Below are 115,343 nucleotides of genomic sequence, written 5' to 3'. Positions count from 1 at the left end.
CCGGTCCAATTCGGCCGACTCACGCTTCCATCTGAGCGAGGCCTTCCAGGGCACGGTGTCGGTGGACGGGGTGATCGGCCGTGCGGAGGTCATCGCCTGGCCCTTCAACCACTTCAGCCGCCTGGAGGAGCCGAAGACCTTCTCATCGGTGGCAGCCGGAACGGGTGGTGGCTCGGCGGTACCTGATGAGTCGAATAGTCTGGCTTTCCAGGATCGGCACGGAACCGGCCGGTTCCCGACTCCTGCGGAACTCCCGCTCGTTATGGGAGTGGTGGGCCTGCGCCTGGTACGGAGCAGGCGACAACACGGAGTGAGGAGTGGATGTGGGGGACGTGGCGGTCGGTGCGCGATCCGGACACGACGAGCCGGAGGACCGGCCCGGATCGCCCGTTGGTGGCACAGGGAACGAGGCCTCCGATGTCGGTGCGCCCGGCAGGTCCGGCGGACACGGCGGAGCCGGTGGCCCGGACGGGGACGGCGATGACCGGGACGGCCGGAGCGGCAGGAACAACAAGAACCAGCGTTCGTTCTGGAAGGAACTGCCGATCCTCATCGGCATCGCGCTGGTCCTCGCCCTGCTGATCAAGACCTTCCTGGTGCAGGCGTTCTCGATTCCCTCGGAGTCGATGCAGAACACCCTGCTGGTGGGAGACCGGGTCCTGGTCGACAAACTGACCCCGTGGTTCGGTGCCGAGCCGGAGCGCGGCGAGGTCGTGGTCTTCCACGATCCGGGCGGCTGGCTCGAGGGTGAGCCCACGCCGGATCCGAATGTGGCTCAGAAATTTCTCAGCTTCATCGGTCTGATGCCGTCGGCCAACGAGAAGGACCTGATCAAGCGGGTCATCGCGGTCGGCGGGGACACCGTGGAGTGCAAGAAGGGAGGGCCGGTCGTGGTCAATGGCAAGGCACTCTCCGAGAAGTCGTACATCTACCCGGGCAACACTCCCTGCGACGACCAGCCGTTCGGGCCGATCCACGTCCCGAAGGGCCGGATCTGGGTGATGGGTGACCATCGTCAGGATTCGCTTGACTCCCGGTACCACCAGAACCTGCCCGGCGGCGGCACCGTCTCCGTCAACAAGGTGGTCGGGCGGGCCTTCACGGTGGCCTGGCCCATCGACCGCTGGTCCTGGCTGGGCATCCCCGGAACCTTCGATCAGCCGGGCATCAGCGCCGCTGCGGCGATGGGTCCCGGAGCCCTCGGATTCGCCGGGGCACTGCCGATCGTGCTCCGTCGTAGGCAGAAGCTGTCCCGCAGGCGTACTGCCGGGTAAGGTGCCCTCCCAGATGTCGATCTCCGATGTGTGGGTGAACGCTGCGATGAGCGGAACAGTACGTACGAGCGATGGCCGCGGCCGGCTCGGCAACACGTTGTCGGGCCTGGCCGTGGCCATCGGCTGTGTGCTCTTTCTCGGCGGGTTCGCCTGGGGAGTGGTGGAGTACAAGCCGTACACCGTGCCGACGGACTCGATGACCCCGACCGTCAAGGTGGGGGACCGGGTCCTCGCGCAGCGAATAGACAGCAACGAGGTGCGCCGCGGCGACGTGGTGATCTTCAAGGACCCCCAGTGGGGCGACATGCCCATGGTGAAGCGGGTGGTCGGACTCGGCGGCGACGAGGTCGCCTGCTGCAACTCCCAGGGCCGGCTGACGGTGAACGGCAAGGGGATCGCCGAGCCGTATCTGCAGAACAATCCGCTGGCCAAGGGGCGTGCTTCGGCGACCAACTTCTCGTCGAAGGTGCCTGATGGGCAGTTGTTCGTGCTCGGCGACGAGCGCACCAACTCGATGGACTCACGAGTGCACCTCCAGGACGCCGAGCACGGTTCGGTACCGCTCTCGACGGTGTCCGCACGGGTGGATGCCATTGCCTGGCCGCTGCGCGGCGGGGTGATGGAGCGCCCGAAGGGTTTCGCCGCACTGCCGGGCGGTGTCTCCGAGCCCGGGCCGCTGAGGCTGGTGGTGGGGGCGATCCTGCTCGGTGTCGTGCTGATCCTCGGCGGCTCGCTCTACGGCCCCCTGGCGCGGGTAACGGGGCGGAAGAAGACTCTCGCCGGTGTCCGCTGACGAGCCAGGACAGCCGCCGGGCAGTCACCCCGTCTCTCTCCCCGGTGAGCTGCGCAAGGTTGCGCGGGTGATCCTTCTCGACCCGGACGACCGCATTCTTCTGATGAACGGGTTCGAGCCCGCTGATCCGTCGCGCACCTGGTGGTTCACACCGGGCGGTGGCGTGGAGGCGGGTGAGAGCCGCGAGGAGGCGGCGCTGCGTGAGGTGCGGGAGGAGACCGGCATCGCCGGTATCGACCTCGGCCCCGTGCTGTGGAAGCGGCTCTGCTCGTTCCCGTTCGACGGGCGGCGCTGGAATCAGGACGAATGGTACTTTCTCGCGCGAACCACCGAGACGGCGACCGTCATGGACGGCCTGACGAGCCTGGAACAGCGCAGTGTCGCGGGGCTGAGGTGGTGGACCTCCGCCGAACTGTCCGCAGCGCGTGAGACGGTGTATCCGACCAGGCTCGCCGGGCTGCTCCGCACGCTGCTCGACGAGGGTCCCCCGGCTGCACCGGTGGTCCTGACCCCGGAAATCGCCTAGGGGCGTACGGGACCGGAGCACAATGGGGGGACGCGCGGCTGAAGGGGAACATGCCATGAGTGCCGAGGACCTCGAGAAGTACGAGACCGAGATGGAGCTGAAGCTCTACCGGGAGTACCGCGACGTCGTCGGTTTGTTCAAATACGTGATCGAGACCGAGCGACGTTTCTATCTCACCAACGACTATGAGATGCAAGTGCACTCGGTACAGGGCGAGGTCTTCTTCGAGGTCTCGATGGCAGATGCCTGGGTCTGGGACATGTACAGACCGGCCAGGTTCGTGAAGCAGGTCCGCGTGCTCACGTTCAAGGACGTGAACATCGAAGAGCTCAACAAGAGCGACCTCGAGCTTCCGGGTGGCTGAGTTGTCCACAACCGACGGGTAGTCCACCAAGATCCACGGGGCGGGAGTTCAGGCGTCACTGTCGGTACCGGAGGTGGTGCCGAAATGAACGCACGGGGGGCACTCGGGCGGTACGGCGAAGGACTGGCGGCACGGAAGCTGGCCGAGGCCGGAATGACCGTCGTCGAGCGGAACTGGCGCTGCAGGGCGGGCGAGATCGACATCGTCGCGTGGGACGGCGACGCGCTGGTCGTCTGTGAGGTGAAAACCCGCAGGGACGGTCGCTTCGAGCACCCGATGGCGGCAGTCACACCGATCAAGGCGGAGCGGCTCAGACATCTCGCCCAGCGCTGGGTCGACAGTCACGGTGGTCCACCGCCGGGCGGTGTCCGCATCGACCTGGTCGGGGTATTGCTGCCGAACCGCGGGGCGCCGCTGGTCGAGCACGCGCGGGGGGTGGCCTGATGGGCTTCGCCCGTGCGTGCTCGGTGGCGCTATTGGGCGTCGACGGTGTGGTGGTGGAGGTCCAGGCCGATCTGGAGCCGGGCGTAGCCGCCTTCACGCTGGTGGGTCTGCCGGACAAGAGCCTGGTGGAGAGCCGGGACCGGGTCAGGGCCGCCGTGGTCAACTCCGGAGCCGAATGGCCGCAGAAGAAACTCACCGTCGGACTGAGCCCGGCCTCCGTGCCCAAGAGCGGAAGCGGCTTCGACCTCGCCGTGGCCTGCGCGGTGCTGGGCGCAGCCGAGCGGATCCCGCCCGGCGAGATCGCCGACCTGGTACTCATCGGCGAGCTGGGACTCGACGGCCGGGTCAGGCCGGTGCGCGGAATCCTGCCTGCCGTGCTGGCGGCGGCGGAGGCGGGGTACCGCCAGGTCGTGGTGCCCGAACAGACCGTGGGGGAGGCCGCCCTGGTGCCGGGAATCTCGGTCCTGGGGGTGAGGAGCCTGGGGCAGCTCATCGCCGTACTGACCGGTGAACCGGTTCCCGGCGACGAGGCGCCGGTGGACGGCCGACCGGATTCCATACTGGCCGGACTGATGCTGCCGGGCGCTGGTACGGGCGCCGGCCTTGCCGCGTCCGGCCTGCACGGCCAAGGCCCCGACCTGGCCGACGTGGCCGGGCAGCAGGCCGCCCGCACCGCACTCGAGATCGCGGCGACGGGCGCCCATCACCTGCTGCTGCACGGGCCGCCAGGAGGGGGTACATACTGAACGAGACAGGGGAGGGGTATTGCTACCCGAGCAGCGATCAGACGCGCTTGTGGCGAAGTACGAGGCGGGGTGGGGGAAGCCCCAGGTCAACGGGCGGCTACGCGCGGCCGTCATGACGAGACTGTCCCGCGACGCAGAGGACTCCACAAGCATCGCGACGCAGGAAGACGACGGCCGCACACTCGCACGCCTGCGTAACTGGGATGTCGTCCTAGTGACCTATGACGTAGGTGTGTCCGGCTCCATCCGACCGGATGACCGTCCGGGGTTCGGCGTGATCCTTTCCGAGCTGCACCATATCGACGTCGTCATTGCGCGCAGCATCGACAGATTCACCCGCCAAACCAGCCACTTTGCGGGGCTCGTCGAAACGTTGGACACGGGCGGTACGACGCTCGTCGACGTACAGGGGCAGGTAGACCTGACGAGCCCTTACGGGCGCTTCGTGACCACCATCATGGTTGCCTTCGCGCAGATGGAGCGCGAGTTGATCCAGGGGCGCATCCTGCGCTCACGGGTGGAGCTCCGACGTGCGGGCCGGTGGCTCGGAGGCGCTGCGCCTTACGGCTTTCGGATCGTTCCCGATGGAGCGGGGGGCAAGCGGCTGGAGGTCGAACCGGATACCGCAGAGGTACTCCGGGAGGTGGTCCGGCGCGTCAGCGCAGGTGTCACCCTGTCGAGTGAAGCTGACAGGCTCAACCGGACAGGCGTGCTGTCTCCCCAGGATCAGCGCCGTGCCGCCCGGGGGGCTCTTCCGCCCCCTGCTCCGGGCTACGCGAAGTGGACCTACTCAGCGCTGCACACGCACCTACGAAGTGAAGTACTCCGCGGTATCCGGGTAGTGGGCAAGCGGTCTGACCGGCGGGCCGTCAGGGATGCCACAGGAGCGCCCGTAAGGGTAGGCCCCGCGCTACTCACCGACGAGGAATGGTTCTCGCTTCAGCGTGCGTTGGATGCGGCAGCCGTTGACCCACGCCGGCCCCGTCGTAAAGCTACGTTGCTCCTTCATGTCGCTTGGTGCCCGCGCTGCGACGAAGGGATGTACTACAACACCCGTGTCTATGGGGAGCGGGACGCCAGCATCTACTCATGCAGGGCAGCCAAGGAACCGACGGTTCGTGAGTCGGGCATCTGTCCCGGCGTGACGATCTCCGCTGGGAAGCTGGAATCGCTCGTAGAGGAATGGCTACTGACGAAGCTCGGAGCGTTCCAGTTCACTGAGCGGGTCCGTGTGGGCGGGTCGGGCGACCGATCCGGGGCAATGGCTGAGCTGAACGCCGATATCGAAGAGCTGGCGGCGTCGCTTGTCGGCCTGCGTGGCGCTGCGAAGGCTGCGGTACTGACGCAGCTCAACTCCCGGCAGGAAGCCTTGGAGGAACTGTCTGCGGAACCCGTTGTGCGGGACCGGTGGGAGTGGGTCCCGACGGGGCGCACCGTGGCGGAGGAGTGGGCAGCGCGTGACGTCGCAGAGCGGCGGCTGTTGCTGCTCTCTCTTGACGTCAGGGCCGACGTAGGGCCGTCCACTCGCCGGCAATGGGAGCCCGAACGCGTCGAGATTGACCGCAGGATTGATCCAGAGCTAGACGCGCTGGAGGACGTGACCGCTCAGGAAGCCCTGTAGCCCTTCTGACGTCACAGCAGAGCCCCCACTGGCCATCCGGTGGGGGCTCCGTCGTTGGCGCTCAGTGCGCCGCTGGTGGCCGCTCAGGCAGCGTTGCACCCGCCCGCCTGACGTAGTACTCCATGAACCGTCGAAGCACTGCTGATCGGTCGCTGCCGGCCGTCATGGTGGCGGTGTCGAAGTCACGCCATAGCTCGTCGTCGATGCCGCGGAGTCCGCGCACAGGGTGCTTGTGTTGGTTGGCCATGACGTCAGCTTGCCAGGGTGGTTGACCACCCCGCAAGTGTGTGTCACTCTTCAGGTGGTCAACCACCCAACGGCGGACACAACGAAGGCCCCGCGGATCTTGGCAGAGCACGGGGCCGACGTCAGAACTTCAGGAGTCATCATGGCAGACGTCATCACCACCCCCGCAAGCGTTCTGCTCGTCGGCCCCGTCGCCACCGACGTGGAGCGGGACGACCTGCGATCGCTCGGGTTCGATTTGTGCGATCAGCTTGGATGCGCGGTCACCATCGCTACACATGACGCGCTCTCGGTGCTCGACTTCGCGGCCGTATGCGTGGCCGGTCCCACCCTGGACGACGCGAACCTTCCGAACATGGACCCGGTAGCCCTGACGCTCTCAGCGGAGGCCGTAGCCTACGGCGTCCCGACGTTCGCCCCGCAGGGCGTGTGTCTGACGGCATGCTGTGAGGCATGCGGCCAGGTGCAGACGATAGCCACCGTCAGAAACGAGCGCGGAGAGGTGTTCTGCGCCGACTGCCGGGGGGAAGCGGCCGGCTGCGCGTGGTGCTTCGAGGACTGCATCACGGAGCCCGCGGACGTCGACGGAACCTGGCAGCCGCTGTGCGGACCGTGTGGGGTGCAGACGCAGGAGGTTGTGCGCGCCATGCGTGCAGCTGTGTAGTGACGCGTAGTGATCAAGGGCCATTCCTGGAGCGTCAGGGGTGGCCCTTCGTGCTGTCCTGACGTCTCGCGGGGGCTGGACAAACTCCGGCCAGTTTGACACTGCCCATGTCCGTTACGGGGCTATTGCCGGGTTGGTGTCGTCGGCCTCCCCCGCCTCCGCCGGACGCTGGTCCAATTGGCCGGTCAGAATGCATGGGGTCTGAGCTGGGGTTATGCCCAAGCTGGTCCAATTGACCCCCATCTGGGAAACCTTCTTCACCCGTGACTCCTAAGAAGTCTTGTAGAGGGGTCGTAATTTGACACTCTGGCCAGACTGCCCTTCCCGACGTCGAAGAGCGCCGAGGCGGGGGGCGGAGGAGGGCTCTGACGGAGGCTGGCGGCAGGACGGCGCTCCACGGCCCCCTGTGGCGCCTCTGAGCCCGTTCCGGTAGTTGGAGACACTGAACCCCCGCTAGGCCGTTAGAGAGCCGCACAGAGCCGCAAGCCCTCACGAGCCGTCGGAAGCGGGGAAACGATCACAGAGCGTGTGCGCTGACGGCAGCGGGGCCCGTGTCGACGTTCACGGGCGATCCGAAGGCGACGGGTGGCAGAGGATTGTCACTTACGGTAGCCGTGACAAGAGTCAGTGAGTGTGCTAATTGCGCGGGCGTTAGTCGACGCCCGTTCCCGACGTGTACAGGTCAAGAATCTCACGATGCGGATGCTTTTGGCAATGTTATGGCAAAGGAACTGAGGCTATTGTCTGCTATAACACGCTACGTGCATCACACCCCCCCGATAACTCAAGTGAACCCCTTTGTTTTTCCGCCTCTCGTCGCACTCGCTCGACCGCAACCGGCGACTCGGGGGCGGAACGGGAGGACGGCCGAGACGGCCCTGAGAGGCCGTCTGAGGCGATTGTGCGTCGATATGGACCCCGGGGGCCACGCGGGGCTACAGGGCCGCACACAGGCGCTCAGAGCCGTTCTGACCGGAGCCACTGAAAACCCGGCATATCGGGCACTGAACGAGTGAATTCGTCACGCAAAGTGACACCCCTAAAGCTGCGTCGGCGCTGGTCCTCTCCCACCCGCCGGCGCATCGCCGTGCGGCAGCGTCGAGCACGTCAACGAGTAGCCAGCGTTCCTCTCCTCCGTGGGGTCGCTCGTCAACGAGGCTCCGCTACCGCACGGCGTCAGACTTCGGGCCCCGCCGGGGGTCTCTTTCATTTACCCGCATCAGCGCGAAAGCGAGACTGAACGGAGAACGCCCATGAGCGACGTAGAGATACCCCGTAATGCATGCCGCAGCTGCCACAGGATATTGGCGCTCAATGTGGCGAACTTCCATAGAGACAGCGGTAACGCTTCGGGTCTCAAGAGGCAGTGTCGATCTTGTGCCAACGCGGAGGCTCGGAAGAGATACGAGGCGAGGGCCGAGAGCGTGTGCCAGCGCCTGCGAGAGCGGCGCATTCAACGCTCCGCGTACTTCGAGACGCAGCCACAATGGGGCGCAGCCTGAGCGGCATACAGAGCTTTCCACCTAGGGCCATGACGACGTGTCAGGCCCTTTCTTCATGCCCATGAGAGGGAAACGAAATGCGCGAAGTAACCAACCCGGAAGAGGTGGCGGCACTCGCCACCGTCCCGGAGATTGACCGCACAGTGAAGCTCCACGCCGACGCGAAGGAGCGTTTCCGCAAGCACCCTGCCGGCGTCGCTCCCGACGTCGCGCGGAACGCCGTGATCGACGATGCGGTGAACTCCTTCACTGCGGAGGGCGCCTGGCCGAAGGACGTCGGCACGAAGGCCGCGAAGGCGTACGCCGACGCGCAGGTGTGGGAGGCGGAACGACTCGCCCTGAACAAGGCCGTCGATGTGACGGAGCACCTGGCGGACGACTCCCGCGAGATGTACGCGCCTGACGCGCTCAAGTACCTGGGAACGCGATTGGCGACGGTCCTGGAGGCCGCACGGAAGGACGCTGACAAGCTCGGTGACGTCCAGTCGGCAGACCAGGCCATCACAGCCGGAGGCGACGCGCTGAAGGCATGGAGCACCCTCCAGGGGCTCACAACTGAGTACCGCAACATCAAGGCCGCTCAGTGGGAGTTCCTCGCGCCCGTCATGCGGCGTGGCGAGATGGCAGGCACTCACGCAGAGCGTGCCCAGCTTCGACACTGGCGGGGAGCAGGCTACGGCCATCTTCAGGGCAGCTTGGATGACGTGCCGCCCGATGTGCTCGAAGCGCTGAGGACCGAGCGATACACCGTGGCGGCCCTCGCCCACGTCGCACGCATCGGAACTGGCTGGGTCCCGCAGTCCTTCGACGATCTGAAGGCGGAGGTAGAGAGCGCAACCGCCGTGCCCGTCTGGAGTGACCAGGGGTTGATGACGCGCGACATGTCGCCTTACGTCGTCGAGATCCGCGCGCCGCGTCCCGCGGCTGTGTACCCGCATTCGACTAGCCCCGCCCTTGACGACAGCCAGCCCCGCCCGGCGGCACCGAAGCCCACGGGAACGGTCTCTGACGCGGACCCGACCGCGTGGCGCTACTGACGTCCTAACAACGAGAGGCATGAACCATGACTGACCCCACCACTGAGCAGATCGCCGCCGGCGCTGTCCACGGCTTCACTCCAGCCCAATCCGCCGCACTCTGCGGCACCACGCTTGACGAGCTGCTGGCGGACGCCGAGGCGTTGCGCCTGGCGTTCCCCACTCCTGCCGCTGAGTCGCAGCCGGGCTTCCGGCCGTCGGACATGTCCGTTGGAGGCGCGCGGGGAGTTGACGTCGGCAGCGAAGGCGGTACCCCGCTCGCCAAGGGCGCCGCTCTGTACAACGAGAGGCACGGACTGAACCCGGACGGCACGAAGCCGGAGAAGGCGCCACGCACAGGCACCCCCGGGCAGCCGTTTGCAGAGCTCACTTACAGCTTCCGCTGACGTACCCCCGCACTACCGGGGAGGCGTCAACAGGCGTCGCCCTAGCCCTACTTGAGAGGCACAACAGATGAGTAACGACTACCAGAACGCAATCAACGCCCGAGCGCTCAGCCTCGTGAGCGCTGACGTGATCGTGCGGACGACCAACGGCGTTGACCTGGCCGGCACCTTGACGAGTGTCACCCGGGAAACCGTCGGGTGGCCGTCAGGCTCCGTCGGTCCGATCGTCTCGTTCAACGTGACGGACGCGGACGACAAGCTGTGGACCATCGACCCCAGCGCCGTGCTCGCCATAGCCGGCTGACCGAGCAGCATTGACGTGGTGTCACGTGCGGCTGCTAGCTCTCCTGACACCACGTGGTGCCTCCTGTAGTGCGCCCCGTGGGAGGACGGCAGACTGGCGGCCAGGCGTGACAGTGAGGCTCGTTAGCGCGCTCGCTTGCTCGTCGCTTCGACGTAGTGAAGATCGTCGACGACTCATGATCGCTCTTGAGTTCTGAGCTCAATCGATCATGAGGGAATGATCACCGTGGGCGGCCGGCGAGCGCACGCACGGCGTCGGCCCGGTCGTGATCGTCCCCGCCGGCGCAAGCCTCTGGCCTGCGCATAACCCACCCCCTGAACCCCGATGGGTCAGCATCCTGACCGTAAGCCTGCTTGGCGTCGCTGTTCGTACAAGTCTGGGACTTCAGCCTGAGAGCCCTCAAGGGGCCCCGTGGGGCCCCCTGGAGACCCGTCTGACGTACTCCGGCAGCTACGACGGGACGGATCGCGCCGGCGAGACGATCAAGCGGCAGGTGGAAGCGGCCCCGGAAGTGTGACATTCAAGCGCAGGTAAAGTCGCAGGTCAAGCGCGGTATTACCGTTTTCAGATTCCATGCACCGCCCGGCAACCGCCCGGCGGTGCTTTGACGTGCTCAAGGGAGACCACATGCCATACGCCAAACCACGTCCCATCTGCCCGCGCGACGGGTGCAAGCTGCCTCGATGGTTCACGCGAGATGCCAAGGGACGTCAGGTGTTCACCGACTGGTGCTCCGCATGGTGCCGCCACTGGGATTCCGCCGCCAAGCTTGCAGCCCACAATGGGGACGAGCGACAGGCGTCTACGCTGGAAAAGGCGGCAACCATCCTCGACACGCGAAAGTCGGGCGGTGATCCGGTACAGGGTATCCAGATCGTCGACGGGACTAAGTGGATTGTCCACACCGACGAGCGCGCGTCGAAGATGCGGCACCGCCGGAGTGCCCGGTGAATGCCCAACACCCAAACGCCGAGTAGCTACCGCCGTTTAGCTTGACGTAATCCTGCAACACCACCGTAGCCCCCGCCGTTCCGGCGTTGGGGCTATTCGTCGTTCCGTAGAGAGGACAAACGCCATGGAGAACGGTGCAACATGCAGTAGGCCCGGCTGCAACCTGCCCCGCGGAACTCGCATCGGCCCCAACGCGGTAACCATTCCGCGCACGACGTGCAGTCACTCTTGCGTTGTATGGATGGCCAGAGCTAGGGAGGCGCTCAAGACGGAGGACGTCAAGGAAGCCGCGGAACTCCTGCGGCTCGTGGAAAAGCTCGACGCTCGCACCGACGCCCGGCAAATCGTTCCGGGACTGTACGCACGAAAGGGCGGAAGAGCCGCTCTGCGGGCACGCGAGTCCTGAGAGGCAGCAACACCACCCAACCCCACTGAGAGCCCCGTAACGGCGCCGTTACGGGGCTCTACGCATGCCCTGGAGGGCAAATGAACCAACCCGACTACCAATGCGCGCGAGACGGCTGTGAGTTCGTCGCTGAACTCGTGCTGATCGCCGGCTGTGCGCTCCCAACGACCTATTGTGGTGACGGCTGCCGGGATTACGCCTGGCTCGCACGCGGACTGGCCGGCTCGCCGCTTTCGCCGGAAGTGGCGGAGTCCATAGCCACTCTAGCGGCCCTTGGACGCCTGCTAGACGGACGCAGACACCCGGCTGAAATCGGCGCATTGCTCGGTGGTGAGTGATGGCCGACGTAGACATCGTAGGCGGTGCAGCCGTTGACGTCGTTCCCGTAATCCCGCAGTTCCACAACAAGCTGAAGGCTCAAGTTCTCCCCGTTGCGGATCGCGTTGGCGAGGAGGCAGGACGACGAATGGGGGAAATGATCTCCCGCCACGTCGTTGTGGCCATCCCAGACGCCATAAACCGCGGAGGAAACGCCGGCCAACAGGCTGCGCGAAAGCAGGGTGACGACGCCGGAGGCGCGTTTAGCCGTAGCCTTCGCGACAAGCTGACAGCAGCGTTCAAAGCAATGCCGAAGCTGAATGTGCGGCTCGGTGACACAGGGGTAAACGCTGAGCTGGATCGCATCAGAGCCAAGCTCGAAACGCTCTCTCAGAAGCGCATCGGTATCGACGTTGACGCCGGAGTGGCGGAGGCGGAGATCACTCGCCTTGAAGAGCAGCTGCGACGGCTCGGCGCTGAGCATCCGAACGTACAAGTCAGGGCCGACACAGCGACTGCCCGTGCAGCTCTGGCAGAGATCCGCGCGGAGATCGCATCCGTTGACGCGGACGACCCGACGATCCGCGTCAAGGCCGACACAGCCGGCGCCTCGTCGGCACTCATGGCGCTCGGAATCCAGGCAGCGGCTCTCACCGCCATTCCAGCTATCCCCGTAGCACTTGCCGGGCTCGGAGGAATCGCGTCGATGGCTACAGCTGCGGGCGCCGGCCTCGGTGCACTGGCACTGGCTGGCATCCCGGCGGTGAAGGGTGTAACCGAGGCTCTGAAGGCGAAGACTGCCGCGCAGGCGGACGACACCACGTCGACGAACGGCAACGCCAACGCCGCCAGGCAGGCCGCGCAGAAGGCCATTCAGATGGCTGGCGCACAGGCGACGCTGACAACCGCACACCGCAACGCAGCGCGCTCCATCGCGCAGGCCAACGAGCAGGTGGCCACGTCTGAGCGGACACTGGCACAGGCAGTACAGCGCGCGGCTGACCAGAAGATCACGTCAGCCGAGTCGGTCTCACGCGCTGAGCGCACGCTGGCCGACGCGCAGAGGGCGGCTCGCCAGGCTGAGACAGACCTCACCACAGCGCGCAAGGATGCCGCGGAGCAGCTCCGCTCGCTGAACGACCAGCTGAATGACGGGCTCCTGTCCCAGCGTGATGCCACCCTCCGCGTTCAGGAGGCGCAGGCTGAACTGAAGGCGACGATCGCGGATCCGAAGTCGACTCGACTTCAGATCGAACGCGCGAAGCTGGCGGCCGATCAGGCTCTCCAGAACGCCCACGAGCAGAAGCAGAGCTACGCCGAGCTCCAGAAGTCCGCGGCTGCGCAGCAGAAGGCAGGCATTGACGGTAACGCCGGCGTCGTCCGGGCCACGCAGGGTGTGGCGGACGCGCAGCGGAACGTCAAGGACCAGGCGCAGGCAGTGGCCGACGCGCAGCGGGAGGCTTCCCGCGCACAGCAGGCAGCCGCGCAGGCGGTGGCCGACGCTCAGCGTGGCGTGTCCGACGCTGTGAAGTCCGCGGCCAACGCGCAGGTGTCCGCAAACGAGTCCATCGCATCCGCGGAGCGGGGCCTGGCGTCTGCTCGCCTGTCGGGGAACTCAGCGACCGCGAAGACTGTCACCAAGGCCGACGAGCTGCGTAAGGCGCTCGCGCAGCTGACGCCCGAACAGAAGGACTTGTACGACTCGATTGCCGGCCCCAAGGGTCTGAAGGGCGCGTTCAGCGACTGGTCGAAGTCACTTCAGCCGGAGACGCTTCCGCTCTTCACGCGCGGAGTGAACTCGGCGAAGGACGCACTGCCCTCTCTGACGCCGCTCGTAAAGGGCGCGGCTGACGCGGTAGGAGTCCTCTGGGACAAGGCGTCGAAGAACGTCAAGACGCCGTTCTGGCAGGGCTTCAAGAAGGACATAGACAAGAGCGTAAAGCCAGCCATTCTCGGACTGGGGACGGCGTTCGGCAACATCATCACGGGTATCGCCGGGATCATCGATGCGTTCCTTCCGCACATGGATGGGATCGTTGACCGGTCCGACAAGATCACGGGCCGCTTCGCGAAGTGGGGAAAGAGCCTGAAGGGCTCACCCGACTTTGAGAAGTTCCTGGGGTATGTGAAGGCGAACGCTCCAGGTCTCGCGTCGTTCATAGGCGGCGTATTGCGTGCTGCCTTGGATCTCTCCAAGGCCATCGCACCGCTGTCACAGACCATGTTCAAGGTGCTTAAGCCACTCCTTGACGCGATCTCGTGGATAGCGGTCCACATGCCTGGCGCCGTTCAGCTCTTGTGGGGTATGTACGCTGCGATGAACGCGACCAAGCTTGCCACGATCGCGTTTACCGGGATCATGGTCGCTTATCGCGCCGGAATGGTTCTGGCTACGCTCCTGACGGAAGGGTGGACTGCCGCAGTTGTTGCGTCGAACCTAGCGTTCGAAGCTAACCCCATCGTTGCAATCATCACAATCATCGTGGCTGCGTTGGCACTTGTTGCGGCCGGCGTCATCTACGCCTATAAGCACTTCGGCTGGTTCCATGACGCGGTAAACGCGGCGTGGGACGGCATCAAGATCGCAACCCTATTCCTCTGGAATCAGGTCCTTAAGCCTACGTTCGACGCCATCGTGTGGGCGGTAAAGGGAACAGGCGACGCAGCCATGTGGCTCTGGCAAAACGCCATCACGCCAGCATTTCACGGGATCGAAAAAGCCGTAAAGGCAGTCGGCGACGCAGCCATGTGGCTCTGGAACAACGGCATCAAACCGGCGTTCGACTTCATCAACAAGGCCATACAGATCCTGGTCACGGCACTGCTGGTGGTCCTGATCGCGCCGGCAATCCTGGCGTTCAAGCTCCTGGCATACACCGCTAAGCTCCTCTGGAACGACGGCATCAAGCCGGTGTTCGGGTGGATCGGGGACAAGGCGAAATGGCTGTACGACAAGGCCATAAAGCCGCAATTCAAGGCCATCCACGACACAATTCACAACGTCGGGGACGCTGCTAAGTGGCTCTACAACAAGGCCATCGAACCGGCTTTTGGCTGGATAGCAGACAAGGCTAAGTGGCTTTGGGACAAGGGTGTAAAGCCGCAGTTCAAGGCGCTGAAAGATGGCGTCCACGCTGTCGGTGACGCAGCCAAGTGGCTCTGGGAAAAGGCCATTTCTCCGGCCTTCGATTACATAGCCGACGGGGCGAAGTGGCTGTACAACAAGGGTATCAAGCCGCAATTCAAGTTCATAAAGGATGCAATCTCGTCCCTGTCGGACAGCTTCGATACGGGCCGCAAGAACATCAAAAAGGCTTGGGACCAGATCTCCGGCATTGCCAAAGCACCCGTGAAGTTCATAATCGACCACGTGTACAACGCCGCCATTGTCCCGCTGTGGAACCACGTAGCGGACATCACCGGCGCCAAACACCTGAACGATTTGAAGCTGAAGGGGTACGCCACTGGTGGTGTGATTCCCGGCTACACCCCGGGGCGCGATAACCAAATCATCGCCGTGGGCGGTGGTGAGGCAATCATGCGTCCGGAGGTCACGCGCGCAGTTGGCGCCGGCCGAATCCACGCACTCAATGCCGCAGCTCGTGGTGGCGGAGTCGCGGGAGTTCAGCGCGCAATCAGCGCCGGAATGCCCGCCTTCGCTGACGGCGGTATCGTCGGGTGGCTGAAGTCCGTAGGTGGTAAGGCAGGCGATATCGCCTCCGACGTCGCAGGCTACTTGGACCCGATGAAGCTATTCGGCAAGGTTCTGAAGTCGGTGAAGTCCATCGCGAAGCCGATCGAAATCAATCCGTGGGCGAAGCAGATAACGGCTATGCCCGTGAAGATGATCGGTGACTTGAAGGAAAAGGCGCTGAGCTCCATCGGATTCGGCGACGGCCCGTCGGAAGGCGGGGGTAACGGAGGATCCGGCGTACAGCGCTGGAAGTCGGTTGTCCTTCAGGCGCTCTCCATGCTGCACCAGTCGCCGGCGTGGCTGGACACCGTCCTCCGACGGATGAACCAAGAGTCGGGCGGTAACCCGCGCGCCATCAACAATTGGGACATCAACGCTCAGCACGGGGATCCGTCAAGGGGACTCATGCAGACGATCGGCTCGACGTTCAACGCCTACGCGGGACAGCTGCGGGGCCGCGGGATCTATGACCCGCTCGCGAACGTCTACGCCGGTCTGAACTACGCGATTCACCGGTACGGAAGCCTCTCGGCGCTCAATCGACCGGGCGGCTATGCCTCCGGAGGCTTCCCGGGCGTCGGAGAGCTTGCATGGGTGGGCGAAAACGGCCCAGAGCTCGTCAGGTTCCTCTCTCCCGCTCAGGTCTACTCCCACGGCGACTCCATGAACATCGTCGCCAACGGGATGGGAAGCGGAGGCGGCAGTCACGCGTACACGGCTAGCCAGTACGACGACATGCGTGCGTCGAAGAGTGGCGCCGTGGCTCCGAACATCGTGGTCCAGTCGCACACGTATCTCGGGACATCTGAGATCACGGACATTCTTGACCATCGCATCGAAATTCATGACTCGGCAGCCGCTGGCGATCTGAACACTGGTCGCCGCATCTGACGCACACTCCGGCCGCTCTGCCGACATGGAAGAGCGGCCTACTCACACATCTGTACCCGCCCTGTACGGAGCCGACATGGAGCCGTACAGGGCTCCCGCATGCCCGACGAGAGGAAACCCCATGAACGACTACAGCAAGCCCGCCAAAAGCCAGCCCATCAAGTGCCCGCAGTGTGGATCCGACGTGGAGCAGACCCCGGGAGCGGGACGAGTGCGCCAGTTCTGCACTCCGTGGCACGGCCGGCAGTGGCGCAAGCGTATGTCCGGCTGGGCACTCTGACGGCTGGCGTCGCTTTGTGAATCATGTCGGCTCATGAGCGGATAGAGCAGACATTGCGCCCCATCGGTCGGATAGGGGCTGACGGATCGACACCTACATGGTGGCGTCGGCGTACCGTCTACAGGGTGAGCGAGCATTTGGGCGACAAGCTGAGCCGTCTTCGGCGCCTGGCAGACCTGACACAAGAGGGTCTAGCGGACCGGGCCGAGGTGTCCGTTGACGTCGTGCGCAAGCTGGAACAGAAGCGGAAGAGCTCTGCTCGCCTGCCCACGCTTCACGCGCTGGCCAAGGGGCTCGGTGTTGAGCTCACAACGCTGCTCGGTGATCCGCCCGGCGTGCCGTCGACGGGGGAGGCAGACCCTCCCCAGTTGGTAGCCATGCGTCGGGCTATCCATCCGCTCATGTTCGCCCCTCCAGAGGAACCTGACGGGGCGGAGGTACTGACGCCTTCGCTCCTCCGGGCAGAGATCGCCGATGCATGGTCGATGTACCACTCAGCGGAGTTTCCGCAGCTGCTCAACCTGCTACCTGGGATCCTCGCTGACGCCCGACTCACGGCGTCGCAGGAGCACTCAGAGGGTCAGGCTGCGCTGGGTAAGGCATTCCAGCTTGCCGGGCACCTGAGCATCCGTCTCGGCAAGCTTGATCTTGCTCTAGCGGCTCTGGAGCGGGCCATAGCTGCCGCGGAAGCCTCCGGGGATCCTCTGCTGGTCCCGATGATCTGTAACTCCCTGGCGTGGGCCTACCAACGCTCCAACCGCCTTGACGATGCCACGAGCATTGCTTTGCATGCGGCTGACGGCATGGAGCGGGACGGGCTCACCGAAGGCGCATCGGGGCTGCGGGTGTGGGGCGGGCTGACGATGTCTGCCGCTACGTCGTACGCCCGTCAGGATGACTACGAGCACGCAGACAAGATGATGCGGGCAGCCGAAGAGGCCGCTGGACGCTTGGCAAAGATGCCGCCCCCGGAGGGTGACGGACGGCTGTTGTCGGTCTTCAGTAAGTCTTCCGTCCGTATCGAACGGGTCCGCCTGGCGGTCCAGCATGAGCGGCCGGCGGAGGCGCTGGAGCTCGCCAAAGGTATGCGCCTGGCGAAGGACACCCCGCCATCGTGGCGCACGTGGCTGCTCCTTGACGTCGCACGGGCTCACACCGACCTAGGGAACGCCGAGGGCGCCGTGAAGACGCTGGAGTCCCTTCGACGTGTCGCACCCACGTGGATGCGTCAGCACACTCTCGCGGTGGCCATCGTCAGCGATCTCTGGGAGTTGCCTTCCCGTCCGGCCGGCTTGCGGCCAATCGCAGAGTTCCTTGGCGTCGCCAATTAGCGTGACAGAAGTAGGCCGTTCCGTCCCTGTGGTGCGCTGACGAGTCGCGGAACGCTGGAGCCATCGACGGACCAGCGGAGGAGCGGAAATGGCGTACAGAAGCACGACGCAGGGGGACCCGGTCCAGTTAGGCGACCCGACCGAGCCGCCCAATGCGTTCCCGGGCTGCGACGTCTGTGCAGCGCTCCTGAAGCAGTGGCGCATGGCGTCAGCACCGACCAGTCCCGCGCACGACGTCTCTCACGCGACTGACTTGGCCGTGGAGATCAGCCGGCACCCGCACAAGAGGGCGGTACGGTCATGAGCCGATCCATCGTCCGGTTCGTCGACCACACAATCACGCACGCTCCAGAAGGCGGCGTCACCTTCGAAGCTTTCTGCGCAGCCTATCGCTGTGAGGCTGCGTCAGGCGCCTTCGGAGAGCAGACCGACGCGCTTGACTGGTGCCTGCGCCACACCGGATCTACAGGGCACACGATCTTCCGACGTGTCGTCACCGACCATGCGCGGGTGACGCGCTCCGAGTAACCCGCGCTCCATGAGCCCCGGCTCGTCCGCTTCCCCGTGCGGATGGGTCGGGGTTCTCGCATGCCAGTCGCCCCTCTATATACGAGCGAAACACTCGTCGAGTCGCGTGTACCCTTCACTAAGTACCCTCTGGGGCGGGGAAGACCATGCTGGCGGAGCGACTGCCGGCCATCCTGCCGCCGTTGACCCGGCGCGAAGCACTCGAGGTGACAGCGGTGCACTCGGTGGCAGGCATTCTGCCGCCGGGAGAGCCACTGGTCAGGACGGCTCCCTACTGCGCTCCGCACCATTCGGCAACCATGCAGTCGCTCGTCGGCGGAGGCAACGGGCTGCCCCGGCCGGGGGCGGTCTCACTGGCGCACCGGGGCGTGCTCTTCCTCGACGAGGCACCGGAGTTCTCGGGCCGGGCCCTTGACGCTCTGCGCCAGCCGCTCGAATCGGGGCATGTGGTGGTGGCACGCAGCGCCGGGGTGGTGCGGCTGCCGGCCCGCTTCCTCATGGTGCTGGCAGCCAACCCGTGTCCCTGTGGGCGGCACTCTCTGCGCGGGGCCTTGTGCGAATGCCCTCCGTCGGTGGTCAGGCGCTATCAGGCGCGGCTTTCCGGGCCGCTCGTCGACCGGGTGGACCTGCGGGTCCAGGTCGAGCCGGTCAGCCGGTCGGACCTGATGGGGCAGTGCGGCGCGGACCAGTCCACCGCGGCTGTCGCCGCCCGTGTCCAGGAGGGCAGGGAACGGGCGGCCGCCCGGCTGGCGGGGACGCCCTGGAGCACCAACAGTGAGGTGCCGGGCCACGTACTGCGGACCCGCTGGGTGACCGCTCCGGGTGCGCTGGGCGCGGCTGAGCGGGACATGGAGCGCGGACTGCTCACCGCCCGCGGCCTCGACCGGGTATTGCGGGTGGCCTGGACGGTGGCCGATCTGGCCGGCCATGACCGCCCGGATGATCGAGATGTGGCGCTCGCCCTGCAACTGCGGACCGGTGTGGACCGCGGCGCGTCGGTATCGGCGCGGGGCGGTGCGCGATGACCGGTGACGGGCGGGAAGCAGAGCGGACTGCCCGCGCTGCCCTCACCCGGGTGATCGAGCCGGGTGACGAGCACGGCGGCCGCTGGCTGCGCGAGTTCGGGGCGGTGGAGCTGTGGCGGAGGCTTCGCTCGGCGGCGGCCGGGCCGGAAGCGCTGTCCGGGGCAAGCCGGCAGCGGATCGGCGGATACCGGCTGCGGGCAGCCACAGCAGATCCGGACCGGGACCTCACGGCGGCAGAGGGTGCCGGGGGCCGGTTCATCTGCCCCGGTGATGAGGAGTGGCCCAGCCAGCTGGACGATCTGGGGGACGCCGGGCCGCTGGGGCTGTGGGTTCGTGGTCCGTCCCATCTGCGGATATGGGCTCTGCGTTCGGTAGCGGTGGTGGGCGCCCGGGCCTGTACCGCCTACGGCGCGCACATGGCGGCGAGCCTGAGCTCGGGGCTCGCCGAACGCGGCTGGGTCGTGGTGTCCGGTGCTGCGTTCGGAATCGACGGCGCGGCCCATCGCGGAGCCCTGGCCGCGGGTGGGGCCACGATCGCCGTACTGGCCTGCGGCGTCGACACGGTATATCCGCGTGGCCACACGGAGCTGATCGGCCGGATCGCCGAGCAGGGGCTGCTCGTCAGCGAGTTGCCGCCGGGGGACCATCCGACTCGAAGCCGCTTCATTCTCCGGAACCGGGTGATCGCCGCGCTGACGAGAGGGACGGTCGTGGTCGAGGCCGAGTACCGCAGCGGTTCGCTGGCCACCGCGCGCCATGCGCTGAAGCTGGGCCGTTTCACCATGGGGGTCCCCGGCCCGGTCACCAGCGGGCTCTCCGCCGGAGTACATGAACTGCTGCGCGGGGAGGGCGTTCTGGTCACCGATGCCGCCGAAGTCGTCGAACTGGTGGGTGGCATCGGGGATCTCGCACCGGTCAGATCCGGCCCCCTACTGGCCAGGGACCTGCTCGATCCCGTGGCCGCGCGGGTGTTGGAGGCGCTGCCGGGGCGTGGCGCAGCCGAGGGCCGTGACATCGCCCGAGAGGCGGGTACGACGGCCGATGAAGCCCTCGCCAGGCTGTACGAACTCCACTCGTTGGGGTTTGTTGAACGGCGAAGTGCCGGCTGGCAGTTGGTATCAGGCGCGACACAGACCGCTGACGCCCGGCGAGGCGGTGCTTGACCTGGGGCAATCGGGTGAAAAGGTGATGTCGCGGGCCCCGCTGGGTCCTTCGTCAGCACCCACCCGGTGCCGTTCGAGGGAGGCCGTCGCGGGGGTGCGATGACCTTACGATTGCACGCCGCGATTCTCCAGTCACGCTACGCTCACGAGGAATTCGGCTCAGGAATCGGCTCGGAATCACGTCCCACGCAGTCCCACTAGAACGGCTCAAGGCAACGCATGCCCCAGCACACGTCCGGGTCTGACCGCGCGGCAGCACCTCCCGCTGCACGTGGCCAAATGCGGCCCGCCGCACCGTCGACGCTCGATGAGCTGTGGCGGTCGTACAAAGCCACGGGCGACAAACGACTGCGCGAACAACTGATCCTGCACTACTCCCCCCTGGTGAAGTACGTGGCCGGGCGGGTCAGCGTGGGGCTGCCCCCCAATGTCGAGCAGGCGGACTTCGTCTCATCCGGGGTTTTCGGGCTGATCGACGCGATCGAGAAGTTCGATATCGAACGGGCGATCAAGTTCGAGACCTACGCGATCACTCGGATCCGCGGCGCGATGATCGACGAGCTGCGCGCTCTCGACTGGATTCCGCGCTCGGTCCGGCAGAAGGCACGCGCCGTCGAGCGTGCCTACGCGACGCTGGAGGCCAGATTCCGGCGTACTCCCTCCGAGAGCGAGGTGGCCGCGGAGATGGGCATCGCGGTCGAAGAACTGCACGCCGTCTTCAGCCAGCTGTCGCTGGCGAATGTGGTCGCCCTGGACGAGCTGCTGCACGTCGGCGGGGAGGGCGGCGACCGGCTCAGTCTGATGGACACCCTGGAGGACACCGCAGCGGACAATCCGGTCGAGCTGGCCGAGGGCCGCGAGCTGCGCAGACTGCTGGCCCGCGCCATCAACACCCTCCCGGAGCGCGAGAAGACCGTGGTGACTCTGTACTACTACGAGGGGCTCACTCTGGCCGAGATCGGTCATGTCCTCGGGGTCACCGAGAGCCGGGTCAGCCAGATCCACACCAAGTCGGTTCTGCAGCTCAGGGCCAAGCTGGCCGACGTCGGCCGGTGACCTGAAGCTGAATCGTCCCTGCGCGCGCGGTTTCCGTAAAGTGGGGGCGTGCCCAGGATTCGAGCGGCCTCGGTGGCCGAGCACCGGACCATGCAGCGCGGCGCCCTGCTGGACGCAGCCCGCACCCTGCTCTCCGACGGCGGCACGGAGGCGCTGACCTTCCCCGCTCTTGCCGAGCGCACCGGTCTGGCGCGCTCCTCCGTCTATGAGTACTTCCGTTCCCGCGCCGCCGTGGTGGAAGAGCTCTGCGCCGTCGACTTCCCGGTCTGGGCGGCCGAGATCGAGGCTGCGATGGAGCACGCCGGCACCCCTGAGGGCAAGGTCGAGGCGTACGTGCGCCGGCAGCTGGTACTCGTCGGTGATCAGCGGCACCGGGCGGTGGTCGCCATCTCCGCGAGCGAGCTCGACGCGGGCGCCCGCGAGAAGATCCGGGCCGCGCACGGCGGTCTGGTCGCGATGATCGTGGCCGCGCTCGAAGCACTGCGCCATGAGCAGCCACTGATGGCGGCGATGCTGCTCCAGGGCGTGGTGGACGCGGCAGTCCGGCGTATCGAACTGGGGGCGGAGGACCCCCGTGCCGTGGCCGATGCCGCCGTCGCGATGGCGCTGCGGGGCGTTCGGGGCTGACGCGGCCGCGGCAGGTCCAGTGCGTCCAGAGTGCCACTGCGGCCAGGAGCAGGGCATGGACCGTGTCCGGCACCGCCGGAGCCGCCGCCTCCGCCGATGCCGGGTGCAGGCCGGCAGCTTCCGCGGGGGAGTCCTCCTGTCCTGCCGGCTGCGGGACACCGAAGACCGGGAGCAGCCGGGACGGGCCCAGGTGCAGCATGTCCGCCGGCAGCAGTGACAAAGGGTCCAGATAGGTGTCCCCGCGCAGAAGACCCCAGTGCAGGCACCCTGAGGGACAGTGGAAGGGCCCGTCCTCCAGGACCGCCACGACCTGTCCCGCAGTGACCTCGTCACCTTCAGCGGCGATCGCCCGCACCGGTGAGAAGGTCGTACGCAGCGGAGTGCCGGCCACCGCAACGGTGACCACGCCGCGCCCCGCCACCTGCCCCGAGAACAGGACGCGCCCCGGCGCGGCGGCCTTCACCGGCGCACCTGAGGGTGCGGCCAGGTCGACCCCGCGGTGACCCGGTCCGTACGGCGAGGCGGGTGGATCCCAGCCCCGCACGATCCGGGGGCGGCCACCGAGCGGCCAGCTGCGATCGCCGGCGGTCGCAGCCGAGGCGGATACGGTGCCGGGCAGCACCACAGCGAGCAGAGCCGCCAGGGCAGTCAGTAACAAGCGCATGACGGATAGCGTCGCCCGCCGAGCGGATCCGCGGGGATCATGGCCGGGATCTGTGGACCGCGCAACGGTTGTGGACATCGTCGTCACCCGGCACCCACCGGGTCCCGTACACTTCAGGTGGCGATCCGGGTCACCGGGTCGACTTCGCACGCCCCCCATCACCCCTTCTGCGGTCGATGGACGCGCCTCTCGGTCCCTTGTGGCATGGCGCGTAGGGGCGTCAGGCGCGGCAGCAACCCTGCGGTCGCGACAACCGAGCACCTCAAGGAGTACGGCCATGGCCGTCGTCACGATGCGGGAGCTGCTGGAAAGCGGCGTCCACTTCGGTCACCAGACCCGTCGTTGGAACCCGAAGATGAAGCGTTTCATCTTCACGGAGCGCAACGGCATTTACATCATCGACCTGCTCCAGTCGCTGTCGTACATCGACCGCGCCTACGAGTTCGTCAAGGAGACCGTTGCCCACGGCGGCTCCATCATGTTCGTCGGTACGAAGAAGCAGGCTCAGGAAGCCATCGCCGAGCAGGCGACGCGCGTGGGCATGCCGTATGTCAACCAGCGCTGGCTGGGCGGCATGCTGACCAACTTCTCCACCGTCTACAAGCGTCTGCAGCGCCTCAAGGAGCTCGAGCAGATCGACTTCGAGGACGTGGCGGCGTCGGGTCTCACCAAGAAGGAGCTCCTGGTCCTCTCGCGCGAGAAGGCCAAGCTGGAGAAGACCCTCGGTGGTATCCGCGAGATGCAGAAGGTGCCCAGCGCCGTCTGGATCGTCGACACCAAGAAGGAGCACATCGCCGTCGGTGAGGCGCGCAAGCTCCACATCCCGGTTGTCGCGATCCTCGACACCAACTGCGACCCCGACGAGGTCGACTACAAGATCCCGGGCAACGACGACGCGATCCGCTCCGTCACCCTGCTCACCCGCGTGATCGCCGACGCCGTCGCCGAGGGCCTCATCGCCCGCTCCGGCGCCGCGTCCGGCGACCAGAAGCCGGGCGAGAAGGCCGCCTCCGAGCCGCTTGCCGAGTGGGAGCGAGACCTGCTCGACGGCGAGAAGAAGGCTGACGAAGCAGCTCCGGCCGCCGCCGAGGGTGAGAAGCCGGCCGAGGCCGAGGCCGAGGCCGAGGCCGAGAAGCCGGCCGAGGATGCCGCTGAGGCTCCGGCCGAGGCTCCCGCCGCCGAGGCCGCCCCGGCCGCGGACGCCGAGCAGGCCTGACCTTCACCGGTTCGGTAGTTGACGGCGGGGGCCCCTGGGCCCCCGCCGTTCACCCGTAAGATCTTTCAGACTTCGAGAGAGAATTTCACGATCATGGCGAACTACACCGCCGCTGACGTCAAGAAGCTCCGCGAGCTCACCGGCGCCGGCATGATGGACTGCAAGAAGGCGCTCGACGAGGCCGAAGGCAGCGTCGACAAGGCCGTCGAGGCCCTTCGTATCAAGGGCCAGAAGGGCGTCGCCAAGCGCGAGGGCCGCTCTGCCGAGAACGGCGCCGTCGTCTCCCTCATCTCTGAGGACAAGACGTCCGGCGTCCTGCTCGAGCTGAAGTGCGAGACCGACTTCGTCGCCAAGGGCGAGAAGTTCCAGGCCGTCGCCAACACGCTCGCCGCCCACGTCGCCGCCACCTCGCCCGCCGACCTCGCCACGCTGCTCGCGTCCGAGATCGAGGCCGGCAAGACCGTCCAGGCGTACGTGGACGAGGCCAACGCCAACCTTGGCGAGAAGATCGTCCTGGACCGCTTCGCGCAGTTCACCGGCGGTTACGTGGCTGCGTACATGCACCGCACCATGCCCGACCTCCCGCCGCAGGTCGGCGTCCTGGTCGAGCTGGACAAGGAGAACGCCGAGGTCGCCAAGGACGTCGCGCAGCACATCGCCGCCTTCGCCCCGAAGTACCTCAACCGTGACGAGGTTCCGGCCGAGACGGTCGAGAACGAGCGCCGCGTCGCCGAGGCCACCTCTCGCGAGGAGGGCAAGCCCGAGGCCGCCCTCCCGAAGATCGTCGAGGGTCGCGTCAACGGCTTCTTCAAGGACGTCGTCGTTCTCGAGCAGGCGTTCGCGAAGGACAACAAGAAGTCCGTCCAGAAGGTTCTGGACGAGGCCGGTGTCTCCCTGACGCGTTTCGCGCGCATCAAGGTCGGCATCTGAGTCTGTACGCGATTCATCAAAGACCCCGATAGGGTCTGACGCAGTCGTCCACGTCCGCGCCGGACGGCCGCAGATCTGACGAGGAGGCCATTGCCGCACAGGGAACCGCAAGGACCCACGGCAATGGCCTTCTTCGTATGTGCACGAGGAGATCTCCATGGAAAAGGCCGACAAAGCCGACAAGGCCAGTGAAGCCGGGCAGAGTGACGGCGGTAAGAGGCACGGCCGCTTCATGCTGAAGCTGTCCGGTGAGGCGTTCGCCGGCGGGGGCGGCCTCGGCGTCGACCCCGACGTCGTACACGCCATAGCCCGCGAGATCGCCGCGGTCGTCCGCGACGGCGCTGAGATCGCGGTCGTCATCGGCGGCGGGAACTTCTTCCGCGGCGCCGAGTTGCAGCAGCGTGGCATGGACCGGGCGCGCTCCGACTACATGGGCATGCTCGGTACCGTGATGAACTGCCTCGCCCTCCAGGACTTCCTGGAGAAGGAGGGCATCGACTCCCGGGTGCAGACCGCCATCACCATGGGCCAGGTCGCTGAGCCGTACATCCCGCTGCGTGCCGTGCGTCATCTGGAGAAGGGGCGCGTCGTCATCTTCGGCGCGGGCATGGGAATGCCGTACTTCTCCACCGACACCACGGCCGCCCAGCGTGCCCTGGAGATCGACGCCGAGGCGCTGCTCATGGGCAAGAACGGCGTGGACGGGGTCTACGACTCCGACCCCAAGAAGAATCCCGATGCGGTGAAGTTCGACGCGCTGGAGTACAGCGAGGTGCTCTCCAGGGACCTCAAGGTCGCGGACGCCACCGCCATCACTCTCTGCCGCGACAACAGTCTGCCCATCCTGGTCTTCGAGCTGCTCGCCTCGGGCAATATCGCGCGCGCCGTCAAGGGTGAGAAGATCGGGACTCTCGTGAACGACCAGGGCACCCGGGCCTGAATACCGGGGAGGGCCGCCCCAGAGGTGGACAAGAACCTGCCGGTCGGACACCGTGCAGGACAGCACACGGGTTTATCCCCGGGCCTTGAGTACGCAGGGCCCACTCGAGACATGCAGGAGCAAGTGGTGATCGAAGAGACCCTCCTCGAGGCCGAGGAGAAGATGGAGAAGGCCGTCGTGGTCGCCAAGGAGGACTTCGCCGCGATCCGCACCGGCCGTGCGCACCCGGCGATGTTCAACAAGATCGTGGCGGAGTACTACGGCTCGCTGACCCCGATCAACCAGCTCGCCTCGTTCTCGGTGCCCGAGGCGCGGATGGCCGTGGTGACCCCGTTCGACAAGACCTCGCTGCGCAACATCGAGCAGGCGATCCGGGACTCGGACCTCGGCGTCAATCCGAGCAACGACGGCAATATCATCCGGGTGACGTTCCCCGAACTCACCGGTGAGCGCCGCAAGGAGTACACCAAGGTCGCCAGGACCAAGGCCGAGGACTCCAAGATCTCGATCCGCTCCATCCGCCGCAAGGCCAAGGAGACGATCGACAAGTTCGTCAAGGACGGTGAGGTCGGCGAGGACGAGGGCCGTCGCGCCGAGAAGGAGCTCGACGACACCACCGCGAAGTACGTTGCGCAGGTGGACGAGCTTCTCAAGCACAAGGAAGCCGAGCTGCTCGAGGTCTGATGAACGACTCTTCCTGGGGTGCCCCGCAGAGCGCCGACTATGTGGGGGAATGGCGACCGGCCCCCGACCAGGGGCCTGTCCCGGCGGGTCCCGCGTACGGCGAGCGTGAAGCCGAGCAGACTCGGCCCATGCCCATCGTGCCCGACGCAGGCAGAGACGACGCCGAAGACCGCGACCGTGACGATCGGGGGGCCGCTCGGCCGAGTGGTCCCCTGTTCCGTCCCGAGATGCCGCAGGAGCCCATGTCCGCCCCGCCGCCGCCCCCGGAGAAGAAGAAGGCCGGCCGTGACCTGCGGGCCGCGATAGGGGTCGGCGTCGGACTCGGCGCGGTGGTCGCGGCCTCGCTCTTCTTCTGGAAGCCGGCATTCGTCGGCGTGGTCGTGGTCGCCGTCGTGGTGGGACTCTGGGAGCTGACCTCCCGGCTCGAGGAACGCAAGGGCATCAAGGCCCCGCTGGTACCGCTGGCGGTGGGCGGTGCCGCGATGGTTGTCGCCGGGTACTCGCGCGGCGCCGAGGGCGCCTGGATCGCCATGGCGCTCACCGCGCTCGCTGTGCTGGTCTGGCGGATGACCGAGCCGCCCGAGGGATACCTCAAGGACGTCACGGCGGGTGTCTTCGCCGCGTTCTACGTGCCGTTCCTCGCGACCTTCGTCGCCCTGCTGCTCGCAGCGGACGACGGGCCGTGGCGGGTGCTCACCTTCCTGTTGCTGACCGTGGTCAGCGACACCGGCGCGTACGCGGTCGGCTGGCGTTTCGGCAAGCACAAACTCGCCCCGCGCATCAGCCCCGGCAAGACCCGTGAGGGGCTGTTCGGAGCGGTTTCCTTCGCGATGGTGGCGGGGGCGCTCTGCATGCAGTTCCTGATCGACGACGGCCAGTGGTGGCAGGGTCTGCTGCTCGGATTCGCCGTCGCGGCCAGCGCCACGCTCGGCGACCTGGGCGAGTCCATGATCAAGAGGGATCTCGGGATCAAGGACATGGGGACCCTGCTGCCCGGCCACGGCGGAATCATGGACCGGCTGGACTCCCTGCTGCCCACCGCTCCGGTCGTCTGGCTGCTGCTGGTGCTGTTCGTCGGGTCCTGACCGGCCCTGACCTGCTGTTATCGAGGGAGGGCCCGCTGTCCGCAGGATGGCGGGCCCTCCCTCAACTGTCTGCGGGAACCGGCGGCGATGCGGCATTGCATGGCAGTGGTCCCTGACCTGCACGTACTGCTGGCGTGGTGTCTTCCCTTCACCAGGTTCCGCTGTACTCGTGGGGCCGGCCGCCCTGCCACTCCACCCATCGGGGATCGTCCAGCATGTCACTGGCGTCCGGCAGCCCGGCTCTGCGCAGGAACTCGACCATGTCGGCGTCGCTGCGAGCGAGTCCCACGGTCTGAGCGTGGATCGTCACTCGCCGGCCGTTCGTCCCGGAGGCTCGGTGGGCGACTATCGGTGCGCCGCTCAGGCCCTCAGGTTCTGGCGCTTCTCGACTCACAGCACTCCCAGCTCTCTGTCGGGTCGGCAGAACGGGCAAGCCGTGATGCCACCCTCCGTGAGCGCGCGCAGTGCCTGCTCACGGGTCATCGACTGCGTCCTCTCTCCGCCCATGCCGCAGTCGCCTGTGTGGACGGCGTCGGCGTGGGACCCGCTACCCGTGCGCAGCATGGAGAGCTTCCACTCGGGCGCCGGCGGCGGCAGCGTGCGCGCAGCCCGGGCGGCTGCCGCCTCGCGATCTTCCAGCTCGGCGATCGTCCGATCGGTGCGGCCGAGCTGATACGCCTGCCACTCGCGCACGATGCGCAGGCGATCCAGGCGAGAGAAGTTTTCGGACACGTATTCGATTCTAGGCCGCCGCGGGCAGCCGTGCGTACCTTCTGCCCATCGTGCTATCGGTCACGGTCTCAACGCTGTGCCGGGCCGTCTCCGGGCCGTCAAAGGGGCGCCGACGTCGACTAATGACGACCAACGACGACCGGGGCGGAGGGTCTCTCGCCCTTTCTGAGCCGGCGGAGGTCTCTACGACCACGGCGTGTCTGTAACACTGGATGAACCATGCCTAAGCCCGGAGAACTCACTTTCGTCGCGCCCCGCGGAGCCAAGAAGCCGCCGCTTCACCTCGCCGACCTCACGCCCGCCGAGCGCAAGGACGCCGTGGCCGAGACCGGCGAGAAGCCGTTTCGCGCCAAGCAGCTGTCGCAGCACTACTTCGCCCGCTATGCCCACGACCCGGCCGAGTGGACGGATATCCCAGCCGCCTCGCGGGAGAAGCTGCGGGAGGCCCTGCTTCCGGACCTCATGAGTGTGGTGCGCCACATCAGCTGTGACGACGACACCACCCGCAAGACGCTCTGGAAGCTGCACGACGGCACCCTGGTCGAGTCGGTGCTGATGCGCTATCCGGACCGGGTGACCATGTGCATCTCCTCGCAGGCCGGCTGCGGCATGAACTGCCCCTTCTGTGCCACGGGACAGGCGGGTCTCGACCGCAACCTGTCGACGGCCGAGATCGTGCACCAGATCGTCGACGGTATGCGTGCACTGCGCGACGGCGAGGTCCCCGGCGGGCCGGCCCGGCTCTCCAACATCGTCTTCATGGGGATGGGCGAGCCGCTGGCCAACTACAAGCGGGTCGTCGGATCCATCCGCCGGCTGACGGACCCGGAGCCCGATGGTCTCGGCCTGTCGCAGCGTGGGATCACCGTCTCGACCGTCGGACTCGTCCCCGCGATGCTCCGCTTCGCGGACGAGGGATTCAAATGCCGCCTCGCGGTCTCGTTGCATGCGCCCGACGACGAGCTGCGGGACACGCTGGTCCCGGTGAACACGCGCTGGAAGGTCCGGGAGGTGCTGGACGCCGCCTGGGAGTACGCGGCGAAGTCCGGCCGACGGATCTCCATCGAGTACGCACTCATCCGTGACATCAACGACCAGGCGTGGCGGGGCGACCGGCTGGGCCGTCTCCTCCGAGGCAAGCCGGTCCACGTCAATCTGATCCCGCTGAACCCGACACCCGGCTCGAAGTGGACCGCTTCCCGGCCGGAGGACGAGAAGGCCTTCGTCGCCGCGATCGCCGCTCATGGAGTGCCTGTGACCGTTCGCGACACCCGTGGCCAGGAGATCGACGGAGCGTGCGGACAGCTGGCAGCCTCGGAGAGGTAGACCACGTGTAACGTGGGCCGTACATTTTCATATTCCGACAGGGGAGCGCCACAGCGCTGAGAGTGCGGCCACGCCGCAGACCCTCTGAACCTTGCCCGGGTCATTCCGGGTAGGAAGTTCGGTCACTACTCGAGCTGTTGCGCCCTGCCCGTCCCGCGCGGGCAGGGCCGCGTCTCTTCCTGGATGTCCATCCCAGGAGGAATTCAGTGAGCACCACCAAGAAGCTGACGGTCACCGTGCTGGCCGCCGCGCTGGCCGTCCCGGCGCTCGCCGCCTGCGGGAGCTCCGACAGCTCGGGCTCGTCCGCCGGGAAGTCGAAGACCGTGACGCTGGTCAGTCATGACTCCTTCGCCGCGTCCCCGGCGGTGCTGAAGGCGTTCACCAAAGAGACCGGCTACACGGTCCATGTCCTCAAGAGCGGGGATGCGGGTGCTGCCCTCAACCAGGAGATCCTCTCCAAGGGTTCCCCGCGCGGCGACGTCTTCTTCGGCGTGGACAACACGCTGCTCTCGAGGGCGCTCGATCACGGCCTCTTCACGCCGTACCGGGCGAAGGGCCTGGAGGACGTCCCGGCGAACGTACAACTCGACGCCGGGAAGCACCGGGTCACTCCCATCGACACCGGTGACCTCTGCGTCAACTACGACAAGAAGTACTTCGCGGACCGCAAACTCGCCGTGCCGCGCAGCTTCGACGACCTGATCAAGCCCGAGTACAAGAACCTCCTGGTCACCGAGAACGTGGCGACCTCGTCACCCGGTCTGGGCTTCATGCTCGGCACGGTGGCCAAGTACGGGAACGCCGGCTGGCAGGGCTACTGGAAGAAGCTCAAGGCCAACGGTGTGAAGGTCGTCGACGGCTGGGAGCAGGCATACAACCAGGAGTTCTCGGGATCGGCGGGCGGCCGGAAGGCCAAGGGTGATCGCCCGCTGGTCGTCTCGTACGCGTCGAGCCCGCCCGCCGAGGTGCTCTACGCCAAGCCGAAGCCGAAGACCGCCCCGACCGGTGTCGTGACCTCCACCTGCTTCCGGCAGATCGAGTTCGCCGGACTGCTGGACGGTGCGAAGAACCAGGCCGGCGGAAAGGCGCTGCTGGACTTCCTGATCAGCAGGAAGTTCCAGGAGGACATGCCCCTCAACATGTTCGTGGACCCGGTGACCAAGGGCGCGAAGATGCCGGCGGTGTTCACGAAGTTCGGCGCCGAGGTCCCCGCGCCTGAGACGGTCGCCCCCGGCACGATCGCCAAGAACCGTGATCAGTGGGTCAAGTCGTGGTCCTCCATCGTCCTGTAGCAGCGGCGGTCCGCGGGAACGCGGTGCGGCTCGGCCTGATGGCTGTGCCGGTCGCGTTCTTCGCGGTCTTCTTCGCCTACCCGGTCGTCGCGATCGTCGGCCGCGGGCTCAAGGCGGGCGGGGTCTGGCAGTTCGGCCGGATCGGCGAGGTGCTCGGCAGGCCGGACATCCTGCATGTGCTCTGGTTCACCAGTTGGCAGGCGGTCGCCTCGACCGTGCTCACCCTGCTGATCGCGTTGCCAGGAGCCTATGTCTTCGCCCGCCTGGACTTCCCGGGCAAGCAGCTGCTGCGTGCGGTGGTCACGGTTCCCTTCGTGCTGCCCACCGTGGTCGTCGGCACCGCGTTCCTCGCCCTTCTGGGGCGGGGCGGGCTGCTCGACCAGCTGTGGGGTGTCCGCCTGGACACCACGGTGTGGGCCATTCTGCTGGCGCATGTCTTCTTCAACTACGCGGTGGTCGTCAGAACCGTGGGCGGGCTCTGGTCGCAGCTCGACCCCCGTCAGGAGGAGGCCGCACGGGTTCTCGGTTCCTCCAGGTTCGATGCCTGGCGGAAGGTGACCCTGCCTGCGCTGGCGCCCGCCGTGGCCGCGGCCGCGCTCATGGTCTTTCTCTTCACCTTCACCTCGTTCGGGGTCGTGCAGATCCTCGGCGGGCCGGCCTTCTCCACCCTGGAGGTGGAGATCTATCGCGAGACGGCGGAACTGCTCGATCTCCCGACGGCCGCAGTCCTGACACTGGTGCAGTTCGTGGCGGTCGGTGCCATCCTCGCTCTGCACGCATGGACCGTACGGCGCAGAGAGACCGCTCTGGCGTTGGTGGACCCCGCGCGCACTGCCCGCCGGCCGCGCGGCGCGGGCCAGTGGGTACTTCTGTGCGGGGTGCTCGCGGTGGTGCTGGTACTGATCCTGCTGCCACTTGGCGTGCTGGTCGACCGGTCGCTGGATGCCCCCGGCGGGTACGGCTTCGCCTTCTACCGTGCGCTGCAGTCACAGGGTGCCGGTGGTGGAACGTTCCTCGTCCCACCGGTCGAGACGATCTGGAACTCCGTGCGGTACGCCCTGGCAGCGACCGTGATCGCGTTGCTCGTCGGAGGGCTCGCGGCTACCGCGCTCACCCGGCGCGCGGGCCGGCTGGTGCGCGGGTTCGACGCGCTGCTGATGCTTCCGCTCGGAGTCTCCGCGGTCACCGTCGGCTTCGGCTTTCTGATCACCCTGGACAAGCCGCCGCTCGATCTGCGGTCGTCCTGGATTCTGGTGCCGCTGGCCCAGGCGCTGGTCGGTGTTCCGTTCGTCGTACGGACCATGCTGCCCGTGCTGCGGGCCGTGGACGAACGGCTGCGTGAGGCCGCCGCGGTTCTCGGTGCCTCCCCGCTACGGGCGTGGCGCGAGGTGGATCTGCCGATGGTGCGACGTGCGCTGCTGGTGGCAGCCGGTTTCGCCTTTGCCGTGTCGCTGGGCGAGTTCGGCGCGACGGTCTTCATCGCCAGGCCGGACAACCCGACGCTCCCGGTGGCAGTGGCGCGGCTGCTCGGGCGGGCCGGCGAGCTCAACTACGGGCAGGCGATGGCCCTGTCCACGATTCTGATGCTGGTGTGCGCGGTGTCGCTGCTGGTTCTCGAACGTGTCCGCACCGATCGCTCGGGGGAGTTCTGATGCTGCAACTGGACGGTGTGACGGTCCGCTTCGGCGACCGGGTCGCACTGGACTCGGTGGATCTGGCCGTCGCGGAGCACGAGACCGTCTGTCTTCTGGGGCCGAGCGGGAGCGGTAAGTCCACTCTGTTGCGGGTGGTGGCCGGTCTGCAGCCGGCCTCCGCGGGACGGGTGCTGCTGGAAGGCGCCGACCAGCACGGGGTACCGGTGCACCGCCGTGGCGTCGGCCTCATGTTCCAGGACCACCAGCTCTTTCCGCAGCGTGACGTCGGCGCCAACGTGGCTTTCGGGCTGCGGATGCATTCCGTACCGCGGCATGAACACGCCCCCCGCGTAGAGGAGTTGCTGGAGCTCGTCGGCCTGCCCGGCGCGCAGCGGCGCGCGGTGGGGGCGCTGTCCGGCGGGGAGCAGCAGCGTGTCGCGCTCGCCCGCGCGCTCGCCCCGCGCCCCAGACTGCTGATGCTCGACGAGCCGCTCGGTCAGCTCGACCGCAGCCTGCGGGAGCGTCTGGTCGTCGAACTGCGGCAGCTCTTCGGCCGGTTGGGAACAACGGTGCTCGCCGTCACCCATGACCAGGGTGAGGCGTTCGCGCTCGCCGACCGGGTCGTGGTCATGCAGGACGGCCGCATTGCCCAGGTGGGCACGCCGCTGGAGGTCTGGCAACGCCCCGCTACGGAGTTCGTCGCGCGTTTTCTCGGCTTCGACAACGTGGTGGCCGCGACGGTCGCCGGCGAGGCGGCCGACACGGCCTGGGGAAAGATCCCGGTCCCCGAGGACTCACCGCAGGGCGAGGCCCGGTTGCTCGTGCGTCCCGGCGGCGTCCGGCTGGTGCCGCCCGACGAGGGGCTGCGCTGCACGGTGGAGGCGCGGACCTTCCGGGGCCATCACGTCGCCGTACTCCTCATGCCCGAACAGGGTCCCCAGCTGGAGGCGGAGTGCCCGCTGCGCGTCTCACCCGATGAGGGCGAGACGGTCGGAGTGGCCTTCGACGCCGGAGAAGTGGTCCTGCTGCCCCCTGAGTGAGCCCCTCGTTCCTGTGGCGCGAAGTCACGCCGGTTGGGTCGTGTGCCTCCTGGTGCGGCGGCGCATAGCCGCAGCTCGGACGGCTCACGCCGGTCGTCCGTCCCGGTGGCCCGGGGGTCTGGATCGGATCGTTCCCGATCATGGCGAGATGTCGTTCCATGCCGTCTGCCGCGAACCGGTCGGCCGCGGCGTCCGGTCAGCAGACTCACGGACGTCGGAGCGCCCGCCGGTATCGGGAGGGAGGCCGCCGCGGTCACCATCGGGGATCGTGGCGGCCTCCCGGAAAACGGCCTCTCACCAGGGCGGCAACACCCTCGGCACCATGCGGTACCAGCAGCCGGATGAGGACACGGGATCCTCTTCGGCACCCCGGCCGAGTTGCTCACCAGGAACTGAACGCCCCATACCGCATCAGTGACGCAGATCGTTAAGCGGATCGAAGGTCGCCGTAATGAGACAGATTTGGTTGTTAACTGGTCAACGTGACGCGATTTGTGACTGGCTGTGTTCTCCTAGACAAGTTCTTGAGACCCATTGGGGAATATCCCTGCAAGGGGGCCTGCCGTGGACAACCGACTAGCAGTACGCACAACTGTCGTTGAGGAACCTGGTTTCGACGTGGGGCAGGTACCGCTCTACTACTCCGCCAAGACCGCGGCGATCGTCCACAAGTACGGTCCCGGGCCGCGAATCCACTTTCATGTGGGGCTCTTCGACCCCGCCCACCAGCCTCCGAACACCACGGTCGCGCAGCATGTGATCCGCCGTCGCCTCGTCGCGTCGCAGGAGGCCATGGTGAAGCGCGCCGCCCAGTTGTGGGACGTCGCGGGTGACCGGCCGGACGAACTGCTCGACGTCGGCTGCGGACTGGGCGGCGGTTCGATCCTCTGGGCCCAGGACCACGGCGCATCGGTCACCGCACTGACCATCGCCGCCGACCACGCCCCGCTGATAGCCGACCTGGCCCGTCAGGCGGGTGTCGGCGGACTCGTCACACCCGTCGTCGGCGATGTGCACGAACTCACCTCCGCGCGGCGCTACGACGCGGCGGTCGCCTTCGAGAGCTCCGGCTACATGGACCGCGAGCGGCTGTTCCAGGTGATGGCCAAGGCCCTGAAGCCGGGCGGCTGGTTCGGAGTCCAGGAACACTTCCTGCGCCGACCGGAGTGGACCGAGTTCATCGACGGTTACTACCACACCCGGCTCGGTACCCTCACCGAGTACATCGCAGCGGCCCGCGCGGCCGGCTTCGATCTCGAACAGGACGAGGACGTCACGGACGAGGTCACCGAGTTCTGGGTGCAGAGCATGGCGTGGTCGACGCTGGAGATCGACCGGACGGCAGGCGCCGACTCGGTTCCCGTCCCCCGGGAACGGCTCGTTGAATCGGCGCTGACCCACGGCAAGTTCTTCCGGGTCTGGCGCGACCGGAGCATCGAGACACGCATTCTGCTGTTCCGGCTGCGGGGGGCCTGAGTGGGCACCCGCACGCCGGCCATCGGCTGGCGACTGCCGCCGTTCTACTGCCCCATCGAGCCCGCCGTGCACCCGGCGGCCGACGGCCTGGAGCAGCGCGCACTGGCCTGGGTGGACGCCTTCGGCCTCTATCCGGACGAGGTCGAGCGCGCGTGGGGGGCGGCCACCCGCAGCACCGACTTCAGCTGCCGGATCATCCCCGGGGGCGACGAGGAACTGTTGCTGCTGTTCATCCACTGGAACCACTGGGCGTTCGCTCTGGACGACGTGGTCCACGACACCGGTTCGTCCGCGACTACGGCCGCTTCGGTCGCGGAGTTCAACTCCCGGGTCGCCCGCGGTCTGGAGACCCCGGGCGCAGGCGGGCTGGGCCCGGGCCCGCTGTCGGCGGCCTACGACGACCTGGTCAGGCGCACCCGCGCGGCGGCCGGACCGTTCGCGTTCCATCTGATCTGTGAGGGTCTGCGGGACTGGCTGTTCGGCGCCACCTGGCAGGCGGGCAACACCGAGCGCGGTGTGATGCCGGGCCTCGACGACTACGTCTCGATGCGCCCTTCGATCAACGGCACCCGCTTCTCCCTGGCCTGGAGCCTGCTGGCGCAGGGCATCCAGGTGCCGCCGCAGGAGCTGTACGACGACCGGGTACAGGCACTCACCGATATCGCCGGCTACGTGGTCAGCTGCGACAACGATCTGTTCTCCTACGCCAAGGAGGACGACCAGGAGCAGCTGGAACAGAACCTGGTGAACGTGCTGGCGCATGCCAAGGGCTGCGCACCGGCCGACGCGCTCGCCGATGCGGTCGGGCTGCGGGACCGTGCGATGAACCTGTTTCTGCGCTTGCGTGAGCAGGTCGCCCGGGGGGCCGGTGACGATCTGCGCCGCTATCTGGAGGCGCTCGGCCACTACATCGTGGGCTGTGTGCTGTGGATGGACGCGGCGCCCCGCTACGCGAGTCCGCGCAACCGCAACCCGCTGCCGGTGGCCGGGGCCGCATGGGGAGTGGAGCTCACCGACCGGCCGAGCGACCCGCGCACCGAAGCGCCACCGATACCGTCGGCGGCCTGGTGGTGGGCGCAGCTCGACCGGAGCTGATCCGTCCGGAGGCGCTGCCGTCCGGCTCAGGACATGGCGGCCAGCGCGTCCGGGGCCTCGGCCACCGTGTCGACCAGGGCGATCCTGGACTCCATGGCACGCCCCTCGGCCAGCGACCGGAGCAGTGGCCAGGCCGGCAGCTCCTCGGTCCAGTGGGCCCGGTTCACCAGCACCATGGGGGTCGGCTCGCCGCGGGAACCGTAGTAGTTCGGGGTCGCGTTGTCGAAGATCTCCTGGACCGTGCCCGCTGCTCCCGGCAGGAAGACCACACCCGCGGTGGAGCGGGCCAGCAGTCCGTCCTCGCGGGTGGCGTTGGCGAAGTACTTGGCGATGTGCCCGGCGAAGGCGTTGGGGGGCTCGTGGCCGTAGAACCAGGTGGGGATGCCGACGGAGTCCCCGCCGTCGGGCCAGCGGGTGCGCACCTCGAATGCGGCCCGGGCCCAATCGGACACCGAGGGGCTGAACGACGGTGTCTTGCCGAGGATCTCGAGTGCCTCGTCCAGCATGCCGTCCCGGAAGGGTGCGGCATGTGCGCCGAGATTTGCCGCCTCCATGGCGCCGGGGCCGCCGCCGGTGGCCACGGTCAGCCCGGTGCGGGCGAGCGTGCGTCCCAGGCGGGCCGCTCCGGCGTACTCCGCCGTGCCACGGGCCATCGCGTGACCGCCCATCACGCCCACGACCCGGGCGCTTTCCAGGTGTTCGTCGAGAGCGTCGGAGATCGCGTCGTCGTGGATCGAGCGGAGCATCGAGGCGAATATGTCGCCGTCTGCCTTGGTCCGCTGGAACCACTGGTAGGCGAGGGCGTCCGGAGTGGTCTCGTAGCCGTCCGCGAGCCCTTCGAAGAGCTCGTCGGCCGAGTACAGCAGACCGCGGTACGGGGCGAACGGCAGTCCGGGTACCGGCGGGAAGACGAGCGCTCCGTCCGCACGGACCCGGGCCTCGGCCTCGGGGCTCATCGGACAGCCCAGGAAGACGGCGTTGGCGTTGCCGGCCGACAGAAGGACATCCGTACGGCCCGTCAGGTCGACGGCCTGGACGCGGTATCCGCGGAGGGATCCGCGGGCGACGACCCGGTCGAACTCGTCCAGGGTCTCGATCTCGCGATCACGCTCAGGTGTGGTGGCCATCCGGTCATCGTAAGGGGGCGGCCGGTTCACCCGGACAGGGGCGCGGCCGCGAGCGCCGACACCGCCCCGGTGACCGCGGCGAACAGGGCGAACACCGCTGCCGCTCGCACCGCGGCCGCCGTGCGGAGCACACCGGCCGGGGCGCACACCCGCAGCAGCGACCTCGTCTCGTCGGTGCGTTCCTGCTTGGCCTGCCGGACCGCCGTGAGCAGTGTGGCCACGGTGCAGGCCACCACCACCGCCGCCCCGAGCTCGGTGAGGGGACCGTAGAGACGCTGCCCGGTCCCGTTCAGTGAGGCCGCCGCCACGATGCCGGAGAGCACCGCGCAGACGACGCCCAGCGGGCGTCCGATCCTCCGGGCCTCGGCCTGCAGCACCCGGCCGGCCAGCAGGCGCACGCCTCCTGGCCGCACCGCCTGCAGCAGGCGGCCGCACAGGTGCGTCAGCCCGGGTCCGGCCAGCGCCAGTCCCAGAGCGGTCAGCGTCCAGCCGGCCAGCACACCCGCCGGGCTGCCGTCGAAGCGGCCGGGAACGGGCAACGGCGTACTCCCGGGGTGGCGGCCGTAGTACGTCTCGACGGCGATGCCCGCCGCCACCAGGGCGACGCCCCACGGCAGCCCGTTCGGAGCGGCGGCCGGAGCACCGTCGGCCCGCTGCGGGCCGGCCGGTTCCCGGGCACGGCGCGGGCGGAGCACCCAGGCACTGACGGCCGTCGCGACGGCCGGCGTCACGGCCAGCAGGGTAAGAGTCCCTGCCAGCGGCAGTCTGGCGCCGGCTCCCAGCAGCCCGGCCGCCGCACCGTCGAGGGGCAGCCCGGCGATGTCGCCCCGCAGCTGCAGGAAGAGCAGCAGCGCGACCACACTGCCCAGGGTGCAGGAGAGCGCCGTGGAGAGGGCCGCGAGCCCGGCCAGTCCGGCCGGGCCGAGACCTGCGGCCGTCATACCGGAGCGGGGCCGGGCACTCGGATCCGTACGGGCCACCGAGACGGCGAAGTGCACCGCTGCTGCCAGCGGCACCGCGCACCACAGCAGATGCAGACGTGCACCGGTCGGATGTCCCGGGTGCCCCATGGCATAACCGAGTGCCGAGAGCAGCAGGAATCCCACCGCTGCCGAAGCTGCGGCGACCATCAGCCGCCGCAGCAGTACCAGTGGTTCGGCGCTGCGGACTAGACGGAGAGCGAGCACGCGGCGCGACCCTCGCTCTCGGATCCGCCGGAAGCACCCGAAGCGCCGGATGCGGCGCCGCAACGGCCGTCCTGAAGGGGGAGCGTCCGGTCCGCGTGCGCCGCCACTTCGGGGTCGTGCGTGGCGATGAGGACGGTGATGCCGTGCGTCCTGGCGGCGGTGGTGAGCGTGCGCAGTACCTGTTCGCCGTCCGCCCGGTGCAGCGCGGCGGTGGGTTCGTCGGCGAAGAGCACCGCGGGCCGGGAGACCAGAGCACGGGCGACGGACACGCGTTGCCGCTGCGCCTGCACCAGGGTGTGCGGACGCTTGCGGGCCAGCATCCCGACGTCGAGACGCTCGAGCCATTCGAGAGCGGCGTGCTTGGCGGGCCGGTGCCCCACGCCTTTCAGCAGCAGCGGCAGGGCCGCGTTCTCCCAGACCGTCAGTTCGGGTACCAGCCTCGGCTCGGGGTCGATCCAGCCGAACCGCTCCAACCGCAGCCGCTCGCGGGCCGGTGCCCGGAGGGTGTGCACGGGGCTGTCGTCGAACCACACCTCGCCCTGTTGCGGCACCAGCTGCCCCGACAGACACCGCAGCAGAGTTGTCTTGCCGCTGCCCCGCGGCCCGAGGACCGCGACGATCTCTCGCTCACCCACGCCGAGCGAGACATCGGTGAGTGCGGGCGAGCCGCTGTGGGAGTAGTGCGCGGAGCGCGCCCGGAGCACATCGTTGTCCGGTGGGGCCACCATGGCGAACACACCTCGGTTCAGATCGGATTTCCGGCCCCCCGTACGGGGGAACGAAAGCGGAGCCGATCGGTCACTGGGCACCGTAGGGACTCGGAACCGGGGTGTGCGGACAGCACGCGGCCCGGCGGTACCCGTAACCACTCGTACGGGTGCAGCCGGGCCGTATGATCATTCGCTCAGAGCTTCGCCCAGGCGTCGGTCAGGACCACGCGCAGGATCGACTCGATCTCGTCGAACGTCGACTGGTCGGCGATCAGCGGAGGCGCGAGCTGGACAACCGGGTCGCCGCGGTCGTCGGCCCTGCAGTACAGGCCGTTCTCGAAGAGGCCCTTGGAGACGGCGTTGTACAGGATCCGCTCCGTCTCCTCCTCGTTGAAGGTCTCCTTGGTGGCCTTGTCCTTCACGAGCTCGATGCCGTAGAAGAAGCCGTTGCCGCGGACGTCGCCGACGATCGGCAGGTCGTACAGCTTCTGCAGGGTCGCGTGGAAGGCACCTTCGTTGTCGAGCACGTGCTGGTTCAGTCCCTCGCGCTCGAACACATCGAGGTTGGCGAGGCCGACGGCCGCGGAGACCGGGTGACCGCCGAAGGTGTATCCGTGCAGGAAGGTGTTGCCGCCGCCCCGGTAGAAGGGCTCGGCCAGCCGGTCGGAGATGATGCAGGCGCCGATCGGGGAGTACCCCGATGTCATCCCCTTGGCGCAGGTGATCATGTCGGGCACGTAGTCGAACTTGTCGCAGGCGAACATCGTCCCGAGACGGCCGAAGGCGCAGATGACCTCGTCGGAGACGAGCAGCACGTTGTACTTGTCGCAGATCTCGCGGACCCGCTGGAAGTAACCGGGCGGCGGCGGGAAACAGCCGCCCGCGTTCTGCACCGGCTCCAGGAAGACGGCCGCGACGGTGTCGGCCCCCTCGAAGAGGATCTCCTGCTCGATCTGGTCGGCGGCCCAGCGGCCGAAGGCCTCCGGGTCGTCACCGTGGATCGGGGCCCGGTAGATGTTGGTGTTGGGAACCTTGTGGGCACCCGGGACCAGTGGTTCGAAGGGTGCCTTGAGGGCAGGCAGACCGGTGATGGACAACGCGCCCGCCGGGGTGCCGTGGTAGGCGACGGCACGGGAGATGACCTTGTACTTGGTGTGGTTGCCGGTGAGCTTGTGGTACTGCTTCGCCAGCTTCCAGGCGGTCTCCACCGCCTCGCCGCCGCCGGTCGTGAAGAAGACCTTGTTGAGGTCGCCCGGCGCGTAGTCGGCGAGGCGCTCGGCCAGCTCCACGGCCTTGGGGTGGGCGTAGGACCAGATCGGGAAGAAGGCCAGTTCCTGGGCCTGCTTGTAGGCGGTCTCGGCGAGCTCGTGCCTGCCGTGGCCCGCGTTGACCACGAACAGGCCGGCCAGGCCGTCGAGGTAGCGCTTGCCCTTGTCGTCGAAGATGTAGGTGCCCTCGCCACGCACGATGGTGGGAACGGGCGCGTTCTCGTACGACGACATGTCGGTGAAATGCATCCACAGGTGGTCGTACGCGGTCTGGCTGAGGTCCTTGCTCATGACTATCGGGTGCCCCACTGGTAGGTCTGCTTCTTCAGCTTGAGATAGACGAAACTCTCGGTGGCCCGCACGCCCGGGAGCGCGCGGATGCGCTTGTTGATCAGTTCCAGCAGGTGGTCGTCGTCCTCGCAGACGACTTCCACCATGAGGTCGAACGAGCCCGCGGTCATCACCACGTAATCGACCTCGTTCATGGTGGTCAGCGCGTCGGCGACCGGGTCGAGATCGCCCTCGACCGTGATGCCGACCATGGCCTGCCGCCGGAAACCCACCGTGAGCGGGTCCGTGACGGCGACGATCTGCATCACTCCCTGGTCCTGGAGCTTCTGCACACGCTGGCGCACAGCCGCCTCGGAGAGGCCCACGGCCTTGCCGATCGCGGCGTAGGGACGCCTGCCGTCCTGCTGGAGCTGTTCGATGATTGCCAGGGAAACGGCGTCGATCGGGGGAGTGCCGTTCCCGTTCCTGGGGTCTGCGCTACGACTGGCCACGCCCACACTGTGCATGAGGTATCGCCCGTCCCGCAAGCCCAGAGCGATGAATTTCGTTGTGGAACGGCACTCTGAGAACTGAATCCGAAGTTCAGGGCGGTCAGGTATGTCGAAAGCAGCACCACAGCGATTAAGCTGGATGTCTCACCCACTGGACATACGAGAGGGAGGGGTGGCTGTGACCACCGAGCTGCGCCGGCTGCGTAACTACATCGACGGAGAGTTCCGGGACGCCGCTGACGGGCGGACCCTTGATGTGGTCAACCCGGCCACCGGCGAGGCGTACGCGACCTCGCCGCTCTCCGGGCAGGCGGACGTCGACTCCGCCATGGAGGCCGCCGCTGCCGCGTTCCCCGCCTGGCGCGACGCCACGCCCGCGGAGCGCCAGCGGGTCCTGCTGAAGATCGCCGACGCCTTCGAGGACCGGGCCGAGGACCTGATCGCCGCCGAGAGCGAGAACACCGGCAAGCCGATCGGTCTCACCCGCACCGAGGAAATCCCGCCGATGGTGGACCAGATCCGCTTCTTCGCGGGTGCCGCGCGGCTGCTCGAGGGGCGATCGGCCGGCGAGTACATGGAGGGCCTCACCTCGATCGTCCGGCGCGAGCCGGTCGGAGTCTGCGCGCAGGTCGCGCCGTGGAACTACCCGATGATGATGGCGGTGTGGAAGTTCGCTCCGGCTCTGGCCGCAGGCAACACGGTGGTCCTCAAGCCCTCCGACACCACGCCGGCCTCCACGGTGCTGATGGCGGAGATCATCGGCGCGATCGCACCGAAGGGCGTCTTCAACGTCGTCTGCGGCGACCGGGACACCGGCCGTGCGATGGTCGAGCACAAGGTGCCCGCGATGGCCTCCATCACCGGCTCGGTACGCGCCGGTATGCAGGTGGCCGAGTCCGCCGCCAAGGACGTCAAGCGGGTCCATCTGGAACTCGGCGGCAAGGCTCCCGTCGTGGTCTTCGAGGACGCGGACATCCCCAAGGCGGCCGAGGACATCTCGGTTGCGGGCTTCTTCAACGCCGGACAGGACTGCACAGCGGCCACCCGGGTGCTGGTGCACGAGTCCATCCACGACGAGTTCGTCGCCGAGCTGGCGAAGGCCGCGGCCGGCACCAGGACCGGGCAGCCGGATGACGAGGACGTGCTCTACGGGCCGCTCAACAACGCCAACCAGCTGAAGCAGGTCAGCGGCTTCATCGACCGGCTGCCCGCGCACGCCAAGGTCGAGGCGGGCGGCTCGCGCGTCGGGGACAAGGGCTACTTCTACGCCCCGACCGTCGTATCCGGGCTGAAGCAGGACGACGAGATCATCCAGCACGAGGTCTTCGGCCCCGTCATCACCGTCCAGTCGTTCCGTGACGAGGAGCAGGCGCTGGGCTACGCCAACGGTGTGGAGTACGCGCTGGCCTCCTCGGTGTGGACCAAGGACCACGCCCGTGCCATGCGGATGTCGAAGAACCTGGACTTCGGCTGCGTCTGGATCAACACCCATATCCCGCTCGTCGCCGAGATGCCGCACGGCGGATTCAAGAAGTCCGGCTACGGCAAGGACCTTTCGGCGTACGGCTTCGAGGACTACACGCGGATCAAGCACGTGATGACCTCGCTCGACGGCTGATACGGCCGGCCGGCAAGGCGGAGTGTCGCCGGGCGGGGCGGGTAGTGGACACCTTGTCCATTGCCCGCCCCGCCTGCGTACCGGGAAGCTGTCCGGCATGGCAGATCCAGAGGTGCCCCGGCTGTCCCGGCGTTCGGTCCTCAGCGGTTTCGGCACGGTCGGCGCCCTTGCCGCGCTCGCGGGCTGCGGGGTGCCGGCGGCGTATGTGAGTCCGGCGGAGCGGGCCGGACGGGACCGCTCGGCGCGGGACAGGAAACTGGTGTTCGCCAACTGGCCGCTCTACATCGACACCGACGACGACGACCCGTCGAAACGACCGACGCTCGATGCCTTCGAAAAGCGCTCCGGGGTCTCGGTGAAGTACACCGAGGAGATCAACGACAACGACGAGTTCTTCGGGAAGGTCAGCCCGGCGCTGATGAACCATCAGGAGACCGGCAGGGACCTGGTCGTGATCAGCGACTGGATGGCTGCCCGGTTCGTCAGGCTGGGCTGGGTGCAGGAAATGGACCGTGCGGCCCAGCCGAACGTCGCCAGGTATCTGGATCCGCAGCTGCGCTCGCCCGCGTTCGACAAGGGCCGGCGGCACAGCGTGCCCTGGCAGTCCGGGATCACCGGTATCGCCTACAACCACCGGCGGCTGGGCCGCGAGATCAGGCACATGAGCGATCTCTGGGCGCCCGACCTGAAGGGCCGGGTGACACTGCTGTCCGGTCTCGACGAGGCGTTCGCCCTGCTGATGCAGGGCGACGGCGTCGACATCACGCGCTGGACCGCGCACGACTTCCACTCCATGTGCGACCGGGTGGAGAGGCTGGTGCGGAAGAAACAGATCCGGCGATTCACCGGCAACGACTACATCAAGGACCTCTCCACCGGGGATGTGCTGGCCTGCCAGGCGTACTCCGGAGACGTGATCCAGCTCCAGGCCGACAATCCCGATATCCGGTTCGTGGTGCCCGAGGAGGGCGCCGAGCTGTGGGCCGAGTCCTTGATGATCCCCAACCTCGCCCGTCACAAGCGCAATGCGGAGAAACTGATCGACTACTACTACGAGCCGGCGGTCGCCGCCGAACTGGCGGCCTGGGTGAACTATGTGTGCCCGGTTCCCGCAGCGCGCGAGGTGCTGGCCTCGTCCAAGGACAGGGAAACCGCGGATCTGGCGGATGACCCGCTGATCTTCCCGGACGACGTGATGCGGAAGCGACTTGCCATCGCCCGGGACATCACCTCGGCCGAACGCGTCGAGTTCGCCACACGGTGGAACGCCGTGGTCGGTCTGTAGCGTGCGCGCTTCCGCGCCGCGCACCCCCGCGGATCTCGGCGGGCGACCGGTCCCGGAGCGCCCAGGGCAGTAACGCCTTCCCGTGGCAGGGATATTCCGTCGGGATGTGCGCTCCGAGAGCGCGCAGGTGGGAGTCTTGCCCCGGGCCGTGCTCACGGGCAGCGACGCGGTCGGGCCGCCGACCGGACCCGCTGTCCGACGCAGTCCGGCCGGCCCCGGATTCGCCTGAAGAGGAGAGACATGACGTCGCAGGACGTACGCGAGAGCCGTTTGCTCTACGGGTGTATGGGGCTCGGAGGCAGCTGGGACGAAACGCCGTACACGGCAGCAGACATCAGCCACGCCGAGGCGGCCGTCGAGGCCGCACTGGCCATCGGGATCACGGCCTTCGACCATGCCGACATCTACCGGCACGGCAAGTCCGAGGCAGTCTTCGGCGAGGTGCTCGCCCGAGCACCGGAACTGCGCGAGCGGATCGTCCTGCAGACCAAATGCGGCATCAGGCTCCCGTCCGGCAGCCGCCCCGGCTTCTACGATCTGCGTGGCGCGTCCATCACTCGGAGCGTCGAGGAGAGCCTGGCCCGGCTGCGCACCGACGTGATCGATGTGCTGCTGCTGCACCGGCCCGACCCGTTGGCCGATCCGGAACAGATCGCAAGCACCCTCACCTCGCTGCACGGGCAGGGCCTGGTCCGCCACTTCGGTGTGTCGAACATGAGCGCCGCACAGATCGTCTACCTGCAGACCCATCTCGACCTGCCGCTGATCGTCAACCAGCTGGAAATGAGTCTGGCCCGGCGTGACTGGGTCGAGTCCGGCGTCCTGGTCAACACACCGGCCGGCTCCGCGCACGGCTTCCCTCTGGGCACCGTCGAGCACTGCTCATCGAACGGGATCCAGCTGCAAGCCTGGGCAGCACTGGCTCAGGGCCGCTTCTCCGACGGCAGGACCCCGGCATCACAACTCGTCACGGCAGTCGCCGAGCGCAAGCACACCACGCCCGAGACGATTCTCCTGTGGTGGCTGCAGCGGCATCCGGCGCGCATCGCACCTGTCATCGGAACGTCCAACCCGCACCGCATTCACGCGTGTCTCGATGCGGTCCGAGGTGAGCCCGACCTGACCCACGAGGAGTGGTACGAGTTGTGGACCGCGGCCCGCGACTCCCCACTTCCCTAAGGGCTGTCCCGTGATCCCTGCTGGATCAGCGCGCGGCGTCAGATGCGGTGCATCGCAAGGCGGAGGGGCGTCCGCGTACTCGATTATGCGGGTGTGCCGACAACGCAGCGAGGTGCCGTAGTTGTCGTCGTGCGCCCGCCAGGGATTGCGGGACAGCCCTTGATCAGGCGCCGTGTGTGAGAAGCAGCGGCGTCCGCCCGCAGGGCAGCCGGGACTTCTCACACACGGCCCGGGCCTTTCGTTCGGATCGCGCCGGGCTCACGCGCCCTTGGGACCGGCGACCGCGCGGAGCGTCAGCGGTGCAGCAGCCCGGTCAGCGTGTCGATCCGGTTGGTGGTGATGGAGTCGGCACCGTGCTCGATGAGGCGGCGCATCGTCCGCCGGGTGTCGGCGGTCCAGGCCGAGATCAGCAGGCCGTCCCGGTGGGCGCGGTCGCAGAGTTCCGGACGCACCAGACCGAAGCGGTAGTTGAGCCAGCGGGGCTTCACGGTGTCGAGCAGGACGGGCCTCGGCGGAGCGAGCGTCTTCCAGGTCATGGCGATCTCGGCGGCCGGGTCGGCCCGGCGCACCCTGAGCATGGCGTCGGGGCCGGCACAGTAGTACACCCGCTCACCGGCCCCGCACTCCCGGACGATGCCGACGATCTTTTGCACCGCCGTCTCGGTGGCGTCCGGCAGATCGATCATGACCCGGTGACCGCCGGTAGCAGTCAGGGCGTCGTGCAGGGTGGGGACACCGCCGGCCGTCAGCCCGCGCACCTCATCCGCGGAGAGCAGGGCGAGTGGGCGCTCCTGGCCCCACAGCCGTTCCAGTGTCGCGTCGTGCAGCAGCACCGCCTCGCCGTCCGCGGTCAGCCGGACGTCGATCTCCACGGCGTCCGCTCCCCGTTCCAGCGCGGAACGGATGGAGGGCAGGGTGTTCTCCCGGACCCGGTACGGGTCGCCGCGGTGGGCCACGGCAGTGACGGTACGCATGCTGTCATCTTCGCGGGCGGCTCCCGTCCGCGGCTACTCGGAGAGGTAGCCCGCGGTGTACGTGTCGATCTCCGCGGCGAGCTTCGCCTTGCCCGGGGCGTCCAGGAACGACGCCTGCACGGCGTTCTTCGCGAGGTCTGCCGTGCCCTGCTCGTCCAGACCGAGGAGACGGGCGGCGACCAGGTACTCGTTGTTGAGGTCGGTGCCGAACATGGGCGGGTCGTCGCTGTTGATGGTCACCAGAACGCCCGCGTCGGCCATCTCCTTTATCGGATGCAGGTCGAGCGAGGTGACGGCGCGGGTCGCGATGTTGGACGTGGGGCAGACCTCCAGGGCGATCCGGTGCTCGGCGAGATACGCCAGCAGCTCCGGGTCCTGGGTGGCGCTGGTGCCGTGGCCGACGCGCTCGGCGCCCAGATGGTTCAGTGCATCCCAGATGGTCCCGGGTCCGGTCGTCTCGCCCGCGTGCGGCGCCGAGTGCAGCCCGGCCGCGATGGCCCGGTCGAAGTAGGGCTTGAACTGCGGGCGCTCCACACCGATCTCCGGTCCGCCGAGGCCGAAGGAGATCAGACCCTCGGGGCGCAGATCCAGGGCCAGCCGGGTGGTCTCGGCCGCCGCATCGAGACCTGCCTCACCGGGGATGTCGAAGCACCAGCGCAGCACGGTGCCGAGCTCGGCCTCGGCCGCCTTGCGGGCATCCTCGATCGCCTCCATGAAGGCCTGCTCGGGGATACCCCGGCGAACCGAGGAGAACGGAGTGATGGTGAGCTCGGCGTACCTGATGTTCTGTCGGGCCATGTCACGCGCGATCTCGAAGGTCAGCAGCCGGACGTCCTCCGGGGTGCGGATCAGGTCCACGACGGAGAGGTACACCTCGATGAAGTGCCCGAAGTCGGTGAAGGTGAAGTAGTCGGCGAGGGCCTCGGGGTCGCTGGGGACCACGGAGTCCGGATGGCGGGCGGCGAGTTCCGCGACGATGCGCGGCGAAGCGGACCCGACATGGTGCACATGCAGTTCGGCCTTGGGCAGCCCGGCAATGAAGGGGTGCAGATCGGTCATCGGGGTCCTCCGGGGTGCGGTGTGCTCTGTCGGTCGCGGATCATCGTATGCGGGGGCCAGTGGGGTGACAGCAGGCTCTAGCATGACGAGCCGAGGATGGGGGAGGCCCATGTCAGACAATGCACAGCGCCCTGCGGGGGACCAGGAACCGAGGGATCCCTGGGCTCCGCCCGAGCACAGGGTCCCACTGGAGAAGCCGCCGGCGCCGCCGGCCAACCCGGTGCACGACCAGCCGACGGTCGCGGCGATGCCGGGTATCGCACCGGACGCGGGTCCCGGACCGCAGGGGCCGGGCTACTCCGTGCCGGGGCAGCCCGCTCCGGGACAGCCCGGCACCGTGCGGCCGCCGGGGTTCGTGCCGGCGCCACCGGTAGCGCCCGGAGGTCCGGGCCCGAGCGCGCCGGGTGCCTACGGTTACCCGTCCTACCCCGGCGCAGGCGGGCAGCCCGCGTCCTACGGCGGCTACCCAGGCTATCCGGGCTACGGCGCCCAGGGCGGCTGGAACACCATGCAGCAGGGGCCGGCCAACGGACTCGGGGTCGCGGCCCTGGTGCTGGGGATCGTCGGCGTGGTCGTCTTCTGCGCCTGGGGCCTGGGCATCATCATCGGCACTCTGGCGCTGATCTTCGGCATCCTCGGCCGCAAGCGCGCCAATCGCGGGGAGGCGAACAACGGCGGTATGGCGCTCGCCGGGATCATCCTCGGATCCATCGGGATCGTGATCGGTGCCGTGACGCTCTGCCTCTACATATGGGCCATCCAGCACAGCCACGACTCCGACCCGTACGACTACGACGACGGCTCGTACTCCAGCGCCCTGGTCATCGACGCGGGCCGGTAGTGCCCCGGCCGGGAGCGGCCGCGGGGGTCCGAAGCCGCTCCCTGGCGTCCATAAGTGCGAAGCCCAGCAGATTGAGACCGCGCCAGCGGTCCGGCTGCTGGGCCCGTTCGTCGTCAGCGGCCAGCCCGATCCCCCAGATCCGGTCCACCGGGCTGGCCTCGACGAGCACCCGGTCGCCGGTCGCCAGCAGGAACTCGCGCAGCTGCGGATGCTGGGCGAACTTGTGCACGCTGCCTTCGACCACGATCCGGTAGCGCTCGCGCTGCCAGACCGTGTCGTCGAAACCGCGCACCAACCGCCCCGCCTTTTTGGCCAGAGCCGGGTTCGCCGCGTCCAGCGCCCGCTGCTCGGTCTCGCCATCCGCGAAGAGCCGGGCCTTGCCGGCCATCATCCAGTGCTCGGCTGTCGCGTACCGCACGCCGTCCACCGTGAAGGGCGACTCCCACCACTGGCTGAGGCAGGTGGCTCCGACAGCACCGTCGTGCCGGGGTGTGTGGCCCCAGAAGTGAAGGAATTTGACCCTGTCGCCCCGGCTGACCTGCGTGGCGAGTGCATCGATCCGTTCCATGCACGGGAGTCTGGCAGCCGCCACGGACACTCCGTCGTGGATTTCCTGGCTTCCGCGACAGATGGTCGACCGATTCCGTTGCTTAACCAAAAGGCAACAACGGAATCCCTTGTTGCGCCACCGTGACTCTGTCAGGATCGGCACTCAATTCGAGCTTGAGCTACGGAGAGCGCGATGGTGAACGGCTTCCAGGTGCACGACCGCTTCGCGGCCGGCGCGCAGTACATCGGCGGGCGGCTGCGGCCCGGTACATCCGGTCGCGAGCAGCGCGTCGTGAACCCGGCGACCGGCGCGGAGGTGTTCAGCTACGAACTGGCGGGCACCGCCGACGTCGATGCCGCGGTGGCCGCTGCGCGCGATGCCTTTCCCGGCTGGGCCGCGGCCACTCCGGGCGAGCGCTCGGACGTTCTGCACCGCTTCGCCGGCGTTCTCGCCGAGCGGGCGGAGGAGTTCGCGTACGCCGAATCGCTGCAGTGCGGCAAGCCGATCAAGCTGAGCCGCGAGTTCGACGTACCCGGCACCGTCGACAACGCCTCCTTCTTCGCGGGTGCGGCCCGGCACCTCCAGGGCCAGTCGGCGGGTGAGTACAGCGGCGACCACACCTCGTACGTGCGCCGTGAGCCGATCGGTGTCGTCGGTTCCATCGCCCCCTGGAACTATCCCCTCCAGATGGCTGCCTGGAAGATCCTCCCGGCGGTCGCGGCAGGCAACACGATCGTCCTCAAGCCGGCCGAGATCACCCCGCTCACCTCGCTGATGTTCGCTCAGGCGGCGACCGAAGCCGGCTTCCCGGACGGCGTGATCAACATCGTCAACGGGCTGGGACAGGTGGCGGGCGAGCATCTGGTCGGTCACCCGGACGTGGTGATGACGTCGTTCACCGGCTCGACGGCCGTCGGGCGGCGGGTCGCCGAGATCGCCACCGCCACCGTCAAGCGCCTTCATCTGGAGCTCGGCGGCAAGGCGCCGTTCCTGGTCTTCGACGACGCCGACCTCGATGCGGCGGTGCAGGGGGCGGTCGCCGGCGCGCTCATCAACACGGGACAGGACTGCACCGCCGCCACCCGTGCCTACGTCCAGCGCCCCCTGTACGACGCGTTCGTGCAGGGCGTCGCCGAACTGATGAGTACCGTGCGGCTCGGTGACCCCTTCGACGAGTCGACCGACGTCGGACCGCTGATCAGCCACGCCCAGCGTGACCGGGTCGCCGCCTTCGTCGACCGTGCGCGCGACGGTGCGCGGGTGGTCACCGGGGGAGAGGTGCCCGCGGGGGACGGCGCGTACTACCGCCCCACGCTCATCGCTGACGCCGCCCAGGACAGTGAGATCGTCCAGTCCGAGATCTTCGGCCCGGTGCTGGTCGTCCTGCCCTTCGACTCCGACGACGAGGGCATCACCCTCGCCAACGACACCCCCTACGGACTGGCCGCCTCGGCCTGGACCCGCGATGTCTACCGCGCGAACCGGGCGACCCGCGAGATCAAGGCCGGCTGCGTCTGGGTCAACGACCACATTCCGATCATCAGCGAGATGCCGCACGGCGGATACAAGGCGAGCGGCTTCGGCAAGGACATGTCCTCGTATTCGTTCGAGGAGTACACACAGGTCAAGCACGTGATGTACGACAACACCGCGGTGGCACGCAAGGACTGGCACCGCACGATCTTCGGGGACCGATAGAGAAAGGGCACAGAGCCCATGGAGCAGTACGAGCCAGACCGTCTCTCCCCGCCCCAGCTTGCCGCCATGCGCCGCAGTCTGACCAGCGGCCGGGGCGCCCTCACCCGCCGATCGCTGCTGCGTGCCACCGGCGCCGGTGCGCTCGCGGTCGGGTCTCTCGCCACGCTGAGCGCCTGTGGCATCCCGGCCGCCAAACGCGAGGGCGGAGCTCCGGCCTCCGATGACCACTCGGCCAGTGAGAAGGAGATCAACTTCTCCAACTGGACCGAGTACATGGACGTCAGCGACGACGAGAAGCACCGGCCCACCCTGGAGGCGTTCACCCGGCGCACCGGGATCAGGGTGAAGTACACCGAGGACATCAACGACAACGTCGAGTTCTTCGGCAAGATCAAACCGCAGCTCGCGGCCGGGCAGGACACCGGGCGGGACCTGATGATCCTCACCGACTGGCTGGCCGCCAGGCTGATCAACTTCGGCTGGGCGCAGAAACTGGATGCCACCCGGCTGCCACACGCCTACGCGAATCTGGCCGACCAGTTCCGCAGCCCCGACTGGGACCCGGGCCGCGCCTACACCTATCCCTGGACCGGCATCCCCACCGTCATCGCCTACAACACCAAGGCAACGGGGGGCCGCAAGGTCGACTCCGTCACGCAGCTACTCGACGACCCGGCGCTGAAGGGACGGGTCGGTTTTCTCTCCGAGATGCGCGACTCCATCGGAATGACCCTGCTGGACATGGGCAAGGCCCCCGAGAAGGTCACCGACGCCGACTACGACGCCGCGATCGGCAGGCTGCAGAAGGGCGTCGACAAGAAGCAGATCCGCCGCTTCACCGGCAACGACTACATCAGCGACCTGGACAAGGGCGACCTCGCCGCCTGCGTCGCCTGGGGCGGAGACATCACCCAGCTGCAGAGCGACAACCCGCACGTGAAATACGCGATCCCGGCAGCCGGCTACATGACGTCCACCGACAACATGCTGATACCCGCCAAGGCGCGGCACCAGGCCAACGCCGAGCGGCTGATGGACTACTACTACGAGCTGCCGGTCGCCGCGAAACTGGCCGCCTACATCAACTACGTCTGCCCCGTCGAAGGGGTCCGTGCGGAACTGACGAAGATCGACCCGAAGCTGGCGGCGAACACACTGATTCTGCCGGACAGCGAAATGGCCGCGAAGTCGCACGCCTTCCGCTCGCTCTCCAGCAAGGAAGAGACGGCGTACGAAGCGAAGTTCGCCAAGCTCATCGGCGCCTGACCCGCCTCCTCATCGGCGCTCCTCCACGAAGCCCTCTCACCGACCCGGGACCGCACCCATGACGACCGCACCCAAGACACAGACGAATGAAGGCGGCGACGTCCGTCTCACCGGGATCAGCAAGACGTACGGCTCCTTCACCGCCGTCCACCCGCTGGATCTGACCGTCCCGCAGGGCTCCTTCTTCGCACTGCTCGGAGCCTCGGGCTGTGGCAAGACCACCACGCTGCGGATGATCGCAGGTCTGGAGGACCCGACCACCGGGACCGTCGCGCTCGGCGGCCACGACGTCACCGACCTGCCGCCCTACAAGCGCCCGGTCAACACCGTCTTCCAGTCGTATGCGCTCTTCCCGCACCTGGACGTCACGGAGAACATCGCCTTCGGGCTGCGCAGGCGGGGCATCAAGTCCGTCAGGAAACAGGTCGGCGACATGCTCGACCTCGTCCAGCTCGGCGACTTCGCCCACCGCAAGCCCCATCAGCTCTCCGGCGGCCAGCAGCAGCGCGTCGCCGTCGCGCGCGCGCTCATCAACCACCCGCAGGTACTGCTCCTCGACGAGCCGCTGGGTGCTCTCGACCTGAAACTGCGCCGCCAGATGCAGCTGGAACTCAAGCGGATCCAGACCGAGGTCGGTATCACCTTCGTCCATGTCACCCACGACCAGGAGGAGGCCATGACCATGGCCGACACCGTCGCGGTGATGAACGGCGGCCGGGTCGAGCAGCTCGGCGCACCGGCCGAACTCTACGAGAACCCGCAGACCACCTTCGTCGCCAACTTCCTCGGCACCTCCAACCTGATCCAGGCCGAGGTCGTCAGGGCCGCATCCGACATCACCGTGCTGGCGTCGGGAGCCGAGCTGCGGCTGCCGGCCGGCCGGTGTACGGCGGCCACCACCAGCGGCGGCAAGCTGCTCGTCGGCGTACGCCCGGAGAAGGTCTCGCTGGTGCACGCGGACGACTCGGCGCAGATCCCGGCGGGCCGCAACAAGATCACCGGACGGATAGCCGACTCCAGCTTCATCGGTGTCTCCACGCAGTACGTCATCGACAGCCCGGTCTGCCCGGAGCTCGAGGTCTACGTGCAGAACATCGAGCGGGACGCCCGGCTGACCCCCGGCGCCGAGGTGGTACTGCACTGGAACCCGGAACACTCCTTCGGCCTGGACGCGGCGCAGGACATCGACGCGGGCATCGAGGAGGCGGCGTGACCCTCACCGACGCTCCGCCCGCATCCCGCACCGAACCCGCCGTGCGCAAGCGCCCGGTCCGCAAGCGGCTCGTGCCCTACTGGCTGCTGATCCCCGGCATCATCTGGCTGCTCGTCTTCTTCGCGCTTCCGATGGTCTACCAGGCGTCGACCTCCGTCCAGACGGGGTCGCTCGAGGACGGTTTCCGGGTCACCTGGCACTTCCGGACGTACCTGGACGCGCTGACCGGGTACTACCCGCAGTTCATCCGCTCCCTGCTGTACGCGGGCACCGCCACGGGGCTCTGTCTGCTGCTCGGCTATCCGCTCTCGTATCTCATCGCCTTCAAGGCCGGCCGCTGGCGCAATCTGGTGCTGATCCTGGTCATCGCGCCGTTCTTCACCAGCTTCCTGATCCGTACGCTGGCCTGGAAGACGATCCTCGCCGACGGCGGGCCCGTGGTGGGCGTGCTCAACACGCTGCACATCCTGGACGTCACCAGCTGGCTCGGCTGGACCGAGGGCAGCCGGGTCCTCGCCACGCCGATGGCCGTGGTCTGCGGACTCACCTACAACTTCCTGCCGTTCATGATCCTTCCGCTCTACACCTCGCTCGAGCGGATCGACGGCCGGCTCCACGAGGCGGCGGGTGACCTCTACGCCACTCCGGCCACCACCTTCCGCAAGGTGACCTTCCCGCTCTCCATGCCCGGCGTCGTCTCCGGCACCCTGCTCACCTTCATCCCGGCGGCAGGCGACTACGTCAACGCCGAACTCCTCGGCTCGACGGACACCAAAATGGTCGGAAGTGTCATCCAGTCGCAGTTCCTCCGGGTTCTCGACTATCCGACAGCGGCCGCGCTGTCCTTCATCCTGATGGCAGTCGTGCTGATCATGGTCACCGTCTACATCCGCCGAGCCGGTACGGAGGACCTGGTCTGATGCTGAGCCATTCGCTGCGCCGGCTGCGGCGCCATCTCGTCACCGCCGCGGGTCTGTTCACACTCGCCTACCTGATCCTGCCGAACATCGTCGTGATGTGGTTCTCCTTCAACAAGCCGAAGGGCCGCTTCAACATCACTTGGCAGAAGTTCTCGCTGGACGCCTGGAAGGACCCCTGCGGCGTGGCCGACATGTGCGGCTCGCTGTCCCTCTCCCTGCAGATCGCCGTCTGGGCGACCATCGGCTCCACCGTGCTCGGCACGATGATCGCCTTCGCGCTGGTCCGCTACCGGTTCCGGGCGCGCGGCGCGATCAATTCGCTGATCTTTCTGCCGATGGCGATGCCCGAGGTCGTGATGGCCGCCTCGCTGCTGACGCTCTTCCTCAACATGGGCGCCCAGCTGGGCTTCTGGACCATTCTGATCGCGCACATCATGTTCTGCCTGAGCTTCGTGGTCACCGCGGTCAAAGCACGCGTCATGTCCATGGACCCACGTCTCGAAGAAGCGGCGCGCGATCTCTACGCCGGTCCTGTCCAGACCTTCCTGCGGGTCACCCTGCCCATTGCCGCACCGGGGATAGCGGCGGGGGCGCTGCTCGCCTTCGCGCTCTCCTTCGACGACTTCATCATCACCAACTTCAACGCGGGCTCGACCGTGACCTTCCCGATGTACGTCTGGGGATCGGCACAGCGCGGCACGCCCGTCCAGATCAACGTCATCGGCACGACGATGTTCGTCATCGCCGTGCTGGTGGTCCTCGGCGGCCAGCTCGTCAGCAGCCGCCGGAAGAACAGCACATCGCACTGAGCAGTCCTCGAAGGAGTGGAACCCATGGCCCCAGCTGCCATGACCCGTGCGCTTTCCGCATCACTCGCCGATGCCCGACCGGTGTCGTTCTGGCTGGAGGACCCCGGCAAGCCCGGCGTGCTCCCCGCCGTCACCGGGGACCACAGCTGCGATCTGCTGGTGATCGGCGGCGGATACAGCGGACTGTGGACCGCCCTGCTGGCCAAGGAGCGCGACCCGGGGAGGGACGTCCTTCTCATCGAGGGCCATGAGGTGGGCTGGGCCGCCTCGGGCCGCAACGGCGGATTCTGTGCCGCGTCCCTCACCCATGGGCTGGCCAACGGGCTCGAGCGGTGGCCCGGCGAGATCCGGCAGCTGGAGGCGCTGGGGGAGCGCAATCTCGATGCCATCGAGTCGGCCGTCGCCCATTACGGGATCGACTGCGACTTCGAGCGCACCGGTGAGATCGATGTGGCCACCCAGCCCCACCAGCTCGACGAACTCCGGGACTGGCACCGGCAGCTGACCGAACGCGGCTTCGACGCGCCCGAGTTCCTCGACCGGGACGCGCTGCGGGCCGAGGTCGACTCCCCGACCTTCCTCGGCGGCCTCTACGACCGGCGCGGCGTCGCGATGGTGCACCCCGCCAAACTGGCCTGGGGGCTCAAGCGCGCCTGCCTCGGCCTCGGCGTGAGAATCCACGAGCGGACCCGGGCCCTGGATCTGGCGCGCTCCGGCGCGGGCATGGCGGTCCGCACCCCGTACGGCAGGATCTTCGCCCGGCAGGTGGCGCTGGGCACCAATGTCTTCCCTTCGCTGGTCAGGCGGGTGCGCCCGTACACGGTCCCGGTGTACGACTACGCGCTGACCACCGAACCGCTGACCGATGACCAGCTGGCGTCGGTCGGCTGGCAGGGACGGCAGGGGCTCGGCGACAGCGCCAACCAGTTCCACTACTTCCGGCTGACCGCCGATCGCCGCATCCTGTGGGGCGGTTACGACGCGATCTATCCCTACGGCGGGCGGATGAGCGCCGGACTCGACCACCGGCCCGACACCTATCTCACTCTCGCCGGGCACTTCTTCCGCTGTTTCCCGCAGCTCGAAGGGGTCCGCTTCAGCCATGCCTGGGGCGGTGCGATCGACACCTGCTCCCGTTTCTCGCCCTTCTTCGGCACGGCACACGGCGGTCGGGTGGCCTACGCGGCGGGCTACACCGGTCTCGGGGTCGGTGCCACCCGCTTCGGCGCAGACGTGATGCTCGATCTGCTGTCCGGCGTCCCCTCCCAGCGCACCGGACTCGCCATGGTGCGCACCAAGCCGGTGCCGTTCCCGCCTGAACCGTTCGCCTGGGCGGGAATCGGGCTGACCAAGTGGTCGCTGGCCCGGGCCGACGAGCGCGGCGGGCGGCGCAACTTCTGGCTGAAGTCGCTGGACCGGCTGGGCCTCGGCTTCGATTCCTGAGCCCGGCCGTATCCCGTGCGCCGGGGGCGCGGCTCCGCGCCCCCGGCGCGACCCACTTCACGCCCGGTATGCCGCCGAAACCGCGTAATGGATCGCTGTCACCCCGCTCCCTCCCTGTGAACGCACCAGGCGTACACGAATGGAGGTCGGCCCATGACTGGTTCGGAGGCCACGGCCGCGGTGGAATGGCTCCTGTCGGTGGCACCGGATCCGGAAGCCTGCCGGGCGGAGTGGGAGCGCAATCCGCGGGGGATCGCGCTCCTTCCGGCCGGCGAGCGCTGGGATGTGCTGATCATCCCGGCGGAGCTCGGCTATCCGACCCTGGACGTGCTGACCCGTCTCATCGACCGCCCGGGTCCGGTGCTGACGGACTTCGGCGACGCCCGGATGGGCTTCTTCGTGCCTCCTGGCACGGTAGAACGCTGGCTCGGCACCGGGGTGAGGGGCGCGGGCAGCGGTACCTGGATCGTGGTGCCCTGTCCGGGCTCCGGCCGCACGACAGGCGGGACACGCTGGCTGATCCCGCCGGACGGTTCGGGAACCCTCAACGATCCGGCGCTCCTCGAACTCGCCCTGCACGAGGCGGCGGCCCTCATGGCGGGTGACATTGGCGACGGATTGGTCTGAACCACCGCGGGAGTGCCGGAAAGTCTTGACAGGCCTATTGGTCTGGACCATGTTGAGCGCGCTTCACCACGCCGATTCCCCCATGTCCGGAGGCAGTTGTGGAACGCCCAAGACTTCTGGCCGTGCTCGTCACGGCCGCTCTCGCAGCAGGCGGACTGGCCGCCACGGTTCAGGTCTCCCAGGCGGCCGACTCGGATCTCGCCCACAACGGCGGATTCGAGTCCGGCCTGGACGGCTGGAGCTGTACGGCGGGCAGTGGCGCCGTCGTGAGCGCGCCGGTGCACGGCGGCAGCTCGGCCCTCGAGGCGACGCCGGCCGGCAGCGACTACGCGCAGTGCGCGCAGACCGTCACGGTCAAGCCGGGCTCGGCCTACACCCTCAGTGCCTGGGTGCAGGGGAGCTACGTCTACCTCGGCGCCGCGGGCACCGGTACCACGGATGTCTCCACCTGGACGCAGTCGGCGGGCAGCTGGCAGCAGCTCAGAACCTCGTTCACCACCGGCCCCGCCACCACATCCGTACGGATCTACACCCACGGCTGGTACGGCACCGGGGCCTACGAGGCGGACGACGTCAGCCTGGTCGGCCCCGGCGGTGACCCCGTACAGCTGCCCGCCACCCCCGGCAGACCGGCGACGGGCGCCATCACATCGGGCAGCGTCGCCCTCTCCTGGGCCGCGGTGCCCGGCGCCACCGGATACACGGTCTACCGCGACGGCGCCAAGGACCTCTCGGTGAATGGCACTTCGGCCACCATCACCGGGCTGGCCGCATCGACTGCCTACAGCTTCCAGGTGACCGCGACCAACTCGGCCGGTGAGTCGGCGAAGTCGGCAGCCGTCACGGCCTCCACCGCCGCATCCGGCGGCGGAGGCGGCGGCGCGGGAGTGCTGCCCGCGCACGCGCTTGTCGGTTACCTCCACTCCAGCTTCGCCAACGGATCCGGCTACACCCGGATGGCGGACGTGCCCGACTCCTGGGATGTGATCGACCTGGCGTTCGGCGAACCGACGTCGGCGACTTCGGGGGACGTCCGCTTCAGCCTCTGTCCGGCCGCGGAGTGTCCCGGGGTCGAGTCGGTGGCCGACTTCAAGGCCGCCATCAAGGCCAAACAGGCCGCGGGCAAGAAGGTGCTGATCTCGATCGGCGGCCAGAACGGCCAGGTCCAGCTCACCACCACGGCCGCCCGGGACACCTTTGTCTCCTCGGTGTCGAAGATCATCGACGACTACGGTCTGGACGGCCTGGACATCGACTTCGAGGGTCACTCGCTCTCCCTCGACACCGGCGACAAGGACTTCCGCAACCCCACCACGCCGGTCGTGGTCAATCTGATCTCCGCTCTGAAGACGCTCAAGGCGAAGTACGGCGCCGGGTTCGTACTGACGATGGCGCCGGAGACGTTCTTCGTCCAGCTCGGATACCAGTACTACGGTTCGGGCCCCTTCGGTGGGCAGGACCCCCGGGCCGGTGCCTATCTTCCGGTGATCAACGCGCTGCGTGACGACCTCACGCTGCTGCACGTCCAGGACTACAACTCGGGCTCGATCATGGGCCTCGACAACCAGTACCACTCGATGGGCGGTGCCGACTTCCACATCGCCATGACGGACATGCTGCTCACCGGCTTCCCGGTGGCGGGCGACCAGTCCAGGATGTTCGCGCCGCTGCGCCCCGACCAGGTGGCCATCGGCCTTCCGGCCTCGACGAACGCAGGCAACGGCTACACCTCGACGGCCGACGTGAACACGGCGCTGAACTGCCTGACCAGGAAAACCGACTGCGGCTCGTACACCACCCACGGCAGCTGGCCCGACCTGCGCGGCCTGATGGCCTGGTCGATCAACTGGGATCTCTTCAGCAACCAGGAGTTCTCGAGGAACTTCGACGCCTATTTCGGAGGCTGACACACAGCGAGGCGATCAGCAGCAGACACCCGCACAGGCACCAGCTGGCCAGCACATCGAGGGGCCAGTGGTAGCCGTGCAGGACAAGGCCGGTACCCGTCGCCACCGTCAGGATTACGGCGACGGGCACCGGCCGGCTCTTTTTCGCGTGCGGCCGCAGGACCAGGGCCGCGCCGCCGTACGCCACCATCGCCGTGGCCGAGTGACCCGAAGGGAAGTAACCGGTCGACGGGTCGAGCGGTCCGGGTCTGGCAGTCCAGTCCTTGAGCGGGATCACCAGGGCCGGGACCGCTGCCATCGTCACCGCGGCGACCAGTACGTCGAACCGGCTGCCGCGCCACAGGGCGAATCCCATGGCCAGCGCGAGAACCGGCAGGGCGACCTGCATATTGCCCAGGTCGGAGAAGCCCTGATTGAGCCAGCTGGGGCCGTGGCTCACGATCGGGCGGTCGATCCGCTCGTCCAGGCGGAGGAGCGGGCCCGAGGCCTCGACCTGCCAGGTGATCAGAGCGAAGAGGAGTGCGCAGCCGAGTGCCGAGAAGAGCAGGTGACGCGGTTGCGGAAAATTAGCCGGCCGCCCGGGAACAGGGGGGGTAGTTCCGGGGCGGCCGCCTGGACCGGTGTACCGCGCGCCCCGGGGGGTGTGGGGCGAGCGGTCATCCGATCGGTGAGGAGATCCGGAGCCCGAAGCTCCGGTGGTGTGCGCGAAGGCACGACCAGGCGTGAGCTGGGGAGGCCCTTGCCTGGAATCGCTCTCGGTCACCCTCGAGCGAGGTGTTTCTCTCATCTGCGGAAACCGTACGGCAGAAGACCCGGGGGCCGACAGCGACATTCCCATCCCGCCATCGGCCCCGCACACCTTCTTCACATGCTCCGACCGCCGCGGGAGGTCATACGCCCGCGAAGGCCTGCTCCAGCAGGTCGAGCCCCTCGTTGAGCAGATCCTCGCCGATGACCAGCGGGGGCAGGAAGCGCAGCACGTTGCCGTAGGTGCCGCAGGTCAGGACCAGGAGCCCGACCGAATGGCAAGCCTTGGCCAGAGCCGCGGTCACCTCCGGGTTGGGGTCCTTGGTACCGGACTTGACCAGCTCGATGGCGATCATGGCGCCGCGGCCGCGGACGTCGCCGACGATGTCGTACTTCTCCTGGACCGCCGCGAGGCGGGTCTTCATGACCTCCTCGATGCGCTTGGCCCTCGCGTTGAGGTCGAGCTCCTTCATGGTCTCGATGGCGCCGAGCGCAGCGGCGCAGGCCACCGGGTTCCCGCCGTAGGTGCCGCCGAGACCGCCGGCGTGCGCGGCGTCCATGATCTCGGCGCGGCCGGTCACCGCGGAGAGCGGCAGGCCGCCCGCAATGCCCTTGGCGGTGGTGATCAGGTCCGGGACGATGCCCTCGTCCTCGGACGCGAACCACTGGCCGGTGCGGCAGAAACCGGACTGGATCTCGTCGGCGACGAAGACGATGCCGTTGTCCTTGGCGAACTGTGCGATGGCGGGCAGGAAGCCCTTGGCCGGCTCGATGAAGCCGCCCTCGCCGAGGACCGGCTCGATGATGACCGCGGCGACGTTCTCCGCACCGATCTGCTTGCTGATCATGTCGATGGCCTGCGCGGAGGCCTCGGCGCCCGCGTTCTCGGGGCCGCTGGGCCAGCGGTAGCCGTAGGCCACGGGCACCCGGTAGATCTCGGGTGCGAAGGGGCCGAAGCCGTTCTTGTACGGCATGTTCTTCGCGGTCAGCGCCATCGTGAGGTTGGTGCGGCCGTGGTAGCCGTGGTCGAAGACCACGACGGCCTGGCGCTTGGTGTACGCACGGGCGATCTTCACGGCGTTCTCGACGGCCTCGGCGCCGGAGTTGAAGAGGGCCGACTTCTTGGCGTGGTCACCGGGGGTCAGCTCGGCGAGCTGCTCGCAGACCTCGACGTAGCCCTCGTACGGCGTGACCATGAAACAGCTGTGGGTGAAGTCGGCGAGCTGCGCGGACGCGCGGCGGACCACGGCCTCGGCGGACGCGCCGACGGAGGTCACGGCGATACCGGAACCGAAGTCGATGAGACGGTTGCCGTCGACGTCCTCGATGATGCCGCCGCCCGCGCGGGTCGTGAAGACCGGCAGCACGGAGCCGACACCCGCGGCGACCGCGGCGGTACGACGGGCCTGCAGCTCCTGCGACTTCGGGCCGGGGATGGCGGTGACGACGCGGCGCTCCTGCGGGAGAGCGGTCATGGGGGCTCCTGTGGGGTGAAATCGGACGCTTCCTCTCTCAGCAGGCTAGGGGCGGGCCCAGGGGCGCGGCATGCTCCGTTAGGTACTGGTCCGGATGTGTCGTTGTCCGCCACGGACATAGGCGCGTGATGACGCCCGGTAACGGGAACGTGGCACTAGATTGAGGGCCGAGATCCGGATGCGACGCACAGGGCAGACCTGGCTGGTCAGGGGGCAGGGGTCATGGAATCCGAAGGCACGTACGACGCACGCGGCACCCGGGGGGTCAACCCGGTACCGCGTCCCGCCGGGCCGCCCGACGTCCCGCCGCCGCCCGCCCATGCGCCGGGGACGGGACCGGCGCTGACCGAATGGCTGCGGGCTCCGCGTGATCACGCGGGACCCGGCGTCTGGGCCTACGGACACGTGGAGCGGCCCGCGGAGTCGGAGAACCTGCCCGGCCGTACGGTGCTGAGCGGCGCGGTGATCTCGCTGCTCGCCTGCGTGCTGGTCTGGTCGCTCTGGCGCAATGGCTACATCCCCTACTGGCGCGTCCCGCTCGAGCTCTTCACCCCAGGTGAGTGGTGGACCGCGAAGCGGCTGGGCGAACCGGTGCCGCAGGCGGCCGACAACGCGCTGGAGATCTACCGGTGCCTGATCGCGGGAGCTCTCGTCTACGGCTTCGGCCGGCTGGGGGACTGGCGCGGTGCGTTCGAGCGCGGAGTCGAGGGCCGGAGCCCTCGGGCCCGTGCGACCGCGGCGCTGGTGGGCGCCTTCCTCGTCTGGCTGCTCGTCTGGTCGGGCACCCTGCCGGGGCTCGACCTGGTCTTCATGCTGGTGCCCGGGTCCTGGCTGAACGGCGGCGGTGACCACATCACGGCGGCGTTCGTCGTCTACACCCTGTACGCGCTGATCACCCTTGCGGTGCTCTGGCCGTTCGCCCGGCTCGGCCGGTGGGGCCGGCTGCTGCGGCCGGCCCCCGTACCGCAACAGCGTGCCGCGCGGCCCGAGCCCGGGCCCGCTGTCCGGGCTCAGGACCCTTCGGCTGGCGCACAGGCCGATGACTGGCCCGAGCTGCGCGGCCAGGGGCTCGTCGAACTCGCCGACCGGCTGTCCGACGAGGTGCGGTCCGGCCGGATGAACGATGTCGACTTCACGCGGATCCGCCGCGCCTGGCGCTCCGTCCAGGCGGATCCCTCCCGGCTCGGCGCCTTCACCGAAGCGGTGCGGCAGAGCGGCTCGGCAGCCTGTGTGCACCCCTCGGGCGACCGTGACCTGCCGGTGCGCGCGGCCCGGCACGACCTGCTGGTCGGTCAGGTCAGGCTCGGCGCTGTCGACGACGGAGAGCGCAACCCCTACCCCCGGCGCGGCAGCGGACTGGCGCTCGACCCCGAGCTGCTCGGCACCTCGCTGCTGGCCGTCGGCCCGCCGGGCGCGGGCAAGACCCGGTATCTGGTGCGGCCCGTGGTGGAATCCCTCGCCCTCCAGGCGCTCGCCGGGCGGTCCGCCGTGATCGCGGTCGCCGCGGCCGGCACCCAGCTGGGGCCGGACGAGGCGTACGACGTGATCATCAAGCCTGGAGATCCCACTTCCGTCCATGATCTGGACCTGTACGGCGGCACCACCGACCCCGACGAGGCCGCGGCGATGCTCGCCGAGGCACTCACCGGCGATCTCCCCGAGGTCGACAGCCGGCGTGCGGGCACCGCCCTCGCCCAGTTGCTCGGCCCCTTCCACGCGGCCCACGGTCACTTCCCCTCCGTACCGGACCTGCGTGAGCTGCTGGACGGGGTGCCCGCGGCGCTCGCCTCGCTGCGCGAAGCACTTGACGCGGGGGGCCACTTCGGACTTCAGCGGGAACTCGACGCCCGCGCCCGCCAGGCCGGCGCACCGGGCGACCCGGGCGCCGCGCTGGCCGACCGCGTCGCGGTCCTCGACCGGCCGGCGTTCGCCGGCTTCTTCAACGTCACGGGGTTCGCCGACAGCGGCAAGGGTGCCGGCAACCGGGCCCGCCCGTTCTCGCTGCGTGCCCTGGAACACCCCGTCCGGGTCCGGGTCGACCTTCCCGAACGCGCCCATGCCGAGGCGTCGAGGGTCCTCGCACGGCTGATCCTCGCCCAGTTCACCGCGAGCGCTTCGGCACGCGCCGACCGTTCCCTCTTCGCCTGCCTGGTCCTTGACGACGCCACCCGTACCGTCACCGCAGACTCCGTCCGCTCCATCCAGCGGCTGCGCTCGTCGCACGCCGGGGCGGTTCTCACCCTGCGCAGTCTCAGCGACGTCCCCGAAGAGCTGCAGACCGCTCTGCTCGGGGCCGCCGGCTGCCGGATGGCGTTCTCCGGGGTGACGACCTGGGAGGGCAGGTCCTTCGCCGAGGCATGGGGCACCGAATGGGTCGAGACCCGCGACGTCACCCAGCGCACCGTCTTCGCCGACCAGCCGCTCACCAGGGCTATCCACGCCTTCCGGAAGCTCGTCACAGGCAAGGCCGTGACGACGGACGCGGTGACCGTGCGGAAGGTGGAGCGCGAGCGGTGGTCCGCGTCCGACCTGGCGCACTCCGTGCCGGCCGGTCACGCGGTGCTGTCGCTCACCTCGGTACGCGGTGAACACGCGCCGCCACTGTTGGTGAATCTGCGCGGCTGAGACGGATCCACACCGCCGAGCGGGCGCGGGACACCCGTACGGGCTGGCAGAATTGTAAGAGCCGTTCATACGGGACGGCGTATTTCTCACTCGTTCTTCAGCCGAAGGTCCTACGGTCCCTCCATGCCGCCCACCCTTGCCTCCCTGGTTCACCACTCCACGCTCAAGCTGACCGTGCGTGCGGGGGAGGGCCGCCTGGATACGCCGGTGCGCTGGGCCCATGTCAGCGAGCTCGCCGACCCGGTGCCGTACATGGAGGGCGGCGAGCTTCTCCTCATCACCGCGATGACCCTCGACACCGGCGACCCCGATGCGATGCGCCGCTACGTACGGCGGCTCGCCAAGGCCGGGGTCGTCGGCCTCGGCTTCGCGGTCGGCGTCAACTACGAGGACATCCCGCCGGCGCTGGTGACGGCGGCCGAGGAGGAGGACCTGCCGCTCCTCGAGGTGCCGCGCCGCACCCCGTTCCTCGCCATCAGCAAGGCGGTCTCGGCGGCGATCGCAGCCGACCAGTACCGGTCCGTCACCGCGGGCTTCGAGGCCCAGCGCGAACTGACCAGGGCCGCGCTGACCGGTGACGGTCCCGGCGATCTCCTCGCCAGACTCGCCGCGCATGTGCAGGGCTGGGCCGCGTTGTACGACGCGTCGGGGGCCGTGGTCGCCGCCGCGCCGGAGTGGGCGGCGCGCCGCGCGGCGAGGCTCACCCCCGATGTGGAGCGGCTGCGCGAGCGGCCCGCTCCGGCGAGCGCGGTGGTCGGCGGTTCCGATGACCGGGTCGAGCTGCAGTCCCTGGGCACCGGGCGCCGCCCGCACGGCGCCCTCGCCGTCGGAACGGCCGCCCCGCTGGGCACCGCGGAGCGCTACGCACTGCACTCGGCGATCGCCCTGCTCACCCTGACCACCGAACGCTCCAGGTCCCTGCAGGCCGCCGAACAGCGGCTCGGCGCCGCTGTGCTCCGGATGCTGCTGGCCGGTGAACCCGACCACGCCAGGGCGGTCGCCGGGGATCTCTACAACGGGCTGCTCGACGCCCCCTACCGGCTACTCATCGCGGAGGGGGCACCGGGCGCGCTGCAGGAACTCTCCGAGGCCCTGGAGTCCGGGGCGTCCCGGGCGGGCGAGATGGTGCTCGTCATCCCCGAGGGTGAGCGGCTCGTGGTGCTCGCCAGGGATGGCGGGGCGGCGGTGGCCGCCTGCACCTCCCACGCGGCGGCGCTGGAGACCCTGCGCGCCTCCGCGGAGCCCGCCGGCCCCGCCGCCGAGGACGACGGAATCGTCATCGGCCAGTCGGCGCCGGCCGGCACGATCGCGGCCGCGTCCGCGTACAAACAGGCGGAGCAGGCGCTCTCGGTGGCCAGGCGACGGGGCAGGATCCTGGTCGAGCACGAGGAGCTCGCCGCAGGCTCGGTGGTGCCGCTGCTCGCGGACGACGCGGTACGGGCCTTCGCCGACGGAATGCTGAGGCCGCTGCACGAGCACGACGCGACAGGGCGCGGGGATCTGGTGGCCTCCCTGCGGGCATGGCTCTCGCACCACGGGCAGTGGGACGCGGCGGCCGCGGACCTGGGGGTGCACCGGCACACGCTGCGCTACCGGATGCGCAGGGTGGAGGAGATCCTGGGTCGGTCGCTGGACGATCCCGATGTGCGGATGGAGCTGTGGCTGGCGCTCAAGGCCACCAGCATGTCGTGACGGGCTGACCGGCTGACCGGGCGGCGGACAACCCGCGGCCCCGTCCCATGCCCGCAACCCCGGTCGGGGCAGGGGCGGGCAGCGGGAGGGGGCTCCGCGGAGGGGTCCTTCCCGACACGACATTCCGGCGCCTCCGGCTCTCTCATCACTCCACCCCGGACAAACGCCGGACGGCCGCCTCACCCCTACCGTGGGGACCACAATCCACACCACGGAAGGGCCGGAACCGATGACCTCCACCCATGCCTTCTGGCTCGCCGGCCGCCAGGCCACCGGCGAGGACACCCTCGATGTCACCTCCCCCTGGGACGGCCGGCTGGTCGGCACGGCTTCGGTTCCCACCGATGCCCAGGTCGAGGAAGCGGTGGCCGCCGCGCACGCCGTGCGGGACGAGTTCGCAGCCACCCCGGCCCACGTCAGGGCCGCCGCCCTCGACCATGTCTCCCGCCGTCTCGTCGAGCGCACCGAGGAGATCGCCCAGCTGATCACCGCCGAGAACGGCAAGCCCATCAAGTGGGCCCGTGGTGAGGTCGGCCGCGCCGTCTCCGTGTTCCGGTTCGCCGCCGAGGAGGCCCGCCGTTACAACGGCGGCGAGGCGCAGCGCCTTGACACCGACGCCGGGGGTGCGGGCCGCCTGGCCCTGACCCGCCGGTTCCCGCGCGGCACCGTCCTCGGCATCGCGCCGTTCAACTTCCCGCTCAACCTCTGCGCCCACAAGCTCGCCCCGGCGATCGCGGTCGGTGCGCCGATCATCCTCAAGCCCGCTCCGGCGACGCCGCTCTCCGGCCTGATTCTCGGCGAACTTCTCGCCGAGACCGAGCTGCCGGCCGGCTCCTGGTCGATCCTGCCGGTCGGCAACGACCGGATGCCCGCACTCGTCCAGGACGAGCGTCTGCCCGTCATCTCGTTCACCGGCTCCGACAAGGTCGGCTTCGCGATCATGGACTCGGTCCCGCGCAAGCACATCACCCTGGAGCTGGGCGGCAACGGCGCGGCCGTGGTCCTCGCCGACTACGCCTCGGAGAAGGACCTCGACTGGGCCGCGACCCGTATCGCCACCTTCTCGAACTACCAGGGCGGCCAGTCCTGCATCTCGGTGCAGCGGGTGATCGCGGACACCTCGGTGTACGAGCGACTCGTCCCGAAGATCGTCGAGGCGGTCGCCAAGCAGGGCACCGGCGACCCCACGGACGCCGGCACCGACGTGGGCCCGCTGGTCAGCGAGGACGCGGCCAGGCGTGTCGAGTCCTGGGTCGACGAGGCCGTGAAGGCGGGCGCCAAGCTGCTCGCCGGCGGCACCCGTGACGGCGCCTCCTACGCTCCGACGGTGCTGGCGGACGTCCCCGCCGACACCACCCTCGCCTGCGAGGAGGTCTTCGGCCCGGTGCTCTCGCTGACGAAGGTGGACGGCGAGGCGGAGGCCTTCGCCGCCGTCAACGACTCCAAGTACGGGCTTCAGGCTGGTGTGTTCACCCACGACGTGCAGGCGGCTTTCCGGGCGCACAGCGCTCTCGAGGTCGGCGGTGTGATCGTCGGTGACGTGCCCTCGTACCGCGCGGACCAGATGCCGTACGGCGGCGCCAAGCAGTCCGGCGTCGGCCGCGAGGGTGTGCGCTTCGCGATGGAGGACTACACCTACGAGCGCGTCATGGTCTTCACCGGTCTCGCGCTCTGAGCCGATCGGGCACCTTCTGTCCCCTCGACCACTCCACCGGCACGCGCGGGGTGGTCGAGGCGGCGGTAATGGGGTACATACGGACGAGTAGCACCGCTCGGTAGCGGGTAGGTGCGTCCACTCGATCCCCGCGGTGAGGAGTGCCCTCATGACCGCACCACTCGACAAGACTCAGCCACACGACAAACCCAAGGTCACCGAGCGCGAAGCGCGCGAGGTCGCCGAGGCGGCCCGGGAACGGGACTGGCGCAAGCCGAGTTTCGCGAAGGAACTGTTCCTCGGCCGCTTCAGGCTCGACCTGATCCATCCGCATCCCATGCCGGACAGTGAGGACGTCAGGCGGGGCGAGAAATTCCTGGCGACCCTCCGCGAATTCTGCGACACCCGGATCGACGGTGCGCTGATCGAGCGTGAGGCCAGGATCCCCGACGAGACGGTCAACGGGCTCAAGGAGCTCGGCGCCCTCGGCATGAAGATCGACACCAGGTACGGCGGGCTCGGCCTCACCCAGGTCTACTACAACAGGGCGCTGTCCCTGGTCGGGTCGGCCAGCCCGGCCGTCGGCGCACTGCTCTCCGCCCACCAGTCGATCGGCGTGCCGCAGCCGCTGAAGCTGTTCGGCACCCAGGAGCAGAAGGACGCTTTCCTGCCGCGCCTGGCCCGTACGGACATTTCCGCGTTCCTCCTCACCGAGCCCGACGTCGGCTCGGACCCGGCCCGTCTGGCGACCACCGCCGTACCGGACGGCGATTCCTATGTCCTCGACGGGGTCAAGCTCTGGACGACCAACGGCGTCGTGGCCGACCTGCTGGTGGTCATGGCCCGGGTGCCCAAAACGGAGGAGCGCAAGGGCGGCATCACCGCCTTTGTCGTCGAGGCCGACTCGCCGGGAATCACCGTCGAGAACCGCAATGCCTTCATGGGCCTGCGCGGTCTGGAGAACGGCGTCACCCGCTTCCACCAGGTCCGCGTTCCCGCGGCCAACCGCATCGGTCCCGAGGGCGCCGGCCTCAAGATCGCCCTCACCACTCTCAACACGGGCCGCCTCTCGCTGCCCGCGATGTGCGTGGGTGCGGGAAAGTGGTGTCTGAAGACCGCCCGCGAATGGTCTGGCGAGCGGGAGCAGTGGGGCAGGCCGGTTGCCCGGCACGAGGCTGTCGGCGCCAAGATCTCGTTCATCGCCGCGACCACGTTCGCCCTCGAGGCGGTGGTCGATCTCTCCTCCCAGATGGCCGACGAGAATCGCAACGACATCCGTATCGAGGCGGCGCTCGCGAAGCTGTACGGCTCCGAGATGGGCTGGCTGATGGCCGATGAGCTGGTCCAGATCCGCGGAGGCCGCGGCTTCGAGACGGCGGACTCCCTCGCGGCCCGCGGTGAACGGCCGGTGCCCGCCGAGCAGATGCTCCGTGACATGCGGATCAACCGCATCTTCGAGGGCTCGACGGAGATCATGCACCTGCTGATCGCCCGGGAGGCCGTCGACGCTCATCTCTCGGTGGCCGGCGATCTGATCGACCCGGAGAAGTCCTTCTCCGACAAGGCGAAGGCGGGCGCCCAGGCCACCGCCTTCTACGCCCGCTGGCTCCCGAAGCTGGTCGCGGGTCCGGGCGGACTGCCCGGTTCCTACGCCGCCTTCCATCCGGAAGGACACCCGGATCTCGCCACCCATCTGCGCTATGTCGAGCGCTCTGCCCGCAAGCTGGCGCGGTCGACCTTCTACGCCATGTCGCGCTGGCAGGGGAAGATGGAGACCAAGCAGGGCTTCCTGGGGCGCATCGTCGACATCGGCGCCGAGCTCTTCGCCATGAGCGCGGCCTGTGTCCGGGCCGAGCTGCTGCGCACCACGGACACGAACGGCCGTGAGGCGTACCAACTGGCCGATGTGTTCTGCCGTCAGTCCCGCATCCGCGTCGAGGAACTCTTCGGCAGGCTGTGGAACAACACCGACGACCTGGACCGCAAGGTCGTGTCGGGAGTTCTCTCCGGTACCTACACCTGGCTGGAGGACGGCATCGTCGATCCCTCGGGCGAGGGCCCCTGGATCGCCGACGCGACACCGGGTCCCTCAAGCAAGGACAACGTCCACCGGCCGATCCGCTGACGGCGCGGCCGGAGCGGTCCACGGTCCGGACCGCTCCGGCACGCGGTGCGCGGGCAGGGCAGAATGTCCGCCCGTGACCGTGATCGAAATCCCCGGCTCCAAGTCCGTGACCGCCCGCGCCCTGTTCCTGGCCGCAGCGGCCGACGGCAGTACCGTCCTGGAGCGCCCACTGGTGTCCGACGACACGGAGGGCTTCGCCGAGGGGCTTGTCCGGCTCGGCTACCGGGTCGACCGCGCTCCCGGCCGCTGGCGCATCGAGGGCAGGCCCGCCGGGCCCGGAGCCGCCGAGGCCGAGGTCTACTGCCGGGACGGCGCCACCACCGCCCGCTTCCTGCCCACGCTCGCCGCGGCCGGCCACGGCACCTTCCGTTTCGACGCGTCCGCGCAGATGCGCCGCCGACCGCTGGCCCCGCTCACCCGTGCGCTCCAGGAACTGGGTGTCGATCTCGTCCACGAGGGGGCGCAGGGCCACCATCCGCTGCGGATCGCCGCGTCCGGTATCAAGGGCGGAGACATCACTCTCGACGCGGGCCAGTCCTCCCAGTACCTGACCGCCCTGCTGATGCTCGGTCCGCTGACCGCTGAGGGACTGAGCATCGATGTCACGGACCTGGTCTCCGCCCCGTACATCGAGATCACGCTCGCGATGATGCGCAGCTTCGGTGTCGATGTGGCTCGTGAGGGCACCGTGTTCACCGTTCCGCCGGGGGGCTACCGGGCGACGGTGTACCCCGTCGAGCCGGATGCCTCCACGGCCAGTTACTTCTTCGCGGCTGCCGCGGTCACCGGTCGCGAGATCACCGTCCCCGGGCTCGGGACAGACGCACTCCAGGGCGATCTCGGTTTCGTCGACGTGCTCGGGCGGATGGGCGCGGAGGTGCGTACGACATCGACGGGCACCACGGTCACCGGCCCGGACCGTCTCCAGGGCCTGACGGTCAATATGCGCGACATCTCCGACACCATGCCGACCCTCGCCGCCATCGCGCCCTTCGCGGCAGGACCGGTGCGCATCGAGGACGTGGGCAACACCCGGGTGAAGGAGTGCGACCGGCTCGACGCGTGTGCCCAGAACCTCCGCGCCCTGGGCATCGAGGTCGCCACGGGACCGGACTGGATCGAGATCCGGCCGGGCACTCCGGAACCCGCCGCGGTCACCACCCACGGCGACCACCGCATCGTCATGTCCTTCGCGGTCACCGGTCTGCGTACCCCCGGCATCACCTTCGACGACCCGGGCTGCGTCCGTAAGACCTTCCCGGACTTCCACGAGGTGTTCACGGCGCTGCGCCGCGCCTGGTGACGGAACGGGCGCGGATTGCCGGATCGGCAGACCCGGAGTACTCCCGTGCCGCACAATCACACCTTGATCGATGCCTGACCGGATCACAGGGGCGGGGATGTACCAGACGGAGACACGGCAATGGTGCCGTGCGGCGGTCGCCGCACTCGTCACCGTGCTCTGCGCGAGCGCGGTGGCATGCGGGAGCAGCGGCGGACGGCACGACGACAAGCCGGCCGCCACGGCCGTCCGGGCGCCGGAACCGCTGAGCAAGGCACGGCTCACGGCTGCCTCCTTCACCGACGGCGAGAAGGTGGGGTCCTTCACGGCCGGTGAATACGGCCTGAACAGTCCCTTCGGCGACGAGTACTCGGCCGACCCGGCCGTGTGCCTGCCGCTCGTCAGCCTCAGCAAGGGAACGGCGCGGTACGGCGCACCCACGGCCGAGGTGAACCGCGAGGTCCAGCGGCCGGGCGAACCGCTGGGGGAGAACACCGCCGTACAGCTCCGCTCCTACGCGCACGGGGACGCGGTCCGGGTGATGAAGGCGCTCGGCAGGGCGGGCGCCGCCTGCCGGGGCGGCTTCACCGAGGACCGCACCGTCGTCGACGCCGACTACCTCAGGGCCGAGACGCTCCGTCCGCCGAAGACCGGCGACGAGGCGAAGGCGTTCCGTTTCACCGTCCGGGACGTCGCGGGGGAGCAGAGGCACTACGAGTACCTGACCGTCGTTCGCCACGGGTCCACCACCCTCTCCTTCCGCACCGGGAGCGGCTCTTCGGAGGACGTCGGCGGTGTGCCCCGGACCGTGCTCGACGAGCAGTGGCAGAAGTTCCGGGCGGCGACGAACTGAGGCCGGATGTGGGGCGCACTGTCCTGGCGGACAGCCGATGCGGCAACAATGGGGGGATGAGCGACAGCCCTGCCCCCCTCGCCGACCCGCATATCACCTTCGACCCGATCGAAGGACGCCGGGACATCGTCGTCCTCGGCTCGACCGGGTCCATCGGTACCCAGGCCATCGACCTGGTGCTGCGCAATCCCGACCGCTTCCGTGTCACGGCGCTGTCCGCAGCCGGCGGACGGGTCGCACTCCTTGCCGAGCAGGCGCACAGGCTGCGCGTCCGTCAGGTCGCTGTCGCCCGCGAGGACGCGGTCCCCGCGCTGCGCGAGGCGCTGAAGGAGGAGTACGGCTCGGAGCCGGTGCCGGAGATCCTGGCCGGTGCCGAGGCGGCAACCGAGCTCGCCGCCTCCGACTGCCACACCGTGCTGAACGGCATCACCGGTTCCATCGGGCTCGCTCCCACCCTCGCCGCCCTGCGGGCCGGCCGTACCCTCGCACTCGCCAACAAGGAGTCGCTGATCGTCGGCGGCCCATTGGTGAAGGCGCTGGCCGAGCCCGGCCAGATCATCCCGGTCGACTCCGAGCACGCCGCACTCTTCCAGGCGCTGGCGTCCGGCAAGCGCTCCGATGTCCGCAGGATCGTCGTCACCGCGTCGGGCGGGCCCTTCCGGGGCCGTACCAGGGCGGAGCTGGCTGATGTCACCCCCGACGCCGCGCTCGCGCACCCCACCTGGGCGATGGGCCCGGTGATCACGGTGAACTCCGCGACACTGGTCAACAAGGGCCTTGAGGTCATCGAGGCGCATCTCCTCTACGACATCCCCTTCGACCGCATCGAGGTCGTGGTGCACCCCCAGTCGTATGTGCACTCCATGGTGGAGTTCACCGACGGTTCGACGCTGGCCCAGGCCACCCCGCCGGACATGAGCGGGCCGATCGCCATCGGCCTGGGCTGGCCGCAGCGTGTCCCGGACGCGGCACCCGCCTTCGACTGGACCAAGGCATCCAGCTGGGAATTCTTCCCGCTGGACACCGAGGCCTTCCCCTCGGTCGGTCTGGCCCGCCATGTCGGCGCCGTCGGGGGCACCGCACCCGCCGTCTTCAACGCGGCGAACGAGGAGTGCGTCGATGCCTTCCTCGGCGGAAAGCTGCCGTTCAACGGGATTATGGATACGGTCACTGCAGTCGTGGCCGAGCATGGCGAACCCCGCGCGGGAACTTCCCTCACGGTCGCGGACGTCCTGCAGGCGGAGACCTGGGCACGAGCCCGGGCCCGTGAACTCGCCGAGAAGGCCACAGCGGAGGCTCGCGCATGACCACGATTCTGTTGACGGTCCTCGGCATCGTCATTTTTGCCTTCGGGCTGCTGTTCTCGATTGCCTGGCACGAGCTGGGCCATCTCTCGACGGCGAAGCTCTTCGGCATCCGTGTCCCGCAGTACATGGTGGGCTTCGGCCCGACCATCTGGTCGCGGAAGAAGGGCGACACGGAGTACGGGGTCAAGGCGATCCCGGCCGGCGGCTACATCCGCATGATCGGGATGTTCCCGCCGGGACCCGACGGGAGGATCGAGGCCCGGTCCAGTTCCCCCTGGCGCAGCATGGTCGAGGACGCACGGTCGGCGGCCTTCGAGGAGCTGGAGGACGGTGACGAGGAGCGGCTGTTCTACACCCGCAAGCCCTGGAAGCGCGTCATCGTGATGTTCGCCGGCCCCTTCATGAACCTGATCCTCGCCGTGGTGATCTTCGTCGGTGTCGCGATGTCCTTCGGCTTCCAGACCCAGACCACCGAGGTGGCGGGGGTCCAGAAGTGCGTCATCTCGCAGAGCGAGAAACGGCAGACCTGCCAGAAGGGCGACCCGGTCTCGCCGGCCCGGGCGGCGGGTCTGGAGAAGGGCGACCGGATCGTCGCGTTCAACGGACACCGTGTTTCCGACTGGGCCACCCTGTCGGACGACATCCGCGACACCATCGGCCCGGCCACCCTCACCGTGGTGCGCGACGGACAGCAGCAGACACTGCACGCCACCCTGGCCAAGAACCTGGTCGCCAAGAAGGACTCCAACGGCGAAGTCGTGCCGGACAAGTTCGTCGCCGCCGGCTACCTGGGATTCGCCGCGCAGACCGAGATCAAGCCGCTCTCCCTCGGAGCCTCGGTCAACCGGATGGGGGACATGATCGAGAACGGTGTCGACTCGATCGTCGCGATGCCGGGCAAGATCCCCGACCTGTGGAACGCGGCCTTCGACGGCGGCGAACGCAAGGCTGACTCGCCGGTCGGTGTGGTCGGTGCGGCTCGCATCGGCGGTGAGGTGATGACGCTGCACGTCCCGGCGCAGAACCAGATCGCGATGATGCTGTTCCTGCTGGCCGGTTTCAATCTTTCCCTCTTCCTCTTCAACATGCTGCCGCTGCTGCCGCTGGACGGCGGGCACATCGCGGGCGCGCTCTGGGAGGCGCTGCGGCGGAACCTCGCCAAGGTCTTCAAGCGCCCCGATCCCGGTCCCTTCGATGTGGCGAAGCTGATGCCTGTGGCCTATGTGGTGGCCGGTGTCTTCATCTGCTTCACGCTCCTCGTGCTGGTGGCCGACATCGTCAACCCGGTCAAGATCACCTGACAGCGCACACCCGAAGGGCGGCGGCCGCATCCTCCCGGGGTGCGGCCGCCGCCTTCGGGTGGTTTGGACCGTTGTTATGGGCGCTGATGTTCGCCCATCGCCACAGGTGCCGTAATCTCGGAGGCCGAAGCCCGTTGATTCCGGGACCTCGATCCAGACCTTGGGGATGCACTGCGCATGACTGCGATTTCTCTCGGAATGCCGGACGTTCCGACCAAGCTCGCCGACCGGAGGGTCAGCCGCAAGATCCAGGTCGGGTCGGTGGCGGTCGGTGGCGATGCGCCGGTTTCGGTGCAGTCGATGACCACGACGCGGACCTCCGACATCGGCGCGACGCTCCAGCAGATCGCCGAACTGACCGCCTCGGGATGCCAGATCGTGCGGGTCGCGTGCCCGACACAGGACGATGCCGATGCCCTCGCGACCATCGCGAAAAAGTCGCAGATTCCGGTCATCGCGGACATTCACTTTCAGCCGAAGTACGTGTTCGCGGCGATCGACGCCGGGTGCGCGGCGGTACGCGTGAACCCGGGCAACATCAAGCAGTTCGACGACAAGGTGCGGGAGATCGCCAAGGCGGCGTCGGACGCGGGAACCCCGATCCGTATCGGCGTGAACGCCGGATCGCTGGACGCGCGGCTGCTGCAGAAGTACGGCAAGGCGACACCTGAGGCGCTGGTCGAGTCGGCACTGTGGGAGGCGTCGCTCTTCGAGGAGCACGGTTTCCGGGACATCAAGATCTCGGTGAAGCACAACGACCCGGTGATCATGGTCAATGCCTACCGGCAGCTGGCAGCTCAGTCGGACTATCCGCTGCACCTGGGTGTGACGGAGGCCGGCCCCGCGTTCCAGGGCACCATCAAGTCGGCGGTGGCCTTCGGCGCGCTGCTGAGTGAGGGCATCGGCGACACCATCAGGGTTTCGCTGTCGGCGCCGCCGGCGGAGGAGGTCAAGGTCGGTATCCAGATCCTTGAGTCGCTGAACCTTCGCCAGCGGCGGCTGGAAATCGTCTCCTGTCCGTCCTGCGGTCGCGCGCAGGTGGATGTGTACAAGCTCGCCGACCAGGTCTCGGCGGGTCTGGAGGGCATGGAGGTACCGCTGCGGGTCGCGGTGATGGGCTGTGTGGTGAACGGTCCGGGAGAGGCCCGTGAGGCCGACCTGGGTGTGGCGTCGGGCAATGGCAAGGGCCAGATCTTCGTGAAGGGCGAGGTCATCAAGACCGTGCCCGAGTCGAAGATCGTCGAGACCCTCATCGAAGAGGCCCTGAAGATCGCCGAACAGATGGAGAAGGACGGCGTGATGAGCGGCGAGCCCGAGGTCTCCATCAGCTGACCTGGTTCCCCGGCCGGAAAGCCCCGTCCGCACTGCGGACGGGGCTTCCTCCGTATCCGCACACGGCCGACACGCCAGGTACAGTGCGGAGATCAGCAGACCGTATGGTGAGGCCCCACGTGTTGACGCAGACCACCACCCGGGTCCTCGAACCCAGCGAACTCGACGCGGCACTCGCACTTCTCCACAGCGAGCCCGTCGTCAACGCCTTTGTCACCTCCCGAGTGCAGATCGCCGGCCTCGACCCCTGGCGTCTCGGCGGCGAGATGTGGGGGTGGTACACCGACGGGCGGCTCCGCTCGCTGTGCTACTCCGGAGCCAACCTGGTGCCGATCTGCGCCGGCCCGGAAGCCGTCAGGGCGTTCGCGGATCGCGCCCGCAGAGCCGGACGCCGCTGCTCGTCCATCGTCGGCCCGGCCGAGCCGACCGCACTGCTCTGGAAACTGCTCGAACCGAGCTGGGGCCCGGCCCGCGATGTCCGCCCCAACCAGCCGCTGATGGTCACCGAGCAGCCGTCGGCCGATGTCCCGCCGGACCCGCTGGTCCGGCGGATCCGCAAGGATGAGCTCGACGTGGTGATGCCTGCTTGCGTGGCCATGTTCACCGAGGAGGTCGGCGTATCTCCGACCGCAGGCGATGGCGGGCTGCTCTACCAGGCACGAGTTGCGGAACTGGTCGGTTCCGGACGCTCCTTCGCCCGTATCGACGACGGCAAGGTCGTCTTCAAGGCCGAGATCGGCGCGGCCACCTCGCGGGCCTGCCAGATCCAGGGCGTCTGGGTCGCCCCCGAGTACCGCGGCCAGGGGCTCTCGGAGACGGGCATGGCAGCCGTCCTCCGCTTCGCGCTCGCCGATGTCGCGCCCGTGGTCAGCCTCTACGTCAACGACTTCAACGTCGCGGCACGCGCCGCCTACCGCCGGGTCGGCTTCCGTGAGGTCGGAGCCTTCATGAGCGTGCTGTTCTGAGCCGGGGGCTCTGCCGTTAGGGTGCCGACCATGGATGACGTAGTGGTCCGGCCGGTCGATCTCGCCGCGCGCGTGGACGAGGCCCTGGCCGTGCAGGCCCTCGCGTTCGGGCTCAGCGACGACGAGGTCGCCGTGCGCCGCCACATCGTGCTGCGCCATCTGCAGAACCCGGGCGCCCACGCCCTCGGCGCGACCACCGCCGACGGCCGGCTGACCGGCTTTGTCTACGGGATGCCCAACAGCCGCGGCCACTGGTGGTCCACGGTCGTCGAACCGTATCTGCGCAGCACCGATACCGCGGAATGGCTCGACGACTCCTTTGTGATCACCGAACTGCACGTGCACCCCGACTACCAGGGCCGCGGCATCGGCCGCGAACTGATCACGACGCTCACCGACAGCGCGGAACAGCCCCGCTCCATCCTCTCCGCGATCGACACCGAGAGCCCGGCCCGCGGCCTCTACCGGGCACTCGGGTACACCGACCTGGCCCGCCGGGTCCACTTCCCGAGTGCGGGACAGCCGTACGCCGTGATGGGTGCTCCGCTCCCGCTGCTCCGGCCCGGCCGGCCGGACGCCGGCTGACCGATTTCCGCCCGCCCGCCGGGCCCGGTTAACCTCCTGACATCACTTACGGGGGTCCGGGGGGTGTCCTCCGGAAAACACAGCCAAGCAGGAGAGTCACCATGGCCCAGGTCCAGCGCATGTCCCGGTTGATGGTCAAGACCTTGCGCGACGACCCGGCGGACGCGGAGACGCTCAGCCACAAGTTGCTGGTCCGTGCCGGATACGTCCGCCGCAACGCGGCCGGTATCTGGACCTGGCTGCCGCTGGGCAAGAAGGTCCTGGACAACATCTCCCGCGTGGTGCGCGAGGAGATGGACGCCATCGGCGCCCAGGAAGTCCTGCTGCCCGCGCTGCTGCCCAAGGAGGCCTACGAGGCGTCCGGCCGCTGGGAGGAGTACGGCGACCTGCTCTTCCGTCTCAAGGACCGCAAGGGCGCCGACTATCTCCTCGGCCCGACCCACGAGGAGATCTTCACCCAGACCGTCAAGGACCAGTGCACGTCCTACAAGGACCTGCCGGTGATGCTCTACCAGATCCAGACGAAGTACCGGGACGAGGCGCGCCCCCGCTCCGGCGTGCTGCGCGGCCGTGAGTTCCAGATGAAGGACTCCTACTCCTTCGACACCACGGACGAGGGGCTGGCCGAGTCGTACCGGCTGCACCGCGGGGCGTACATCAAGATCTTCCAGCGGCTCGGTCTCGACCACCGCATCGTCTCCGCCGTCTCGGGTGCGATGGGCGGCTCCGCGTCGGAGGAGTTCCTGGCCCCGGCGGCGGCCGGTGAGGACACCTTCGCGGACTGCCCGAACTGCGACTACGCGGCGAACACCGAGGCTGTGACCTACAAGGTGGCGCCGCCCGCGGCGTCCGAGCACGGCCCCGCAGAGGAGCTCGACACCCCTGACACCCCGACGATCGAGACGCTGGCCGCGCTGCTCGGCATCCCGGCATCGGCGACGCTGAAGAACCTTCTGGTGAAGGTGGACGGCGAGATCGTCGCGGTCGGTGTACCCGGCGACCGTGAGGTGGACCTCGGCAAGCTGGGCGAGCACCTGGCGCCCGCCGTCGTGGAGCTGGTCACCGCCGAGGACTTCGAGGGCCGCCCCGACCTGGTGCGCGGCTATGTCGGTCCGCAGGGCCTGGAGAAGGTCCGCTACATCGCGGACCCGCGGATCGCGGCCGGCACGGCGTGGGTGACCGGCGCCAACAAGCCCGACACACACGCCCGCAACGTCGTCGCCGGGCGGGACTTCGAGGTGGACGACTACCTCGACGTCGTGGTCGTCGAGGCCGGCGACCCCTGCCCGTCCTGCGGTTCGGGCCTACAGCTGGACCGGGCGATCGAGATCGGTCACATCTTCCAGCTGGGCCGCAAGTACGCGGACACCTTCCAGCTCGACGTCCTCGGCCAGCAGGGCAAGCCGGTGCGGGTCACCATGGGGTCCTACGGCATCGGCGTCTCCCGTGCGGTAGCCGCGCTCGCTGAGCAGTCGGCCGACGGGAAGGGTCTGTGCTGGCCCAAGGAGATCGCGCCGGCCGACGTTCACGTGGTGGCGGCCGGCAAGGCTCTGCAGACGGAGCTGGCACTCGACGTGGCGGAGCGGCTGGGCGCCGCCGGGGTGCGGGTGCTCGTCGACGACCGCCCCGGAATCTCGCCCGGAGTGAAGTTCACCGACTCCGAGCTGATCGGTGTCCCGCAGATCCTGGTGGCGGGCCGGCGGTCGTCCGACGGTGTGCTGGAGCTCAAGGACCGTCGCACGGGCGAGCGCGAAGAGCTCACGGTGGACGAGGCGATCGCGCGTCTCGTCGGCTGAGGCTGTTCCCGACCGCCGCGGGGGCCCGGAAGGGCCGCTGCGGCGGTTCACGGAGCGGCAGGCAGAGCCGGTGAGGCGGAGTTGAACAGCAGCGGCACCGCAGGCGGGCGCGTCCTACAGCCAGCCCGCGAACTCCAGCAGCAGCTCGCCGTCCTGCCGCCGCCCCGCTGCGATCGCCCGTGCACCTGACTCCACCGCCCGGAACAGCGTCCAGCCGTGCAGCCGTCCCCGATCCACCTCGAGCGAGTCCGCGAGACGGTTCACCCGGCGCCGTACGGTCGACGGGCCGACCGCCGCCGCCACCAGATCGTCCACCCGGTCCCGTACCAGCCGGGCCAGGTCGTAGGCCCGTTCCCCGACGACCGGATCGGGGCCGACCGCCAGCCAGGGGGTGCGCTCGCCCGCGAGGACCTTGCTCTGGCGGAAGTTGCCGTGCAGCAGCACGGGCTCGGGGGGTGCGGAGACCAGTTCGTCGCGTGCGGCGAGTGCCGCGTCCACCAGCGGCACCACCAGGGGCTCCGCCGTCGCGCGCATCGCGTCGGACTGGCGCGCCGTGCGCTCGGTGACCGTCTCGAAGGGATGCGCGGGCGGCGGCTCGACCCACAGCTTCCGTACCGTGCCCGACGCCTCGAGCAGCGCCTTCGCCTCCGGCAGGGAGTGCAAGGAGACCTCCGGGTGCAGCCGCTCGATCAGCAGCGCGGTGTCCTGAACCGTGACCGCCGCGGGGTCGTCGAGCAACCGCACCGCACCCCAGCCGTTCCAGTGGGCCAGCGCGGCCCGCTCCAGATGCGGACCCGCGAACTCCGGGGCCACCTTCAGGACGGCGGAGCCGCCGCCGGGCTGCTGCACCAGAACGACCAGGCTGCTGCGCCCACCGGGGGCCTGCACGCGTTCCGCGGTCAACTCCCGTACATCGAGTGCCCCTTGAGTGGCGGCCGAAATCCTGCCGAGCCAGTCGGCCGCGGCGGCGTCCCCGTACGTCTCGCCGAGCGCCCGGACCAGCCGCTGCGGCGGTTCGAAAGTCATGCGTGGGTGGTTCCCTTTCCGGAACTGGGAGCGGCCCGTTCGACGAGCCCCGGAAAGGCTACGCTGCCGCCGCCCCGCCACCGCACCGCCCGCACTGCCGACTCCCGCAGGGAGAGGGCCGCTTCGTGGCGCAGCGGCCCGCGCGCCGCACGCACCAGGTCGGAGTAGACATCGGCCACCCGGTCCTCCAGATCCGCTGCCAGCCGCACCGCGTCGGTGTGCCCTTCCACCGGGAAGGGCAAGGCGTAGGCGGCCAACCCGGCCACCGGCTTCCCACCCAGGTCCCGCACGGTGCGGACCAGGCCGTCACGGGCGGCGCGGTGCGCGTCGTACGCCCTGTGTGCCTCCTCGCGCCGGTCGTCGGCGACCCGGCCGCCGACGACCGCGTAGCCGTACACCGCGGCGTGTTCGGCGGCGAGCGCGGCTTGCGCGGCGGCCAGCGAGCTCATCGGTGGTCTCCCGCGGTCAGCAGATACGCGTGTACGGCGGATGCGGCGGCGATCGACGCCAGCAGTCGGGCCAGCTCGGGCGGTGCCCCGGCGAGGGCGGCGGTGTGGGTGTCCGCGGTACGGCGCTCGGCCGCGGCGAGGGCCTTCACCGCGTCCTCCCGGCCGGCCGGGACCGCCGGGGGAGCGGGCGCCGGTGACGCGGAGCGGGTGCGGGAAGGGGACGGACCCGGTGTGGCCGCGGCCGGGGACAGGGCGCTCACGTGCAGCGCCACGGCGTCCCGCAACGGCCGTGCGAGCGCGCCCGTCCCGGGGTCCGTGTGCTGGGCGAGCACCGCGTCGTAGAGCGCGAGAAGCGTCCCGCTGGCGCGCGCGGACCGCTGCCGCAGCGCGGTGGTGGCATCGGGCGCCGCCGCACCCTGTGTACGGTGTGCAGCGGGCCGCTTCGAACAGCCGGTCAGCAGACCGGCCCCCGCAGCTCCCGTCACGCTCAGCAGACGCCTGCGTGTGGTCCCCGTGCGCCGCACGTCTGTCTCCCTCGGCCCCTCGTAGTGATCACCGCTGGCGAGCGTACCTGCGGGTCACCGGTGGTAGGACGGCAACACCCCCTGCGACCGGATACCCTTTGATCCGACACGCGACGATCCCACAACAGCACACGCGGCCGAGGAGTCACCCGGATGAGCACCACCCAGAGCGAAAGGCTGCGCGGGCTGCTGGAACCGCTCGTCGCCGCCAAGGACCTGGATCTGGAAGAGATCGATCTGTCCCGGGCCGGCCGGCGTGGCGTGCTGAGAGTCGTCGTGGACTCGGAAGAGGGCGTGGAGCTCGACACCTGCGCCGAACTGAGCCGCGCCATCTCCGAGAAGCTCGACGAGAGTGACGTGATGGGCGAGGACGAGTACGTCCTCGAAGTCAGTTCCCCGGGCGCGGACCGCCCGCTGTCGGAGCACCGCCACTACGTCCGGGCCATCGGCCGTCTGGCCAGGCTGACCCTGAACGACGGCGGCGAGCTGGTCGCCCGCATTCTCGAGGTGGACGACGAAGGTCTGGGTGTCGAGGTGCCGGGTGTGAAGGGGCGCAAGCCCACCGCCCGCCGGGTCGCCTTCCAGGAGATCGCCAAGGCACGTGTCGAGCTCGAGTTCAACCGCAAGGACAAGAAGGAAGAGGAGGCGTAGCCATGGACATCGACGTAAAGCTTCTGAAGGGCTTGGCGAAGGAGAAGGAGATTTCCTTCGACCTGCTGGTCGAGGCGATCGAGTCGGCCCTCCTCATCGCCTACCACCGCACCGAGGGAAGCCGCCGTCTCGCGCGCGTCAGCCTCGATCATGACAACGGTCATGTGACGGTCTGGGCGAAGGAGGACCCGGCGGATCTCGAAGAGGGCCAGGAGGCCCGGGAGTTCGACGACACCCCGTCCGACTTCGGCCGGATCGCGGCGACCACGGCCAAGCAGGTCATCCTGCAGCGCCTGCGGGACGCGGAGGACGACCTGACGTTCGGCGAGTACGCAGGCCGTGAGGGCGATGTCGTCGCCGGTGTCGTGCAGCAGGGCAAGGACCCGCGGAACGTACTGGTCGACATCGGCAAGCTGGAGGCGATCCTGCCGGTGCAGGAGCAGGTCCCCGGCGAGAGCTACACCCATGGCCTCCGGCTGCGCACCTATGTGGTCCGGGTGGCCAAGGGTGTCCGTGGCCCGTCCGTGACGCTGTCGCGCACCCATCCGAACCTGGTGAAGAAGCTCTTCGCCCTGGAGGTCCCGGAGATCGCCGACGGCTCCGTGGTCATCGAGGCCATCGCCCGCGAGGCCGGCCACCGCAGCAAGATCGCGGTACGGTCCACCCGCTCGGGGCTCAACCCGAAGGGTGCCTGCATCGGCCCGATGGGCAGCCGTGTGCGCAATGTCATGGCCGAGCTGCTCGGTGAGAAGATCGACATCGTGGACTGGTCGGACGACCCGGCCGAGATGGTGGCCAACGCGCTCTCCCCGGCCCGCGTCAGCAAGGTCGAGATCGTCGATCTCGGTGCCCGTTCCGCACGCGTCACCGTTCCCGACTACCAGCTCTCCCTCGCCATCGGCAAGGAGGGCCAGAACGCCAGGCTCGCCGCCCGGCTGACCGGCTGGCGGATCGACATCCGCCCGGACACCGAGCAGGCGCCGGAGCAGTCGTCGGACGAGGACTGAACGGTCCGGCCGGAGTCCGTCTCCGCAGGATCCGAGAAAGATCAGGACAACATCCGTTCGATTCCTGCCCCAAAAGGGTGAGGTCGATACGGGGAGGTAGACTTGAACGTGTCTGGCCGGACAGACGCCCGAGTATGCCCTGAGCGAACCTGCGTGGGATGCCGGGAGCGTGCGGCCAAGAGCGATCTGCTGCGCATCGTGGCGGTGGAGGGCATTTGTGTCCCTGATCCGCGCGGTACGCTGCCCGGCCGGGGTGCGTATCTGCACCCCGCCTCGGTCTGCCTCGACCTGGCGGTCCGCCGCCGGGCGTTCTCCAGGGCCTTCAGGGTCAAGGGAGCGCTCGACAGTGCGGCGCTGAACCAGTACGTCGAGCAGGCAGCACCGTAAGAAAAGGAACGGCACGGGTCCCCGTGCGGTCAGGTACCTCGCGAGTTGGAAGTAGGTCGAGATTGCGATGAGCACTCGATGAGTACGCGATGAGTACGCCCATGAAGTAGCGACGGTCCGGCGGTAACCCGGACCTAAAAGGAGCGAAGTGGCTAAGGTCCGGGTATACGAACTCGCCAAGGAGTTCGGGGTTGAGAGCAAGGTCGTCATGGCCAAGCTCCAAGAACTCGGTGAATTCGTACGTTCGGCGTCCTCGACGATCGAGGCGCCGGTTGTACGCAAGTTGACTGACGCTTTGCAGGGGCCCGGCGGCAACGCCGGCAAGTCCGCTGCCAAGCCCGGCGCGCCTCGCAAGGCCGCGCCCTCCCCCGCCAACCGCGCGGGTTCCTCCGCCGCAGCGCCGGCCCCGGCCGCCGCGGCCCGTCCCGCTGCCCCGAAGCCCGGTGTCCCGGCCAAGCCGGCCGCCGCCGAGGCTCCGCAGAGCAGCACCCCCGCGGCGTCCTCGCCGGCAGCCGCAGGTCCGCGGCCGGGTCCGAAGCCCGCGGCGGCCAAGCCCGCTCCGGCGGCCCCGGTTCCCGCTGCCGAGTTCTCGGCTCCGGCGCCCGCAGCGCCGCAGGCCCCGAGGCCCTCGGGTGCCACCCCCGGCCCGCGTCCCGCCCGTCCGGCCCCGGCCGGCGGTCAGCGTGACGGCGGTCAGCGAGACGGTGGCCGTGGCGGCGAGCGTCCGGCACGTCCCGCAGGCCAGGGCGCACCGCGTCCCGGCGGCAGCCGCCCGGCGGGCCCCCGCCCGGGCAACAACCCCTTCACCTCGGGTGGCTCCACCGGCATGGCGCGCCCGCAGGCGCCCCGTCCCGGCGGTGCCCCGCGCCCCGGCGGCGGCCAGGACCGTCCCGGCGGCCCGCGTCCGCAGGGTGGTCCCGGCGGTGCTCCCCGGCCCCAGGGTCAGGGCGGCGCCCGTCCGAGCCCCGGTGGCATGCCCCGCCCGCAGGGTGGCGCACGCCCCGCCGGTGGTCCCGGCGGTGCTCCCGGTGGTAACCGTCCCAACCCCGGCATGATGCCGCAGCGTCCCGCCGCGGCTCCCCGTCCCGGTGGCGGTCCCGGCGGTGGCGGTCGTGGTCCCGGTGGCGGCGCAGGCCGTCCCGGTGGCGGCGGCGCCCGTCCGGGCGGCGGCTTCGCCGGCCGTCCGGCAGGTCCCGGTGGCGGCGGTCGTCCCGGCGGTGGCGGCGGCTTCGGCGGTCGTCCCGGTGGCGGCGCTCCCGGTGGTGGCTTCGGTGGACGTCCCGGCTTCGCGGGCCGTCCCGGCGGCCCCGGTGGCCGCGGTGGCACACAGGGTGCCTTCGGTCGTCCCGGCGGGCCCGCCCGTCGTGGACGCAAGTCGAAGCGGCAGAGGCGCCAGGAGTACGAGGCCATGCAGGCCCCGTCGGTGGGCGGCGTCATGCTGCCTCGCGGCAACGGACAGACCGTCCGCCTGTCGCGCGGTGCCTCCCTCACCGACTTCGCGGAGAAGATCAACGCCAACCCGGCGTCGCTCGTCGCCGTGATGATGAATCTCGGCGAGATGGTCACGGCCACCCAGTCCGTGCCCGACGAGACGCTGAAGCTGCTCGCGGACGAGATGAGCTACGTCCTCGAGATCGTCAGCCCCGAGGAGGAGGACCGCGAGCTGCTCGAGTCCTTCGACATCGAGTTCGGCGAGGACGAGGGCGGCGAGGAGTTCCTCGTCGCGCGTCCGCCGGTCGTGACCGTCATGGGTCACGTCGACCACGGTAAGACGCGGCTTCTGGACGCGATCCGCAAGACCAACGTCATTGCGGGCGAGGCCGGCGGCATCACCCAGCACATCGGTGCCTACCAGGTCTCCTCCGAGGTCAACGGCGAGGACCGCAAGATCACCTTCATCGACACCCCTGGTCACGAGGCGTTCACCGCCATGCGTGCCCGCGGTGCCAAGTCGACCGACATCGCGATCCTCGTGGTGGCGGCCAACGACGGTGTGATGCCCCAGACGATCGAGGCGCTGAACCACGCCAAGGCGGCCGACGTGCCGATCGTGGTCGCGGTCAACAAGATCGACGTCGAGGGTGCCGACCCGACCAAGGTGCGCGGTCAGCTCACCGAGTTCGGTCTGGTGGCCGAGGAGTACGGCGGCGACACCATGTTCGTCGACATCTCCGCCAAGCAGGGACTCAACATCGAGTCGCTGCTGGAGGCCGTCGTCCTCACCGCCGACGCCTCGCTCGACCTGCGGGCCAACCCGGAGCAGGACGCGCAGGGTATTGCGATCGAGTCCCACCTCGACCGCGGCCGCGGTGCCGTTGCGACCGTCCTGGTCCAGCGAGGCACCCTCCGGGTCGGCGACACCATGGTGGTCGGCGACGCGTACGGCAGGGTCCGCGCGATGCTCGACGACAAGGGCGAGAACGTGGAAGAGGCGGGTCCCTCGACTCCGGTCCTCGTCCTCGGTCTCACCAACGTCCCGGGCGCCGGCGACAACTTCCTGGTCGTCGACGAGGACCGTACGGCCCGTCAGATCGCCGAGAAGCGTGCAGCGCGTGAGCGCAACGTCCGCTTCGCCCGCAAGGGTGTCCGGTTCTCCCTGGAGAATCTGGACGAGGCGCTCAAGGCCGGTCTGGTCCAGGAACTCAACCTCATCATCAAGGGCGACGCGTCCGGTTCGGTGGAGGCTCTCGAGTCCTCGCTGCTCCAGCTCGACGTCGGCGAAGAGGTCGACATCCGGGTGCTGCACCGCGGTGTGGGTGCGGTCACCGAGTCGGACATCGACCTGGCGACCGGCTCCGACGCGATCGTGATCGGCTTCAACGTCCGCGCGGCCGGCCGTGCCGCGCAGATGGCCGACCGCGAAGGTGTGGACGTCCGGTACTACTCGGTCATCTACCAGGCGATCGAAGAGATCGAAGCGGCCCTCAAGGGCATGCTCAAGCCGGAGTACGAAGAGGTCGAGCTCGGTACTGCGGAGATCCGCGAGATCTTCCGTTCGTCCAAGCTGGGCAACATCGCCGGTGTGCTGGTCCGTTCCGGCGAGGTCAAGCGCAACACGAAGGCGCGGCTGCTGCGCGATGGCAAGGTCATCGCGGAGAGCCTCACCATCTCGGGTCTGCGCCGCTTCAAGGACGACGTCACCGAGATCCGCGAAGGCTTCGAGGGCGGTATCAACCTCGGAAACTTCAACGACATCAAGATCGACGACGTCATCGCGACGTACGAGATGCGCGAGAAGCCCCGCGGCTGATCAGCATCACTGTTGATCCGCACTGCGGCTGATCCGTAGCGCGTCGGTCGGGGCCGCTCGGCGGGAGTTATTTCCGTCGAGCGGCCCCGGCCGTTGCGTGTACGGTTCTGGTGTCCCTGCCGAGCGGTTGGCGGGGCACGGCGGTACCGGTCCGGGAGATGACCCCGGGCCCCCGAACCCGGACCGGCGGGACATCCGGACATGCATGTATGTGGGGACACTGTCCTTCGATCTGCTTCTCGGCGACGTACGGTCGTTGAAGGAGAAGCGCTCCGTCGTCCGGCCGATCGTGGCCGAGCTCCAGCGGAAATTCGCGGTGAGCGTGGCGGAAGTCGGTGACCAGGATCTTCATCGCAGGGCCCGGATCGGGCTCGCGGTGGTGTCCGGGAACACCGAGCACCTGACTGATGTACTCGACCGGTGCGAGCGACATGTCGCCGCCCGGCCGGAAGTGGAGCTGCTGTCCGTACGACGGCGGCTGCACAGCGACGAAGACGACTGAGCAAGGTAAAGGGAGACGGACCAGTGGCCGACAACGCGCGGGCGAAGAAGCTGGCGGACCTCATCCAGGAGGTGGTCGCCGAGAAACTGCAGCGCGGTATCAAGGACCCCCGTCTGGGCACGCATGTGACCATCACGGACACCCGGGTCACCGGCGACCTGCGGGAGGCCACGGTCTTCTACACGGTCTACGGGGACGACGAGGAGCGGGCGAGCGCGGCCGCCGGCCTGGAGAGCGCCAAGGGCATCCTCCGTTCGGCGGTCGGAGCGGCGGCGGGGACGAAGTTCACCCCGACCCTCGCCTTCGTCGCCGACGCCCTCCCGGAGAACGCAAAGGCGATCGAGGATCTGCTCGACCGGGCAAGGGCGTCGGACGCCAAGGTGCGTGAGGCGTCTTCCGGCGCCACGTACGCCGGTGGCGCGGACCCGTACCGCAAGCCGGAGGACGACGACGAGGACAGCGCCTCCGAATGACACAGCAGAACACGACGCCGGACGGACTTGTCATCGTCGACAAGCCGTCCGGCTTCACCTCGCACGACGTCGTGGCCAAGATGCGCGGAATCGCCAGGACCCGGCGCGTGGGCCATGCCGGCACCCTCGACCCGATGGCCACCGGCGTACTGGTACTCGGTGTGGAGAGGGCGACCAAGATGCTCGGGCATCTCGCGCTGACCGAGAAGGAGTACCTCGGCACGATCCGGCTCGGCCAGAACACGATCACCGACGACGCGGAGGGCGAGATCATCTCGTCCAGTGACGCTTCGGGGGTCACCCGGGAGGCCATCGACGCGGGCGTGGCCAAGCAGACCGGTGCCATCATGCAGGTGCCCTCCAAGGTCAGCGCCATCAAGATCGACGGAAAGCGCTCCTACGCACGGGTGCGCGGTGGCGAGGACTTCGAGATCCCGGCCCGCCCGGTGACCGTCTCCTCGTTCCAGGTCCACGACGTCCGGCCGGCTGTCGCCGACGACGGGACGCCGGTGATCGACCTGGTCGTCTCGGTGGTCTGCTCGTCCGGTACGTACATCCGTGCCATCGCCCGTGACCTCGGCGCCGAGACCGGTGTCGGCGGCCACCTCACCGCCCTGCGGCGCACCAGGGTCGGCCCGTACGGGCTGGACGCGGCAAGGACCCTGGACCAGCTCCAGGAAGAGCTCACCGTGATGCCTGCCGCCGATGCCGCCGCCGCGGCCTTCCCGCGCTGGGACGTGGACGAGAAGAGAGCCCGGCTGCTGCTGAACGGCGTCAGGCTGGAGATGCCCGCCTACCCGGCCGGAGCGGTGGCCGCCTTCGGTCCCGAGGGGCATCTCCTTGCCCTGGTCGAGGACCAGAACGGCAAGGCGAAGAGCCTGGCCGTCTTCGGCTGAGGCCCCGGCACCGCCTTCCGGCCGCCGAACAGCCGGACGCGTGTACCGCCGTGGAGCGGGCAGGGCCTCAGGCCCGCTCCACGCCCCCCTCGCAAGGGTTCTATCCACTGCGCACACGCGATTCACTCCAATGGGCAGGCGCTCGGAGTGACTGGCAGGAGCGTTGGGGGGCGCTTTGCGTGGGTGTTCTTCTCGCAGCGATCATTGCCCGCCTACCGTCGAGGACATGGGAAGCGGGGAGACGCTGGTAGGCATCTGCGATCGTGCGGGGCGGTTACGAGGGACCGGCTTCGTCGCCGACGATCTCGGCACGGTGGTGACCAGCCATCAGGCGGTCGACGGGCTCACCGGAGCCGTGCTGCACGCCCCGGGCGAGCGGACCTGGATCGCCGGAGCCGACGCGATCACCGCGCTGCCCCACCTCGGACTCGCGCTGGTGCGGACCGACGGCCTCGGTGTGCGGCCGCTCCCGATCTCCCCGCGATCCAGGGTCGAGACCGGCACCTATGTCCGGGTCGCCGCCCCCGGCTGGCGGGCGGCGCGAGTGCTGGGCGAGTCCCCGGCGACGTACACGGCGGCCGACGGCAGCCACCGGCTCGATGCGGCCCTGGAGCTCGCGATGGGCACGGACTGCCGCGATGCGCTCCGGCTCGGCGGAGCGGCGGTGGGCGGACCCGTCATCGACGCGACCAGCGGGGCGGTGCTGGGAGTGCTCGGCACCGCTCTGCACTGCGCACACCCGGCCCCGGGTCTGGCCGTGCCGCTGCGCGGAGCCGAGCTCGCACCGCTGCTGAGCCGTAACGCGGCAACCGTGCCGGGACACGGGCCCGATCTGAATCTCGCGGGAGTGCTGGAGCTGACCGCGCTGTCGGTCGGCTTGTCCGGTGGCCCGGCTCCTCTCCACGAGATGGCCGAACGGAGGCACATCGTACGGCAGTTGGCCGACTTCACCTCCGGGAACGTGCCCGTGACCGGACTCGTGGGCGACCCGGGCACCGGCCGTACCACTGAACTCCGGGCTCTGGCCGCACGCCGGGCCCACGGCCCTCAGCCGGCTCCGACCGTCTGGCTGCGCGGCGCCGATCTGCGCGCCGACGACGCATCGGTCGCCGACGCGGTGGCGCGGGCGGTACGGCGTGCCGGGCGCATCGTGGGCGCCGCCGGCATGGACCGCGTCACACCCGAACGGATGGCCCGGCTGGCCGCGGACGCAGGTCAGCCGCTGCTCGTGCTGCTCGACGGCCCCGAGGAGATGCCACCCCCGCTGGCATCCGTACTGCCGGTGTGGACCAGGGAAACAGCGGGCTGGCTGACCTCTCACGGCGTGCGGATGATCGTCGGTTGTCTGCCCGAGTTCTGGGACCGGGTCTCCGGGCTCCCGCCGCGGCGCGCGCCGCACATCTCCGTCGGGGATCTGCTGCCGCACGAGGCCCTGACGGCCCGCAGAAGTCATGGCATCCCCGAAGGCGTCGCGGCGCCCCAGGACGCCGCACATCCGCTGTCGCTGCGGATGCTCGCCGAAGTCCGGGCGGCGCTCCCGGGCGGCACGGACGGACACCCGAGCCGGGAGGACATCCTCACCGCATACCTCGATCTGCTCTGTCTGCGCATCGCCGTACGGATCGCGGCCGCGCGCAGCCCTGCATCCCGGGGCACGGTCGTGCGGAGGCTGGCAGCCCGGGTCTCGGGGCAGGTGCACGAGGCGGCGCGACGCTGTCTGGGGACCGCCCAGGGCGAGCTGACCCGCGCATCCTTCGAGGAGGTCTTCCCCTGGCGCACGGGGTGGGCATCCGCCGTACTCGCGGAGGGGCTGCTGACCCCCGCCGGAGCGGGCTTCCGCTTCGCCCACAGTGAGCTCGCCGACTGGGTGCAGGGCGCGCATCTCGACGTGGACCGGGCTCTGGATCCGCTGGTGCACGGCTGGCCGGGGGACCGGGCAGCCGCGGCGGTCAGGGAGCTGCCGCGGTGCGCGACGGCTGCGGTGGTGCCCCGGACGACGCCAGTGGCCGGCTCCGGATGCCCGCCCGCCGTGCCCCGGCACCGGATCGGCCCGACGGTGCAGGCCATGCTTCTGCTGGAACGCCGGCACGGCTCCTGTGCACTCGGGCGGAGACTGCGGGTACTCATCACAGCACTGGACCGGCTGCAGCAGGAGCAACCCAGCGGCGCCCTCGCCGCGTCCCGCGACGCCCAGGGATGGGTGGCCCGGCTGCTCGGTGACGTACTGCTGCGCGTCCCCGATCCCCGCCGTCACATCGGGGTGCTCGAACTCCTTGCCGACCGGATCACCCTGCACTCCCTGCGGTCCGGCGGGCCGCACCGTCTCGGCGGCTTCGACCGGTTCGACAGCTCATTCTGGGAGCGGCTGCGGATCGGTGAGGGCCCACGCCTCGATCTGCTGCGGCGGCTGGTACCCGCCGACGGTGCGCCAGGCGCGCAGTCCGGCGACCGCTATCTGGACGCGGTGGCCCGGCGGCTCGCGGCCGACCCCCGATCGGTACAGCCGCTGCTCTGCCGCTGGTTCGCCGACGAGCGCCCTCTGCCCCACGGCCCGCACACCGAGCTGCGCCCCACCGTCGCCGGTGTGGCGCAGGCTCTGCTGTACACCCGGCGCGAACTCGCCGTGGATGATCTCGCCGAGGCGTTGGTGGCCACCGCGCACCCTCGCGCGGACGAACTGCTCACCGCGCTGGCCGAGGACGAGCCGGCCGCGTTGTGCCGAGCCGTCGACCGCTGGTCCCACGACGACAGGCCGGGGCGCCGGGCCGCCGCTGCGGCCCATATCCTGCCGACCGCCGCACGGGCGGCGGGCGCCGCCGACCGTGAACAGCTCGGATATGCCGCGCTCGCGCTGCTCACGCATCCCGACGACGCCGCGTTGCACGGTCCGGCACTCGCGCTGCTGGTGGGGGACGCGCGCACCAGGGCGCATCATCTGCCCCGAGCCCTGAGGCTCTTCACCACCGGACATCCGCAGCTGCCGGCGGCCGCTCTGGCCCCCGCACTCCACACCCATCCGGATCCGGTGTTCGCCGCCTTCCGCACACGCATCGAAGACCGGCCGCAGGACGCGGAGGAGATCCTGCGCGCGCTCTCCGGAGCCGGCACACCGGAGCTCGCCCGCCGCGCCGCCGCTTTCGTGCGCGCCTTCGCCGACCGGCATCCGGAGGGAGCAGCGCACGCCGCCGACTTCGTCGGACGCCGTCTCGAGGCCGGTCCGGCAGCGCGCGCCGACCTGCTGCCGCTCGTCACGGGCCTGGTACGGGGCCGCCCCCGCCGGATGCGCAGCGCCCTGGCCCCGGTGCTCGCGGCGCCGGGGAGCCGGAGCTCACAGCCCCTGCGCGACGAACTGCTCGACATGCTGCTGGAGTACGAGCGGTACGAGCCCGGGCACGAGGCGCCGGGCGACCTGTCGGTCGCGGAGGTCCTGTTGCGGGCCGCCGCACTGGGATCGGGCCACCGTGCCGAGTTCAGGACCCGCGACCTCGTGCACCGCACCGGTCTGCTGCTGGTCCGTACACCGGACGGGGCTGCCCGGTTCGACCGGCGGCTCGTGGAGCTCTGCCGTGAAGTGCCCGGCTTCGCCGGGCAGATCCTCGGCTGGCTCAGCATGGCGCCCCAGGAGTGGGCCGTGGTGGTCGGGCCGAGCGCCCGCCGGATGGTCGAGAAGCTGGGTGCACCCATGCCGATGCAAGCCAGCGGCGCCGGACATGGCAGTCTTAGACCTGCATGAGTGCACGGTAATGATCATGTATACGGGTTCGGGCGAGGAGCGGGTCTCAGTGCAGCGCTGGCGTGGCTTGGAGGACATTCCCCAGGACTGGGGACGCAGCGTCGTCACCATCGGCTCGTACGACGGCGTGCACCGTGGCCACCAACTGATCATCGGGCGCACCGTGGAGCGCGCCCGCGAGCTCGGTGTGCCGTCCGTCGTGGTCACTTTCGACCCGCACCCCAGTGAAGTCGTCCGCCCCGGCAGTCATCCGCCGCTGCTCGCACCGCACCACCGGCGCGCGGAGCTGATGGCAGGACTCGGCGTGGACGCTCAGCTGGTCCTCCCGTTCACCGCGGATTTCTCGAAGCTGTCGCCCGCCGACTTCATCGTGAAGGTCCTGGTGGACAAGTTGCACGCGCGGACAGTGATCGAGGGCCCCAACTTCCGCTTCGGCCACCGGGCGGCAGGCAACGTCGCGGTGCTGGCCGAGTACGGCACGTCCTACGACTACGAGACCGAGGTCGTCGACCTCTCGGTGAGCGGCGAGGCGGGCGGCGGCGAGCCGTTCTCCTCCACCCTGACCCGCCGGCTGGTCGCCGAGGGCGACATGACGGGCGCGGCGGAGATCCTGGGCCGCCCGCACCGTGTCGAGGGCGTGGTGGTGCGCGGAGCGCAGCGCGGTCGTGAACTGGGCTTCCCCACAGCGAACGTCGAGACCCTGCCGCACACCGCCATTCCGGTGGACGGTGTCTACGCGGGGTGGCTGACCGCGGACGGCGAACGGATGCCGGCCGCGATCTCGATCGGTTCCAACCCGCAGTTCAACGGCACCGAACGCACGGTGGAGGCCTACGCGATCGACCGCGTCGGCCTTGATCTGTACGGGATGCATGCCGCCGTCGACTTCCTGGCGTATGTGCGGGGCATGGAGAAGTTCGATTCGATCGAGGCGCTGCTGGTGGCCATCGCCGACGACGTGAAGCGCTCCACCGCTCTGATCCAGGCGTACGAGCAGAGCTGAGGCCGCCCCCGCCGGGCCCCGCTCGTCCGTCGCCAGGACTGCGTGACGGGATCCGTCACGCAGGGCCAGGCGTCCTCCCGGCCACCGCGGGCGGCCGGTCGGCGAGTGGGGCGGCGCCCGGGCGCCCGGCTCCGCAGGTCCCGGCCGTGATGCCCGGCGCGACGGACACAGCCTGCCGGGAGGGGCACTAGGAGGCGGGAACCGTCCCGGTGGTCCGCAGGGCCGCGGCCCAGTGACAGGCCACCTGGGCGTCCGCGCCGCCGCTCGGGAGGACCGGCAGGTCCTCCCTGCGGCAGGCGTCCGCAACCCCCGCGCGCTCCGCCTCGCCCGAGGCGAGAATCTGGCAGCGGACGTGGAACCGGCAGCCCGCAGGCACCCGGGAAGGGTCCGGCGGTTCACCGGTGAGCACCACAGGATCGCCCTCCGCGTCCGGCATGACCGACAACAGGGCTTTCGTATAAGGATGCTGAGGCGTCGTCAGGATCTGGTCCACCTCACCTGTCTCGACGATCCGGCCGAGATACATCACAGCGACCCGGTCGGCGATGTTCCAGGCCAGTCCCAGGTCATGGGTGACGACCAGGGCCGAAAGCCCCAGCTCGTCCCGCAGTCTCAGCAGCAGGGCGAGGATCTCCCCGCGTACCGAGGCGTCCAGCGAGGCCACCGGCTCATCGGCCACGATCAGTTCGGGCTCCAGGACCAGCGCACCCGCGATCACGACCCGCTGGCGCTGGCCTCCCGACAACTCGTGCGGATAGCGGAGGAAGAAACGCTCGGGCGGCCGCAGCCCGGCCCGCGACAGCGCCTCCGCCACCGCGTCCCGTTCGTCGCCCGCGTAGCCGTGGATCCGCAGACCCTCCGCCACCGCGTCGTACACCGTGTGCCGGGGATTGAGTGAACCACTGGGGTCCTGCAGCACCAGCTGGACCCGCTTGCGGTATGCCTTGAGGCCGCGCGAGGAGTAGTCCAGCGGGCGGCCGTCGAAGGTGACCTGGCCCGAAGTCGGCTGGACGAGGCCCAGCATGGAGCGGGCCAGCGTGGTCTTGCCGCACCCCGACTCACCGACCAGCGCGACGATCTCGCCCGGCCTGATGTCGAGATCGACTCCGTCGACGGCGTGCGCCTGTGCACCACCGCGCCGGCCGGGGAAGGTGATCTTCAAGCCGTCCGTGCTGAGCAGGGGGGTGGCGGTCATGACGTGCTCCTTGCTTCCTCGGCGTCCTGGAGGCCGGACGCACCGGCCGCCCGGGGAGCGACGAGCACGCAGGCTGCCCGCCGTTCCGGCCCGGCGTCCCGCAGCGCCTGGTCCTCGGTGGCGCACTCGTCGAGCGCGACCGGGCAGCGCGGATGGAACGTGCAGCCCGTCGGCAGGTCGGCCGGATCCGGCGGGTCGCCCGGCAGACCGCGCGGCGCGCGCCGCGACGCGGCATCCCCGATACGCGGGAAGGCGCCCGAAAGTGCGCGACCGTACGGATGCTCCGCCGCGGCGAAGACCTGTTGCGCGGGGCCCTCCTCGACGATCCGGCCCGCGTACATCACGGCCAGCCGGTCGCAGGTGTCGGAAAGTACCGCCAGGTCGTGACTGATCATCAGCAGACTGATGTCCTGCTGCGCCACCAGGTGCTCGATCAGCCTGAGGATCTGCGCCTGGATCATCACATCGAGAGCAGTGGTCGGCTCATCGGCGACGATCAGCTGGGGATCGCAGGCCAGCGCCATCGCGATCATGACGCGTTGGCGCATACCGCCGGAGAGCTCGTGCGGATAGGCATCGGCCCGGGCCGCGGGCAGCCCGACCTGCTCGAGCAGCGCGCCGGCTCGTTTGCGGGCTGCTGCCTGAGTCGCCTGACGATGCACGAGCAGCGGCTCCGCGATCTGGTCGCCGATCCGGTGCACCGCGTTCAGCGAGTGCATCGCACCCTGGAAGACGATCGAGGCGCCCGCCCAGCGAACGGCCCGCAACCTGCCCCATTTCATGGCGAGGACGTCCTCACCGTCGAGCAGGATCTCACCGGTCAGCTTCGCCGATGCGGGCAGCAGACGCAGCAGCGCCAGCGCCAGGGTCGATTTTCCGCACCCCGATTCACCGGCGATGCCGACCTTCTGCCCGGTTTCCACGGTGAGGTCCACGCCGCGTACGGCGGGGACCGCTGCGGCCCCCGACCCGTAGGTCACATGGAGGTCCTTGATTTCGAGGAGGCTCAACGCGCCACCCCCAGCTTCGGGTTGAGCACGGCCTCGACGGCACGGCCGCAGAGGGTGAAGGAGAGCGCCACCAGAGCGATGGCGATGCCAGGCGGCGCCAGATACCACCAGTGCCCCGAGGACACCGCGCCGGCCTCACGGGCGTCCTGGAGCATGCCGCCCCAGGAGATCACGGTCGGATCGCCGAGACCGAGGAACGCCAGCGTCGCCTCGGTGAGAATGGCATTGGAGATGCCGAGAGTCGTCTGGGCGAGGACCAGTGGCACGACGTTGGGCAGTACATGGCGTGACATGACATGGCTGTGCCCGCCGCCGAGCGCTCTGGCGCGTTCGATGTAAGGACGTGATTCGACGGCGATCGTCTGTGCCCGCACCAACCGGGCAGTGGTCGGCCAGCTGGTCACACCGATCGCCAGGATCACCGTCCAGACGGAGTGGTTCAGCACGGTGGCCAGCACGATCGCCAGCACCAGCGTCGGCATCACGAGGAACCAGTCGGTGATCCGCATGAGGACGGTCGCGAACCCGCCGCCGAAGTGGCCGGCGATGATTCCCACCACGGTCCCGATGGCCACCGAGAGCGCGGCGGCGAGCAGTCCCACGGTGAGCGAGATCCGCGCCCCCCACACGAGCAGGCCGAGCAGGGAACGTCCGAACTGATCCGTACCGAGCGGGAACCGGCCGCTCGGTGACTCCAGTGCCGTACCCGGGGCTTTGGTCACACTCTGCACATCGGCACCGACCAGCAGCGGCGCGGCGATGGCGATCAGCGCGATCAGGACCAGTGCGCAGAGACCGAAGACGCCGGCCCGGTGCGTGCGGTACTGCTGCCAGAAGCGGGCTGCGGAATGCCGCCGTCTGGCCCACGCGAGAGACCCGGCGGTCTGTTGTGCGGTCGTCATCGGCCCACCCTGGGATCGAGCAGCGGATAGAGCAGATCGGCGATCAGGTTCATCACGATCATGGCTCCGGCGAACACCACGAACAGCCCCTGCACCAGCGGCAGATCGGGAACGCTCAGTGCCTGGTAGAAGAGGCCGCCGAGACCGGGCCAGGAGAAGACCGTCTCGACGAGGATCGAGCCGGCCGCCACATGGCCGAAGTTGATGAAGACCATGGTCACGGTGGGCAGCAGCGCGTTGGGGACCGCGTGACGCCGGCGTACGAGATCGTCGCGCAGCCCCTTGGCCCGGGCGGTCGTCAGATAGTCGCTGCCCATCTCGTCGAGCAGCGACGAGCGCATCACCAGCAGCGTCTGGGCGTATCCGACTGCGACCAGGGTGATGACGGGCAGCACCATGTGGTGGGCCACATCGGTGATGTGCGCGAAGCCGGTCAGGCCGCCGGATTCCATGCCCCCGGTGGGGAACATGCCTGGAACCGGGCCGATCCCGACGGAGAACACGATGATCAGCAGCAGTCCCAGCCAGAAGGACGGCACCGACCAGAGCGTCAGCGCCACTCCTGTGTTGACCCTGTCCCCGAGCCCGCCGTGGCCCCAGGCGGAGCGGGTACCGAGCCAGAGGCCGAGGGCGGAGTAGACGACCACGGCGACTCCGGTGAGCAGCAGGGTCGCGGGTACCTTCTGCGTGATCAGATCGCCGACGGGCGCGTGGAACTGGTAGGAGGTGCCCAGATCTCCGCTCAGCGCCTTGGTGCAGTACTCGGTGAACTGCCTCCACACCGGGAGGTCCAGTCCCAGCTGCTGCCGCAGATGCGCCAGCTGCGCCGGGGACACCGGGTGACCGTGTGTCATGGTGCGGACGGGATCACCGGGAATGATCCGGAACAGGAAGAAACTGGTGACCAGCACGGCGAGCAGGGAGACGACGGCGCCGCCCAGCTTGCCCGCCACATAGGTGAGGTACGCGGTCGCGTTACGGGTGCGAGGGCCGGACGGCCCGGTCTTGACCTGGACCGGGCCGTCCGCCGCACCCTCCGCGAGCGGAGTGGTGCTTGCAGCGCTCATGAACTATTCACGGTCTTCCGCGGTGGAACGGCGGCGCAGGGCGACGAAGCCTCCGAGCCCGATGACGATGACGGCCGCGACGATGCCGATGATGAGTCCTGTCGAGGAACTCGACGACTTGGCGGTGCTGCTGTTCGCCGGGACCGCGGACCACCAGCTCCAGTAGCCGTCCTGACCCCAGATGTTGCCCGCCGCCTCGGGCATCGTCTCGATCGACTTGATCTGGTCGGTACGGTACGCCTCGACGGCGTTCGGATACGCCATGACATTCATGTATCCGGTGTCGTAGAGCCGCGATTCCATCTGCTTGACCAGGTCGGCCCGGGTTGCCGGGTTGTACTCGGCGGCCTGCTTGGCGTAGAGCTGGTCGAACTTCTTGTCGCAGATGAAGTTGTCGGTCGCGCCGGTGTCCTTGGGCGTGCCGGGCAGCGCGGCACAGGTGTGAATGGACAGGACATAGTCCGGGTCCGGGTTGACCGAGTAGCCGTCGAAGGCCAGGTCGTACTCGCCGGCCAGCCAGGGGTCGGAGACGTTGTCCAGGCAGTCGACCTTGAGGCCGATCCCGAGCTTGCTCCACCACTCCTGCAGGTACTTGCCGATGGCCTTGTCGTTCGGGTCGGTGGCATGGCAGAGGAGCCGGAAGTTCAGCGGCTTGCCGTCCTTGCCGAGTCGCTTGCCGCTGCCGTTCTTCTTGTAGCCCGCCTCGTCGAGGAGGTTTGCCGCCCTGGCCGGGTCGTACGACATCTTCTGGTCGGCCGCGGGCTTCCAGAAGTAGTCGGAGAAGCGCGGCGGGATGTACCCCTCGCCCTGGACGGCGTGCCCCTGGAAGACCTTGTCGATGATGGTCTGGGTGTCGGTGGCGGTGAAGAGCGCCTTGCGGACCTTCGGGTCGAGGAGGGCCGGGTTGCCGTCACCGATCTTCTTGCCGTTCTTGGCCTTGGCACCCGGGTTGGTGGCGAGGGCGTAGAAACGGCGGCCGGGCGCATCGTTGACCTTGATGTTCTTCTCGGTCTTGAGCGCGGCGGCCTGGGCCGGGGTGAGGCCCTGGACGAAGGAGACCTCGCCCTTCTCCAGTGCGGCCACGGCGGCGTCGTTGTCCTTGTAGTACTTGAAGTCCAGCTCGTCGAACTTCGGCGTGCCACGCCAGAAGGTCTTGTTGGGCTTGAACTTCAGATACTGGTCGACCTTGTAGTCCGTCAGGATGAACGGCCCGTTGCCGACGATCGGGAACTGCTTGTCGTTGTTGAACTTCGAGAAGTCCCCGACCTTCTCCCAGACATGCTTCGGCACGATCGGCACGTCGAGCGCGGTCATCGTGGCCTGCGGCTTCTTCAGCTCGACGACCAGCGTCTGCGGGTCGGGCGCCGTGACCTTCTTGAAGTTCGCGGTGAAGCTGCCGTTGGCGGTGGCCGCGCCCTGGTCGGTCATCATCTTGTTGAACGTCCAGGCGGCGTCGTCGGCGGTGGCCTGCTGGCCGTCCGACCACGTGGAGTTCTTGCGGATGGTGAAGGTCCAGGTCAGTTTGTCCGGCGAGGCCTTCCAGGCAGTGGCAAGGCCGGGAACGGTGTGCCCGTCCTTGACGTCATAGTTCGTCAGGTAGTCATACATCAGGCGCAGTGCGGTGGTGGACCCCAGTCGGGTGGCCAGAAATGGACTCAGTGAGTCGATGCTCTGGTTGACGGCGACGGTGAGGACCTTCTTACCGCCGGACGAGGCGCCGGACTTGGTCACCGCCGCCTGAGCCTGTTGCGGAGCGGGATTCAACGGGGTCGCGGCCGCTGCCACGAGGGCGAACGCGGCGGCACCGGTGGCCAGAAGCAGTCGGGGGCGTGAGCGGTGCTTGATGGTGCCGGTCGAAACTCTTCTGTCCATGGGGCGTTGACCTCGCGTCAGGGTGAATCATGGAGTCGCCAGCTGGTGAAGCGAAGGTTTATCAGCGGTGGTCCAGAGGTGTCAACGTTCGCCCATACCCCATCTGGGCTGCAGAAATACCAAAAAGGCCCGCACCGTTCGCACGGTGCGGGCCTTCAGTGGTCTATACCTCTATTGCCTTACTGCTGAGGGGCTGGCGGCGGCTGCGGGGGCTGCTGTTGGGGCCAGCTGCCGGGCGGAACGGGACCCTGTGCATCCGGTTGTTCCTGAGTGCCCTGCTGACCAGGCAGGCTCTGCTGAACCGGCTGCTGCCGCCAGCTCTGTCCCTGCTGCGGGTAGTGCTGCGGCGGTTGCTGACCGGCGGGCGGCTGCGGCAGCTGTCCCTGCTGCAGGTAGGGCGGTTGTCCCTGCTGGGGCTGAACGGGGGGCTGCGGTGCCGGTGGCTGCTGCCCGTACGGCTGTTGCGGTGCATGCGGCGGCTGTGGTGCTTGCGGAGCGTACGGCTGTTGCTGCATCCCCGGCATCGGCGGCGCCATGTGCGGCGGCGCCCCCTGGCCGCTGCCGGTCCACAACCCCTGGGCCTGCTGGGCCCGCTGGAAGTCCTCGGCGACCAGCGCCGAGAGGTTGAAGTACGCCTCGCGCGTCTTCGGTCGCATCATGTCCAGATCGACCTCGGCGCCTGCGGACAGATGTTCGTCGAACGGCACGACGACGACCGCGCGGCAACGTGTCTCGAAGTGTTGCACGATGTCGTCGACCTTGATCATCTTTCCGGTCTCGCGGACGCCGGAGATGACGGTGAGCGAACGCGAGACGAGTTCGGCGTAGCCGTGTGCGGAGAGCCAGTCGAGTGTGGTGCTCGCGCTGGACGCACCGTCCACGGACGGCGTGGAGATGATGATCAGCTGGTCGGCGAGATCGAGTACGCCACGCATCGCGCTGTAGAGCAGACCGGTTCCGGAGTCGGTCAGGATGATCGGGTACTGCTTGCCCAGGACGTCGATCGCCCGCCGGTAGTCCTCGTCGTTGAACGTCGTGGAGACCGCCGGGTCCACATCGTTGGCGATGATCTCCAGACCGGACGGCGCCTGCGAGGTGAACCGGCGGATGTCCATGTACGAATGGAGATGCGGGATCGCCTGGACCAGATCGCGGATGGTGGCCCCGGTCTCCCGCCGTACCCGTCGGCCGAGGGTGCCGGCGTCGGGGTTGGCATCGATCGCGAGGATCTTGTCCTGCCGCTCGGTTGCCAGCGTCGCACCCAGCGCGGTCGTCGTGGTGGTCTTGCCCACGCCGCCCTTGAGGCTGATGACGGCGATCCGGTAGCAGGAGAGCACCGGCGTACGAATCAGCTCGAGCTTGCGCTGCCGCTCCGCCTCTTCCTTCTTGCCGCCCAGCTTGAAGCGGGAGGCGCCGACGGGTCCGCTGCGACTGCTCTTCGGCTTCTGCTTGTTGCGGATCAGCCGGTCCGACGAGAGCTCGACGGCAGCGGTATAGCCGAGAGGCGCGCCCGGGACGGAGCGCTCGCGCTGATCGTGTGCGACCGGCTGCGGCCAGGCGTTCCCGGTGCGCGGATCGACCGGTGCCTGGGGCTGCTGTTCCTGCGGGATGCCAGGCTGCTGTCCGTGAGGCGGGCCCTGCAGCGGATCCGGCGCCGCGGACGGCCCCGGGACGGGCGCGCCGGGTTGCGGGAACCCGTATCCGCCGTGCGGCGCCTGGTAGGACTGGGGCGCTTGGGGAGTCTGTGGCTGCGGTGTGGCCGGCGGAAGGGGTGCGGGCTGAGGGAAGCCGTAACCCTGCGGGGGCGACTGCTGCTGCGGGATGTGGGGTGCGGGCTGCTGTTGGGGGAATCCGTATCCGCCGTGCGGTGGCTGGGGCGCCTGCGGTGACTGCGGTGCCTGCTGCTGCGGAAGAGGCAGCGGTTGCGGCTGCGGCTGCTGTGCGGCGGGCGGGGGCTCCTGGGCGGCGGGCGGAGGCTGTTGTCCGTACGGCTGGGACTGCTGCGGGAATCCGTATCCGCTCTGCGGCGGCTGATGAGACTGCGATACCTGCGGTGTCTCAGGTGCCTGCGGCGGCTGCGGCTGCTGAGCCGCGGGCAGGCTGTACGTCGGCTGGGGGAAGCCGTATCCGGGCTGCGGTCCCTGCGGCTGGTGTGACGCGGGGGCAGGCTGATTCGGGACGGGCGCGGCCGGCTGCGGGAAGCCGTAGCCGGGCTGGGGCGAGTGGGGCGGCTGAGGCTGCGGGCTCTCCTGCGCCGGAAGCTGGGATGCCGGGGGCGGGAAGCCGTAACCGCCCTGTTCGCTCTGCGGCGGGGACTGATCGGCGGTGGGTGTGGTCGGCGGCCACTGCGCGGCGGGAGCCGGTGCCGCGGGCTGGAACGCCGGTGGCAGCGGCGGCAGTTCGTGCTGTGGTTGAGCGGGCGGCGCGGGCGACCAGGGCGGGGCCGGGGCGGGCGGTGCGTCCTGCGGTTCCTCTGCTCCTCGGTCACTGCCCGCACCGAGCGGCGGCAGGGAGTCCGAGGGCCGCTCGGTTCCGGGCTGCTGATAGCCGGGCTGTGCGCTCTCCGGCGTGGCGCTCTCGGGTTCTGCGTTCTCAGGTTCTGCGTTCTCAGGTTCTGCGTTCTCGGGCCGTGCGTCCTCGGGGACTGTGTCCGTGACGGCATCGGTGATCAGGAAATCGGTGCCCTCATCGGCGGCAGGTGCATCGGACGCGCCCGTAGCCGACTCGTCGGGCTGCGCCGCGGCGTCCGCTCCCGTCGCGCCGGTAACTCCTGCGCCGTCCTCAGCCGTACCGGAAACGTTTGGCCCCTCGGCCGTCGCAGCGGCCTCGGAGGTGCCGTCGTCGATCCGTGCGGCGACGCCGAAATCGTCGCCCCCGTCCCTCGGTTCGGGGATCCCGATGACGCTCTCCTCATCGGGACGCTCGGGAGCGGGAGCCTCGGCCCGCTCCCGCGCCGCCTTCGCGGCCGCTTCCAGCTTCTCGAATTCCCTCTTCAGCGCGGCCGGGGAGAACTTCATGGTCGCCCCGCTCTCCACGTCGCCACCGCCGAACGCTTCCGCGGCCTTCCCCGGTGCGGGTGCGGGTGCGGGTGCCGGTGCGGGTGCGGGTGCCGGTTCCGCCGCCGGCCCGGGCTCCGGCACGATCTCGGGCTCGGCCGCCGCGGGCGGCGCCGGAGCCCAGTTCGGCTGGAAGCCACCGGTCATCGGCAGGCCGGGCACAGCAGCCGGCCCCCCGACCGGCGGACCGGTCTGAACCGGCGGCGCGGGCGGGGGAGCGGGCGCGGGCGGCGGTGTCCGCTCGGGAGCAGGCGGGGCCGCATCGGCAGCCTGCGCCTGGGCGTCCGACGCGTTCTGCGTGTACCAGGCCGGTGGGGTGTAGTCGATGGTGAACTCACCCGTCGACTCGACGGGCTCCGCGTCGGACTGATCGTCGACGGGTGAGTTCAAGCCCCCGCGGATCTCGTCCCGATCGCTGTTCACAATGCCTCCCGTGTGGTCGAGCACCCTCGTGCCGTACTGGTGGGGGCGACCGTTCCTGGCGTCCGATCCGCCTGGCTCTCCCCGTATGGACGCGAACGACCCGCTCACGGGTTCTGGTGTGCGCCCCGTCCCAGCCTAATCACCTATTCGACCGGCACGGCATGGCGGAGTGCACCAGGAGCAGTGACCTTTACGTCACCCCCGGCGCAAAAGCTGCCCAGTTACGCCACTTCGGCGCAGTCAAAACGGACGGAAAGCGCCAAAAGAGGCTTAACTCCGTCCGTTTGTCTGCTGTTCGACTACTCGGCCGCAGCCGCGGTACCGCCGCTGTGCGGGACCGGCTCCAGGTCGAACTCGCCGTCCCTTGCGCCGAGCACGAAGGCGCGCCACTCGGCCTCGGTGTACCGCAGGACGGTCCCGGGGTCCACGGACGACCGCATGGCCACGGCCCCGTCCGGCAGATGGGCGATCTCGACCCGTTCCTCGTGCTCCGACGTGCCGGGTGCGCTCTTCCACTCGAGACCGGAGATGTCGAGCGCGTAGAGCTCTTCCTTCTCGCGTTCCTTGCGGTCCTTCTCGTCTGCTTCCGTTACCTCAGCCATGGCGGTCCGGTCCCTTCCCGACGTACGAACGAGCTGTTCACCCACCCTACTTGGGCGGTTCCCGCCTGCTCACGGCTTGGCCTGAGGGCAGTCCCGCAATCCCTGGCGGGCGCACGACGACAGCTACGGCACCCCGCTGGGTTGTCGGAACGCCCGAATACATCCAGTATGCGGACGCCCCTCAGCCTGCGATGCACCGCATCTGACGCCGCGCGATGATCGATCAGGGATTACGGGGCGGCCCTCGGACGCACCACGCGCCGGCTGTTCAGCGGGTGAGGTACTCGATCGCGGTGCAGGTGCCCCCCGCCGCGCCGACGGCCATGACGGTCGCGGCCACACAGCGCCTGCGCAGCTGGAGATACCGAGCCGTGTACTCCTCGCGCAGCGATGCGGCACGGTCGGAGATCCGGACGAGCATCGCCCGGGAGGCGGCTGTCCGCTCGGCGGTGTAGACCTGCTCCACCTCCTCGCGCTGGGCGGTGGTCAGCCAGGGAAGCTGCTCGGCGAAGGCCACCGCCTGACGTCTCGCCCCCTCGACCTCCGCGTTCCACAGCAGGTATCCCTCGATCCGCACCAGCCCCTGCGCGATGTCTCCGTCGGATCCCACGCCAGTTCCTTCCTCGCGGACACGGCCGTCACTGCTGTTTGTCCCCGGGAGCCACGACCGCGGAGCGGGCCGGACGATTGGCCGTTTCGTCGAGGACCGCGATCGCCGGGTGGTGCAGGTCGAAGGCCGGGGACTCGGAACGGACCCGTGGGAGGGTGGTGAAGTTGTGCCGCGGCGGCGGGCACGATGTCGCCCATTCGAGTGAACGGCCGTAGCCCCAGGGGTCGTCGACCTCGACCTTCTTGCCGTACTTGGCGGTCTTCCAGACGTTGTAGAGGAACGGCAGGATCGACAGGCCCAGCAGGAAGGCGCTGATGCTGGAGAAGGTGTTGAGGGCGGTGAAGCCGTCAGCCGCGAGGTAGTCCACGTAACGCCGCGGCATGCCCTCGACACCGAGCCAGTGCTGCACCAGGAAGGTGCCGTGGAAGCCCACGAACAGCGTCCAGAAGGTGATCTTGCCAAGCCGCTCGTCCAGCATCTTCCCGGTGAACTTCGGCCACCAGAAGTGGAATCCGGCGAACATCGCGAAGACCACGGTTCCGAAGACCACGTAGTGGAAGTGCGCCACGACGAAGTACGAGTCCGACACGTGGAAGTCCATCGGCGGCGAGGCCAGGATGACGCCGGTCAGACCACCGAAGAGGAACGTCACCAGAAAGCCGACCGACCAGAGCATCGGTGTCTCGAAGGACAGCGAGCCCTTCCACATCGTGCCGATCCAGTTGAAGAACTTCACCCCGGTCGGCACCGCGATCAGGAACGTCATGAAGGAGAAAAACGGCAGCAGCACACCACCCGTGACGAACATGTGGTGGGCCCACACCGTCGCCGAGAGGCCGGCGATGGCGATCGTCGCGCCGATCAGCCCCACATATCCGAAGATCGGTTTGCGGCTGAAGACCGGGATGATCTCGGAGACGATCCCGAAGAACGGCAGCGCGATGATGTACACCTCTGGATGGCCGAAGAACCAGAAGAGGTGTTGCCACAGCAACGCGCCGCCGTTCGACGCATCGAACACATGGGCGCCGAACTTGCGGTCCGCCTCCAGCGCGAAGAGCGCCCCGGCCAGGACGGGGAAGGCCAGCAGGACCAGCACACCGGTCAGCAGGACGTTCCACACGAAGATCGGCATCCGGAACATCGTCATGCCGGGCGCGCGCATGCAGACGATCGTGGTGATGAAGTTGACCGAGCCCAGGATGGTGCCGAAACCGTTGAACGCCAGGCCCATGATCCACAGGTCGGCGCCGACCCCTGGTGAGTGCGCCGTGCTGGTCAGCGGGGAGTAGGCGAACCAGCCGAAGTCGGCCGCGCCCTGCGGGGTGAGGAAACCGCCGACCACGATGAGTGAGCCGAAGAGGTAGAGCCAGTAGGCGAACATGTTCAGCCGCGGGAACGCCACGTCGGGCGCGCCGATCTGCAGCGGCATGATCCAGTTGGCGAATCCGGCGAAGAGCGGCGTCGCGAACATCAGCAGCATGAGCGTGCCGTGCATCGTGAACGCCTGGTTGTACTGCTCGTCCGACACGATCTGGATGCCGGGACGGGCCAGCTCGGCCCGCATCACCAGTGCCAGCACACCGCCGATGCAGAAGAACGCGAACGACGTGACCAGATACATCGTCCCGATCGTCTTATGATCGGTGGTGGTGGCCCAGGACACGATGATCGCGCCCGGCCGTCGACCATGGGCCGGTACCTCATTCGCGTAGGCTTCTTCGGCCTCGGCCGAACCTTCGGTGGCCCTCGTCGTCACAGCGACGCTCCTCCTGATCGATGCGCCCGGAACAAGGAGGAGCATGGCGCAGCCCCGGCCGCGCAGCCCCGATCCTGCGGGTGTCCGGCGCGTCGCTGTGCGCCGTTCGGGTGTACGGAAAGACTGGTACGCTGTGTGACGGCCGTTTGTGTACGCGCCTCCGGATTCCCGGAGGCTGCGCCCAGCGGATCCCCGCCTCCCGAGTTACGGAAGCTCCCCAGAGAATTCGACCTGGGGCACTCGGTGGCCTGAAGACTCACGAGGAGTAGACGTGTCGCTCGACGCCGCTACGAAGAAGCAGATCATGACCGAGTTCGGCCAGAAGGAGGGCGACACCGGTTCCCCCGAGGTTCAGGTCGCCATGCTCTCCCGCCGTATCTCGGACCTGACCGAGCACCTGAAGATGCACAAGCACGACCACCACTCCCGCCGGGGTCTGCTGATCCTGGTCGGCCAGCGCCGCCGCCTTCTGCAGTACCTGGCCAAGAAGGACATCCAGCGCTTCCGTGCCCTGGTCGACCGCCTCGGCATCCGCCGCGGTGCGGCCGGCGGCGCCAAGTAAGTACGCCGGTGAAAGAGGGAGCGGGCCCCACTTCCAGGGGACCGCTCCCTTTGCCGTACGTGCCGACGCTGTACGTGCGGAACCAGGGCCCAGCTCAGTAACCTGGGTGTACATCGCGACAGCGAATGAGGAGAAGCGCCCCTCGCCGCCGCCGGTCCTCGGTAGTGGCCCCCGGGAAAATGCCCGGGTGCTTCGATCGAAGACCGGCCCCGCACTCAGGGCGCGCTTCTCCGTACCGTCCTCCGCCACACGGGCGGAAGGACGAAAGACGACGAGTATGGAGAAAACGCTAGTGGAGAACGAGACCCACTACGCCGAGGCCGTTATCGACAACGGAACCTTCGGCACCCGCACCATCCGCTTCGAGACGGGACGCCTGGCCAAGCAGGCCGCCGGTTCCGCCGTGGCGTACCTGGACGACGACACCATGGTGCTGTCGGCCACCACTGCTTCCAAGAAGCCCAAGGACCAGCTCGACTTCTTCCCCCTCACGGTGGACGTCGAGGAGCGGCAGTACGCGGCCGGCAAGATCCCCGGCTCCTTCTTCCGCCGTGAGGGCCGGCCCTCCGAGGACGCGATCCTCACCTGCCGCCTGATCGACCGCCCGCTGCGCCCCTCCTTCAAGAAGGGCCTGCGCAACGAGATCCAGATCGTCGAGACGATCATGGCGCTCAACCCCGACCACCTGTACGACGTGGTCGCGATCAACGCCGCCTCCTGCTCCACGATGCTGGCCGGCCTGCCCTTCTCCGGCCCGATCGGCGGCACCCGTGTCGCCCTGATCAAGGGCCAGTGGGTCGCCTTCCCGACGCACACCGAGCTCGAGGACGCCGTCTTCGACATGGTCGTCGCCGGGCGCGTGCTCGAAGACGGCGATGTCGCGATCATGATGGTCGAGGCCGAGGCCACCGAGAAGACCATCCAGCTCGTCAAGGACGGCGCTGAGGCCCCGACCGAAGAGGTCGTCGCCGCCGGTCTCGAGGCTGCGAAGCCCTTCATCAAGGCACTCTGCAAGGCCCAGTCCGACCTCGCCGCCAAGGCTGCCAAGCCGACCGGTGAGTTCCAGGTCTTCCTCGACTACCAGGACGACGTCCTGGAGGCGCTCACCGCCGCCGTCAGCACCGAGCTCGCCAAGGCGCTCACCATCGCCGGCAAGCAGGAGCGCGAGACCGAGCTGGACCGCATCAAGGAGATCGCCGGCGAGAAGCTGCTCCCGCAGTTCGAGGGCCGCGAGAAGGAGATCTCCGGTGCCTACCGTGCGCTGACCAAGAAGCTGGTCCGCGAGCGGGTCATCAAGGACAAGGTCCGTATCGACGGCCGTGGCGTCACGGACATCCGTACGCTCGCCGCCGAGGTCGAGGCCATCCCGCGGGTGCACGGCTCGGCGCTCTTCGAGCGTGGTGAGACCCAGATCCTCGGTGTCACCACCCTCAACATGCTCCGTATGGAGCAGCAGCTGGACACCCTTTCCCCGGTGACCCGCAAGCGCTACATGCACAACTACAACTTCCCGCCGTACTCCGTCGGTGAGACCGGCCGCGTGGGCTCGCCCAAGCGCCGCGAGATCGGACACGGTGCGCTCGCCGAGCGTGCCCTGGTACCGGTGCTGCCGTCGCGCGAGGAGTTCCCGTACGCGATCCGCCAGGTCTCCGAGGCGCTGGGCTCCAACGGCTCGACGTCCATGGGCTCGGTCTGTGCCTCGACCATGTCGCTGCTGAACGCCGGTGTGCCCCTCAAGGCCGCCGTCGCCGGTATCGCCATGGGCCTCATCTCGCAGGAGATCGACGGCAAGACGCACTACGTCGCCCTCACCGACATCCTCGGTGCGGAGGACGCCTACGGCGACATGGACTTCAAGGTCGCCGGCACCAAGCAGTTCGTGACCGCGCTCCAGCTCGACACCAAGCTCGACGGCATCCCCGCCTCGGTCCTGGCCGCCGCGCTGAAGCAGGCCCGTGACGCCCGCCTCCACATCCTCGATGTGATGAACGAGGCCATCGACGTCCCGGACGAGATGTCCCCGAACGCCCCGCGGATCATCACCGTCAAGATCCCGGTGGACAAGATCGGTGAGGTCATCGGCCCCAAGGGCAAGATGATCAACCAGATCCAGGAGGACACCGGCGCCGACATCACGATCGAGGACGACGGCACCATCTACATCGGTGCCCAGCAGGGCTCGCAGGCCGAGGCCGCGCGCGCCACGATCAACTCGATCGCCAACCCGACCATGCCGGAGGTCGGCGAGCGCTACCTGGGTACGGTCGTCAAGACCACCACCTTCGGTGCGTTCGTGTCGCTGATGCCGGGCAAGGACGGCCTGCTGCACATCTCGCAGATCCGCAAGCTTGCCGGTGGCAAGCGGGTGGAGAACGTCGAGGACGTGCTCGCGGTCGGCTCCAAGGTGCAGGTCGAGATCGGTGAGATCGACTCCCGCGGCAAGCTCTCCCTGGTCCCCGTGATCGAGGGCGAAGAGGACGAGAAGAAGGACGACGCCGACAAGTGACGTCCCGTAGTTCCGTGACGACGGCCCGCACCTCATCGGAGGCGCGGGCCGTCGCCCGTACCCAAACGCTCCTCAAGGGGGAGAACGGCATCGGCACGGTTCGCAGGACCACCCTCCCGGGCGGTCTGCGCATTGTCACCGAGACCCTCCCCTCCGTACGGTCGGCGACCTTCGGGATCTGGGCGAACGTCGGATCACGCGACGAGACGCCGACCCTCAACGGCGCCACCCACTACCTCGAGCACCTCCTCTTCAAGGGCACTGCCAAGCGCAGCGCCCTCGACATCTCCTCCGCGATCGACGCGGTCGGCGGCGAGATGAACGCCTTCACGGCGAAGGAGTACACCTGCTACTACGCACGGGTTCTCGACACCGATCTGCCGCTGGCCATCGACGTCGTCTGCGACATGCTCACCGGTTCGCTGATAGCTCCCGAGGACGTCGACGCCGAACGCGGTGTCATCCTCGAGGAGATCGCGATGACCGAGGACGACCCGGGTGACTGTGTGCACGACCTGTTCGCGCACACCATGCTCGGCGACACCCCCCTCGGCCGCCCCGTTCTCGGCACCGTCGACACCATCAACGCGCTGAACCGCGGCCAGATCGCCCGCTTCTACAAGAAGCACTACGACCCCACGCATCTGGTGGTCGCCGCGGCCGGCAACATCGACCACGCCACCGTCGTACGCCAGGTCCGCAGGGCGTTCGACCGGGCGGGCGCCCTGTCCCGCACGGACGCGGTACCGGTGGCCCCGCGGGAAGGCGCCCGCGCTCTGCGTGCGGCCGGCCGTGTCGAACTGCTGAACCGCAAGACCGAGCAGGCCCATGTCGTTCTCGGAATGCCGGGCCTGGCCCGCACCGACGACAGGCGGTGGGCCATGAGCGTCCTCAACACCGCACTCGGCGGCGGAATGTCCTCACGCCTCTTCCAGGAAATCCGGGAGAAGCGCGGCCTGGCCTACAGCGTGTACTCGTACACCTCCGGCTTCGCCGACTGCGGGCTCTTCGGCGTGTACGCCGGCTGCCGGCCCAACCAGGTGCACGAGGTCCTCAAGATCTGCCGTGCGGAACTCGACAGGGCCGCGTCCGAGGGTCTCACCGATGAGGAGATCCGCCGCGCGATCGGGCAGCTCGCGGGCTCCACGGTGCTCGGTCTGGAGGACACCGGTGCTCTGATGAACCGGATCGGCAAGAGCGAACTGTGCTGGGGCTCCCAGATGTCGGTGGACGAGATGCTGGAGCGGATCGCATCGGTCACCCCGGACGAAGTCCGCTCGGTCGCCCACGACATCCTTGACCACCGGCCCTCGCTGTCCGTCATCGGGCCGCTCAAGGACAAGCAGGCCGACCGCCTCCACGAAGCGGTTTCCTAAGCACGGAGGAAGAACAAGCATGAGCAGCAAGCTGCGCGTGGCGGTACTCGGCGCCGGGGGCCGTATCGGCTCCGAAGCCGCACGGGCCGTGGACACCGCCGACGATCTGGAGCTGGTCGCCGCACTCGACCGCGACGACAAGCTGGAAGCGCTCGCCGCGTCCGGGGCCCAGGTCGCGGTCGATCTGACGCATCCCGAAGCGGTGATGGGCAACCTGGAATTCTGTGTGCGCCACGGAATCCACGGTGTGGTCGGCACCACAGGCTGGACCGACGAACGCCTCGCGCAGCTCCGCGGCTGGCTCGACGCCTCTCCTGGGACCGGTGTGCTCGTTGCCCCGAACTTCTCCATCGGAGCCGTGCTCACCATGACGTTCGCACAGGCGGCAGCCCGTTTCTTCGAGTCCGCCGAGGTCATCGAGCTGCATCACCCGAACAAGGCGGACGCCCCGTCCGGCACCGCTCAGCGCACCGCGCAGCTGATCGCGGCGGCTCGTGAGAAGGCGGGCTGCGCTCCGCAGCCGGATGCGACCAGCAGCGCCATCGACGGCGCTCGCGGTGCCGACATCGACGGCGTGCCGGTGCACTCCGTGCGGCTGCGCGGTCTTCTGGCCCACCAGGAAGTGCTGCTCGGAGGTGAGGGCGAGACCCTCACCATCCGCCATGACTCCCTGCACCACAGCAGCTTCATGCCGGGCATCCTGCTCGGTGTCCGACGCGTGGTCACCGCTCCCGGCCTTACCGTCGGCCTGGAAAACTTCCTCGATCTGAGCTGACGGCGACCATGCGCGCAAAGATCACGTATCTCGTCACGGCAGCCGTCCTGGTCTTCTACTTCGTCCTGGTCGGCAGCCGGGGAGTGCTGCTCATCCAGAACGGCACCCTTCTCACGGTCACCTTCGGCGTCGCCGTACTGATCCTGCCGTTGATCGGCATCTGGTTCCTCTGGAAGAACACCCAGTTCGTCCAGCGGGCCAACCGGCTCGCCGCCGAACTCGACGCCGAAGGGGGACTGCCGGTCGACGAGCTGGTCCGCACCCCCAGTGGCCGTATCGACCGGAACTCCGCCGACGTGGTCTTCGCCCGGCGCAAGGAGGAGACCGAGGACAGCCCGGACGACTGGCGCTGCTGGTTCCGGCTCGCGGTCGCCTATCAGGACGCCCGGGACACCCCTCGTGCCCGTAAGGCGATGCAGCGCGCGATCACGCTGCACGCGGGCCGGCCGGTGAACGTCTGAGGCAGGCCGCTCAGCAGGTCACCGGCGTGCGTACTCCGCGTTCCACGCCTCGATGGTGTCGGCAGCGCGGTCGAAGGCCTCATGACGGGCCAGGAAGTCGGCGTTGTGGTCGGTGAGCAGCGGGGGCAGCTGCTCACCGCCCTGCTGCACCAGCACGAGCGCCTCTCCCTGGACGGTGCGCGGCAGCCCGAGCCAGCGGACCGGCTGCTGGACCGTACGCACGGCCGATGCCCTGCGCCAGGGCACCGTGTGGGTCCTGAAGAAGCCCACTCGTCGTACCCCGTGCTTGCTCACCCAGGTGCCGACACGCAGCAGCCGCAGGGCACAGGCGATGACGGCCAGGCCGAAGCACAGGCACACCACGGCGCCGGACAGCGCACCGGCAAAAGCGATGATCATCGCGGCCAGCAGTATGAAAGAAGCCAGCAGCAGAAGCAGCGCCGCCGCCCCGACCCGCCAGGGGCCGGGGCGGTACGGCCGCCGCCACTGAACGTGGTCGTCGAACGGCAGCGCGACATCGTCGGCATTCTCGGCGGCTGCGCCAAACGCGCGGTCGGCCGTCAGGAAAGGCAGGGGCACGACTGATCCTCACTCACAAGCACGCTCGATTGGCTGTGCCCGGTGAGGCTACCGATGTGATGATCGGCCGACCACCCCAGGGGGGCCGGACGAGTCAGTGTGCGTGAGCCGCCTCGGAATGATGCGTCTGCGCGGGGGACTGGTCCGCTGCCAGCGCAGGCAGCCCGAACAGCAGCGATCCGACGAGACCCGCGACGACGGCGAGCCCGACCAGGGTGCGGCTTGCGAGCTGGGACTTGGTGGGGCGTTGACGGGGCGGCGGTTCGACGTTGCTTCGGAAGTGGTCGGCCTCGGCGACAAATGCGAACGGGACGGCCTCGCGCCGGCGGAACATAAGGGCACTTCTCCTTGGACTCGGTCGTGCTTGTGGATCATCCGGTTCCAGTCTGGTTCCACGAATACAGACGTTCAAAGCTGTCGATCGGTGCCCGTTTGCCACCGATTGGCCAAAGATTTCCGGCCGCAGTCCGTCCGGCCCTCCCTGTCGGTGCGGCGCCGTAGAGTGGGCGCCGCCCGAGCGATGCAACTGGAAGGACCCGCCGGTGAGCGACACTCCCACCTCAGACCCCAAGCCGAGCTTCCGCAGCGACGTCACCGTCGAGCTGGTGAAGCACAGCGCGAGTGACTCCGACGTGCTGTGGGCGGCCCGAGTCTCCACGGCGGGTGAGCAGTCCCTGGAAGAGCTGCAGAAGGACCCTGAGCGTTCCAGGGGTCTGATCAACTACCTGATGCGGGACCGCCACGGCAGCCCCTTCGAGCACAACTCGATGACCTTCTTCATCAGCGCCCCGATCTTCGTCTTCCGTGAGTTCATGCGGCACCGCGTCGGATGGTCCTACAACGAGGAATCGGGCCGGTACAGGGAGCTGGAGCCGGTTTTCTACGTCCCGGGCGAGGACCGGAAGCTGGTGCAGCAGGGGCGCCCCGGCAAGTACGAGTTCGTCGCCGGAACCCCGGCCCAGCAGGCGCTCACCGCGCGGGTGACGGAGGACTCCTACCGCCAGGCGTACGAGGCGTACCAGGAGATGCTGGCCGCCGGTGTGGCGCGAGAGGTGGCCCGTACGGTGCTGCCGGTCGGACTCTTCTCGTCGATGTACGCGACCTGCAATGCCCGGTCGCTGATGCACTTCCTCGGTCTGCGGACCCAGCACGAGCTGGCGAAGACACCCTCGTTCCCGCAGCGCGAGATCGAGATGGTCGGCGAGCGGATGGAAGAGCACTGGTCGAAGCTCATGCCGCTCACCCACGCGGCCTTCAATACCAACGGTCGCGTGGCCCCGTAGGGCACTGGTGTACGGGTCCCTCGCGTGAGGTGTCCGTATTGCACCGTTTGGAGAAGTTCATCTAGGCTGATCAAACGGACCCGGCACTGCTTGAACCCCCGAGCAGGCAGTGCCGGGCTCCGTCACTCCGGCTCCCCCGAGGGCACGCCCCGTACTGAGTACCGAGTAGCGTGGTACCCATGGCTCCGATCTCCACTCCGCAGACCCCCTTCGGGCGGGTCCTCACCGCTATGGTCACGCCCTTCACGGCGGACGGCGCGCTCGACCTCGACGGCGCACAGCGGCTCGCCGCCCATCTGGTGGATGCAGGCAACGACGGCCTGGTCGTCAATGGCACCACCGGCGAGTCCCCGACCACCAGCGACGCGGAGAAAAACAACCTCGTACGGGCCGTACGGGAAGCAGTGGGAGACCGGGCCCATGTCATCGCGGGTGTAGGCACCAACGACACCCGGCACAGTCTTGAGCTGGCCCGCGCGGCCGTGGACGCAGGTGCGCACGGCCTGCTGGCCGTCACGCCGTACTACAACAAGCCGCCGCAGGAGGGTCTGCTCCGGCACTTCACCGCCATCGCCGACGCCACCGAGCTGCCGGTCATGCTCTATGACATTCCGGGCCGCAGCGGCGTCCCGATCAACACCGAGACGATCGTCCGGCTCGCCGAGCACCCGCGGATCGTCGCCAACAAGGACGCCAAGGGAGACCTCGGCCGGGCGAGCTGGGCCATCGCCCGCTCCGGCCTGGCCTGGTACTCGGGCGACGACATGCTCAATCTCCCGCTGTTCTCTGTCGGCGCCTGCGGTTTCGTCTCCGTGGTGGGGCATCTCGTGACACCTGAGCTCCGCGCCCTGCTGGAGGCCTTCCTCGCGGGCGAGGTTCAGAAGGCGACCGAGATCCATCAGCGGCTGCTTCCGGTGTTCACCGGCATGTTCCGTACTCAGGGAGTGATCACCACCAAGGCGGCACTCAGCCTCCAGGGACTGCCTGCCGGCCCGCTGCGTCTTCCCCTGGTGGAGCTCGCACCGGAGGAAACGGCTCAGCTCAAGATCGATCTCGCGGCCGGCGGGGTAGAACTCTGAACACAGACTTCACAACTGAATACGCAAAACCACCCAGACAACAGCAAGTGCACGAATGTCATGCGCGCCACGTGCCTTAGGTACGTGGCGTGTGTGGTGAGGAGAGTCTTTTGAGTCATCCGCATCCCGAACTCGGCGCACCGCCGAAGCTTCCCAAGAACGGCCTGCGCGTCACCCCGCTCGGGGGTCTCGGCGAGATCGGCCGGAACATGACGGTCTTCGAATACGGAGGCCGGCTGCTGATCGTCGACTGCGGCGTGCTCTTCCCCGAGGAGGAGCAGCCGGGCATCGACCTGATCCTGCCGGACTTCACCTCCATCAGGGACCGCCTCGACGACATCGAGGGCATCGTGCTCACGCACGGGCACGAGGACCACATCGGTGGCGTGCCCTATCTGCTGCGGCTCAAGCAGGACATTCCGCTGATCGGCTCCAAGCTGACCCTCGCGCTGATCGAGGCGAAGCTCCAGGAGCACCGGATCCGCCCGTACACCCTTGAAGTGACCGAGGGGCACCGGGAGAGCATCGGTCCGTTCGACTGCGAGTTCGTGGCGGTCAACCACTCCATCCCGGATGCCCTCGCGGTGGCCATCCGCACGCCGGCGGGTATGGCGGTCCACACCGGCGACTTCAAGATGGACCAGTTGCCGCTGGACCGTCGTCTCACGGACCTGCCGACCTTCGCCAAGCTCGGCGAGGAGGGCATCGACCTCCTGCTGGCCGACTCGACCAACGCCGAGGTGCCGGGGTTCGTCCCGCCCGAGCGCGACATCTCGAACGTCCTGCGCACGGTCTTCGCGAACGCCCAGAAGCGCATCATCGTGGCCAGCTTCGCCAGTCACGTGCACCGCATCCAGCAGATTCTCGACGCGGCGCACGAGTACGGACGCCGCGTGGCGTTCGTGGGGCGCTCCATGGTCAGGAACATGGGCATCGCACGTGACCTGGGCTACCTCAAGGTCCCGGCGGGTCTTGTCGTCGACGTCAAGACGCTCGACGATCTTCCGGACGACGAGGTCGTGCTGGTCTGCACCGGCTCGCAGGGCGAACCGATGGCTGCACTCTCCCGGATGGCCAACCGCGACCACCAGATCCGGATCGTCCAGGGCGACACGGTGATTCTGGCGTCCTCGCTCATCCCGGGCAACGAGAACGCGGTCTACCGCGTCATCAACGGCCTGAGCCGCTGGGGCGCCGACGTCGTCCACAAGGGCAACGCGAAGGTCCATGTGTCGGGCCACGCCTCGGCCGGCGAGCTGTTGTACTTCTACAACATCTGCAAGCCGAAGAACCTGATGCCGGTGCACGGCGAATGGCGCCACCTGCGGGCGAACGCCGAGCTCGGCGCGCTGACGGGTGTCCCCAAGGACCACATCGTCATCGCCGAGGACGGCGTGGTGGTCGACCTGATCGACGGCAGGGCCAGGATCGTCGGCAAGGTCCAGGCGGGTTACGTGTACGTCGACGGCCTTTCGGTCGGCGACGTCACGGAGACCTCGCTCAAGGACCGCCGCATCCTCGGTGACGAGGGCATCATCTCGGTCTTCATCGTGGTCGACAGCTCCAGCGGCAAGATCGTGGGCGGCCCGCACATCCAGGCCAGGGGCTCGGGTATCGACGACGCGGCGTTCAGCGCTGTCGTACCCAAGATCGAGGACGCCCTGAACAAGTCCGCCCAGGACGGCGTCCTGGAACCGCACCAGCTCCAGCAGCTCATCCGCCGCACGGTCGGCAAGTGGGTCTCCGACAGCTACCGTCGGCGCCCCATGATCCTTCCCGTCGTCGTCGAGGTCTGACGCGTCGAAGGGAGCGGGGCACCCGATTTGCTTCGG

98 protein-coding genes and 4 pseudogenes (1 of these 102 only partly in view) are annotated in these 115,343 nt (G+C 68.6%); 74 read left to right on the top strand and 28 right to left on the bottom strand.

The window, feature by feature from the left end; genetic code table 11:
* The 8 genes and pseudogenes from lepB (OHS16_RS07700) to OHS16_RS07665 all read left to right on the top strand — a co-directional run.
* Positions 1-412, top strand: a pseudogene (gene lepB, locus OHS16_RS07700) (signal peptidase I); its annotated part reaches 644 nt to the left of the window's first position; the annotation flags it as partial.
* A complete protein-coding gene (gene lepB, locus OHS16_RS07695; RefSeq protein WP_328540751.1) occupies positions 333-1,274 on the top strand; it encodes a signal peptidase I in 942 nt (313 codons plus the stop codon). The pseudogene lepB (OHS16_RS07700) and the gene lepB (OHS16_RS07695), both read left to right, overlap by 80 nt.
* A gap of 46 nt (positions 1,275-1,320) precedes the next feature.
* Positions 1,321-2,067: a signal peptidase I gene (lepB, locus tag OHS16_RS07690; protein ID WP_328536428.1), complete on the top strand. Its 747-nt coding sequence runs from the start codon at positions 1,321-1,323 to the stop codon at positions 2,065-2,067.
* Positions 2,057-2,593 (top strand): NUDIX hydrolase, encoded by a 537-nt coding sequence (locus OHS16_RS07685; RefSeq protein ID WP_328536427.1) that lies wholly within the window; start codon positions 2,057-2,059, stop codon positions 2,591-2,593. Before lepB (OHS16_RS07690) ends, OHS16_RS07685 begins: the two co-directional genes overlap by 11 nt.
* A 55-nt stretch (positions 2,594-2,648) precedes the next feature.
* Positions 2,649-2,957, top strand: a complete 309-nt coding sequence (locus OHS16_RS07680) for a DUF2469 domain-containing protein (protein WP_003965949.1) — start codon at positions 2,649-2,651, stop codon at positions 2,955-2,957.
* Between the two features lie 84 nt (positions 2,958-3,041).
* Positions 3,042-3,401, top strand: a complete 360-nt coding sequence (locus OHS16_RS07675) for a YraN family protein (RefSeq protein ID WP_328536426.1) — start codon at positions 3,042-3,044, stop codon at positions 3,399-3,401.
* Positions 3,401-4,138, top strand: a pseudogene (locus OHS16_RS07670) (magnesium chelatase domain-containing protein); the annotation flags it as partial. The gene OHS16_RS07675 and the pseudogene OHS16_RS07670, both read left to right, overlap by 1 nt.
* Before the next feature lie 58 nt (positions 4,139-4,196).
* Positions 4,197-5,768 carry a recombinase family protein gene (locus tag OHS16_RS07665; RefSeq protein WP_328536425.1) on the top strand — a complete coding sequence of 524 codons (1,572 nt, stop codon included), beginning with the start codon at positions 4,197-4,199 and terminating at the stop codon, positions 5,766-5,768.
* A gap of 61 nt (positions 5,769-5,829) precedes the next feature.
* Here OHS16_RS07665 and OHS16_RS07660 read toward each other — a convergent pair whose 3' ends face one another.
* Positions 5,830-6,015, bottom strand: a complete 186-nt coding sequence (locus OHS16_RS07660; protein ID WP_328536424.1) for a hypothetical protein — start codon at positions 6,013-6,015, stop codon at positions 5,830-5,832.
* A gap of 141 nt (positions 6,016-6,156) precedes the next feature.
* Between OHS16_RS07660 and OHS16_RS07655 the strand changes: the two genes are divergently transcribed.
* From OHS16_RS07655 to OHS16_RS07595, 14 genes and pseudogenes are all read left to right on the top strand, one after another.
* A complete protein-coding gene (locus OHS16_RS07655) occupies positions 6,157-6,678 on the top strand; it encodes a hypothetical protein (RefSeq protein WP_328536423.1) in 522 nt (173 codons plus the stop codon).
* Positions 6,679-8,257: 1,579 nt separating this feature from the next.
* A complete protein-coding gene (locus OHS16_RS07650) occupies positions 8,258-9,217 on the top strand; it encodes a hypothetical protein (RefSeq protein ID WP_328536422.1) in 960 nt (319 codons plus the stop codon).
* Between the two features lie 26 nt (positions 9,218-9,243).
* Positions 9,244-9,603: a hypothetical protein gene (locus tag OHS16_RS07645; protein WP_328536421.1), complete on the top strand. Its 360-nt coding sequence runs from the start codon at positions 9,244-9,246 to the stop codon at positions 9,601-9,603.
* Between the two features lie 67 nt (positions 9,604-9,670).
* Positions 9,671-9,907 (top strand): hypothetical protein, encoded by a 237-nt coding sequence (locus OHS16_RS07640; protein ID WP_328536420.1) that lies wholly within the window; start codon positions 9,671-9,673, stop codon positions 9,905-9,907.
* A 714-nt stretch (positions 9,908-10,621) separates the two neighbouring features.
* Positions 10,622-10,858, top strand: a complete 237-nt coding sequence (locus OHS16_RS07635; RefSeq protein ID WP_328536419.1) for a hypothetical protein — start codon at positions 10,622-10,624, stop codon at positions 10,856-10,858.
* A 241-nt stretch (positions 10,859-11,099) separates the two neighbouring features.
* Entirely contained in the window at positions 11,100-11,264 is a 165-nt protein-coding gene (locus OHS16_RS07630; RefSeq protein ID WP_328536418.1) for a hypothetical protein, read from the top strand.
* 337 nt (positions 11,265-11,601) lie between these two features.
* Complete coding sequence (locus tag OHS16_RS07625; protein ID WP_328536417.1) at positions 11,602-16,167, top strand: transglycosylase SLT domain-containing protein; 4,566 nt, start codon at positions 11,602-11,604, stop codon at positions 16,165-16,167.
* Positions 16,168-16,288: 121 nt separating this feature from the next.
* A complete protein-coding gene (locus OHS16_RS07620; RefSeq protein ID WP_328536416.1) occupies positions 16,289-16,447 on the top strand; it encodes a hypothetical protein in 159 nt (52 codons plus the stop codon).
* Positions 16,448-16,572: 125 nt separating this feature from the next.
* Positions 16,573-17,778, top strand: coding sequence for a helix-turn-helix domain-containing protein (locus tag OHS16_RS07615; RefSeq protein ID WP_328536415.1), 1,206 nt, complete (start codon positions 16,573-16,575; stop codon positions 17,776-17,778).
* A gap of 300 nt (positions 17,779-18,078) precedes the next feature.
* Positions 18,079-18,306, top strand: coding sequence for a DUF7848 domain-containing protein (locus tag OHS16_RS32095; RefSeq protein WP_443042572.1), 228 nt, complete (start codon positions 18,079-18,081; stop codon positions 18,304-18,306).
* Between the two features lie 125 nt (positions 18,307-18,431).
* Positions 18,432-19,331, top strand: a pseudogene (locus tag OHS16_RS07610) (YifB family Mg chelatase-like AAA ATPase); the annotation flags it as partial.
* The gene (gene dprA / locus OHS16_RS07605; RefSeq protein WP_328536414.1) at positions 19,328-20,494 is read left to right on the top strand and encodes a DNA-processing protein DprA; all 1,167 of its coding nucleotides are present in this window, start codon (positions 19,328-19,330) and stop codon (positions 20,492-20,494) included. The pseudogene OHS16_RS07610 and the gene dprA, both read left to right, overlap by 4 nt.
* A gap of 219 nt (positions 20,495-20,713) precedes the next feature.
* Positions 20,714-21,550, top strand: a complete 837-nt coding sequence (whiG, locus tag OHS16_RS07600) for an RNA polymerase sigma factor WhiG (RefSeq protein WP_328536413.1) — start codon at positions 20,714-20,716, stop codon at positions 21,548-21,550.
* Between the two features lie 72 nt (positions 21,551-21,622).
* On the top strand, positions 21,623-22,177 hold the full coding sequence (locus tag OHS16_RS07595) for a TetR/AcrR family transcriptional regulator (protein WP_328540750.1): 555 nt from the start codon (positions 21,623-21,625) through the stop codon (positions 22,175-22,177).
* Between the two features lie 109 nt (positions 22,178-22,286).
* Here the strand turns inward: OHS16_RS07595 and OHS16_RS32090 are convergent.
* Positions 22,287-23,000: pseudogene (locus OHS16_RS32090) on the bottom strand (murein hydrolase activator EnvC family protein); the annotation flags it as partial.
* A 118-nt stretch (positions 23,001-23,118) separates the two neighbouring features.
* Between OHS16_RS32090 and rpsB the strand changes: the two are divergent.
* The 5 genes from rpsB (at position 23,119) to OHS16_RS07565 (ending at position 27,696) form a co-directional block, all read left to right on the top strand.
* Positions 23,119-24,057 (top strand): 30S ribosomal protein S2, encoded by a 939-nt coding sequence (gene rpsB / locus OHS16_RS07585; protein ID WP_328536412.1) that lies wholly within the window; start codon positions 23,119-23,121, stop codon positions 24,055-24,057.
* Positions 24,058-24,150: 93 nt separating this feature from the next.
* A complete protein-coding gene (gene tsf, locus OHS16_RS07580) occupies positions 24,151-24,987 on the top strand; it encodes a translation elongation factor Ts (RefSeq protein WP_328536411.1) in 837 nt (278 codons plus the stop codon).
* A gap of 157 nt (positions 24,988-25,144) precedes the next feature.
* Entirely contained in the window at positions 25,145-25,927 is a 783-nt protein-coding gene (pyrH, locus tag OHS16_RS07575) for a UMP kinase (protein ID WP_328536410.1), read from the top strand.
* Positions 25,928-26,053: 126 nt separating this feature from the next.
* Positions 26,054-26,611 carry a ribosome recycling factor gene (gene frr, locus OHS16_RS07570; RefSeq protein ID WP_328540749.1) on the top strand — a complete coding sequence of 186 codons (558 nt, stop codon included), beginning with the start codon at positions 26,054-26,056 and terminating at the stop codon, positions 26,609-26,611.
* Complete coding sequence (locus OHS16_RS07565; protein WP_328536409.1) at positions 26,611-27,696, top strand: phosphatidate cytidylyltransferase; 1,086 nt, start codon at positions 26,611-26,613, stop codon at positions 27,694-27,696. Before frr ends, OHS16_RS07565 begins: the two co-directional genes overlap by 1 nt.
* A 148-nt stretch (positions 27,697-27,844) precedes the next feature.
* Here OHS16_RS07565 and OHS16_RS07560 read toward each other — a convergent pair whose 3' ends face one another.
* On the bottom strand, positions 27,845-28,060 hold the full coding sequence (locus OHS16_RS07560) for a hypothetical protein (protein WP_328540748.1): 216 nt from the start codon (positions 28,058-28,060) through the stop codon (positions 27,845-27,847).
* Between the two features lie 26 nt (positions 28,061-28,086).
* Complete coding sequence (locus OHS16_RS07555; protein WP_328536408.1) at positions 28,087-28,428, bottom strand: DUF6233 domain-containing protein; 342 nt, start codon at positions 28,426-28,428, stop codon at positions 28,087-28,089.
* A gap of 219 nt (positions 28,429-28,647) precedes the next feature.
* Here OHS16_RS07555 and rlmN point away from each other — a divergent pair, with 219 nt between their 5' ends.
* The 6 genes from rlmN (at position 28,648) to OHS16_RS07525 (ending at position 36,291) form a co-directional block, all read left to right on the top strand.
* A complete protein-coding gene (gene rlmN, locus OHS16_RS07550) occupies positions 28,648-29,754 on the top strand; it encodes a 23S rRNA (adenine(2503)-C(2))-methyltransferase RlmN (protein WP_328536407.1) in 1,107 nt (368 codons plus the stop codon).
* Positions 29,755-29,960: 206 nt separating this feature from the next.
* Positions 29,961-31,046 carry a thiamine ABC transporter substrate-binding protein gene (locus OHS16_RS07545; RefSeq protein WP_328536406.1) on the top strand — a complete coding sequence of 362 codons (1,086 nt, stop codon included), beginning with the start codon at positions 29,961-29,963 and terminating at the stop codon, positions 31,044-31,046.
* Positions 31,047-31,084: 38 nt separating this feature from the next.
* Positions 31,085-32,698 (top strand): ABC transporter permease, encoded by a 1,614-nt coding sequence (locus OHS16_RS07540; protein WP_328540747.1) that lies wholly within the window; start codon positions 31,085-31,087, stop codon positions 32,696-32,698.
* On the top strand, positions 32,698-33,720 hold the full coding sequence (locus OHS16_RS07535) for an ABC transporter ATP-binding protein (protein ID WP_328536405.1): 1,023 nt from the start codon (positions 32,698-32,700) through the stop codon (positions 33,718-33,720). Before OHS16_RS07540 ends, OHS16_RS07535 begins: the two co-directional genes overlap by 1 nt.
* 618 nt (positions 33,721-34,338) lie before the next feature.
* A complete protein-coding gene (locus tag OHS16_RS07530) occupies positions 34,339-35,196 on the top strand; it encodes a methyltransferase domain-containing protein (RefSeq protein WP_328536404.1) in 858 nt (285 codons plus the stop codon).
* The gene (locus tag OHS16_RS07525) at positions 35,197-36,291 is read left to right on the top strand and encodes a terpene synthase family protein (protein ID WP_328536403.1); all 1,095 of its coding nucleotides are present in this window, start codon (positions 35,197-35,199) and stop codon (positions 36,289-36,291) included.
* Between the two features lie 26 nt (positions 36,292-36,317).
* On the opposite strand, the gene OHS16_RS07520 is transcribed toward OHS16_RS07525, so the two are convergent.
* The 5 genes from OHS16_RS07520 to OHS16_RS07500 all read right to left on the bottom strand — a co-directional run bounded on the left by OHS16_RS07520 (position 36,318) and on the right by OHS16_RS07500 (position 41,380).
* Complete coding sequence (locus OHS16_RS07520; protein WP_328536402.1) at positions 36,318-37,418, bottom strand: LOG family protein; 1,101 nt, start codon at positions 37,416-37,418, stop codon at positions 36,318-36,320.
* Between the two features lie 26 nt (positions 37,419-37,444).
* Positions 37,445-38,605, bottom strand: a complete 1,161-nt coding sequence (locus OHS16_RS07515) for a hypothetical protein (protein WP_328536401.1) — start codon at positions 38,603-38,605, stop codon at positions 37,445-37,447.
* Complete coding sequence (locus tag OHS16_RS07510) at positions 38,587-39,333, bottom strand: ABC transporter ATP-binding protein (protein ID WP_328536400.1); 747 nt, start codon at positions 39,331-39,333, stop codon at positions 38,587-38,589. The genes OHS16_RS07515 and OHS16_RS07510 overlap by 19 nt, the downstream gene beginning before the upstream one ends.
* Before the next feature lie 176 nt (positions 39,334-39,509).
* Positions 39,510-40,874 carry an aspartate aminotransferase family protein gene (locus tag OHS16_RS07505; protein WP_328536399.1) on the bottom strand — a complete coding sequence of 455 codons (1,365 nt, stop codon included), beginning with the start codon at positions 40,872-40,874 and terminating at the stop codon, positions 39,510-39,512.
* Between the two features lie 2 nt (positions 40,875-40,876).
* Positions 40,877-41,380: an Lrp/AsnC family transcriptional regulator gene (locus tag OHS16_RS07500; RefSeq protein ID WP_328536398.1), complete on the bottom strand. Its 504-nt coding sequence runs from the start codon at positions 41,378-41,380 to the stop codon at positions 40,877-40,879.
* Positions 41,381-41,543: 163 nt separating this feature from the next.
* On the opposite strand from OHS16_RS07500, the gene OHS16_RS07495 reads away from it, so the two are divergent.
* The 3 genes from OHS16_RS07495 (at position 41,544) to OHS16_RS07485 (ending at position 45,447) form a co-directional block, all read left to right on the top strand.
* Complete coding sequence (locus OHS16_RS07495) at positions 41,544-42,983, top strand: gamma-aminobutyraldehyde dehydrogenase (protein ID WP_328536397.1); 1,440 nt, start codon at positions 41,544-41,546, stop codon at positions 42,981-42,983.
* Between the two features lie 97 nt (positions 42,984-43,080).
* Complete coding sequence (locus tag OHS16_RS07490; protein WP_328536396.1) at positions 43,081-44,268, top strand: polyamine ABC transporter substrate-binding protein; 1,188 nt, start codon at positions 43,081-43,083, stop codon at positions 44,266-44,268.
* 240 nt (positions 44,269-44,508) lie between these two features.
* Complete coding sequence (locus OHS16_RS07485; protein WP_328536395.1) at positions 44,509-45,447, top strand: aldo/keto reductase; 939 nt, start codon at positions 44,509-44,511, stop codon at positions 45,445-45,447.
* Between the two features lie 293 nt (positions 45,448-45,740).
* Here OHS16_RS07485 and OHS16_RS07480 read toward each other — a convergent pair whose 3' ends face one another.
* The gene (locus OHS16_RS07480; protein ID WP_328536394.1) at positions 45,741-46,421 is read right to left on the bottom strand and encodes a glycerophosphodiester phosphodiesterase; all 681 of its coding nucleotides are present in this window, start codon (positions 46,419-46,421) and stop codon (positions 45,741-45,743) included.
* A gap of 33 nt (positions 46,422-46,454) precedes the next feature.
* Positions 46,455-47,480, bottom strand: coding sequence for an adenosine deaminase (locus OHS16_RS07475; RefSeq protein WP_328536393.1), 1,026 nt, complete (start codon positions 47,478-47,480; stop codon positions 46,455-46,457).
* A 109-nt stretch (positions 47,481-47,589) separates the two neighbouring features.
* Here OHS16_RS07475 and OHS16_RS07470 point away from each other — a divergent pair, with 109 nt between their 5' ends.
* A complete protein-coding gene (locus OHS16_RS07470) occupies positions 47,590-48,321 on the top strand; it encodes a DUF4190 domain-containing protein (RefSeq protein WP_328536392.1) in 732 nt (243 codons plus the stop codon).
* Here OHS16_RS07470 and OHS16_RS07465 read toward each other — a convergent pair.
* Positions 48,302-48,889: an NADAR family protein gene (locus OHS16_RS07465; protein ID WP_328536391.1), complete on the bottom strand. Its 588-nt coding sequence runs from the start codon at positions 48,887-48,889 to the stop codon at positions 48,302-48,304. The genes OHS16_RS07470 and OHS16_RS07465 overlap by 20 nt on opposite strands.
* Positions 48,890-49,063: 174 nt before the next feature.
* Between OHS16_RS07465 and OHS16_RS07460 the strand changes: the two genes are divergently transcribed.
* From OHS16_RS07460 to OHS16_RS07425, 8 genes are all read left to right on the top strand, one after another.
* On the top strand, positions 49,064-50,569 hold the full coding sequence (locus OHS16_RS07460; RefSeq protein WP_328536390.1) for a gamma-aminobutyraldehyde dehydrogenase: 1,506 nt from the start codon (positions 49,064-49,066) through the stop codon (positions 50,567-50,569).
* Between the two features lie 18 nt (positions 50,570-50,587).
* Positions 50,588-51,835, top strand: coding sequence for an ABC transporter substrate-binding protein (locus tag OHS16_RS07455; protein ID WP_328536389.1), 1,248 nt, complete (start codon positions 50,588-50,590; stop codon positions 51,833-51,835).
* Between the two features lie 58 nt (positions 51,836-51,893).
* Positions 51,894-53,048 carry an ABC transporter ATP-binding protein gene (locus OHS16_RS07450; protein WP_328536388.1) on the top strand — a complete coding sequence of 385 codons (1,155 nt, stop codon included), beginning with the start codon at positions 51,894-51,896 and terminating at the stop codon, positions 53,046-53,048.
* Positions 53,045-53,968, top strand: a complete 924-nt coding sequence (locus OHS16_RS07445; RefSeq protein WP_328536387.1) for an ABC transporter permease — start codon at positions 53,045-53,047, stop codon at positions 53,966-53,968. Before OHS16_RS07450 ends, OHS16_RS07445 begins: the two co-directional genes overlap by 4 nt.
* Positions 53,968-54,777, top strand: a complete 810-nt coding sequence (locus tag OHS16_RS07440) for an ABC transporter permease (RefSeq protein WP_328536386.1) — start codon at positions 53,968-53,970, stop codon at positions 54,775-54,777. The genes OHS16_RS07445 and OHS16_RS07440 overlap by 1 nt, the downstream gene beginning before the upstream one ends.
* Positions 54,778-54,801: 24 nt before the next feature.
* The gene (locus OHS16_RS07435; protein ID WP_328536385.1) at positions 54,802-56,220 is read left to right on the top strand and encodes an NAD(P)/FAD-dependent oxidoreductase; all 1,419 of its coding nucleotides are present in this window, start codon (positions 54,802-54,804) and stop codon (positions 56,218-56,220) included.
* A 153-nt stretch (positions 56,221-56,373) separates the two neighbouring features.
* Complete coding sequence (locus tag OHS16_RS07430; RefSeq protein WP_328536384.1) at positions 56,374-56,847, top strand: hypothetical protein; 474 nt, start codon at positions 56,374-56,376, stop codon at positions 56,845-56,847.
* 98 nt (positions 56,848-56,945) lie between these two features.
* On the top strand, positions 56,946-58,754 hold the full coding sequence (locus tag OHS16_RS07425) for a chitinase (protein ID WP_328536383.1): 1,809 nt from the start codon (positions 56,946-56,948) through the stop codon (positions 58,752-58,754).
* Here OHS16_RS07425 and OHS16_RS07420 read toward each other — a convergent pair.
* Complete coding sequence (locus OHS16_RS07420; RefSeq protein WP_328536382.1) at positions 58,705-59,193, bottom strand: phosphatase PAP2 family protein; 489 nt, start codon at positions 59,191-59,193, stop codon at positions 58,705-58,707. The genes OHS16_RS07425 and OHS16_RS07420 overlap by 50 nt on opposite strands.
* A gap of 451 nt (positions 59,194-59,644) precedes the next feature.
* Positions 59,645-60,976 (bottom strand): 4-aminobutyrate--2-oxoglutarate transaminase, encoded by a 1,332-nt coding sequence (gene gabT, locus OHS16_RS07415; RefSeq protein WP_328536381.1) that lies wholly within the window; start codon positions 60,974-60,976, stop codon positions 59,645-59,647.
* 222 nt (positions 60,977-61,198) lie between these two features.
* Here gabT and OHS16_RS07410 point away from each other — a divergent pair, with 222 nt between their 5' ends.
* From OHS16_RS07410 to OHS16_RS07355, 12 genes are all read left to right on the top strand, one after another.
* Entirely contained in the window at positions 61,199-63,601 is a 2,403-nt protein-coding gene (locus tag OHS16_RS07410; RefSeq protein ID WP_328536380.1) for an ATP/GTP-binding protein, read from the top strand.
* 123 nt (positions 63,602-63,724) lie between these two features.
* Positions 63,725-65,293, top strand: a complete 1,569-nt coding sequence (locus OHS16_RS07405; RefSeq protein WP_328536379.1) for a PucR family transcriptional regulator — start codon at positions 63,725-63,727, stop codon at positions 65,291-65,293.
* Between the two features lie 229 nt (positions 65,294-65,522).
* Entirely contained in the window at positions 65,523-66,968 is a 1,446-nt protein-coding gene (locus OHS16_RS07400) for an aldehyde dehydrogenase family protein (RefSeq protein ID WP_328536378.1), read from the top strand.
* Positions 66,969-67,116: 148 nt separating this feature from the next.
* On the top strand, positions 67,117-69,072 hold the full coding sequence (locus OHS16_RS07395; protein ID WP_328536377.1) for an acyl-CoA dehydrogenase family protein: 1,956 nt from the start codon (positions 67,117-67,119) through the stop codon (positions 69,070-69,072).
* A 73-nt stretch (positions 69,073-69,145) separates the two neighbouring features.
* Positions 69,146-70,375 carry a 3-phosphoshikimate 1-carboxyvinyltransferase gene (aroA, locus tag OHS16_RS07390; protein WP_328536376.1) on the top strand — a complete coding sequence of 410 codons (1,230 nt, stop codon included), beginning with the start codon at positions 69,146-69,148 and terminating at the stop codon, positions 70,373-70,375.
* A gap of 70 nt (positions 70,376-70,445) precedes the next feature.
* A complete protein-coding gene (locus OHS16_RS07385; protein WP_328536375.1) occupies positions 70,446-71,207 on the top strand; it encodes a hypothetical protein in 762 nt (253 codons plus the stop codon).
* A 56-nt stretch (positions 71,208-71,263) separates the two neighbouring features.
* A complete protein-coding gene (dxr, locus tag OHS16_RS07380) occupies positions 71,264-72,514 on the top strand; it encodes a 1-deoxy-D-xylulose-5-phosphate reductoisomerase (RefSeq protein WP_328536374.1) in 1,251 nt (416 codons plus the stop codon).
* Positions 72,511-73,815 (top strand): M50 family metallopeptidase, encoded by a 1,305-nt coding sequence (locus OHS16_RS07375; RefSeq protein WP_328536373.1) that lies wholly within the window; start codon positions 72,511-72,513, stop codon positions 73,813-73,815. The genes dxr and OHS16_RS07375 overlap by 4 nt, the downstream gene beginning before the upstream one ends.
* A gap of 177 nt (positions 73,816-73,992) precedes the next feature.
* Complete coding sequence (gene ispG, locus OHS16_RS07370) at positions 73,993-75,147, top strand: flavodoxin-dependent (E)-4-hydroxy-3-methylbut-2-enyl-diphosphate synthase (protein ID WP_328536372.1); 1,155 nt, start codon at positions 73,993-73,995, stop codon at positions 75,145-75,147.
* Positions 75,148-75,269: 122 nt separating this feature from the next.
* Positions 75,270-76,112, top strand: coding sequence for a GNAT family N-acetyltransferase (locus OHS16_RS07365; RefSeq protein WP_443042752.1), 843 nt, complete (start codon positions 75,270-75,272; stop codon positions 76,110-76,112).
* Positions 76,113-76,142: 30 nt separating this feature from the next.
* Complete coding sequence (locus OHS16_RS07360) at positions 76,143-76,697, top strand: GNAT family N-acetyltransferase (protein ID WP_328536370.1); 555 nt, start codon at positions 76,143-76,145, stop codon at positions 76,695-76,697.
* A 101-nt stretch (positions 76,698-76,798) separates the two neighbouring features.
* A complete protein-coding gene (locus OHS16_RS07355; protein ID WP_328536369.1) occupies positions 76,799-78,493 on the top strand; it encodes a proline--tRNA ligase in 1,695 nt (564 codons plus the stop codon).
* A gap of 114 nt (positions 78,494-78,607) precedes the next feature.
* Here the strand turns inward: OHS16_RS07355 and OHS16_RS07350 are convergent, their stop codons facing one another.
* From OHS16_RS07350 to OHS16_RS07340, 3 genes are read right to left on the bottom strand one after another with little or no spacing between them, the layout of a single operon-like run.
* Entirely contained in the window at positions 78,608-79,519 is a 912-nt protein-coding gene (locus OHS16_RS07350) for an aminoglycoside phosphotransferase family protein (RefSeq protein WP_328536368.1), read from the bottom strand.
* Positions 79,516-79,968, bottom strand: coding sequence for a ferritin-like domain-containing protein (locus OHS16_RS07345; protein WP_328536367.1), 453 nt, complete (start codon positions 79,966-79,968; stop codon positions 79,516-79,518). Before OHS16_RS07345 ends, OHS16_RS07350 begins: the two co-directional genes overlap by 4 nt.
* On the bottom strand, positions 79,965-80,492 hold the full coding sequence (locus OHS16_RS07340) for a hypothetical protein (protein ID WP_328536366.1): 528 nt from the start codon (positions 80,490-80,492) through the stop codon (positions 79,965-79,967). Before OHS16_RS07340 ends, OHS16_RS07345 begins: the two co-directional genes overlap by 4 nt.
* Before the next feature lie 153 nt (positions 80,493-80,645).
* On the opposite strand from OHS16_RS07340, the gene rimP reads away from it, so the two are divergent.
* From rimP to OHS16_RS07295, 9 genes are all read left to right on the top strand, one after another.
* Positions 80,646-81,143 carry a ribosome maturation factor RimP gene (gene rimP / locus OHS16_RS07335; protein ID WP_328536365.1) on the top strand — a complete coding sequence of 166 codons (498 nt, stop codon included), beginning with the start codon at positions 80,646-80,648 and terminating at the stop codon, positions 81,141-81,143.
* Between the two features lie 2 nt (positions 81,144-81,145).
* A complete protein-coding gene (nusA, locus tag OHS16_RS07330) occupies positions 81,146-82,150 on the top strand; it encodes a transcription termination factor NusA (RefSeq protein ID WP_328536364.1) in 1,005 nt (334 codons plus the stop codon).
* 108 nt (positions 82,151-82,258) lie between these two features.
* Entirely contained in the window at positions 82,259-82,537 is a 279-nt protein-coding gene (locus OHS16_RS07325) for a YlxR family protein (RefSeq protein ID WP_328536363.1), read from the top strand.
* 148 nt (positions 82,538-82,685) lie between these two features.
* A complete protein-coding gene (gene infB, locus OHS16_RS07320) occupies positions 82,686-85,787 on the top strand; it encodes a translation initiation factor IF-2 (protein ID WP_328536362.1) in 3,102 nt (1,033 codons plus the stop codon).
* A gap of 205 nt (positions 85,788-85,992) precedes the next feature.
* Positions 85,993-86,289 carry a DUF503 domain-containing protein gene (locus tag OHS16_RS07315; protein ID WP_328536361.1) on the top strand — a complete coding sequence of 99 codons (297 nt, stop codon included), beginning with the start codon at positions 85,993-85,995 and terminating at the stop codon, positions 86,287-86,289.
* 23 nt (positions 86,290-86,312) lie between these two features.
* Positions 86,313-86,762: a 30S ribosome-binding factor RbfA gene (gene rbfA / locus OHS16_RS07310; protein WP_328536360.1), complete on the top strand. Its 450-nt coding sequence runs from the start codon at positions 86,313-86,315 to the stop codon at positions 86,760-86,762.
* A complete protein-coding gene (gene truB / locus OHS16_RS07305) occupies positions 86,759-87,658 on the top strand; it encodes a tRNA pseudouridine(55) synthase TruB (RefSeq protein WP_328536359.1) in 900 nt (299 codons plus the stop codon). Before rbfA ends, truB begins: the two co-directional genes overlap by 4 nt.
* A gap of 226 nt (positions 87,659-87,884) precedes the next feature.
* Positions 87,885-91,391 carry a serine protease gene (locus tag OHS16_RS07300; protein ID WP_328536358.1) on the top strand — a complete coding sequence of 1,169 codons (3,507 nt, stop codon included), beginning with the start codon at positions 87,885-87,887 and terminating at the stop codon, positions 91,389-91,391.
* Positions 91,392-91,440: 49 nt separating this feature from the next.
* Positions 91,441-92,394: a bifunctional riboflavin kinase/FAD synthetase gene (locus tag OHS16_RS07295; protein ID WP_328540746.1), complete on the top strand. Its 954-nt coding sequence runs from the start codon at positions 91,441-91,443 to the stop codon at positions 92,392-92,394.
* A gap of 187 nt (positions 92,395-92,581) precedes the next feature.
* Here OHS16_RS07295 and OHS16_RS07290 read toward each other — a convergent pair whose 3' ends face one another.
* The 9 genes from OHS16_RS07290 to ctaD all read right to left on the bottom strand — a co-directional run bounded on the left by OHS16_RS07290 (position 92,582) and on the right by ctaD (position 104,890).
* Positions 92,582-93,589 (bottom strand): ABC transporter ATP-binding protein, encoded by a 1,008-nt coding sequence (locus OHS16_RS07290; RefSeq protein ID WP_328536357.1) that lies wholly within the window; start codon positions 93,587-93,589, stop codon positions 92,582-92,584.
* On the bottom strand, positions 93,586-94,599 hold the full coding sequence (locus tag OHS16_RS07285; protein WP_328536356.1) for an ABC transporter ATP-binding protein: 1,014 nt from the start codon (positions 94,597-94,599) through the stop codon (positions 93,586-93,588). Before OHS16_RS07285 ends, OHS16_RS07290 begins: the two co-directional genes overlap by 4 nt.
* On the bottom strand, positions 94,596-95,501 hold the full coding sequence (locus OHS16_RS07280; RefSeq protein WP_328536355.1) for an ABC transporter permease: 906 nt from the start codon (positions 95,499-95,501) through the stop codon (positions 94,596-94,598). The genes OHS16_RS07285 and OHS16_RS07280 overlap by 4 nt, the downstream gene beginning before the upstream one ends.
* The gene (locus OHS16_RS07275; RefSeq protein WP_328536354.1) at positions 95,498-96,568 is read right to left on the bottom strand and encodes an ABC transporter permease; all 1,071 of its coding nucleotides are present in this window, start codon (positions 96,566-96,568) and stop codon (positions 95,498-95,500) included. Before OHS16_RS07275 ends, OHS16_RS07280 begins: the two co-directional genes overlap by 4 nt.
* A 3-nt stretch (positions 96,569-96,571) precedes the next feature.
* Positions 96,572-98,440, bottom strand: coding sequence for an ABC transporter substrate-binding protein (locus OHS16_RS07270; protein WP_328536353.1), 1,869 nt, complete (start codon positions 98,438-98,440; stop codon positions 96,572-96,574).
* Between the two features lie 179 nt (positions 98,441-98,619).
* Positions 98,620-101,919: an SCO5717 family growth-regulating ATPase gene (locus OHS16_RS07265; RefSeq protein WP_328536352.1), complete on the bottom strand. Its 3,300-nt coding sequence runs from the start codon at positions 101,917-101,919 to the stop codon at positions 98,620-98,622.
* A gap of 299 nt (positions 101,920-102,218) precedes the next feature.
* Positions 102,219-102,521, bottom strand: a complete 303-nt coding sequence (locus tag OHS16_RS07260) for a DUF397 domain-containing protein (RefSeq protein ID WP_328536351.1) — start codon at positions 102,519-102,521, stop codon at positions 102,219-102,221.
* A 268-nt stretch (positions 102,522-102,789) separates the two neighbouring features.
* A complete protein-coding gene (locus OHS16_RS07255) occupies positions 102,790-103,131 on the bottom strand; it encodes a hypothetical protein (protein WP_328536350.1) in 342 nt (113 codons plus the stop codon).
* Between the two features lie 28 nt (positions 103,132-103,159).
* Complete coding sequence (gene ctaD / locus OHS16_RS07250) at positions 103,160-104,890, bottom strand: aa3-type cytochrome oxidase subunit I (protein ID WP_328536349.1); 1,731 nt, start codon at positions 104,888-104,890, stop codon at positions 103,160-103,162.
* Positions 104,891-105,161: 271 nt separating this feature from the next.
* On the opposite strand from ctaD, the gene rpsO reads away from it, so the two are divergent.
* The 5 genes from rpsO (at position 105,162) to OHS16_RS07225 (ending at position 110,570) form a co-directional block, all read left to right on the top strand.
* On the top strand, positions 105,162-105,452 hold the full coding sequence (gene rpsO, locus OHS16_RS07245; RefSeq protein WP_250297433.1) for a 30S ribosomal protein S15: 291 nt from the start codon (positions 105,162-105,164) through the stop codon (positions 105,450-105,452).
* A 292-nt stretch (positions 105,453-105,744) separates the two neighbouring features.
* Positions 105,745-107,958 carry a polyribonucleotide nucleotidyltransferase gene (locus tag OHS16_RS07240; RefSeq protein WP_328540745.1) on the top strand — a complete coding sequence of 738 codons (2,214 nt, stop codon included), beginning with the start codon at positions 105,745-105,747 and terminating at the stop codon, positions 107,956-107,958.
* Complete coding sequence (locus OHS16_RS07235) at positions 107,955-109,334, top strand: M16 family metallopeptidase (protein WP_328536348.1); 1,380 nt, start codon at positions 107,955-107,957, stop codon at positions 109,332-109,334. Before OHS16_RS07240 ends, OHS16_RS07235 begins: the two co-directional genes overlap by 4 nt.
* A gap of 19 nt (positions 109,335-109,353) precedes the next feature.
* Positions 109,354-110,109 (top strand): 4-hydroxy-tetrahydrodipicolinate reductase, encoded by a 756-nt coding sequence (gene dapB, locus OHS16_RS07230; RefSeq protein WP_328536347.1) that lies wholly within the window; start codon positions 109,354-109,356, stop codon positions 110,107-110,109.
* Positions 110,110-110,117: 8 nt separating this feature from the next.
* A complete protein-coding gene (locus OHS16_RS07225; protein ID WP_328536346.1) occupies positions 110,118-110,570 on the top strand; it encodes a hypothetical protein in 453 nt (150 codons plus the stop codon).
* Positions 110,571-110,588: 18 nt separating this feature from the next.
* Here the strand turns inward: OHS16_RS07225 and OHS16_RS07220 are convergent, their stop codons facing one another.
* Positions 110,589-111,149, bottom strand: a complete 561-nt coding sequence (locus OHS16_RS07220; RefSeq protein ID WP_328536345.1) for a hypothetical protein — start codon at positions 111,147-111,149, stop codon at positions 110,589-110,591.
* A gap of 94 nt (positions 111,150-111,243) precedes the next feature.
* Complete coding sequence (locus OHS16_RS07215; RefSeq protein ID WP_328536344.1) at positions 111,244-111,483, bottom strand: hypothetical protein; 240 nt, start codon at positions 111,481-111,483, stop codon at positions 111,244-111,246.
* 208 nt (positions 111,484-111,691) lie between these two features.
* On the opposite strand from OHS16_RS07215, the gene thyX reads away from it, so the two are divergent.
* From thyX to OHS16_RS07200, 3 genes are all read left to right on the top strand, one after another.
* A complete protein-coding gene (gene thyX, locus OHS16_RS07210; RefSeq protein ID WP_328536343.1) occupies positions 111,692-112,432 on the top strand; it encodes an FAD-dependent thymidylate synthase in 741 nt (246 codons plus the stop codon).
* A gap of 179 nt (positions 112,433-112,611) precedes the next feature.
* Positions 112,612-113,511 (top strand): 4-hydroxy-tetrahydrodipicolinate synthase, encoded by a 900-nt coding sequence (gene dapA / locus OHS16_RS07205; RefSeq protein WP_328536342.1) that lies wholly within the window; start codon positions 112,612-112,614, stop codon positions 113,509-113,511.
* A gap of 110 nt (positions 113,512-113,621) precedes the next feature.
* A complete protein-coding gene (locus OHS16_RS07200; RefSeq protein ID WP_328536341.1) occupies positions 113,622-115,307 on the top strand; it encodes a ribonuclease J in 1,686 nt (561 codons plus the stop codon).
* Positions 115,308-115,343 lie beyond the last annotated feature (36 nt).

The organism is Streptomyces sp. NBC_00344, assembly GCF_036088315.1.
GTDB lineage: Bacteria > Actinomycetota > Actinomycetes > Streptomycetales > Streptomycetaceae > Streptomyces.
Note: the sequence above shows the minus strand (reverse complement) of the source record. Positions and strands in the feature narration are given on the sequence as shown.

Excerpts from the sequence above, each read along its gene's own strand:
- lepB (WP_328536428.1), top strand. The coding sequence starts at position 1,321 with ATGAGCGGAACAGTACGTACGAGCGATGGCCGCGGCCGGCTCGGCAAC.
- OHS16_RS07680 (WP_003965949.1), top strand. The coding sequence starts at position 2,649 with ATGAGTGCCGAGGACCTCGAGAAGTACGAGACCGAGATGGAGCTGAAG.
- OHS16_RS07675 (WP_328536426.1), top strand. The coding sequence starts at position 3,042 with ATGAACGCACGGGGGGCACTCGGGCGGTACGGCGAAGGACTGGCGGCA.
- OHS16_RS07660 (WP_328536424.1), bottom strand. The coding sequence starts at position 6,015 with ATGGCCAACCAACACAAGCACCCTGTGCGCGGACTCCGCGGCATCGAC.
- OHS16_RS07655 (WP_328536423.1), top strand. The coding sequence starts at position 6,157 with ATGGCAGACGTCATCACCACCCCCGCAAGCGTTCTGCTCGTCGGCCCC.
- OHS16_RS07650 (WP_328536422.1), top strand. The coding sequence starts at position 8,258 with ATGCGCGAAGTAACCAACCCGGAAGAGGTGGCGGCACTCGCCACCGTC.
- OHS16_RS07645 (WP_328536421.1), top strand. The coding sequence starts at position 9,244 with ATGACTGACCCCACCACTGAGCAGATCGCCGCCGGCGCTGTCCACGGC.
- OHS16_RS07640 (WP_328536420.1), top strand. The coding sequence starts at position 9,671 with ATGAGTAACGACTACCAGAACGCAATCAACGCCCGAGCGCTCAGCCTC.
- OHS16_RS07630 (WP_328536418.1), top strand. The coding sequence starts at position 11,100 with ATGGCCAGAGCTAGGGAGGCGCTCAAGACGGAGGACGTCAAGGAAGCC.
- OHS16_RS07625 (WP_328536417.1), top strand. The coding sequence starts at position 11,602 with ATGGCCGACGTAGACATCGTAGGCGGTGCAGCCGTTGACGTCGTTCCC.
- OHS16_RS07620 (WP_328536416.1), top strand. The coding sequence starts at position 16,289 with ATGAACGACTACAGCAAGCCCGCCAAAAGCCAGCCCATCAAGTGCCCG.
- OHS16_RS32095 (WP_443042572.1), top strand. The coding sequence starts at position 18,079 with ATGAGCCGATCCATCGTCCGGTTCGTCGACCACACAATCACGCACGCT.
- dprA (WP_328536414.1), top strand. The coding sequence starts at position 19,328 with ATGACCGGTGACGGGCGGGAAGCAGAGCGGACTGCCCGCGCTGCCCTC.
- whiG (WP_328536413.1), top strand. The coding sequence starts at position 20,714 with ATGCCCCAGCACACGTCCGGGTCTGACCGCGCGGCAGCACCTCCCGCT.
- rpsB (WP_328536412.1), top strand. The coding sequence starts at position 23,119 with ATGGCCGTCGTCACGATGCGGGAGCTGCTGGAAAGCGGCGTCCACTTC.
- tsf (WP_328536411.1), top strand. The coding sequence starts at position 24,151 with ATGGCGAACTACACCGCCGCTGACGTCAAGAAGCTCCGCGAGCTCACC.
- pyrH (WP_328536410.1), top strand. The coding sequence starts at position 25,145 with ATGGAAAAGGCCGACAAAGCCGACAAGGCCAGTGAAGCCGGGCAGAGT.
- OHS16_RS07565 (WP_328536409.1), top strand. The coding sequence starts at position 26,611 with ATGAACGACTCTTCCTGGGGTGCCCCGCAGAGCGCCGACTATGTGGGG.
- rlmN (WP_328536407.1), top strand. The coding sequence starts at position 28,648 with ATGCCTAAGCCCGGAGAACTCACTTTCGTCGCGCCCCGCGGAGCCAAG.
- OHS16_RS07540 (WP_328540747.1), top strand. The coding sequence starts at position 31,085 with ATGGCTGTGCCGGTCGCGTTCTTCGCGGTCTTCTTCGCCTACCCGGTC.
- OHS16_RS07535 (WP_328536405.1), top strand. The coding sequence starts at position 32,698 with ATGCTGCAACTGGACGGTGTGACGGTCCGCTTCGGCGACCGGGTCGCA.
- OHS16_RS07520 (WP_328536402.1), bottom strand. The coding sequence starts at position 37,418 with ATGGCCACCACACCTGAGCGTGATCGCGAGATCGAGACCCTGGACGAG.
- OHS16_RS07510 (WP_328536400.1), bottom strand. The coding sequence starts at position 39,333 with ATGGTGGCCCCACCGGACAACGATGTGCTCCGGGCGCGCTCCGCGCAC.
- OHS16_RS07505 (WP_328536399.1), bottom strand. The coding sequence starts at position 40,874 with ATGAGCAAGGACCTCAGCCAGACCGCGTACGACCACCTGTGGATGCAT.
- OHS16_RS07500 (WP_328536398.1), bottom strand. The coding sequence starts at position 41,380 with ATGCACAGTGTGGGCGTGGCCAGTCGTAGCGCAGACCCCAGGAACGGG.
- OHS16_RS07490 (WP_328536396.1), top strand. The coding sequence starts at position 43,081 with ATGGCAGATCCAGAGGTGCCCCGGCTGTCCCGGCGTTCGGTCCTCAGC.
- OHS16_RS07485 (WP_328536395.1), top strand. The coding sequence starts at position 44,509 with ATGACGTCGCAGGACGTACGCGAGAGCCGTTTGCTCTACGGGTGTATG.
- OHS16_RS07480 (WP_328536394.1), bottom strand. The coding sequence starts at position 46,421 with ATGCGTACCGTCACTGCCGTGGCCCACCGCGGCGACCCGTACCGGGTC.
- OHS16_RS07475 (WP_328536393.1), bottom strand. The coding sequence starts at position 47,480 with ATGACCGATCTGCACCCCTTCATTGCCGGGCTGCCCAAGGCCGAACTG.
- OHS16_RS07470 (WP_328536392.1), top strand. The coding sequence starts at position 47,590 with ATGTCAGACAATGCACAGCGCCCTGCGGGGGACCAGGAACCGAGGGAT.
- OHS16_RS07465 (WP_328536391.1), bottom strand. The coding sequence starts at position 48,889 with ATGGAACGGATCGATGCACTCGCCACGCAGGTCAGCCGGGGCGACAGG.
- OHS16_RS07460 (WP_328536390.1), top strand. The coding sequence starts at position 49,064 with ATGGTGAACGGCTTCCAGGTGCACGACCGCTTCGCGGCCGGCGCGCAG.
- OHS16_RS07455 (WP_328536389.1), top strand. The coding sequence starts at position 50,588 with ATGGAGCAGTACGAGCCAGACCGTCTCTCCCCGCCCCAGCTTGCCGCC.
- OHS16_RS07450 (WP_328536388.1), top strand. The coding sequence starts at position 51,894 with ATGACGACCGCACCCAAGACACAGACGAATGAAGGCGGCGACGTCCGT.
- OHS16_RS07440 (WP_328536386.1), top strand. The coding sequence starts at position 53,968 with ATGCTGAGCCATTCGCTGCGCCGGCTGCGGCGCCATCTCGTCACCGCC.
- OHS16_RS07435 (WP_328536385.1), top strand. The coding sequence starts at position 54,802 with ATGGCCCCAGCTGCCATGACCCGTGCGCTTTCCGCATCACTCGCCGAT.
- OHS16_RS07430 (WP_328536384.1), top strand. The coding sequence starts at position 56,374 with ATGACTGGTTCGGAGGCCACGGCCGCGGTGGAATGGCTCCTGTCGGTG.
- gabT (WP_328536381.1), bottom strand. The coding sequence starts at position 60,976 with ATGACCGCTCTCCCGCAGGAGCGCCGCGTCGTCACCGCCATCCCCGGC.
- OHS16_RS07410 (WP_328536380.1), top strand. The coding sequence starts at position 61,199 with ATGGAATCCGAAGGCACGTACGACGCACGCGGCACCCGGGGGGTCAAC.
- OHS16_RS07405 (WP_328536379.1), top strand. The coding sequence starts at position 63,725 with ATGCCGCCCACCCTTGCCTCCCTGGTTCACCACTCCACGCTCAAGCTG.
- OHS16_RS07400 (WP_328536378.1), top strand. The coding sequence starts at position 65,523 with ATGACCTCCACCCATGCCTTCTGGCTCGCCGGCCGCCAGGCCACCGGC.
- OHS16_RS07395 (WP_328536377.1), top strand. The coding sequence starts at position 67,117 with ATGACCGCACCACTCGACAAGACTCAGCCACACGACAAACCCAAGGTC.
- OHS16_RS07385 (WP_328536375.1), top strand. The coding sequence starts at position 70,446 with ATGCCTGACCGGATCACAGGGGCGGGGATGTACCAGACGGAGACACGG.
- dxr (WP_328536374.1), top strand. The coding sequence starts at position 71,264 with ATGAGCGACAGCCCTGCCCCCCTCGCCGACCCGCATATCACCTTCGAC.
- OHS16_RS07375 (WP_328536373.1), top strand. The coding sequence starts at position 72,511 with ATGACCACGATTCTGTTGACGGTCCTCGGCATCGTCATTTTTGCCTTC.
- ispG (WP_328536372.1), top strand. The coding sequence starts at position 73,993 with ATGACTGCGATTTCTCTCGGAATGCCGGACGTTCCGACCAAGCTCGCC.
- OHS16_RS07360 (WP_328536370.1), top strand. The coding sequence starts at position 76,143 with ATGGATGACGTAGTGGTCCGGCCGGTCGATCTCGCCGCGCGCGTGGAC.
- OHS16_RS07355 (WP_328536369.1), top strand. The coding sequence starts at position 76,799 with ATGGCCCAGGTCCAGCGCATGTCCCGGTTGATGGTCAAGACCTTGCGC.
- OHS16_RS07350 (WP_328536368.1), bottom strand. The coding sequence starts at position 79,519 with ATGACTTTCGAACCGCCGCAGCGGCTGGTCCGGGCGCTCGGCGAGACG.
- OHS16_RS07345 (WP_328536367.1), bottom strand. The coding sequence starts at position 79,968 with ATGAGCTCGCTGGCCGCCGCGCAAGCCGCGCTCGCCGCCGAACACGCC.
- rimP (WP_328536365.1), top strand. The coding sequence starts at position 80,646 with ATGAGCACCACCCAGAGCGAAAGGCTGCGCGGGCTGCTGGAACCGCTC.
- nusA (WP_328536364.1), top strand. The coding sequence starts at position 81,146 with ATGGACATCGACGTAAAGCTTCTGAAGGGCTTGGCGAAGGAGAAGGAG.
- OHS16_RS07315 (WP_328536361.1), top strand. The coding sequence starts at position 85,993 with ATGTATGTGGGGACACTGTCCTTCGATCTGCTTCTCGGCGACGTACGG.
- truB (WP_328536359.1), top strand. The coding sequence starts at position 86,759 with ATGACACAGCAGAACACGACGCCGGACGGACTTGTCATCGTCGACAAG.
- OHS16_RS07300 (WP_328536358.1), top strand. The coding sequence starts at position 87,885 with ATGGGAAGCGGGGAGACGCTGGTAGGCATCTGCGATCGTGCGGGGCGG.
- OHS16_RS07290 (WP_328536357.1), bottom strand. The coding sequence starts at position 93,589 with ATGACCGCCACCCCCCTGCTCAGCACGGACGGCTTGAAGATCACCTTC.
- OHS16_RS07280 (WP_328536355.1), bottom strand. The coding sequence starts at position 95,501 with ATGACGACCGCACAACAGACCGCCGGGTCTCTCGCGTGGGCCAGACGG.
- OHS16_RS07275 (WP_328536354.1), bottom strand. The coding sequence starts at position 96,568 with ATGAGCGCTGCAAGCACCACTCCGCTCGCGGAGGGTGCGGCGGACGGC.
- OHS16_RS07270 (WP_328536353.1), bottom strand. The coding sequence starts at position 98,440 with ATGGACAGAAGAGTTTCGACCGGCACCATCAAGCACCGCTCACGCCCC.
- OHS16_RS07260 (WP_328536351.1), bottom strand. The coding sequence starts at position 102,521 with ATGGCTGAGGTAACGGAAGCAGACGAGAAGGACCGCAAGGAACGCGAG.
- dapB (WP_328536347.1), top strand. The coding sequence starts at position 109,354 with ATGAGCAGCAAGCTGCGCGTGGCGGTACTCGGCGCCGGGGGCCGTATC.
- OHS16_RS07225 (WP_328536346.1), top strand. The coding sequence starts at position 110,118 with ATGCGCGCAAAGATCACGTATCTCGTCACGGCAGCCGTCCTGGTCTTC.
- OHS16_RS07215 (WP_328536344.1), bottom strand. The coding sequence starts at position 111,483 with ATGTTCCGCCGGCGCGAGGCCGTCCCGTTCGCATTTGTCGCCGAGGCC.
- dapA (WP_328536342.1), top strand. The coding sequence starts at position 112,612 with ATGGCTCCGATCTCCACTCCGCAGACCCCCTTCGGGCGGGTCCTCACC.